General features: G+C 62.4%; 93 protein-coding genes and 4 pseudogenes. 54 read left to right on the top strand and 43 right to left on the bottom strand.

Annotated features, from left to right (window positions below):
- Positions 1–1,220: 1,220 nt before the first annotated feature.
- Positions 1,221–1,919, bottom strand: coding sequence for a cobalamin B12-binding domain-containing protein (locus tag NKH12_RS04835; protein ID WP_352952072.1), 699 nt, complete (start codon positions 1,917–1,919; stop codon positions 1,221–1,223).
- A gap of 271 nt (positions 1,920–2,190) precedes the next feature.
- On the opposite strand from NKH12_RS04835, the gene NKH12_RS04830 reads away from it, so the two are divergent.
- The 6 genes and pseudogenes from NKH12_RS04830 (at position 2,191) to NKH12_RS04805 (ending at position 9,257) form a co-directional block, all read left to right on the top strand.
- Positions 2,191–3,765, top strand: a complete 1,575-nt coding sequence (locus NKH12_RS04830) for a trimethylamine methyltransferase family protein (protein ID WP_352952071.1) — start codon at positions 2,191–2,193, stop codon at positions 3,763–3,765.
- A 107-nt stretch (positions 3,766–3,872) separates the two neighbouring features.
- Positions 3,873–4,544, top strand: coding sequence for a hypothetical protein (locus NKH12_RS04825; RefSeq protein ID WP_352952070.1), 672 nt, complete (start codon positions 3,873–3,875; stop codon positions 4,542–4,544).
- 105 nt (positions 4,545–4,649) lie between these two features.
- Positions 4,650–5,380 (top strand): annotated as a pseudogene (locus tag NKH12_RS04820) (dienelactone hydrolase family protein).
- Between the two features lie 118 nt (positions 5,381–5,498).
- Positions 5,499–6,548, top strand: a complete 1,050-nt coding sequence (locus NKH12_RS04815) for a hypothetical protein (RefSeq protein ID WP_352952069.1) — start codon at positions 5,499–5,501, stop codon at positions 6,546–6,548.
- 94 nt (positions 6,549–6,642) lie between these two features.
- Entirely contained in the window at positions 6,643–7,203 is a 561-nt protein-coding gene (locus tag NKH12_RS04810) for an RNA polymerase sigma factor (protein ID WP_352952081.1), read from the top strand.
- A gap of 2 nt (positions 7,204–7,205) precedes the next feature.
- Positions 7,206–9,257 carry a vWA domain-containing protein gene (locus tag NKH12_RS04805; protein WP_352952068.1) on the top strand — a complete coding sequence of 684 codons (2,052 nt, stop codon included), beginning with the start codon at positions 7,206–7,208 and terminating at the stop codon, positions 9,255–9,257.
- A 150-nt stretch (positions 9,258–9,407) separates the two neighbouring features.
- Here NKH12_RS04805 and bmt read toward each other — a convergent pair whose 3' ends face one another.
- Together bmt and NKH12_RS04795 are read right to left on the bottom strand one after the other, a co-directional pair.
- Positions 9,408–10,424: a betaine--homocysteine S-methyltransferase gene (gene bmt, locus NKH12_RS04800; protein WP_352952067.1), complete on the bottom strand. Its 1,017-nt coding sequence runs from the start codon at positions 10,422–10,424 to the stop codon at positions 9,408–9,410.
- A 180-nt stretch (positions 10,425–10,604) separates the two neighbouring features.
- On the bottom strand, positions 10,605–11,447 hold the full coding sequence (locus NKH12_RS04795) for a helix-turn-helix domain-containing protein (RefSeq protein WP_029351899.1): 843 nt from the start codon (positions 11,445–11,447) through the stop codon (positions 10,605–10,607).
- A gap of 231 nt (positions 11,448–11,678) precedes the next feature.
- Between NKH12_RS04795 and NKH12_RS04790 the strand changes: the two genes are divergently transcribed.
- From NKH12_RS04790 to NKH12_RS04780, 3 genes are all read left to right on the top strand, one after another.
- Positions 11,679–12,689 carry a fatty acid desaturase gene (locus NKH12_RS04790; protein WP_352952066.1) on the top strand — a complete coding sequence of 337 codons (1,011 nt, stop codon included), beginning with the start codon at positions 11,679–11,681 and terminating at the stop codon, positions 12,687–12,689.
- 82 nt (positions 12,690–12,771) lie between these two features.
- Positions 12,772–13,593: a phosphate/phosphite/phosphonate ABC transporter substrate-binding protein gene (locus tag NKH12_RS04785; RefSeq protein ID WP_352952065.1), complete on the top strand. Its 822-nt coding sequence runs from the start codon at positions 12,772–12,774 to the stop codon at positions 13,591–13,593.
- 92 nt (positions 13,594–13,685) lie between these two features.
- Entirely contained in the window at positions 13,686–15,518 is a 1,833-nt protein-coding gene (locus NKH12_RS04780) for a hypothetical protein (protein ID WP_352952064.1), read from the top strand.
- A 12-nt stretch (positions 15,519–15,530) separates the two neighbouring features.
- Here the strand turns inward: NKH12_RS04780 and NKH12_RS04775 are convergent, their stop codons facing one another.
- From NKH12_RS04775 to NKH12_RS04760, 4 genes are all read right to left on the bottom strand, one after another.
- The gene (locus NKH12_RS04775) at positions 15,531–16,850 is read right to left on the bottom strand and encodes a M24 family metallopeptidase (RefSeq protein ID WP_352952080.1); all 1,320 of its coding nucleotides are present in this window, start codon (positions 16,848–16,850) and stop codon (positions 15,531–15,533) included.
- A 25-nt stretch (positions 16,851–16,875) separates the two neighbouring features.
- On the bottom strand, positions 16,876–18,453 hold the full coding sequence (locus NKH12_RS04770; RefSeq protein ID WP_352952063.1) for an ArnT family glycosyltransferase: 1,578 nt from the start codon (positions 18,451–18,453) through the stop codon (positions 16,876–16,878).
- A 208-nt stretch (positions 18,454–18,661) separates the two neighbouring features.
- Entirely contained in the window at positions 18,662–21,229 is a 2,568-nt protein-coding gene (locus NKH12_RS04765; protein ID WP_352952062.1) for a GcvT family protein, read from the bottom strand.
- A 392-nt stretch (positions 21,230–21,621) separates the two neighbouring features.
- Positions 21,622–23,199, bottom strand: coding sequence for a trimethylamine methyltransferase family protein (locus tag NKH12_RS04760; RefSeq protein ID WP_352952061.1), 1,578 nt, complete (start codon positions 23,197–23,199; stop codon positions 21,622–21,624).
- 238 nt (positions 23,200–23,437) lie between these two features.
- Here NKH12_RS04760 and NKH12_RS04755 point away from each other — a divergent pair, with 238 nt between their 5' ends.
- Positions 23,438–24,598, top strand: a complete 1,161-nt coding sequence (locus NKH12_RS04755; protein ID WP_352952060.1) for an MFS transporter — start codon at positions 23,438–23,440, stop codon at positions 24,596–24,598.
- Positions 24,599–24,623: 25 nt separating this feature from the next.
- On the opposite strand, the gene NKH12_RS04750 is transcribed toward NKH12_RS04755, so the two are convergent.
- Positions 24,624–25,094 carry a hypothetical protein gene (locus NKH12_RS04750; protein WP_352952059.1) on the bottom strand — a complete coding sequence of 157 codons (471 nt, stop codon included), beginning with the start codon at positions 25,092–25,094 and terminating at the stop codon, positions 24,624–24,626.
- Between the two features lie 202 nt (positions 25,095–25,296).
- On the opposite strand from NKH12_RS04750, the gene NKH12_RS04745 reads away from it, so the two are divergent.
- The 3 genes from NKH12_RS04745 (at position 25,297) to NKH12_RS04735 (ending at position 30,420) form a co-directional block, all read left to right on the top strand.
- Positions 25,297–27,366 carry a prolyl oligopeptidase family serine peptidase gene (locus NKH12_RS04745; RefSeq protein WP_352952058.1) on the top strand — a complete coding sequence of 690 codons (2,070 nt, stop codon included), beginning with the start codon at positions 25,297–25,299 and terminating at the stop codon, positions 27,364–27,366.
- Between the two features lie 208 nt (positions 27,367–27,574).
- Positions 27,575–28,954, top strand: coding sequence for an aspartate aminotransferase family protein (locus tag NKH12_RS04740; protein ID WP_352952057.1), 1,380 nt, complete (start codon positions 27,575–27,577; stop codon positions 28,952–28,954).
- A 599-nt stretch (positions 28,955–29,553) separates the two neighbouring features.
- Positions 29,554–30,420 carry an SMP-30/gluconolactonase/LRE family protein gene (locus tag NKH12_RS04735; protein WP_352952056.1) on the top strand — a complete coding sequence of 289 codons (867 nt, stop codon included), beginning with the start codon at positions 29,554–29,556 and terminating at the stop codon, positions 30,418–30,420.
- A 431-nt stretch (positions 30,421–30,851) separates the two neighbouring features.
- On the opposite strand, the gene mmsB is transcribed toward NKH12_RS04735, so the two are convergent.
- Both mmsB and NKH12_RS04725 read right to left on the bottom strand, forming a co-directional pair.
- The gene (mmsB, locus tag NKH12_RS04730) at positions 30,852–31,736 is read right to left on the bottom strand and encodes a 3-hydroxyisobutyrate dehydrogenase (protein WP_352952055.1); all 885 of its coding nucleotides are present in this window, start codon (positions 31,734–31,736) and stop codon (positions 30,852–30,854) included.
- A 304-nt stretch (positions 31,737–32,040) separates the two neighbouring features.
- Positions 32,041–33,207 carry an isobutyryl-CoA dehydrogenase gene (locus tag NKH12_RS04725; protein ID WP_352952054.1) on the bottom strand — a complete coding sequence of 389 codons (1,167 nt, stop codon included), beginning with the start codon at positions 33,205–33,207 and terminating at the stop codon, positions 32,041–32,043.
- 152 nt (positions 33,208–33,359) lie between these two features.
- On the opposite strand from NKH12_RS04725, the gene NKH12_RS04720 reads away from it, so the two are divergent.
- Positions 33,360–33,974 (top strand): dimethylsulfonioproprionate lyase family protein, encoded by a 615-nt coding sequence (locus tag NKH12_RS04720; RefSeq protein WP_352952053.1) that lies wholly within the window; start codon positions 33,360–33,362, stop codon positions 33,972–33,974.
- Positions 33,974–35,443 carry a cobyric acid synthase gene (locus tag NKH12_RS04715; protein WP_352952052.1) on the top strand — a complete coding sequence of 490 codons (1,470 nt, stop codon included), beginning with the start codon at positions 33,974–33,976 and terminating at the stop codon, positions 35,441–35,443. Before NKH12_RS04720 ends, NKH12_RS04715 begins: the two co-directional genes overlap by 1 nt.
- Here NKH12_RS04715 and NKH12_RS04710 read toward each other — a convergent pair.
- From NKH12_RS04710 to NKH12_RS04695, 4 genes and pseudogenes are all read right to left on the bottom strand, one after another.
- Complete coding sequence (locus NKH12_RS04710; protein WP_352952051.1) at positions 35,440–35,862, bottom strand: VOC family protein; 423 nt, start codon at positions 35,860–35,862, stop codon at positions 35,440–35,442. The genes NKH12_RS04715 and NKH12_RS04710 overlap by 4 nt on opposite strands.
- Positions 35,863–35,976: 114 nt before the next feature.
- Positions 35,977–36,814 (bottom strand): annotated as a pseudogene (locus NKH12_RS04705) (helix-turn-helix domain-containing protein).
- Positions 36,815–36,913: 99 nt separating this feature from the next.
- Complete coding sequence (locus NKH12_RS04700) at positions 36,914–37,084, bottom strand: hypothetical protein (RefSeq protein WP_352952050.1); 171 nt, start codon at positions 37,082–37,084, stop codon at positions 36,914–36,916.
- Between the two features lie 52 nt (positions 37,085–37,136).
- Positions 37,137–37,922 carry a TSUP family transporter gene (locus tag NKH12_RS04695; protein ID WP_352952079.1) on the bottom strand — a complete coding sequence of 262 codons (786 nt, stop codon included), beginning with the start codon at positions 37,920–37,922 and terminating at the stop codon, positions 37,137–37,139.
- A 207-nt stretch (positions 37,923–38,129) separates the two neighbouring features.
- Here NKH12_RS04695 and NKH12_RS04690 point away from each other — a divergent pair, with 207 nt between their 5' ends.
- Entirely contained in the window at positions 38,130–38,561 is a 432-nt protein-coding gene (locus NKH12_RS04690) for a TerB family tellurite resistance protein (protein ID WP_352952049.1), read from the top strand.
- A 21-nt stretch (positions 38,562–38,582) separates the two neighbouring features.
- Here NKH12_RS04690 and NKH12_RS04685 read toward each other — a convergent pair whose 3' ends face one another.
- The 5 genes from NKH12_RS04685 to NKH12_RS04665 all read right to left on the bottom strand — a co-directional run bounded on the left by NKH12_RS04685 (position 38,583) and on the right by NKH12_RS04665 (position 45,180).
- Positions 38,583–40,226: an ABC transporter ATP-binding protein gene (locus NKH12_RS04685; RefSeq protein WP_352952048.1), complete on the bottom strand. Its 1,644-nt coding sequence runs from the start codon at positions 40,224–40,226 to the stop codon at positions 38,583–38,585.
- A complete protein-coding gene (locus tag NKH12_RS04680) occupies positions 40,223–41,092 on the bottom strand; it encodes an ABC transporter permease (protein ID WP_352952047.1) in 870 nt (289 codons plus the stop codon). The genes NKH12_RS04685 and NKH12_RS04680 overlap by 4 nt, the downstream gene beginning before the upstream one ends.
- Entirely contained in the window at positions 41,089–42,036 is a 948-nt protein-coding gene (locus tag NKH12_RS04675; RefSeq protein WP_352952046.1) for an ABC transporter permease, read from the bottom strand. Before NKH12_RS04675 ends, NKH12_RS04680 begins: the two co-directional genes overlap by 4 nt.
- A 254-nt stretch (positions 42,037–42,290) precedes the next feature.
- Positions 42,291–43,769, bottom strand: a complete 1,479-nt coding sequence (locus NKH12_RS04670; RefSeq protein WP_352952045.1) for an ABC transporter substrate-binding protein — start codon at positions 43,767–43,769, stop codon at positions 42,291–42,293.
- A gap of 130 nt (positions 43,770–43,899) precedes the next feature.
- On the bottom strand, positions 43,900–45,180 hold the full coding sequence (locus tag NKH12_RS04665; protein ID WP_352952044.1) for an acetylornithine deacetylase/succinyl-diaminopimelate desuccinylase family protein: 1,281 nt from the start codon (positions 45,178–45,180) through the stop codon (positions 43,900–43,902).
- Positions 45,181–45,427: 247 nt separating this feature from the next.
- Between NKH12_RS04665 and NKH12_RS04660 the strand changes: the two genes are divergently transcribed.
- From NKH12_RS04660 to NKH12_RS04645, 4 genes are all read left to right on the top strand, one after another.
- On the top strand, positions 45,428–45,856 hold the full coding sequence (locus NKH12_RS04660) for a L,D-transpeptidase (RefSeq protein WP_352952043.1): 429 nt from the start codon (positions 45,428–45,430) through the stop codon (positions 45,854–45,856).
- 224 nt (positions 45,857–46,080) lie between these two features.
- Positions 46,081–47,163: a substrate-binding domain-containing protein gene (locus NKH12_RS04655; protein WP_352952042.1), complete on the top strand. Its 1,083-nt coding sequence runs from the start codon at positions 46,081–46,083 to the stop codon at positions 47,161–47,163.
- Between the two features lie 84 nt (positions 47,164–47,247).
- Positions 47,248–49,503, top strand: coding sequence for an ABC transporter permease (locus NKH12_RS04650; RefSeq protein ID WP_352952041.1), 2,256 nt, complete (start codon positions 47,248–47,250; stop codon positions 49,501–49,503).
- Positions 49,496–50,275 carry an ATP-binding cassette domain-containing protein gene (locus NKH12_RS04645; protein WP_352952040.1) on the top strand — a complete coding sequence of 260 codons (780 nt, stop codon included), beginning with the start codon at positions 49,496–49,498 and terminating at the stop codon, positions 50,273–50,275. The genes NKH12_RS04650 and NKH12_RS04645 overlap by 8 nt, the downstream gene beginning before the upstream one ends.
- 293 nt (positions 50,276–50,568) lie before the next feature.
- Here NKH12_RS04645 and NKH12_RS04640 read toward each other — a convergent pair whose 3' ends face one another.
- The 6 genes from NKH12_RS04640 to NKH12_RS04615 form a co-directional block, all read right to left on the bottom strand.
- Positions 50,569–51,564: a lipid A biosynthesis lauroyl acyltransferase gene (locus tag NKH12_RS04640; protein ID WP_352952039.1), complete on the bottom strand. Its 996-nt coding sequence runs from the start codon at positions 51,562–51,564 to the stop codon at positions 50,569–50,571.
- A gap of 37 nt (positions 51,565–51,601) precedes the next feature.
- Entirely contained in the window at positions 51,602–52,630 is a 1,029-nt protein-coding gene (locus tag NKH12_RS04635; protein ID WP_352952038.1) for a zinc-binding dehydrogenase, read from the bottom strand.
- Between the two features lie 38 nt (positions 52,631–52,668).
- A complete protein-coding gene (locus NKH12_RS04630; RefSeq protein WP_352952037.1) occupies positions 52,669–53,940 on the bottom strand; it encodes a beta-ketoacyl-ACP synthase in 1,272 nt (423 codons plus the stop codon).
- A gap of 20 nt (positions 53,941–53,960) precedes the next feature.
- Positions 53,961–55,148 carry a beta-ketoacyl-ACP synthase gene (locus NKH12_RS04625; RefSeq protein ID WP_352952036.1) on the bottom strand — a complete coding sequence of 396 codons (1,188 nt, stop codon included), beginning with the start codon at positions 55,146–55,148 and terminating at the stop codon, positions 53,961–53,963.
- 55 nt (positions 55,149–55,203) lie between these two features.
- Positions 55,204–55,485 carry an acyl carrier protein gene (locus NKH12_RS04620; protein WP_006335407.1) on the bottom strand — a complete coding sequence of 94 codons (282 nt, stop codon included), beginning with the start codon at positions 55,483–55,485 and terminating at the stop codon, positions 55,204–55,206.
- 1,020 nt (positions 55,486–56,505) lie between these two features.
- Positions 56,506–57,054, bottom strand: a complete 549-nt coding sequence (locus tag NKH12_RS04615; RefSeq protein ID WP_352952035.1) for a histidine phosphatase family protein — start codon at positions 57,052–57,054, stop codon at positions 56,506–56,508.
- Positions 57,055–57,220: 166 nt separating this feature from the next.
- On the opposite strand from NKH12_RS04615, the gene NKH12_RS04610 reads away from it, so the two are divergent.
- The 8 genes from NKH12_RS04610 (at position 57,221) to NKH12_RS04575 (ending at position 66,925) form a co-directional block, all read left to right on the top strand.
- Positions 57,221–58,168, top strand: coding sequence for an AEC family transporter (locus NKH12_RS04610; protein WP_352952034.1), 948 nt, complete (start codon positions 57,221–57,223; stop codon positions 58,166–58,168).
- 203 nt (positions 58,169–58,371) lie between these two features.
- A complete protein-coding gene (locus tag NKH12_RS04605; protein ID WP_352952033.1) occupies positions 58,372–59,829 on the top strand; it encodes an NAD-dependent succinate-semialdehyde dehydrogenase in 1,458 nt (485 codons plus the stop codon).
- Between the two features lie 85 nt (positions 59,830–59,914).
- On the top strand, positions 59,915–60,946 hold the full coding sequence (locus NKH12_RS04600) for an aldose epimerase family protein (protein ID WP_352952032.1): 1,032 nt from the start codon (positions 59,915–59,917) through the stop codon (positions 60,944–60,946).
- A 195-nt stretch (positions 60,947–61,141) separates the two neighbouring features.
- Positions 61,142–62,242: a branched-chain amino acid ABC transporter substrate-binding protein gene (locus NKH12_RS04595; RefSeq protein ID WP_352952031.1), complete on the top strand. Its 1,101-nt coding sequence runs from the start codon at positions 61,142–61,144 to the stop codon at positions 62,240–62,242.
- A gap of 83 nt (positions 62,243–62,325) precedes the next feature.
- Positions 62,326–64,794 (top strand): adenylate/guanylate cyclase domain-containing protein, encoded by a 2,469-nt coding sequence (locus NKH12_RS04590; protein WP_352952030.1) that lies wholly within the window; start codon positions 62,326–62,328, stop codon positions 64,792–64,794.
- 125 nt (positions 64,795–64,919) lie between these two features.
- Entirely contained in the window at positions 64,920–65,426 is a 507-nt protein-coding gene (locus NKH12_RS04585; RefSeq protein WP_352952029.1) for a hypothetical protein, read from the top strand.
- A 45-nt stretch (positions 65,427–65,471) separates the two neighbouring features.
- Positions 65,472–66,044 (top strand): histidine phosphatase family protein, encoded by a 573-nt coding sequence (locus NKH12_RS04580; RefSeq protein ID WP_352952028.1) that lies wholly within the window; start codon positions 65,472–65,474, stop codon positions 66,042–66,044.
- A 110-nt stretch (positions 66,045–66,154) separates the two neighbouring features.
- A complete protein-coding gene (locus NKH12_RS04575; protein WP_352952078.1) occupies positions 66,155–66,925 on the top strand; it encodes an inositol monophosphatase family protein in 771 nt (256 codons plus the stop codon).
- Here NKH12_RS04575 and NKH12_RS04570 read toward each other — a convergent pair.
- From NKH12_RS04570 to NKH12_RS04555, 4 genes are all read right to left on the bottom strand, one after another.
- Positions 66,915–67,991: an ABC transporter ATP-binding protein gene (locus NKH12_RS04570; protein WP_352952077.1), complete on the bottom strand. Its 1,077-nt coding sequence runs from the start codon at positions 67,989–67,991 to the stop codon at positions 66,915–66,917. The two genes, NKH12_RS04575 and NKH12_RS04570, sit on opposite strands and share 11 nt — an antisense overlap.
- Positions 67,991–70,273: an ABC transporter permease gene (locus tag NKH12_RS04565; RefSeq protein WP_352952027.1), complete on the bottom strand. Its 2,283-nt coding sequence runs from the start codon at positions 70,271–70,273 to the stop codon at positions 67,991–67,993. Before NKH12_RS04565 ends, NKH12_RS04570 begins: the two co-directional genes overlap by 1 nt.
- 2 nt (positions 70,274–70,275) lie before the next feature.
- Positions 70,276–71,301 carry an ABC transporter substrate-binding protein gene (locus NKH12_RS04560; RefSeq protein ID WP_352952026.1) on the bottom strand — a complete coding sequence of 342 codons (1,026 nt, stop codon included), beginning with the start codon at positions 71,299–71,301 and terminating at the stop codon, positions 70,276–70,278.
- Positions 71,302–71,526: 225 nt separating this feature from the next.
- On the bottom strand, positions 71,527–71,916 hold the full coding sequence (locus tag NKH12_RS04555) for a peptidase M16 family protein (protein WP_352952025.1): 390 nt from the start codon (positions 71,914–71,916) through the stop codon (positions 71,527–71,529).
- Between the two features lies 1 nt (position 71,917).
- Between NKH12_RS04555 and nanR the strand changes: the two genes are divergently transcribed.
- The 10 genes from nanR to NKH12_RS04505 all read left to right on the top strand — a co-directional run bounded on the left by nanR (position 71,918) and on the right by NKH12_RS04505 (position 82,853).
- Positions 71,918–72,682 carry a transcriptional regulator NanR gene (nanR, locus tag NKH12_RS04550; RefSeq protein WP_352952076.1) on the top strand — a complete coding sequence of 255 codons (765 nt, stop codon included), beginning with the start codon at positions 71,918–71,920 and terminating at the stop codon, positions 72,680–72,682.
- Positions 72,682–72,987, top strand: coding sequence for a putative quinol monooxygenase (locus tag NKH12_RS04545; protein WP_352952024.1), 306 nt, complete (start codon positions 72,682–72,684; stop codon positions 72,985–72,987). The genes nanR and NKH12_RS04545 overlap by 1 nt, the downstream gene beginning before the upstream one ends.
- A gap of 25 nt (positions 72,988–73,012) precedes the next feature.
- Positions 73,013–73,789: an HpcH/HpaI aldolase family protein gene (locus NKH12_RS04540; RefSeq protein ID WP_352952023.1), complete on the top strand. Its 777-nt coding sequence runs from the start codon at positions 73,013–73,015 to the stop codon at positions 73,787–73,789.
- 13 nt (positions 73,790–73,802) lie between these two features.
- Positions 73,803–74,855 (top strand): NAD(P)-dependent oxidoreductase, encoded by a 1,053-nt coding sequence (locus NKH12_RS04535; protein ID WP_352952022.1) that lies wholly within the window; start codon positions 73,803–73,805, stop codon positions 74,853–74,855.
- A gap of 115 nt (positions 74,856–74,970) precedes the next feature.
- Entirely contained in the window at positions 74,971–76,626 is a 1,656-nt protein-coding gene (locus NKH12_RS04530; RefSeq protein ID WP_352952021.1) for an extracellular solute-binding protein, read from the top strand.
- Between the two features lie 111 nt (positions 76,627–76,737).
- A complete protein-coding gene (locus NKH12_RS04525; protein ID WP_352952020.1) occupies positions 76,738–77,679 on the top strand; it encodes a carbohydrate ABC transporter permease in 942 nt (313 codons plus the stop codon).
- On the top strand, positions 77,679–78,527 hold the full coding sequence (locus tag NKH12_RS04520) for a carbohydrate ABC transporter permease (protein ID WP_352952019.1): 849 nt from the start codon (positions 77,679–77,681) through the stop codon (positions 78,525–78,527). Before NKH12_RS04525 ends, NKH12_RS04520 begins: the two co-directional genes overlap by 1 nt.
- 11 nt (positions 78,528–78,538) lie before the next feature.
- Positions 78,539–79,633, top strand: a complete 1,095-nt coding sequence (locus tag NKH12_RS04515; RefSeq protein WP_352952018.1) for an ABC transporter ATP-binding protein — start codon at positions 78,539–78,541, stop codon at positions 79,631–79,633.
- On the top strand, positions 79,630–81,609 hold the full coding sequence (locus NKH12_RS04510) for a D-apionate lactonase family protein (RefSeq protein ID WP_502910755.1): 1,980 nt from the start codon (positions 79,630–79,632) through the stop codon (positions 81,607–81,609). The genes NKH12_RS04515 and NKH12_RS04510 overlap by 4 nt, the downstream gene beginning before the upstream one ends.
- 455 nt (positions 81,610–82,064) lie before the next feature.
- Positions 82,065–82,853, top strand: a complete 789-nt coding sequence (locus NKH12_RS04505; RefSeq protein WP_352952016.1) for a DUF899 domain-containing protein — start codon at positions 82,065–82,067, stop codon at positions 82,851–82,853.
- Positions 82,854–83,292: 439 nt separating this feature from the next.
- Here the strand turns inward: NKH12_RS04505 and NKH12_RS04495 are convergent, their stop codons facing one another.
- The 3 genes from NKH12_RS04495 to NKH12_RS04485 form a co-directional block, all read right to left on the bottom strand.
- Positions 83,293–84,504 carry a ZIP family metal transporter gene (locus NKH12_RS04495; RefSeq protein WP_352952015.1) on the bottom strand — a complete coding sequence of 404 codons (1,212 nt, stop codon included), beginning with the start codon at positions 84,502–84,504 and terminating at the stop codon, positions 83,293–83,295.
- Entirely contained in the window at positions 84,501–85,628 is a 1,128-nt protein-coding gene (locus NKH12_RS04490) for a multicopper oxidase domain-containing protein (RefSeq protein ID WP_352952014.1), read from the bottom strand. The genes NKH12_RS04495 and NKH12_RS04490 overlap by 4 nt, the downstream gene beginning before the upstream one ends.
- Positions 85,629–86,038: 410 nt before the next feature.
- Positions 86,039–88,060 (bottom strand): putative bifunctional diguanylate cyclase/phosphodiesterase, encoded by a 2,022-nt coding sequence (locus tag NKH12_RS04485; RefSeq protein WP_352952075.1) that lies wholly within the window; start codon positions 88,058–88,060, stop codon positions 86,039–86,041.
- A gap of 286 nt (positions 88,061–88,346) precedes the next feature.
- Here NKH12_RS04485 and NKH12_RS04480 point away from each other — a divergent pair, with 286 nt between their 5' ends.
- Positions 88,347–89,381, top strand: coding sequence for a class I SAM-dependent methyltransferase (locus NKH12_RS04480; protein ID WP_352952013.1), 1,035 nt, complete (start codon positions 88,347–88,349; stop codon positions 89,379–89,381).
- Positions 89,382–89,567: 186 nt separating this feature from the next.
- On the opposite strand, the gene NKH12_RS04475 is transcribed toward NKH12_RS04480, so the two are convergent.
- A complete protein-coding gene (locus NKH12_RS04475) occupies positions 89,568–90,488 on the bottom strand; it encodes a sugar kinase (protein ID WP_352952012.1) in 921 nt (306 codons plus the stop codon).
- Between the two features lie 209 nt (positions 90,489–90,697).
- On the opposite strand from NKH12_RS04475, the gene NKH12_RS04470 reads away from it, so the two are divergent.
- From NKH12_RS04470 to NKH12_RS04455, 4 genes and pseudogenes are all read left to right on the top strand, one after another.
- Positions 90,698–91,147, top strand: a complete 450-nt coding sequence (locus NKH12_RS04470; protein WP_352952074.1) for a FixH family protein — start codon at positions 90,698–90,700, stop codon at positions 91,145–91,147.
- A 13-nt stretch (positions 91,148–91,160) separates the two neighbouring features.
- Entirely contained in the window at positions 91,161–92,360 is a 1,200-nt protein-coding gene (locus tag NKH12_RS04465; protein ID WP_352952011.1) for a cytochrome-c peroxidase, read from the top strand.
- Between the two features lie 145 nt (positions 92,361–92,505).
- The gene (locus tag NKH12_RS04460; RefSeq protein ID WP_352952010.1) at positions 92,506–92,889 is read left to right on the top strand and encodes a cysteine hydrolase family protein; all 384 of its coding nucleotides are present in this window, start codon (positions 92,506–92,508) and stop codon (positions 92,887–92,889) included.
- Positions 92,862–93,116: pseudogene (locus tag NKH12_RS04455) on the top strand (cysteine hydrolase family protein); the annotation flags it as partial. The gene NKH12_RS04460 and the pseudogene NKH12_RS04455, both read left to right, overlap by 28 nt.
- 139 nt (positions 93,117–93,255) lie before the next feature.
- Here NKH12_RS04455 and NKH12_RS04450 read toward each other — a convergent pair.
- Entirely contained in the window at positions 93,256–93,708 is a 453-nt protein-coding gene (locus NKH12_RS04450) for an Lrp/AsnC family transcriptional regulator (RefSeq protein WP_352952073.1), read from the bottom strand.
- Between the two features lie 163 nt (positions 93,709–93,871).
- Between NKH12_RS04450 and putA the strand changes: the two genes are divergently transcribed.
- Entirely contained in the window at positions 93,872–97,483 is a 3,612-nt protein-coding gene (putA, locus tag NKH12_RS04445) for a bifunctional proline dehydrogenase/L-glutamate gamma-semialdehyde dehydrogenase PutA (RefSeq protein ID WP_352952009.1), read from the top strand.
- 289 nt (positions 97,484–97,772) lie between these two features.
- On the opposite strand, the gene hmuQ is transcribed toward putA, so the two are convergent.
- The 4 genes from hmuQ to NKH12_RS04425 form a co-directional block, all read right to left on the bottom strand.
- Entirely contained in the window at positions 97,773–98,087 is a 315-nt protein-coding gene (hmuQ, locus tag NKH12_RS04440; RefSeq protein ID WP_352952008.1) for a heme-degrading protein HmuQ, read from the bottom strand.
- Positions 98,088–98,148: 61 nt separating this feature from the next.
- Positions 98,149–99,183, bottom strand: coding sequence for a TonB family protein (locus NKH12_RS04435; RefSeq protein ID WP_352952007.1), 1,035 nt, complete (start codon positions 99,181–99,183; stop codon positions 98,149–98,151).
- 52 nt (positions 99,184–99,235) lie between these two features.
- Positions 99,236–99,679 carry a hypothetical protein gene (locus NKH12_RS04430; RefSeq protein WP_352952006.1) on the bottom strand — a complete coding sequence of 148 codons (444 nt, stop codon included), beginning with the start codon at positions 99,677–99,679 and terminating at the stop codon, positions 99,236–99,238.
- 5 nt (positions 99,680–99,684) lie between these two features.
- On the bottom strand, positions 99,685–101,919 hold the full coding sequence (locus NKH12_RS04425) for a TonB-dependent hemoglobin/transferrin/lactoferrin family receptor (RefSeq protein WP_502910754.1): 2,235 nt from the start codon (positions 101,917–101,919) through the stop codon (positions 99,685–99,687).
- Positions 101,920–102,129: 210 nt separating this feature from the next.
- Here NKH12_RS04425 and hemP point away from each other — a divergent pair, with 210 nt between their 5' ends.
- The 5 genes and pseudogenes from hemP (at position 102,130) to NKH12_RS04400 (ending at position 106,399) form a co-directional block, all read left to right on the top strand.
- Positions 102,130–102,351, top strand: coding sequence for a hemin uptake protein HemP (gene hemP / locus NKH12_RS04420; RefSeq protein ID WP_065007795.1), 222 nt, complete (start codon positions 102,130–102,132; stop codon positions 102,349–102,351).
- Between the two features lie 11 nt (positions 102,352–102,362).
- Positions 102,363–103,420: pseudogene (locus NKH12_RS04415) on the top strand (hemin-degrading factor).
- Positions 103,421–103,431: 11 nt separating this feature from the next.
- On the top strand, positions 103,432–104,343 hold the full coding sequence (locus NKH12_RS04410; protein ID WP_352952004.1) for a heme/hemin ABC transporter substrate-binding protein: 912 nt from the start codon (positions 103,432–103,434) through the stop codon (positions 104,341–104,343).
- A gap of 11 nt (positions 104,344–104,354) precedes the next feature.
- Positions 104,355–105,455 (top strand): FecCD family ABC transporter permease, encoded by a 1,101-nt coding sequence (locus NKH12_RS04405; protein WP_352952003.1) that lies wholly within the window; start codon positions 104,355–104,357, stop codon positions 105,453–105,455.
- Between the two features lie 155 nt (positions 105,456–105,610).
- Positions 105,611–106,399: a heme ABC transporter ATP-binding protein gene (locus NKH12_RS04400; protein WP_352952002.1), complete on the top strand. Its 789-nt coding sequence runs from the start codon at positions 105,611–105,613 to the stop codon at positions 106,397–106,399.
- A gap of 276 nt (positions 106,400–106,675) precedes the next feature.
- Here NKH12_RS04400 and rirA read toward each other — a convergent pair whose 3' ends face one another.
- Positions 106,676–107,137: an iron-responsive transcriptional regulator RirA gene (gene rirA, locus NKH12_RS04395; RefSeq protein ID WP_126106178.1), complete on the bottom strand. Its 462-nt coding sequence runs from the start codon at positions 107,135–107,137 to the stop codon at positions 106,676–106,678.
- Positions 107,138–107,334: 197 nt separating this feature from the next.
- On the opposite strand from rirA, the gene NKH12_RS04390 reads away from it, so the two are divergent.
- The 3 genes from NKH12_RS04390 (at position 107,335) to NKH12_RS04380 (ending at position 109,898) form a co-directional block, all read left to right on the top strand.
- Positions 107,335–108,630: a DUF445 domain-containing protein gene (locus tag NKH12_RS04390; RefSeq protein WP_352952001.1), complete on the top strand. Its 1,296-nt coding sequence runs from the start codon at positions 107,335–107,337 to the stop codon at positions 108,628–108,630.
- A 95-nt stretch (positions 108,631–108,725) separates the two neighbouring features.
- Positions 108,726–109,154: a phasin family protein gene (locus NKH12_RS04385; RefSeq protein ID WP_352952000.1), complete on the top strand. Its 429-nt coding sequence runs from the start codon at positions 108,726–108,728 to the stop codon at positions 109,152–109,154.
- Positions 109,155–109,397: 243 nt separating this feature from the next.
- Positions 109,398–109,898: a MaoC family dehydratase gene (locus NKH12_RS04380; RefSeq protein ID WP_352951999.1), complete on the top strand. Its 501-nt coding sequence runs from the start codon at positions 109,398–109,400 to the stop codon at positions 109,896–109,898.
- A 38-nt stretch (positions 109,899–109,936) separates the two neighbouring features.
- On the opposite strand, the gene NKH12_RS04375 is transcribed toward NKH12_RS04380, so the two are convergent.
- Positions 109,937–111,340: an aminotransferase-like domain-containing protein gene (locus NKH12_RS04375; protein WP_352951998.1), complete on the bottom strand. Its 1,404-nt coding sequence runs from the start codon at positions 111,338–111,340 to the stop codon at positions 109,937–109,939.
- Positions 111,341–111,446: 106 nt separating this feature from the next.
- Between NKH12_RS04375 and NKH12_RS04370 the strand changes: the two genes are divergently transcribed.
- Positions 111,447–112,310, top strand: a complete 864-nt coding sequence (locus tag NKH12_RS04370) for a DMT family transporter (RefSeq protein WP_352951997.1) — start codon at positions 111,447–111,449, stop codon at positions 112,308–112,310.
- Positions 112,311–112,325: 15 nt separating this feature from the next.
- On the opposite strand, the gene NKH12_RS04365 is transcribed toward NKH12_RS04370, so the two are convergent.
- Together NKH12_RS04365 and maiA are read right to left on the bottom strand one after the other, a co-directional pair.
- Positions 112,326–113,366, bottom strand: coding sequence for a zinc-dependent alcohol dehydrogenase family protein (locus tag NKH12_RS04365; RefSeq protein ID WP_352951996.1), 1,041 nt, complete (start codon positions 113,364–113,366; stop codon positions 112,326–112,328).
- A 32-nt stretch (positions 113,367–113,398) separates the two neighbouring features.
- Complete coding sequence (maiA, locus tag NKH12_RS04360) at positions 113,399–114,049, bottom strand: maleylacetoacetate isomerase (RefSeq protein ID WP_352951995.1); 651 nt, start codon at positions 114,047–114,049, stop codon at positions 113,399–113,401.
- Positions 114,050–114,205: 156 nt separating this feature from the next.
- Here maiA and NKH12_RS04355 point away from each other — a divergent pair, with 156 nt between their 5' ends.
- Entirely contained in the window at positions 114,206–114,889 is a 684-nt protein-coding gene (locus NKH12_RS04355) for a response regulator (protein ID WP_352951994.1), read from the top strand.
- A gap of 149 nt (positions 114,890–115,038) precedes the next feature.
- Here NKH12_RS04355 and NKH12_RS04350 read toward each other — a convergent pair.
- Positions 115,039–115,343 (bottom strand): transposase (locus tag NKH12_RS04350; protein WP_352951993.1); only part of this gene is annotated, 305 nt, incomplete at its 5' end.

Genomic DNA, 115,343 nt, shown 5'->3' with positions numbered 1-115,343 from the left:
TAATCGCTGAGGCTGAGTGCGCCGAACGCGCCGCAAAGACGGCAAGATTGAAATCGCTTCGCATGGCAACTCAGTGTGACCTGACGGTTTCGTTCCCGGAGGAGCTCGATTGCTCGCTGCTTGTCGCGGCACTGACTCGAGGCGAATCATCGGGGCCAGCCTTTCAACCGTCTCAATGATGGCTTTGGCAAGGGCTTCGCCTTCATGGATAGTTTCGGAACCGAATAGCAACAAAACTGCTTCCTTGCTCGGCAACACGCCGGCTGGGCGGGTCCTGTTCAATAGCCCATGCGAACCAGTTTGAAGGCCGCCCAGGCCCTGCGGATGTTCTCTTGGACTCCATGCTAGCCCACCATGTCACGCAGCGGCTTCTTGCGGGTCTCAGCCAAGATGTTGCTAATATGCGGGACAACGCTCTTCGCTCTAGCGGGGCCGGCCCAGCGGCTTGGTTGCGAGGGGGACTGGCAGCTGGAGGCCGCTGGGCCTTGACCACCAGCGAGCTTAAGAGGAGGCGCTGTGCTGGCTGACCAAAACTTGCGCTCAAGGCAACGGAATAGCATCATTCGAACGAACACTGTTCGTCAGTATGTTCCCCATGCCGAACATCCGGAGGGCGCTCAATCTGCTCAACGGCAGGCCAGCGACTATGGAGCCGCATTTTGCCGCCATGTCGAGAGGCTGACGAACCTATTGTTTCGGTCGGCAGGGGCTCATGGTCGGAGAGATGATGATGCAGCACCTCGCCAAGGTTCCGCTTGTCGAACGTCTGGCCACAACGGGGCAGGTAGGACGGCCCGACAGCCAGTCGGGGTGACCAGCGGGCAATTGGGTCCGTTCGCCTTCCCCCGCGTAGCCCCTGCAGATCGGACCGCGGCCCGATCGGCTCCGCTCAGAGGAGGAGCGCGGGCTTCTCTTTGTCAGTACGATGCGCCAGATAAGGGGAGGCCGGCACCGCTTGGGGGGCGTTGGGGTAGATTGCCTTGTAGGGCGCCGGCCGGGCGGCGTTGGGGTCCGCCGCACGAATAAGCTAACAGAGGTTGGGACCTCGGGTATGGCGTGATCGCGGAAGTACCGTGCTTCCAATAGCTAGCCGGCCAGCGCCATGCCGACGGCAATGCCGATGCCGATCGAGAAATCCAGTGGCGAGCTTGCCGTCGAGGTCGATGGGACAAAGGCGCCGAGGGCACCGCGCCAGTCCCCTCGGGAAATTGGCTAAAAGCTCAGGCCGACGCGCGGACGTTGTGCTTGCGCTTCATGAAGTCCTTGGCGGTCCCGACCCCCACGGCCGCGGCGCGGCAGTAGGCGTCGGCGCCGACGGCCTTGCCGAACTCCTCGTTGAGTGGCGCGCCGCCGACCAGCACGACATAGTCGTCGCGGATGCCCTTTTCCTTCATCGTGTCGATGACGACCTTCATGTAGGGCATGGTCGTGGTCAAAAGCGCCGACATGCCGATGATGTCCGGCTGGTGCTGTTCGATGGCGTCGAGGTATTTTTCCACCGCATTATTGATGCCGAGGTCGATGACGTCGAAGCCGGCGCCCTCCATCATCATGCCGACAAGGTTCTTGCCGATGTCGTGGATGTCGCCCTTGACGGTGCCGATCACCATCTTGCCCTGCTTCGGCGCGCCGGTGGCGACGAGCAGCGGACGCAGGATGAACATGCCCGCCTTCATCGCATTGGCGGACAACAGCACTTCCGGCACGAACAGGATGCCGTCGCGAAAATCCTCGCCGACGATGCGCATGCCTTCGACCAGTGCCTCGGTCAGCACCTTGTAGGGCGCCCAGCCGCGCTCGAGAAGGATGTTGGTGCCTTCCTCGATCTCTTCCTTCAGCCCGTCATAAAGGTCGTCGTGCATCTGCTGCACGAGTTCGTCGTCGGAAAGCTCGGAAAGGATGATCTCGTCGTCGGCCATTTTTAATCCAGCTCCTTGCCGCACAGATGCAATTGCGGGGCCTCAAATATCACGTCAATACCTAACCCGCTACAGGCTTGCGTCCATAGCTGATTTGCGACTTCCCGCAAAAGGAAAGCGACTGCAAATCTATTGGAATTCTTGTCGATTTTGCGACAGGCGTTGGCGCTGGCGGGCCGTTTCGAATAGGGTGCATGGCTACGATCCGGCCAGAAGCCGCGATATGCGGCCGTAACAATTGCGCCAGAACAAAAGTCAGGGAAGAACGATCATGAGTGAGAACGCGCCGGTCGACCAGGAAGCGTCAAACGCGCGGCGCGGACGCGCCGCCAGCGGTGGCGCCGCTGCCCGGCGGGCGGCGCGCTCGGGGGGCGGCCCCGGCACCCAGCTCACCTACATCAAGCGCAAGATCAACGTCTACGAGGTGCTGGACGAGGAAGGGCTGGCGCTGATCGAGAAGAATACCGATACGGTGCTCGAGGAGATCGGCATCATCTTTCGCGACGACGCCGAGGCGCTGCAGCTGTGGAAAGAGGCCGGCGCCGACGTCAAGGGCGAGCGCGTGCATTTCCCGAAGGGGCTTTGCCGCTCACTTTTGAAAACCGCGCCGTCCGTCTACACCCAGCATGCCCGCAATGCCGAACGTTCGGTGCAGATCGGTGGCAACGCCACCGTCTTCGCACCGGTCTACGGCCCGCCTTTCGTGCGCGACCTCGATGGCGTCAGGCGCTATGCGACGATCGAGGATTTCCGGAATTTCGTGAAGCTCGCTTATATGGCGCCGTCGATCCATCATTCGGGCGGCACGGTGTGCGAGCCGGTCGACGTGCCGGTCAACAAGCGCCATCTCGACATGGTCTACAGCCACATCAAATATTCGGATAAGCCGTTCATGGGCTCGGTCACCGCGCCGGAGCGCGCCGAAGACACGGTTGCGATGGCCAAGATCGTGTTCGGCGACGATTTCGTCGAGAACAACACGGTGCTGACCAGCCTGATCAACGCCAACTCGCCGATGGTGTTCGACGAGACCATGCTGGGCGCGCTGAAAGTCTATTCGCGCCACAACCAGGCCTGTATCGTCACGCCGTTCATTCTCGCCGGCGCAATGAGCCCGGTGACGGTCGCCGGTACGCTGACCCAGGTTCTGGCCGAAGTGCTGGCCGGCGCGTCGTTCACACAGCTGATCCGGCCGGGCGCGCCGGTGCTGTTCGGCACCTTCGCCTCGTCGATTTCGATGCAGTCGGGCGCGCCGACCTTCGGCACGCCGGAGCCGTCGCTCGTCTCTTATGGTGCGGCGCAACTCGCCCGCCGGCTTGGCCTGCCGTTCCGCACCGGCGGCTCGCTGTGTGCTTCGAAGATACCGGACGCGCAGGCGGCTTATGAGAGCGCCAACACACTGAACTCGACGATCCTCGCCGGCACCAACTTCGTGCTGCACGCGGCCGGCTGGCTCGAGGGCGGGCTCGCTTCCTGCTACGAAAAGTTCATGATGGACATCGACCAGCTCGGCATGACGCAGAAGTTCTCCGAAGGCGTCGACCTGTCGGAAAACGGCCAGGCGATGGACGCCATCCGCCAAGTCGGTCCGGGCAGCCATTATCTCGGCTGTGACCACACCCAGGCCAATTTCCAGACCGCCTTCTACCGTTCCAATATTGCCGACAACAATTCCTACGAGCAGTGGCTGGCCGAGGGCGAAAAAACCGCGCCGCAGCGCGCCAACGAACTCGCCCGCCGCTGGCTGGAAAGCTACGAGGCGCCGCACCTCGATCAAGGCATCGACGATGGGCTAAAGGACTTCATCGGCAAGAAGAAGGCGTCGATGGCCGACGCCTTCACCTGAAAGGAGCCCGAGTCAGGCGGGGCTAAAGTCGCCAACATCATCCACAAGGAAGTCTGGCGGAGCGCCTTCTCCGACCCGGACAGGAAGGGGTGAGTCCTGCGCGCGGCATGATCGAAACCGTCGCGGCAGCGCTTTCCGCGCACGGTCTCATCCTGCGCGGCGGTTTCAATTTTGCAGGCGGTGAGGAAACACCTTCCGCTCTCTCCGGCGCTGCCGCCAGATCCGTCCTGCTGGTGGGGCAGGCGGGCGCCGCGCCATGGCCGCATTTCCTGCGCTGGAAGGAAAGCCAATCACGGACTATCGCCAATCCGCTCGACACATGGTCGCGCGAAGTGATCGGCGCAGTGGCGAACGACTTCGGCGCGCGTGCCGTGTCACCGTCCGACAGGCCGTATCTGCCGTTCCAGCAATGGGCGATGCGGGCGGAGGGGCTGAAGCCGTCGCCGCTCGGCATCCTCATGCATCCGCAATACGGGCTCTGGCACGCCTATCGCGGCGCGCTGCTGTTCGAGGTCGAAATAGCGCTTCACGAACCCCGCGGCGTGATTCACCTTTGCGACACATGTGTCGACAAACCTTGCCTGAAATCCTGTCCCGTCAACGCGTATTCTACGGATGGTTTCGCGTATGAAACTTGTCTGGCGCATGTGCGTGGGCAAAACGGCGCGCCTTGCCGAACCGGCGGCTGTCTCGACCGCAACGCCTGTCCCTATGGTGCCGACTACCGCTATCCGCCACAGGTTCAGGCCTTCCATATGGCGGCGTTCGCGGGTCTGTAGCGTCGCCGAATGCCGCACGGAATCTTGAATGGGGTTTGCCTCATTACGACTTGCCCCGATGACCTGCGTGGATATGTATCGCACGACAAGTCAAAGGAGTGGGTGATGGCGAAGCGGGACATTCAGATCAAAACCAGCGACGGCTTGGCAAAAGCCGGGCTGTTCCGCTCAGCGGTCCCGGCCAAGGCAGCAATCATCCTCTATATGGACGCTTTTGGCCCGCGGCCGGCGCTCGACCAGATGGCGGAACGGCTTGCAGGCGATCATTACGCGGTATTGGTCCCGGACCTTTTCTACGCAACGCGCCCTACGGCCCTTTCGAGGCCAAGACCGCATTCAGCGACGAGAAGCGCAAGGCTGTCATCACGGGTCTCCTCAGCGGCACGACGCAGGACATGACCATCCGCGACAGCGGCGCTTTCCTCGATGCGCTCGATGCCGAAGGCGTGATCGGACCGGTCGGCACCGTCGGCTATTGCATGGGCGGAGCGCGGGCGCTGAACGCCGCTGCGACCTATCCCGACCGCATCGTTGCTGCGGCCAGTTTCCATGGCGGCAATCTGGCGAGCGATGCCGCCGACAGCCCGCACCGAAACGCTACGTCGATCAAGGCGCGGGTCTATGTCGGCACGGCAGGTGTTGACAGAAGTTTTCCGCCGGAACAGTCGGCACGGCTGGCCGAAGCGCTGCGCACGGCTGAAGTCGATCATGTCATCGAGAACTATGCCGGCATGGCGCATGGCTGGTGCGTGCCGGACCACAGCGCCTTCGATGCAACTGGCGCCGAGCGCCACTGGAAGCGATTGGCGACGCTGTTCAGTGAAACGTTGGGCTAGCTCGCCGGAGCCGGCGACATAGTCTCGAAACATAGCTCCTGAATACCGGCGGCAGTCGTTTTGATCAGGGGGCATGATGCGGGTTTCTCTTACGAGCAAGGTTCTAGGCTTTTGCCTGTTGACCGGCGCCATGGTCCTGCCAGCCTCCGCCGATCAAGCAAGATGTTCCTGCCGGAACCTGCGCAGCGTTCAGGAAGAACTGAAGAACGCCGAGTATGAAGCGATGTTCTTCGCCGATATGGCGGCGAAGCTCAAGGCGGTTGAGGATCCGCTGATCGAGGCACACAAGAACCCGATCCATCCGGATTCGGATGTTAACATTCAGGACCGATCGTCCAGGGCGCGCGCCGAAATCATGCGCACGTTCAAGCTTCCTCACAACCCGGCCTACGGCTACTCGGGTCCTTTGACTGTGGACATGAAGTTTGGCAGCTGCGAGCAGAAGCCGGCCGATCTTGAGGCACTGCGCGCCGGCTCGCAGTGCAAGGAAATCGCCGACATCACGCTGGCTCACGAGGCCGCGCACAGGGAGAGATGCGCTAGGGAAACCGCTGCGGTCTATTGGGACAGGTTGCCCAGTCAGATCGCCGCCGAAGAAGCCGAACGCTATCGGGAGCAGGCCAACGCCATGCGGGCGCAGCTCAAGCGCATCGTGGATGAGGGGACAATCACCGTGGAAGCGAAGATGGAACCCCACATCAAAGGTCCACAGTTCGATGTCACCTATTCCTTTGTGATGCCGTCGATCGAGATGGAGGGCAAGAGCTCGCCCGGGTCGGACAGTTGGACGGTGAACGGAAAGGGCAAACAATCCGGCAACATCAAGAACGCGAAGATTGGCGGCATGACGTGCAAATCGAGCGGGCAACTCAACGACGACATCGATATGGCTCTGGATACGGACGGCTTTGTTATGAACCTCAAGAGCAAGTCGACAGGCAGGCCCGGCGACGTAAAGCTTCGCTGCATGGGCGGCTACGGCATGTCGATGCGTCCTCAAGGTGAAGTCGGTAGCGGCGAGGTGTTTGCAGCAGAACGCTTCGAGAGCGAGGCGGATATCTCGCAAGATGTCAGCACGATGCCGTTTGCCAAGATCGTGACACAGGGCGGCATGTCGGTCAGCGGCAAGCACACGGTCATCGTGCGCCTGGTCTGTCCCGGAGAGTGAGGAGCACCATGGTTGGTGTCCTCGAAGGGCGGTTTGTCTTTTTCTTTCCACCACCCCAAGGAATCGCCGTTAGCCTTCGTCCAACAGGCAAATGATGGCGCTGATGCTGGATGAAAGCGAAGCCTCCGACGCCGAGTTGATCGGGCGGGCGAAGGGCGGAGACAGGCGGGCTTTCGGCAAATTGCTCGAAAGGCACTATGATTTCGTTTATCGCGCCGCATATCGCTGGTGCGGGAAGAAGGCCGACGCCGAGGATATCGCCCAGGAAGTCTGCGTCCGGCTCGGCCCGGCGATCCGCGACTATCATGGCAGCGCCGCCTTCACCACCTGGCTTTATGCCATGACGCTGAATGCGGCACGCGACGTGATGCGCAAGACGGTCCGCGAGACGATCAAGATCGAAGCCTACGGAGCTTACGAACTGATCTCGGGAGAAGCCCCGGTCGAGCCCGAAGATCCGGCCGAGGCGCTTTGGGCGGCGGTGCGGATGCTGCCGGACAAACAGCGCGACGCGGTGCTGCTCGTCTATGGCGAAGGGCTCAGCCACGCAGCCGCCGCCGAGGCGATAGGCATCTCGGAGACGACGGTTTCCTGGCACATCCATGAAGCGAAGAAACGGTTGAAGACGCTCATGCGTTCAGCCGGGGAAGTGTGATCATGGTCGACGACAACGAACTCAACAGACTGCGCGACATCGCAGCACCGGCGCCGGGCACCGAGGCGAAGGCGCGTGCCTTCGAGGCCGCCATGCGGGCTTACGACCTGGACGAAAAAACTTCATCCGCCGCCCAAGGATCGGCGAATGGGCTTCGTCTCACAGAGCGAGCACAAAAGCTCTGGAGCGAAATCATGCAAAAGAAACTCTTCGCCACCCCGGCCATTGCCGGGCTCGTCGCCCTGCCGATCGCAGGATACGCCACCATCTACATGCTGCAGGAGCAGCCGTTCCATGCCGGTGGCGACGAGAAGATCGCCGAAACGCTGGCCGACAAACCAGTGGCTAGGAAGAAAGCCGATGTCGACGCCGAAAGCCGCGTCGCAGTCGAGGCGCTTGAGCCGGCATCGCCGCCGAAGTCAGAATCGGCTGCCGCCGGCGACCTGGCAAGGCAAGGTGCGCTGACCAGCAATGCGCCTCCGCCGGCGTCGAGCGGCGAGTTCGCACAGCGCGGCGGCGCAAGCGCCCCCGCGCTCAATGGTATGGCCGGCACAACAGCCGAGTCCAAACTGATGGTGCAACCGCCTGCCGCTATGCCGGCCGACCAGATGCTGCCGCAGGAGCAAAACCGCGACCGCATCGAGGATTTTAGGACCAATCCGGTGCGTGCCGCGCTCGAAGACCCGGTCTCGACCTTCTCGATCGATGTCGATACTGCCTCCTATTCCTTCGTGCGGCGTTCGCTCAGGGAAGGTATTGTGCCGCAAGCCGACACGGTCCGCGTCGAGGAGATGATCAACTACTTCCCCTATGACTGGAAAGGTCCGGACGTTGCCTCGACGCCGTTCAACTCAACCGTCAGCGTCATGCCGACGCCGTGGAACGAGCACACCAGGCTGATGCATGTCGCCATCAAAGGTTTCGACGCGAAGCCGGCCGAGCAGCCCAAGGCCAATCTGGTCTTCCTGATCGACGTGTCGGGCTCGATGAACGAGCAGGATAAGTTGCCGCTCCTGCAGTCGGCATTCCGGCTTCTGGTCAACAAATTGAGGCCCGACGACATGGTTTCGATTGTCACCTATGCGGGCGATGCCGGCACTGTCCTCGAACCCACCAAGGTGTCGGAGAAGGACAAGATCCTCAATGCCATCGACACGTTGGCGCCCGGCGGCAGCACGGCCGGCGAGGCGGGCATCAAGGAAGCCTACAGGTTGGCGCAGAAATCCTTTGTCAACGACGGGATCAATCGCGTGATGCTCGCCACGGACGGCGACTTCAATGTCGGCCAGACCGACGACGACGATCTGAAGCGATTGATCGAAAAGGAGCGTAAGACCGGCGTGTTCCTGTCGGTGTTCGGTTTCGGTCGCGGCAATCTGAACGATCAGATGATGCAGACCATCGCCCAGAACGGCAACGGCACCGCCGCCTATATCGACACTTTGGCCGAGGCCGAGAAGGTGCTGGTAGAGGATGCGTCCTCGACGCTGTTCACCATCGCCAAGGACGTGAAGATCCAGGTCGAGTTCAACCCGCGAAAAGTCTCGGAATACCGGCTGATCGGCTATGAGACGCGCGCCTTGAACCGCGAGGATTTCAACAACGACCGCGTCGATGCCGGCGAGATCGGCTCCGGCCATTCGGTCACCGCGATTTACGAGATCACGCCGAAGGGCAGCGGCGGCGAGCAGATTGATCCGCTGCGGTACGGCCAGGCTTCGGTGAACAATGGCGGCGTCGCCAATGCCGACGAATATGCGTTCGTGAAAATCCGCTACAAGCTGCCGAACGAGGACGCCTCGAAGCTGATCACCACGCCGGTGACATCGGCCAACGAAGTAGCTGATTTCAACCAGGCCAGCACCGACCAGCGTTTCTCCGTTGCCGTCGCGGCCTTCGGCCAGAAGCTGCGCGACGAGGATGCGACTGCGAAGTTCGGCTACGACAAGATCATGGAGATTGCCACTGCCGCGCGGGGAGCCGACCCGTTTGGGTACCGGTCCGAGTTCCTCTCGCTGGTCCGCCTCGCCTCGGCGCTGGGCGGTAACCGGTAATGGCAATGACGGCCGGTTTCCTCAGATAGAATCGTTCTGATACGGAAAAACCAGCCCACGGGCGGCTGAGACAGGCCGGCGAGGAAAACCTTGCCGGCCTTTTAACATTTGCAATTTCGATATCGATCGTGACGAGTAGCCGATAGACCGTCAGGCGCGGCTGCGCCGGCGCTCGCGGCGGGCTTCGCTGGTCTCGACGGTGTTGACTGTGGCCTGCTTGTTGCGCATCGGGCCAATGCGCTCGACGATTTTTTCGATGCTCGGGCGATCTGACCGGGTATGCGCATCGAGCGCCTTGCGCATGGCGGCGAGGTGGGCGAACGAGGTGCCGCAGCAGCCGCCGACGATCTTTGCGCCGGCATCGACGGCCAGCCTGACATAGTCGGCCATCAGCTCGGGCGTGCCGGAATAATGGATCTCGGCGCCGCGAAATTCCGGAATGCCGCAATTGCCCTTGACGATCACCGTTGCCTCCGGTTTCGCCTCGGTCATGTCGAGCAGCGAAGCGAGGATGTCGGAGGCGCCGACGCCGCAGTTGGCGCCGACACCGAGCGGAGCCTGCGACAAGCCATCGGCGACGCCGTGGATGTCCTTCGGCAACAGCCCCATCATGGTGCGGCCGGCGGTGTCGAAAGAGCCGGTATAGGTATAGGGCAGGCCGACGCGGATCGCGGCTTCGGCTGCGGCGCGGATTTCGTCCGGCGCCGACATGGTCTCGATCCAGGCGACTTCGGCGCCGCCGGCCTTCAGGCCCTCGATCTGTTCGGCAAAGGCCTCGACCGCCTCGTCATAGGTCATTGCGCCGAGCGGCACCAGCAACTCGCCGGTCGGCCCGACCGAGCCCGCCACGATGACCTTGCGGGGGGCTTTATCGGCGACAGCCCGGGCGATCTCGGCGGCGCGCTTGTTCAGCGCATGCACGCGGTCTTGCGCATGGTGCAGCTTCAGCCGGTGGCGGGTGCCGCCAAAGGAGTTGGTCAGGATGATGTCGGCGCCGGCATCGACAAAGTTCTGGTGCAGACTGGTGATGGTGTCTGGCGCCGTCTCGTTCAGCAACTCTGGAGCCTCGCCGGCCTCGAGCCCCATGGCGAACAGATTGGTGCCGGTGGCGCCATCGGCGAGCAGAACGCCCTTTTCGGCAAGCAGCGCGTCAATTGGATTGGTCATTGGAAATACGCCTTCCGGGAATTCCAAGCAGACTTCGCTCCCGCTACGTCTGCTTAGGTTTTGTATTGCCGCAGGTTCTCGTCGCAAAACCGCGAGGCACTTTTGCGGAACCTACTTAGTCGAGATAAGGATATAAAGAAATCTTTATATGACGTCAATGTCGGCGCGGTAAACAACCCGTCAAAATCGCATCTCCGCCAGTCTTTGCGTGAAGCTGGCCGCCTCATGGGCGTTGATGTCGGCGGCGCGGATCAGATTGTCGAAATGGCTGGTCAGCGTGCGGACCGGCTGGGTCGCGTTCAGCACCAGATACATGTCGCCGACATAGATGGCGGCACGATAGGGCCCGAATATGGTGTAGGGAATCGAGTAGCGCATCCGTCCGTCATAGAGAAACAGGCGGAAGGTGGGATAAAGGTCGTCGAGCAGCGTCGCCATGTGAAGAAGCTGCTGGTGGCGGTCGGCCTCAGGGAAACGATCCCAGACGCCCAGCCCACGCGCAAAGATCTCCAGCGTGTGGCGCGGCATGCAGACTTCCATGTCGGTTTCCGGCCGCCGGTTGTAATCGATGCGATACTGCGTCTCACCGGCCTGGGCCTCGCGGCTCTTGTTGGCGATACCGGCCTCGTAATCGACGAGCGCTTCGGTGCGCAGAAGGTCGGGAATGCCCGCCGGCACGTAACGGATTTTCGTGCCGGCGGCCTCGGCATGCCATCTCGCCAGCAGCGTGCGGTCGAAACCGTCGGGCGCTTCCTCGATCTCCAAGCTCTCGCGGATTTCACCGGTGACGCCTTCGTCCTGGCTGAGGCCGAGCAGCCAGTCGAGCGACACTTTGAATTCGGCGGCAATGTTGAGCAGCGTTTCGGCGCGGGGAAGGCGTGTCGAGGCGCCGGACAGCAGCTGCGAAAGCGCCGAACGATCGATGCCCACCGCCGTCGCGAAGGCGGACTGGTTCAAGTCGGATCTTGTCAGGAGCATTTTCAGGCGCTCCCGAAAGATCGTCGACAGGTCGCGTTTGTCCATATCGCCATTCCGGCCATTGGGAGGAAAAGATTTCGCCGAACCCGCTAAACCGGCACTTTAGGCGTAAATGAATCCTCCAGTTCGTTTATAATATATAACACCTGCGAATGAAAATGCGCAATCGCAACATTTTGTGCGCTTTGTCGCGTTGCAGCATCTCAATGCTCCTGACACAATGCTGTCAGGAATCAAAAACGATTCCGGCGACTGGAAGGGCAGTGGTCGATTCACATGACGAGCATGAGTGACAGACGACGCAATGCACCGGCAATCGAGTGGCCGACCGTGTTTCTCGCGTTTTTCTGTTACGGCACCTGGCTCGCAGCCGGCCTGTTCCTGTGGCCGTCCTATCCGCTGCTGGCGCTCGTCATTCTGGCCTTGATGGCCGCGCTGCAATCCTCGCTGGCGCACGAAGTCCTGCACGGCCATCCGACCCGCAATGCACAGCTCAACGAAGCTTTTGTCTTCCTGCCGATCGGTCTCGTCTGGCCGTTCCGTCGGTTCAAAACCATCCATTTGCGCCATCATGCCGACGAACGGCTGACCGATCCGCTTGAAGATCCTGAAAGCTACTACAAGGCGCTGTGGCACCATGATGAATTGCCGCCGGCGATGAAGTTCCTGCTGAAGATCAACAACACCATGATAGGCAGGCTCGTGCTTGGCCCGTGGCTGTCATGCACCGGCTTCTTCATCGACGATGCCAAGCAGATGCTTGCAGGCGACAAGGTGATCCGCAAGGCATGGCTGCTGCACGCCATCGGCCTGGCCGTGGTGCTGCCGGTCGTGCAGTTTGGTTTCGGCATTCCGCTGTGGCTCTACGTCCTGGTGCCGGTGTGGCTCGGCCAATCGCTGATCTCGATCCGCACCTTCGCCGAGCACCAGTGGTCGGAGCATCCGGAAGGCCGCACGGTGATCGTCGAGCGTTCGCCGCTGTCGTTGCTGTTCCTCAACAACAATCTGCATTTCGTCCATCACAAGAGCCCGACGGTGGCTTGGTTCCGGCTGCCGAAGCTGTTTCGCGAGCGCCGTGACGAGTGGCTGCGGATGAACAATGGCTACGCCTATCCGAACTATTTTGCGCTGCTCAAGGCTTATGCGTTCAAGGCCAAGGAGCCGATCGTCCACCCGGTGCTGCGGCGCACACCGGAACCGGGGCGGGCGTTCAAGCCGCGTGTCAGGGCGCGCAGCCTCAATGGACTTGGCAGCGCGCCGGTGCCCGCCGAGCCGCCGAAAGAATGAATTTTGCGGCATCGCCGGCGGCGATGCCCAGGTGTGCGTCTATGGTCTCGTCAGTTCTCAACGTAACGATCAAAATCCTGGCATGAGCGATTTCGTTGCCGCCTTGCCGATGTATGACTGGCCGGAAATGCGGGATGACGTCGATGCCCAATGGGCGCGGCTGCGCGACGCTTTTCGGCAAAAAGGCATCGACGCGCCGGAGACCATCGCCCGCCTCAATGGCGACCTGCCGCCGGTGCCGGGCGGTATCCGCGATGCCGCTGGAAAGGTGATCGCGCCCGATCCTGCAACATTGCCGCCGGACGAACTGGATTTTTACGGACTTTGGCTGCATCCGGCGCTGCTGTTCGCGCAGACCTGCTGGGGACCGATGGAACTCGGGCTGGCGACGCATGTTCAACTGATCGGCCAGCCGCGTTACGATGCACTCGAGGGCGGGCACGGTGAACTCTATTCGAGCGCCCTCGTGATGCGGGCAGGTGAAGCTCCAACGGTTGGCTCACCGTCCGACGACAGCCCTCTCATCCCGCTCGATATCCTGCGTGGCAAGCACTTTGCCTTCAACAGCCTCGATTCCATGTCGGGCATCATCGCGCTGACGCGTGACCTGGAGGCGCTGGGGGAAAGCCTGGACATCTTCTCTGAGCGCAGCGAAAGCGGTGGCCACCGCGCCTCGATCGTCGCCATTGCCGAGGGCAAGGCCGATGTCGCGGCCATCGACTGCCAGAGCTGGGCGCTGGCGCGGCGCTTCGAGCCTGCGGCGGAAGCGGGGGCGGTCGTCGGTTGGACAAGGCGGCGCAAAGGCCTGCCGTTCATCACCGCCAGAACGACGCCGGAGCCGGTCAGGAACATCCTGGTCGACCTGCTGACCTCTCCCGGAGCCGTCGGCACAACCGTTCGCTAACTCTGATTGGCAATGGACCCGGGCCGGGGCTGATCTTTACGCGACCGTCACCATGTGCGTGCAACCTGCGCGCGACTTGCGAGGACAGCACCATGGCCGTGGCAATCATTCAGCGATGGACATTTCGGACAGTGCTGCTGGTCCTGGGGCTGGCGGCACTGCCATGCCTGCTCTTGCCGCAGATCGCCATCGTCGCGGCGATCAGCATCGTCGGCATCCCGCTCGCCCTGCTGATGGCGCTGATCCCGCCGGTGTTCCTGTTCCTGCTGTTGACATGGGCAATCAGCTTCGGGGTTCCGGCCCGATTAAACTGGTTGACGAGCCCGCTGATCGCGGTGGCACTGCTTGCGGTGCCGCCTTTCATGATCAACAGGTCAATGGACCAGACCACGATGGCGCTGGTATCGGGCGACAACGACCGGCTCGTGCGGCCGTTCCGGGCCGAGACGCTGGCGGTTCGCTCCGATCGGGCAGCCTTCTGGACAAAGACCCAGACCCGCTGTGACGATTTCTGCATGCGTGCGCTGCTGACCCGCAGCGCCCGGCGTATCATGGTATTGAACTATGCCCCGGAGATGCCGGAGCCGGACTTTTCAGCCATGGCCCGGACTTTCCACATGGAGCGCCGGACCTCATGTCCGCCGGTCGAGCTTGTCGACATTCGCCTCCTTGATCTCGACAAGCGTCCCGCGGCGCGGAATGCGCCGAAGGCTTCGGAGCGCATGCGGCTCGAAATCGCCAAGGGAAATTGCCTAATCGAATCCGAGGCGCCACTTGCCGAAGCCGACACGGTGATCAGCGCCGGGCAGATCAAGCGTGGGGTGAACGACTACCAGGCGGGACTCGATCCGACCGCCGACACGATGTCGGTCTACCGCATCTCTGTGCACAACAAGGACGGAGCAACCTTCTCCGAGGTCTTCCGATGGACGGGCGTTGCTTCCTACCGGCTGCTGCCGCTGCTTTTGCCAAGCTATGTGACCGGCTATCAGTTCGATATTCGCATCGGCTTCCCGAGAACGCTCGACCTTACCCACATCGTCCAATTCGCCGACCGGCCCGATTGGAGCGCATTCGTAACCGGCACGCTCGGCATGGACCTTACGTTGCCAGCAGTCGACGACTCGAACGATGCAGCCGCGGTCCTTGCCGTAAAGCTCAGTCAGCCAGGCGCCATCGATGCCGTCACCAACTCGCTTGCCAATGATTTCTTCGACAGGCTGCGCGGCAGGCGGACTGCGTCGCAGGCCGATGTCGACCTCGCCATAGCAGCCCTAAACGACCGCCGGCTGGGCGTTCCGGACAGCGTCTTCGCAGCAGCGAAATATGCGAAGGACGTACCGCCCGAGAGCATGGCGCGGCTTGCCGACGCGCTTTTCGTGCGGCTTTTCGAACTGGATATCAAGGTGAGCAAGTTCGGTAACATCGAAGCACCGCAAGCTGGGCGCCTGGCCATAGCTATCCAATACCTGCCCGATCAAGTGATCCCGGAGCATCGTGCCGATCTCGAAAGGCTGGCAAAGGATACACCCCGGCGCGTCGCCGCTTTTCAGGCTTTGACCAAGCTTTCCGTGTTCGGCGCCGATGCCATCCCAACGATGCTCTATCTGATCGACGACGCGGCGTTGCAGCCTCTCGACAAGGGCAATTTCTGGCAGCATTCCTATCTGGCCGGAGTGCAGGGCCTCTGCCAACTCGGCGAGCGAGGCGCACCCGCCATCGAGCCATTTCTGGAGCGTATCCGGGCGGGGATCATCCCGCTGCATGCCAGCTATGGCGACCTGGCGATCAACACGTTGGCCGGCATGGGAGCCGACAAGGATACGCTCCTGCAAGCCTTTCCGGCCAAGGATCGGAATTCCAATCGGGCGCGGTTCGACCGCGTCTTCGACAAGGCCAGGCGCAAAATCGACTGCGGCTATTGAGCTTTCCGTCCTTCAGCCGCCGAGCAGCCGCTCGTCGAGCGGATAGGTTGAAAGCTGCTCGTTGCCGGTTTCGGTGATCAGGATCTGCTCCTCGATCTTGACGCCCTCGCGTCCGCCAAGCCGGCCGATATAACTCTCGACGCAAAGCACCATGCCTGACACAAGTATGCCGTCGGGCGTGTCTTCGGTCCAATCGATCGCATGCGGCAGCGTCGGGTATTCGTCGGCGAGGCCGACGCCGTGATAGAGCACGCCGTAACGGGTCGGGAAACAGTCTCCGGGCGGCACTGCCGAGCGTTCGACGAGGTCGCGGAAGGACATGCCCGGCTGCATCACGCGGGTGTTGTGGGCGATCTGGTCGGCTGCGATGCGAAACAGGTCGCGTTGCTCATTAGACGGCTCGGTGTCGCCGCAGAGCCAGGTGCGCGACAGGTCGGCGCAGAAACCATAAGGGCCGATCAGGTCGGTATCGAAAGCGACGAGATCGCCGGCTTCGATTGTCCGCGACGAGCATTCCTGGAACCATGGGTTGGTGCGCGGGCCTGACGTCAAAAGGCGGGTTTCGACCCATTCGCCGCCACGCGCAATGTTGCCGCGGTGGAGTTCGGCCCACAATTCGTTTTCGGAAATGCCTGGCCGCAATTCTGCTTCCATCTCGCCCATTGCCGCCTGGCAAGCGACGATCGACCGGCGCATGGCCAGGATTTCGTCGGGCGATTTGATCAGACGCGCATTTTCCATCAGCGCCTCGCCATTGCCGATCGAGATGCCGATGCGGGCGAGCTCTTCGACGCCTTCGGTATTGATGTGATCGACCGCGATGCGGCTGATACCGCCGCCATGCTCCCTCACCACATCGGCGATTCCGGCCGCCCAGCGGCGGACTTTTTGCTCGGTCAGTTCGCCGCTGTAGAGATACATCCACGACACTGCCGGCCGCACCTCGTCGACGACGCCGGAATGGTCGGAAAGGTGCTCGCAGGAAAAATAGTCGAACAGCACCACCGGGCCTTCGGTGGCAACGAAACAATGCCTTGTCGGATTGTGCGCGACCCAGAGCTGCATGTTGGTCGAGTCGGTCGCGTAGCGGATGTTGATCGGATCGTAGAGCAGGGCTCCCGCATAGCCGCGGCGCTTCAGCTCGGCGCGGATACGGTCGAGCCGGTATTGGCGCATGGCGGGCAGGTTGGGGGCAGCAATGCCGGCGGCTTGCCACTCGGCTTCCGCCAGTGCGCCGTAGCCAAGCACATGCTGGTTGAGCTCAGCGGCCTTCTGCCGCGACTTCAGGCGCAACGCATCGATGGAGCCCGCTTCGTCCGGCTCGAACGGCATGATCTTGCGATGACGAGGAGGCCGATCAGTCGGGTTCCTGTCCACCCTCGGCTCCTTTGCTAACGCCTTCGTCGGGCGCTCTGGCTTTTTCCGCAGCCGTTCTCTTCAATCTTGTATACGCGCCGGGCCGGGCAGACTTGTCGGTGCTAGGCGATAGCGGAACCATGATTTGCGTTGGCTGGCCGTCTGGCTCATAGCCGGCTTTTTTGAGCTGCTCCAAAATGACCGGCCGCGGATCGTCGCGGTCGAGCCAGACGAGTACGGCCGGCTCTTGCACCAGCCTGTCGAAATTCGGCACTTCCTGGTTAAGCGCGACCAATTTTTCGTCGACCAGCCGCAGATTTCCGACCCATGCACCGTCGGATATTGCGGTTTTCACCGGCCCGTCGGCAGTCAGCTGGCGATAGAGGGCCGGGTAATCCACCCGGATCATCCGCGATAGACCACTGGTGCCGTTTATCTGGAAGTACCAAGTGGCAGGCGCGAGCAGAACGGCGATAACCGCTCCGGCCGCGATCACCAGGAGCTGGGCGTCCCTGCCGCGTGGTGAAAGCCGTTCCATATAAGCGGCCATCGCCAGCGGCAAGATGACCATGACCGGCACCAGCCAACGGGCCTTGACTTCGGTCACGCCGGTGGCCAGCACAAGTGTCGCCAGCATGGCCAAGCCGAGCGCCAACGTACGCCACAAGAGAACTTCCCTGGCCGGAGCTTTCGGATGACGCTCGGAGAAACGAAATCCCGTCAGCGCGAAAGCCAGGGCGGAAACGAGCACCGGCAAGACAGCGAAATTGAAGGTCCCCATGATAAACTTGCCGGCGCCGGTGGCCGCGGCCGTCATGCGCCCCTGCTGTAGGTCTATTCCGAACTTCCCGCCTCTCGCAAGCAGATCGGCAGGATGCATGAGGCTCCAATATGTGGTTGGCGCCAGCACCACTATCGCAACGGCAACGCTGATTGCGAATTTCGGATCGAGGATCGCGCCGCGCAACTCGCGCAACGACAACACCGCCGCAACAAGGGCTAACACCAGGAATACGTCGTTGTATTTGGCAAGAATTGCCGCAGCCGTTGCCAAGCCAAACACCGCATAGGCGATCACGCTTCGCCGCTCGATCAGATTAGCCATCGCGAGCAGGAGCAGTGCGCAGAAGCCGACGACGGCGACCGAATGCGACAAGGCCCGCTGCGATTCCCAGGCGATTTGCGGGATTGTGAAAAGTCCGAGCATGGCCGCCGCTGCCGTTGCTTTCGTGTAGCCGAACCGCCGCATGGCGGCGAACACACTGCAGGCGGCGAGGAACAGCACGGAGTATTTGACGAGCTTCAGCGTGAAAATATTGGTGCCGAAAATTTGCGCGGCCAGCCAGTTGATCCATGTGTAGAGAGGTGGTTGCGAGCCGCCATAGCCGGCCCAAAGGTATGGAAGATAAATCAGTTGCTCCGCGTCATCGACGCCGACGCCAGTTCCTGCCCAAGTGGCCAGAACGGACAGTATGACGGTTTGCAAGGCCAAATAAGCGGCGACCATGACGATCGCCGCCGGGAAGGGGCCGATCCTGCTCTCGGCAAGCCATTCGTCCCATTTCATCGAATACTTCAACGAGTTCTCATCGCCCGTGCCAGTTATCGCCGGCTCCGCTAGCACGAAGACCATGCCCTGCACAATGTGGCAGCCCTGATCGCTTCCGGGGCGGCGGGCTTCAAGTCGAATCGTACCGCCGCTCTAGCTTTTTGTCTGGGCATCGGGTTTTTCCAAAGTCGGTCGCACCCCGGGTCATGCCCGCGGCCAGGCCTTTGCGTCCGGTGCTCTAGGTCCGCATCTTCTCGCCGCTCGGGTCGAAAGGCGGCTCAACATTGATGCGGGCCGGGCGTCGGCTTCCGAGGATTTCGATCTCGAACAGTCCGGCGCTCTCGTCCCCGGCTAACGCCGCTGGCACATAGCCTTGCGCCATCGATTTCCTGATATAATGGGCATAGCCGCCGGAGGTGACCCAGCCGACCACGCGCCAGTCGCCGTCGACGATGCCGCGCACGGCCGAGGCGCCTTCAGCGGCCCTGGAGCCGCGCACTTCCTTGCCGGCCGTATCGAAACGCGGCGCGCCATAGCCGTGCGGCTTTTCCACCGTGCCGTAGTCCTTGCCGCCGACCTTGGCCCAGATCGGTTCGTCGCCCATGACATCGGCGTCCGCGGCATCGACGATGAAGGAGACGCGGCGCAGTTTTGGCCCTTCCGCCTGCTCCCTGGCCGCCGCTTCGCGTCCGATAAAGTCGTTCTTCTCCAGCTTGACGAAGCGGTCCATTGTGCCTTCGAAGGGTCCGTAGATCGGGCGCAGTTCGCGGAACCAGGTCGGGAAATTCTTTTCCAGTCGCATCGAGAGCAGGGCGCGCATGCCGAAATCGACGAGGCCGAACTCTTCACCGGCATCATTGATCGCCTTGTAGACCAAACGCTGATAGGCCGGCGCCATCCAGATTTCGTAGCCGAGATCACCGGTATAGGTAATGCGATTGACCATGCAGGGCGCGCCACCGACCGCCATCTCGCGGAAATCCATGAAGCGGAAGGCCTTGGTCGAGATGTCGACATCGACCAGTTTCTGCAGGAGGTCGCGTGATTTCGGCCCGGCGATCGACAAGCCGACCAGCGTTTGGTCGAAGCGATGAATGCGGACGCTATCGTCCTTCGGCAGGTGCTTCTCGAACCAGCGCATATGATACTTCTGCGCCGCCGACGAGCTCCAGATCATGAAGCGCTCTTCGTCAGCCTTGGCGATGGTGAAGTCGCCGATGAGCCTGCCGAACTCGTTGAGCATTGGGGTCAGCACGATGCGGCCGGTCTTCGGCATGCGGTTGGTCATCAGCCGGTTGAGGAAATCCTCGGCTGCCGGCCCGGAGACTTCGTATTTGGCGAAGTTGGCGATCTCGGTGACGCCGACCTTCTCGCGGGTCGCACGCACTTCCTCGCCGATCGGCCCGAAATCATTGGAGCGATGGAAGGAAACGATGTCCTCCGTGCCTTTCGGTGCGAACCAGAGTGGGGTTTCGAGGCCCCAGCTATCGCCCATGACGGCGTTTTTGGCCAGCATCGTGTCGTAGAGCGGGGTTGTCTGGGCCGGCCGTGCCGCCGGCAATTCCTCGTTGGGAAAGCGGATGGAGAAACGGCGCGAATAGTTTTCGCGCACCTTGGCGTTGGTGTAGCGCAGCGTCGCCCATTCGCCGAAGCGGGCGACGTCCATGCCCCAGACGTCGAAGCCGGGGTCGCCATTGACCATCCAGTTCGACAGCGCCAGCCCGACTCCGCCGCCCTGCGAGAAACCGGCCATGACGGCGCAGGCGCACCAGAAATTGGTCAGGCCCTGCACCGGGCCGACGAGCGGATTGCCGTCCAGCGCGAAGGTGAAGGGACCGTTGATGATCTGCTTGATGCCGGCCTTCTCAATGCCGGGAAAATGCTTGAAGCCGATTTCGAGCGACGGCGCGATGCGGTCGATGTCGGGCTGCAGCAATTCGTGGCCGAAATCCCATGGCGTGTTGACCGGCGACCACGGCTTGCAGGCCTTTTCATAGGTGCCGAGCAGGATGCCGTTGCGTTCCTGGCGGGTGTAGATCTCGCCCTTGAAGTCCATAACGCCGATCATTTCGCGGCCGGTCGACTTGTTGAATTCTTCGACCTCCGGCATCGGCTCGGTCAAAAGGTACATATGCTCCATGGCCAGCAGCGGCAGCTCGACACCGACCATGCGGCCGATTTCGCGCGCCCACAGGCCGCCGCAATTGACGACATGCTCGGCCTTGACCGTGCCTTGCTCGGTGACGACGTTCCAGGTGCCGTCGACTTCCTGCGTCAGCTCGACGACCCGGTTGCGCAGCACGATTTCGGCGCCGAGCTTCCTGGCGGCCTTGGCGTAGGCGTGGGTGGTGCCGGAAGGATCGAGATGGCCTTCGACCGGATCCCACATGGCGCCGACGAAATTCGTCTCATCCATCAGCGGGAACATCGCCTTGGCCTCTGACGGCGTGATCAGTTCGGTGTCCATGCCGAGATAGCGGCCCTTGGCGTGGGCAAGGCGCAGGAAGTCCATGCGCTCGGGGGTGTCGGCCATCATCACGCCGCCGGTCAGGTGCAGCGAACAAGACTGGCCGGAAAGTTCTTCGATCTCCCTGTAGAGTTGCACCGTATAGGCCTGCAGCTTGGCGACGTTGGGATCGCCGTTGAGCGTGTGGAAGCCGCCCGCCGCATGCCAGGACGAGCCGGAGGTGAGCTCCGAGCGCTCGATCAGCATGATGTCGGTCCAGCCGGCCTTGGCCAGATGGTAGAGCACCGAGCAGCCGACGACGCCGCCGCCGATGACAACCGCTTTTGCATTAGATTTCATAAAGTTAGGTCCGTTCTTGAAGAGATTTAATCGAGTGAGCGGGGCGTGAAAGCAAAGCGGAGGTCGGATACAGCGATGTTTTCGGCGAGCCTGCCGTCAAGCGCGGCTAGGATGGTTTCACAGACGGAAGTACGATGTTTCAGGGTTACTCGCTTCGTTGTCCCTGTTTTGCGGCGACTGCGCGTTTCATGAACGGCTTCCCCCACTCCGTCGCCGCTTCGCGGCGCCACCTCTCCCCCCTCCGGAGGGAGAGGAAGGGTGCCAGCCGGAATCGCTTCGCGCCCTTCCTCTCCCCCGTCGATCGGGGGAGAGGTGTCGAGCGTAGCTCGACGGAGTGGGGTCGACCGTTCATCAAATCCATACGAATGATCAGTTCATCAACGATACAATCATCAAAAATCGGTCGGCGCGCCGCCTTCGGAGCGGCGTTTGTCGACGAAGGCGTTAAGCTCCTCGCGGATAGCCGGGTCCATATAGGGCTCTTCATAGGAGGCCAGCCGCTCCTTCCACACCCGGTTGGCTTTTTCGATAGCCGTCGGTGATCCGGCTTCCGCCCAGGTCTCGAAATTGCGCCAGTCGGAGATGATAGGCGAATAGAAGGCGGTCTTGTAGCGGTCCTGGGTATGCTGGGTGCCGAAGAAATGGCCGCCCGGACCGACGGACTGGATGGCGTCGAAGCCAAGGGCCTCCTCGGAGAGGTCGAGCGGGGTCAGGAACTCCGCCACCATCTGCAGCAGATCGATGTCCAGAATGGTCTTCTCGTAGGAGCAGCGCAGGCCGCCTTCCAGCCAGCCGGCCGCATGCATCATCAGATTGCCGCCGCCCTGGATGGCGCCCCACAGCGAGAACACGCTTTCATAGGCGGCCTGTGCGTCGACCGTGTTGGCGGCGCAGGTGTTGGAAGTGCGGTAGGGGATGTTGTAGCGGCGGGCGAGCTGGCCGCCGACCAGTTGCGCCTTCATGTATTCCGGCGTGCCGAAGGCCGGCGCGCCCGACTTCATGTCGACGTTGGAGGTGAAGCCGCCATAGCCGACGGGCGCTCCCTTGCGCACCATCTGGGCGAAGGCAATGCCGGACAGCGCTTCGGCATTCTGCTGCACCAGCGCGCCGGCGATGGTCACCGGCGCCATGGCGCCCGACAGGGTGAACGGCGTTACGATGACGACCTGGCCCTTGCTCGACATCTGGATGATGCCTTCCATCATCGGAACATCGAGCTTGAGCGGCGAATTGGTGTTGATGATGGTGAACACCGATGGCTCTTCAAGAAGCTGTTCGTCGCTGATGCCGCGCGCGATCCTGGTGATCTCGATGCCGTCGACATTGCGCTCCTTGCCGAGCGAATAGATGTGGAACACCTTGTCGGTGAGCACGCTCAGATCGCGGATGCATTCGAGGTGCCGGACGGACGGATGGATATCGATCGGCTCGACCGGATAGCCGCCTGTGCAGTTCAGGATGTTGTGCATCTGCGCAAGCTTGAGGAAGTTGCGGTAGTCCTGCTGGTTGCCCGGCCGGCGGCCGCGGTCGATGTCGGAACAATTCGGCGCCGACGCCATCATCGAGATGATCAGATTGTCGCCGCCGAAGCGGACATTGTGCGCCGGATTACGGGCATGGATGGTGAATTCCGACGGGCAGTGGGAAACCAGCTCGAGGATCATGTCGCTGTCGAAGCGCACCCGCTCGCTGCCTTCGCGGACATCCGCGCCATGCGCCTTCATGATGCGCCTCGCCTCGTCGTGCAGCACGTCGACGCCGATTTCCCGCAGCACGCGCAGCGAGGCGAGGTGGATCGTTTCCAGCTCGTCGTCGGAAACCAGCTTCGTCGGCGTCAGCGGGATTTTCAGCTGACGGAAAGGCGGCTGCTCGAACGCTGCCGATCCGCCGGCGCGCTTTCCCGCGCGGCCGCCGCGACGGGCGCGGTCGTTTGCCAATGCCGGTTCGGCGGGATGAAGGGCGGCGGTCATAATAGTCCTCGTACGCTGCGACAGTGCGGCGGCATAATGGACCGCCGGCCGTCCCGCCATTGCGGAGGCGGCGACCACTAGGACGAGGGAAGCGACATGGCAGTTCCCGGGCTGGAGGCAGCCGACTGGATCATCGGGCTTTTGATCTCCTCCGGCTGGCGCAAGCGGTTTTCGTCACCGGTGCTTCCCGGCACGCTGCCGAAACGCTAATCGTGCAGGTTTCCTATTGGTGCGGATCATGGACCTGGCGGAACAGAACAGCGACGAGACAATGCAGTGGGCGGCAATCACCGGCGTGATCGCCACCGTTTCGGTGTTCGCCATCGCGCAAGGGCTGAGCTATCCCCTGTTGAGCTTCATCCTTCAGCGCCAGGGCGTCTCGCCGGCCATGATCGGCCTCTCGGCAGCAATGACGCCGGTCGGCTTTATCGTCTCGTCGCCGCTCATCCCAGCGCTGGCGCGCCGGTTCGGTGCGGGGCGCACGGCGCTCACCTGCGCAGCCCTTTCCGCGATCATGCTGGCGCTGATCGGCTGGACGCAGAATGTCTATCTATGGTTTCCGCTGCGCTTCCTGATTGGCGTGGTGACCAATCCGCTCTACGTGCTGAGCGAGATCTGGGTGATCGCGCTGGCGCCGCCGTTGCGTCGCGGCCGCGTGATGGGGGTCTATTCCACAGTCATTTCGGCTGGCTTCGCCGCCGGCCCGCTGTGCCTGCTTGCCGTCGGCACCGAAGGATGGCCGCCGTTTCTCGTCGGCATCGCTGCATTCGTCTTTTGCGGCGCCTGCCTGGCGCTGGTGCTGCGGCGGCTGCCGAAGGTCGATGAGGCCGGGCACCGGGTTTCGGTCATGGGGTTCATGCCGATGGCATGGCTGCTGTTGTCGGCGGTTGTCGTGGCCGCCGGTTTCGAACAGGCGGTGTTAGCACTGCTGCCGGTCTACGGAGCGCATTACAGCATCGAGGAAACCCGCATGTCGGCGCTGCTGTCGATGATGATCGCCGGCAATATCGCCATGCAGGTGCCGCTCGGCCTGCTGGCGGAACGGCTGACGGCGCGTCTGGTGCGGTTTGTCTGTGTGTCCCTGACGGTGCTCGGATGCGTGCTGCTGCCGGTTCTCATCGAGACGCCGCTGATCTGGCCATGCGTCTTTATCTGGGGTGCGGTTTCCTACGGCATCTACACGATGTCGATCATCGAGCTCGGCGAGCGGTTCACCGGCTCGGCACTGATCGCCGGCAACGCTGCTTTCTCGCTGATGTGGGGCGTCGGCGGCATCGCCGTGTCGCCGCTGGCGGGCGGCGCCATGGATATTCTCGGTGCGGACGGCCTGCCGATCACGCTCGGCGCCATTTGCCTGGCGCTGGCGATGGTAACCGTCATTCGAAGGCGGATGGTGTGAGATACCTGCCGGAGTGCTGGGGTCCTCAATTGCCTTGCCGCCTGAAGACTGCCCAGAGGTCACAGTCGGCGTGGCGTTCTTCGGGATGCGTCTTGTGCAGCAATTCCCGAATCTCAACAGCGCGATTAAAATCGTCTATCAGCCCAACACAGGATAGCTCTTCAATGGCGAAAACGTCGGGGAAACCACCGCAATTGGTCAATGCGCTGATGTCGACGTTCTTGTCGAGCAGATCATAGCCCATGAAGGTGAACTGGTCCCAACCGAATGAGCGCAGGTCCGCCGAAGGACTTCGGATTACGCCAAGGATGTTAAGGTTGCTCGTATCGGTCAATTGCGAAAGCAAAAACTCCAGATCCACGAAGAAACTCAGCATAAAGTCTTCATTTACGATGTAGGGCCAGTAGCTATCCTTTATCTCCCCAAGTGCCGTCGGGCACAGCATGCCGTCGAGTGAGACGACCTCTGTCAATTGGGTGAGGCCCGACCACTCCATGTATTTGTCCCATCTCGTGCCGCGGGATGGGTCAAACTTCTCAGTCGCAATGTACAGACGTTGCATGAGGTTCCTCGCAGTCCATGCAGAGAGCCTTAGTCATGGCAATCTCCGACCATTCGTATTTACGTGTTCCAGTTGAATGTCGGTAGCGCCATGCCGATGTTTGTGGCACCGAGCGTGACCAATTTTCGGAGACCACATGACCAAATCAGCCACAAGCAGGCAGCCAAGTTCGGCGGCCGAGGATTCCTTTCTCTGGCTGGAGGACAGGACAGGGAAAGAAGCGCTCGACTGGGTTCACCGTCAGAACGAGATCACAACAGGTGAATTGCAGGGCGATCCGTCCTACCAGGCCTACTTCCAAACCGCACTCGACCTGATGACCGCCGAAGACAACATTGCGGTCGGGTCTGCACTAAACGGCCACGTCTATAATTTCTGGCAGGACAAGACCAATGTGCTCGGCCTCTGGCGGCGCACGACGGTTGCTTCCTGCAAGACCGAGAAGCCGGATTGGGAGACGATCATCGACTTCGACAGTCTTTCGGCCAAAGAGGGCGTGAAATGGGTGTTCAGCGGCGCCAGCCGGCTTTATCCCGATTTCAGGCGCTGCCTGCTCAGCCTGTCGCCGGATGGCGGCGACGCCAGTGAGATGCGCGAATTCGACATCGACACCAAGTCCTTTGTCGAGGGCGGCTTTCGCGCGCCCGCCTCGAAGTCGGGCTTCAACTGGCTTGACAAGGACACGGTCGTCGTCTCGGCTGCCTTCGAAGAGGACGACAAAACCCAGTCCGGTTATCCGCGCGTAGTCAAGCTGTGGCAGCGCGGCACCAGGCTGGAGGATGCGACGCCGATCTTCGAGGCGCAGAAGCAGGATCTCGCCGCCGGCGGTTCCCTCGAGTTCGACGGCGACAAGCGGCATCTGTTCCTGATCCGGACGCTCGACTTCTTTGCCTCGCACAGCTTTCTGCGTCTGCCTTCCGGCGAAAACAGGCGCATCCCGCTGCCGGATAACGTAACCGACACGGCGCTGTTCAGGGATCAGCTCGTCTTCGGCGTGCGCAGCCCATGGACAGCGCCGGACGGCGCGCTGTGCAACCCTGACGGCCTCTATTCGCTAGACTTCGCGCGCTGGATCGAAACCAATGCGCTTGGACCTGTCGAAACCGTGCTCGATCCGGCGGATCGTGTCTCGATCGCCGGCATCGCCCGCACGCAAGACCGGTTGTTCATCAATCTGATGGACAATGTGCGCGGCAAGGTTGTCGCCTGCCAACGCAGCGGCAGCGGCTGGTCGCTGCAGCCCGTGGCGCTGCCCGAAAACGGCAGTGTCGGCATCAGCCATGCCGAGCGTTTCGGCTCCAGTGTCTCCTTCTCATTCACCGACTTCCTGACGCCGAGCTCGATCATCTGGTCGGACGACAATGCTGGCACGCTAAAGGCGGTGAAATCGCAGCCGGCGCGTTTCGATGCGTCGTCGCTGGTCTCGGAACAGTTCGAGGCACGCTCGAAAGACGGCACAGAGATCCCTTACTTCGTCGTCAGGCGGCGCGACCAGAACGGGCCGGTGCCGACGCTGCTTTACGGCTATGGCGGCTTCGAGGTGCCGCTGCTGCCCGGCTATGCCGGCGTGCGCGGCCGGCTGTGGCTGGAAAAGGGCAACGCCTATGTGCAGGCCAATATTCGCGGCGGCGGCGAGTTCGGCCCGAACTGGCATCAGGCCGCACTCAAGGCCAATCGCCAGAATGCCTTCGACGATTTCGCCGCGGTTGCGCAAGACCTGGTCAAACGCGGCATCGCCACGCCGGCGACGCTCGGCATCCAGGGCGGCTCGAATGGCGGCCTGCTGACCGGCGTTTCGCTGACCCAGCATCCCGAGCTTTTCGGTGCGGTGATTATCGACGTGCCGCTGCTGGACATGCTGCGCTATACCGAGCTGCCGCCTGGGGCATCCTGGATGGCCGAGTATGGCGATCCGGCGAAGCCTGAAGAAGCTGAGTGGCTTGCCGCTTACTCGCCTTATCAGCATGTCGAGGCCGATGCCGCCTATCCGCCGGTGCTGCTGACCACCTCGACCGCCGACGCCCGGGTCCAGCCCGGCCATGCGCGCAAGATGGCCGCGCGGCTGCAGGCTGCCGGCCACGCGAAGACGCTGTTCTTCGAAGAAACCGAGGGCGGCCATGGCGGGCGCGGCGATCGCCGGCCGCAAGCGGCACAGGCGGCAATGAAGTATGTCTTCCTGCAACGGGCCCTGAACGGAACGGCTTGAACTGATCGCGTCAGACGGCCTAAGGTGCAGCCCATGGGCCGGATGAGGACATGCTGCGCATTTGGGGTGGCGGTGACGCCATCGCCGCGCACGCTTCGCGCCGAGCTTTTGCGGCTTTGCGCCCGCATCGGCTATTCGCCGCCCGCGTTCCTCTGACGAATCCGCCCCGGCTGCTATTGCCGGATTGGTTCAAGAGGAAAGATCAGACATGACCTATCAGAATTATTCGCTGAAGCAGCTTCAGCAGATCGATGCTGCGCATCACCTTCATCCGTTCACCGACCACAAGGAGATGCGCGAGGCCGGCTCACGCATCATCACCCACGCCAACGGGCCGTTCATCTACGATTCCGAAGGCACGGAAATCCTCGACGGCATGGCCGGGCTGTGGTGCGTCAACATCGGTTACGGCCGCGATGAGCTGGCCGATGCGGCTTACGCCCAGATGAAGGAACTACCCTACTACAATTCCTTCTTCAAATGCTCGGCCCCGACGCCGGTGCTGCTGGCCAAAAAGCTGGCGGAACTGGCGCCGAAGCACGTCAACCAGGTGATCTACGGCTCGTCCGGTTCGGAGGCTAACGACACGGCGCTGCGCCTTGTCCGCCACTATTGGGCGCTGGAAGGCAAGCCGGAGAAGAACCGCATCATCTCGCGCAAGACGGCCTATCATGGCTCGACCATCGCCGGCGCGTCGCTGGGCGGCATGGAGCCGATGCACAAGCAGCTCAACGGCGCGGTTCCCAACATCGTCCATGTGATGATGCCTTATGCCTACGAGCTGGCTCTGCCAGGCGAAAGCGATCATGATTTCGGCCTGCGCGCAGCCAAGGCCGTGGAGGACGCTATCCTCGAAGCCGGCGCCGACAAGGTTGCCGCCTTCATCGGCGAGCCGGTGATGGGGGCAGGCGGCGTGAAGATACCGCCGATGAGCTACTGGCCGGAAGTGCAGCGCATCTGCCGCAAATACGATATCCTCCTGATGCTCGACGAGGTCATCACCGGCTATGGCCGCACCGGCGAGTGGTTCGCAGCTCAGACCTTCGATATCGAGCCCGATACGATCACCACTGCCAAGGCGCTGACCTCCGGCTATCAGCCGCTGTCGGCGCTGCTGGTCGGTGACCGCATCGCCGCGACGCTGGTCGAGAAGGGCGGCGAGTTCAATCACGGTTATACTTATGCCGGTCACCCCGTGGCCTGCGCCGTGGCGCTGAAGAACCTCGAGATCATGGCGCGGGAAGGTTTGGTCGATCGGGTCAAGAACGACACCGGACCCTATTTCGCCAAGGCGCTGCAGGAGCATATCGGCGGTCACGAACTGGTCGGCGAGGTGCGCTCGATCGGGCTGATGGGGGCGATCGAGATCGTTAGGGACAAGGCGACCAAGGAGCGCTTCCTGCCGGCCGGGAGTGCGGCGGTGCTTGTCCGCGATCACGCAATTGCCCAGGGCATGATGCTGCGCGCCACCGGCGACACGATGATCCTGTCGCCGCCGCTGATCTGGACGCGTGAGACGATCGACATGGCCTGCAACCGCATCGCCAAGGCGCTTGATCTGGCGCAAGCGGATTTGCGCAAGCGGTAAGATAGAACGATTGCCGGGCGTCCTGCAGTCAGGCGCCCGGCTTTTGAACACTGCATTCTGCCGAAGATCTCGCCAGGCGAGGATCGACCGTGAGGGCGGCAATCAGGTTTCCTGTTTATCTGCCCTGGTTGTCGGCCGTTGTGTCGGTGCTGCCGCGCTGCGCGCTAGCGCCGTCGCTCTGTTGCTCGGCCCACCCACCCGGACCGGTCGGATAGCTCGGCTCTCCCTCCGCCCCCAGGCTCTCGTGGAACTCAGTAGCAGGTCTTCCTGCGTATTCGTGGCCGCTCGACAGGTGCCCTTGATGACCGGGATGGAGCGTTGCGTCATCGTTGCGGGCATGGTCCGGCGGTTCGGCATTGGCCGCCATGGGAAACTCGAGGCGTGTCCGGAGTGGCTTTCGTCCGCAGTACGGCTTCCAACGACAGTGGGTTGGAACTGCCATTCATCTGGGGAATTGTAATGTTGGCTAAGCATAAATCGCTTGGCAAATAGGCTTGTCAGAGCAATCGAGCGTCAACTGTAAGTTCTGTAAGATCGCATTCGCAATTTGCAGTTGCGTCTTACATAAACACGTCAAAAATTATCATAGGGAGGCTATCATGATTAGGCTGCAGTTAGTTCTATTTTCTATTCTGCTACTAGGATGGTCACCGGCGACAGCGGAGGAGGTCTGGTCGCTTGACGGCTTTAAGGCCCCCGAGAGCGTCCTCTTCGATGCAAAACGGAACGTCTTCTACGTTTCCAACATTGTTGGCGAGCCCGCCGGCAAGGATGGGGTCGGATACCTTTCAAAAGTTTCGCCTGACGGAAAATTGCAGGCAGCGGAATGGGTGACCGGCTTTAATGCGCCCAAGGGATTGGTGATGAAAGGCGATACGCTTTTCGTCACCGACATCGATCGGCTCATGGCTGTCGACGTCGAGAGCGGTCAGATCACTGGAACGTGGCCTGCAGGCGCTCAATTCCTCAATGATCCCGCTGTCGACGAGGCGGGTCGGGTCTTTGCTTCCGACATGCTGGCGAACAGGATTTATGTTCTGGACAATGATGCTCTCTCCGTCTGGCTCGAGAGCGAGGATCTCCTGCATCCGAACGGTCTGCGCGTCGAACACGGCCGCCTTCTTGTCGCCGGCTGGGGTCGCGATATCCAGCCGGATTTTTCGTCCAAGACACCCGGCCATCTGATCGCGATCGACCTGAACACGAAGGTTATCTCTGACATCGGGTCCGGCGAGCCTGTTGGAAATCTAGATGGTCTAGAATCAGACGGGGCAGGGAATTGGCTCGTGACGGATTGGGTCGCAGGGGCGCTCTTTCGCATTCATTCGGATGGAAAAGTCGAGCAGCTGATGGACCTCAATCAAGGCAGCGCCGATCTGGAATTCCTGGAAGAAAAGAAGTTGGCAATCATCCCGATGATGATGGACGGCAAACTGGTCGCAACTCGATTGGGTGGAGCAACTTGAGAAGACGCTCGCATAGTCCTCTCCCCAATTGGCCGTACAGGGTCATGACTTGCACTATCGAAGGGCCGGATCAGCGGCCCTTTTCACATCTGTGCCAGCTCTTGCGCGGTGCCGTTCCGAAACGCAAAAACCGCGCTCCATCGGGAACGCGGCTTTGCCAGATACGCATGGCGCTTCGCTAACAGAACACTTGCGAAACTTACGGGCTCCGGTACGCGAGACCTGATCCGGAGCGCCGGGCGGATGCGATATGCCGCCTCGCACTCCGTTCTACAGGGACATTGTTACCGGGTGGTTATCGATAGTTTAAGCAAATCTAAATTTCCGATATTTCTCTTTGCCGGGAACGGAAAAGCCCGTCGAGTTCGAGGCTTAAGCGTCGCGTCTGAAGGGACGGTCAAGCCCGAGCGCAGGCGTTTGGGCGGCATGCATTACGCCGGGGTACCGCGCAGGAAATTTATGATGCCGGAAAAATCGGCACCGGCATGCCCCTGGGCGTTGAACAACGCATAAAGCTGGGCTGCCTCGGCGCCGAGCGGTGTCACCGCACCGGCGCTTTGCGCAGCTTCCTGCGACAATTTCAGGTCCTTCAGCATCAGTGCCGCGGCAAACCCCGGCCTATAGCCATTGTTGGCCGGCGATGTCGGCACCGGACCAGGCACCGGGCAGTAGGTGGTCAGTGACCAGCACTGGCCCGACGAGTTCGAGGCGACGTCGAACAGCGCCTGATCCGACAGGCCGAGCTTTTCCGCCAGTACGAAGGCTTCGGCGACGCCGATCATCGAAATGCCGAGGATCATGTTATTGCAGATCTTTGCCGCCTGTCCGGCGCCGTCATCGCCGCAATGGACGATACGGCCAGCCATCGGCTTGAGGATTGGTTCGGCTTTGGCGAAGGCTTCCTTCCAGCCCCCGGCCATGAAGGTCAGCGTGCCGGCGGCGGCGCCGCCGGTGCCGCCGGAAACCGGCGCGTCGATCGACAGCAGCTTATGTTTGGCGGCAATGGTGTGGGCTTTTCGTGCCGATTCGACGTCGATGGTCGAAGAATCGATGAACAGCGCGCCCTTTTTCGCCTTGGGCGCGATGTCCTCATAGACCGACAGGACATGCCTGCCGGCCGGCAGCATGGTGATGACCACATCGGCCTCCTTCACCGCGGCAATGGCATTGGCCATGACCACGACGCCATGCTCCTTGGCGATGACGAGATTTTCCGGCATCAGGTCGAAGCCGTGCACGGCATATCCCGCCTTGACGAGATTGGCGGCCATCGGGTTGCCCATGTTGCCGAGGCCGATGAAGGCGATGGTGGTCATAATGGCACTCCGTGGTTTGGGTCAGGCAGTAGGCAGTAGGCAGTAGGTAGGCAAGTAGGCAGTAGGGCAGTAGGGCAGTAGGGCAGTAGGCAGGCTATTCGGGCGCTAGTTTGCTAATAAGTTGGCGAAGCATTTATCCGATAGTCTAGGTCGATAACAGCATCTGATAAGCTTCATCATGCGCCAGATCCATCGCCTGCTGCCATACCATAACGTCCCTTGTACGAATTGATCCTGCCGGTCACTTTCTACTGCCCTACTGCCCTACTGCCCTACTGCCCTACTGCCCTACTGCCCTACTGCCTTACCGTCCGATCAGGGCGCGTGCGATGATGACGCGCATGATCTCGTTGGTGCCTTCGAGAATCTGGTGGACGCGCAAATCTCGGACCAGCTTCTCGATGCCGTAGTCGTGCAAATAGCCGTAGCCGCCATGCAGTTGCAGGGCGTCGTTGGCGACATTGAAGCCGATGTCGGTGACGAAGCGCTTGGCCATCGCCGACCATTTCGAGGCATCCGGGGCCTTGCGGTCGAGCTTCGAGGCGGCGGCGTAGAGGAAGATGCGTGCCGCCTGCAGCTCGGTCTCCATGTCGGCGAGCTTGAACTGCAGCGCCTGGAATTGGTTGATCTTGGAGCCGAAGGCCTTACGCTCTGCGGTGTAGGCCAGTGCCTTGTCGAGCGCCGATTGCGCGCCGCCCAGCGAACAGGCGGCGATGTTGAGCCGGCCGCCGTCGAGCCCGGCCATGGCGATGCCGAAGCCGGCGCCTTCGACTGAGAGCAGGTTCTGCGCCGGCACCTTGCAGTCCTCGAAGACGACCTGGCGCGTCGACTGCATGTGCCAGCCCATCTTGTGCTCGTTGACGCCAAAAGACAGGCCGGACGCATCCTTCGGCACGACGAAGGTGGAAATGCCCTTCGGCCCGTCGGCGCCGGTGCGCGCCATGACGATATAGAGGTCGCTGTCGCCGGCGCCTGAGATGAACTGCTTGACGCCGTTCAGCACATAGTCGCCGCCGCTTTTCACCGCGCGCGTCTTCAGCGCCGCAGCATCCGATCCCGAACCCGGCTCGGTCAGGCAATAGCTGGCCAGCCATTCCATCGAAGTCAGCTTCGGCAGGTAGCGCTGGCGCTGCTCGTCGCTGCCGAAGCGGTCGACCATCGAGGCCACCATGTTGTGGATCGAGATGAAGGAGGAAAACGCCGGATCGGCACGTGAAAGCGCCTCGAAGATCAGCACGGCGTCGAGCCGGCCGAGCCCCGAGCCGCCGACATCGTCACTGACATAGATGCCGCCGAGGCCGAGCGGCCCCGTCTCGCGGATCACGTCTGCCGGAAAATGCTTGTTGCGGTCCCAGTCGAGCGCGTTCGGCGCGACGCGGTCGGCGGCAAAGGCCTCGGCCATCTCCTGGATGGCGCGCTGGTCATCGTTGAGTTCGAACTGGCTGGTGCCCGCATCGACAGCGGCGTCCATGGCGTGCTCCCTGATGTTGTCGGCCGGCTGGCCTGTCGTTTTTGGCTTTGCGCGCCGTCCAATCTAGACCAATGATGCCGCCGCGCAAGCCGACCATCTCTATCCAACCATCTGGGGAGCGGCTGTGCGCTAACGCGTGTCTGGAGCAAGGCGTGACGCCAAATTTCGATGAACTGCTCGAACGCTTCCATGCCTATCTCGAAACGTTCGATGATGACCTGGTGCGCGATGCCGTGGCCCGGATCGGCTGGGCCATGCCGGCGCGTCGGGTCGAGCCGCATCCGCTCGCCTGCCTGCGCCAGCTCGACCGTGTCGCCGAGCTCGCTCCGGCAAACGCCAAGCCGCTGGCGCGGCTGCTTGCGGAGCGTCGCGGCGAACTGCGCTGGGGGCAGACCTACAGCGAGGCGGATTTCGGCAAGACATTCATCGACAATTACGGCTGGCTGGAAGTCTTCGGCACGCGCGGCCATTTCGTCAACGACGAGGTCGCGGCCGGCTTGCTGATCCTCGGACCTGATATCGTCTACCCCGATCATCATCACGTCGCCGAGGAGATCTACATTCCGCTGACCAGCGGCACCGAATGGCGCATGGGCGAAGGCAAATTTCGCAGGCGCGAGGCGGGTGAGGTGATCCACCATGCCTCTGATATCAGCCACGCCATGCGCACCGGCAAGGAGCCGCTCTTGGCGCTCTACATCTGGCGCGGCGGGCCGCTGGCGGCGAAATCCACGATCACCGGCACCGTTTCACAGGGCAGGAATTAATGGCCAAGGCGATCATGCTGCAGGGCACCGGCTCCGATGTCGGCAAGACGGTGCTGGTCGCGGGCCTGTGCCGCGCGGCAAGGAACCGTGGGCTGAAGGTACGGCCGTTCAAGCCGCAGAACATGTCGAACAACGCCGCCGTCGCCGATATTCCGGGCGACAACTCCGGCGGCGAGATTGGCCGCGCCCAATGGCTGCAGGCGATCGCCTGTGGCGTTGCGCCCTCCGTCCACATGAACCCGGTGCTGCTCAAGCCGCAGACCGATGTCGGCGCGCAAGTTGTGGTGCAGGGCAAGGTGTTCGGCGAGGCACGGGCGCGCGACTACCAGGCGCTGAAGGGCCGGCTGATGGATGCCGTGCTGGACTCCTGGGCCGAGGTCGGCGAGGGCGCCGACCTGGTCATCGTCGAAGGCGCCGGCTCGCCGGCCGAGATCAATCTCAGGAGCCGCGACATTGCCAATATGGGCTTTGCGACGCGCGCCAACGTGCCGGTTGTCCTCGTCGGCGACATCGATCGCGGCGGCGTCATCGCCTCGGTCGCCGGCACCCATCTGATCCTGCCGGAAGAGGACCGGCGCATGATCGTCGGCTATCTCATCAACAAGTTCCGCGGCGATGTCTCGCTGTTCGATGACGGCATCAAAGCGATCGAGACATTCACCGGCTGGCGCTGCTTCGGCGTTGTGCCGTGGCTGAAGGCGGCGGCGCGGTTGCCCTCGGAGGATTCCGTGGTGCTCGAACGCCTGGTATCCGGTGAAAAGCGGGCGTTGAAAGTGGCGGTGCCGATGCTTTCGCGCATCGCTAATTTCGACGATCTAGACCCGCTCAAGGCCGAGCCTCAGGTCGAGGTTGTCTTTGTGCCGCCCGGCCAGCACCTCCCCGAAGATGCCGGGCTGGTGATCATTCCCGGCTCAAAGTCGACGATCGGCGATCTCCTGAGATTCCGCGAGAATGGCTGGGATCGCGACCTGCTCGCCCACCGCAAGCGCGGCGGCCATGTGGTCGGCATCTGTGGCGGGTTCCAGATGCTCGGCCATGTCGTGCGCGATCCCGACGGCATCGAGGGCAGCGTGACCGAGATCACAGGGCTTGGCCTGCTCGACGTTGAAACGGTGATGGAGCCGGAAAAGACCGTGCGCAATGTCAGCGCGCACTCGGTGCAGTTCGACCTGCCGCTCGAAGGCTATGAGATCCATCTCGGCCGCACCACCGGTCCGGACACGCTGCGGCCGTCCGCCGTCATCAACGGCGCTGCTGACGGCGCCATTTCCGCCGACGGAAAGGTGTCGGGCACCTATCTGCACGGGCTGTTTTCCGCCGACGCTTTTCGGGCGAAATTCCTGGAAAATCTTGGCGTGAAAGGCGGCGGCATCGATTATCGCGCCGAGGTCGAACGGGCACTGGACGAGGTCGCAGCCGAGCTGGAGACCCACCTCGACTGCGACGCCATTTTTGGCTTGGCGCGTTAGCTGGCGGGCTCGGCAGCCTTCGGCCAGTAGGTGCCGAAGGACCAGACATTGCCTTCCGGGTCGCGGCAGATGAATTCGCGGCTGCCATAATCGCGATCGGTGAGCTCTTCCAGTATTTCGGCGCCGGCCTTTTTTGCCCTGGCATAAGCGGCATCGGCATCGTCGACGGCAACATAGATCGATCTGCCACCACCCGGGCCCGGTGCACCGATCATCTGGCCAAACTTGTCGTCGCGTGCAGTGCCCAGCATGATCATCGAGGAGCCGAAAGTCAGTTCGGCGTGATGGACAATGTCGCCTTCGCCGTAGCGGGCATGAACGGCAAAGCCGAAGGCTTCACCCAGCCAGTCGATCATCTTGGCTGCATTGCGGTAGCGCAACGTCGGATAGAGCCTGGGCGGTTCGACATTTATTGTCATGGCGATCTCCTTCAATTGGATTGTCGATAACCCAGTCTGGGCGAAGGCTGTTCGCACGTCTTGAAGAAATGTTACCACGTGCGCCCCATTGGGCGTCGCAAGGGGTTTCAGAACCTATGCCCGGGCGGCAAGCGTCGTCGGCGTTTCGCCGGCAAGATCGCGGAATTCGCGCACCAGATGCGCCTGATCGGCATAGCCGCAGTCGGCGGCGATATCAGCCCAATCGGATTTGTCCTGCCTTGACAGGCCGAGCGCTCGGTTGAAGCGGACAATGCGCGACAGCGTCTTGGGGCCGACGCCGATCGCATTGGGAGAATTTTCCCAAGAGATGCTTGCGGCTCCAGCCCAGCCTGTCGGCGAGCGACGAGATGCGAATGCGGCCGCCTGAGACGATGATCCTGTCATAGGCCCAGGCGATTTCGGCCTGCGTTTCCCGGGCCTCAGTCAGCCGTGCGGCGATGAACGTCTCGACGATGGCAAAGCGTGCGCTCCAGTCGCGCGCGTTTCCAAGCCTTTCGCGCAGCGCGATGCCTTCGAGGCCAAGCACATCGTCGAGGCCGACCATGCGGTCGGTCAGTTCGCTCATCGCAAGGCCGAAGAAGCGGCGGGCGCCGAGCGGGGTAAAATTGACCTGGACGCAGCAGGCGCCACCGAAGGATTCGATCACCACCGGACCGGCAAAAAGGCCGGCGGCGAAACTGGCGAAGCGGTCGTTGTCGCCCGGATCCTTGCCGAGTCCGATGGCGAAGGGTTCGGCAAAGCTGATGACCAGCGGCACGGTCAGCGATGCATATTCGACGTTGCGGAAACGGCCCGGTGCCGTTTCGCGATAGCCGCAGATGTCGGTGACCGCGCCCCGGAGGCAAGGGCCGGACGCACGCCGCACCATCTCGAACCGGTCGGGGCCGGGATTTTCATGTCGGCTGCTGCCGTCTTCGCTCTCGGCGGGCATGAGCTTTCCTTCCGCCCAAGGAGTCTAACAGACCAGCCCTCAAAATCAAAAGCGCCCCGCGTGTGGCCCGGCGCGCCGAGTTGCCTGAGATTTGAATACTTAAGCGCCGCGAACCAAGCAGCCGCCAGCAAGCACAATATAAGCGATGAGGACGATCCACACCGCGGCCAAGGGAATGAACGCAAAAACGCCGAGAGCGGCGAGAAGGCCGATGATGGCGATAACAACGGATATGATGAAAACAAGCTGCGTAGGCGCACTGAGATTCATGTGTGGCTCCTCCGACATGATTCGTACAACCGCATACTATCAGGCGCGCCGTTCACACACCAATCAGCGTGCGCAGCGGGTTCGCCGGATCGGCCAGCAGCTTGATGGCCAGCGCCAGACAGACGATCACCAGCAGCGGCTTGATCAGTTTTGCGCCATTGCGGATGGCGAGGCTGGCGCCGACACGGGCGCCGAGGAACTGGGCGACACCCATCATCAGGCCGATCTTCCAGTAGACGACCCCGGCAGCAGCGAAGACGATGAAGCCGCCGATGTTGGAGGCGAAGTTGAGCAGCTTGGTATGCGCCGTCGCCTTGAGCACGCCGTAGCCGGCAAGGGTGACGAAGGCGAGCATGTAGAAGGAACCGGCCCCCGGCCCGAACAGGCCGTCATAGAAGCCAACAATCGGCACCAGGATCAGCCCGAACAGGAACGGCGACAGGCGCCGGGCGCGGTCGACGTCACCCATGTTGGGCTTCAGGGCGAAGAAAAGGGCGATGGCGATCAGCAGGACCGGCAGAAGAGCGCGCAGCAGGTCGCCCGGCACGAATGTCGCCAGCAAGGCGCCGAGAGCACTGCCGGCAAGCGCCAACAGGGCCGAAGGCAATTGCGGGCGCAAATCGACATGGCCCTTCGCGGCGTAGTGGATGGTCGCCGAGCCGGAGCCGAACATGCCCTGCAGCTTGTTGGTTCCCAGCGCCTCGACCGGCGAGAAGCCGGCGAGCAGCAGTGCTGGAATGGTGATCAAGCCGCCGCCGCCGGCGATCGAATCGACGAAGCCGGCAGCGAAGGCTGCGGTGCCGAGGATGACGACGGTCTGGGTGGCGAGATCGAACATCGGATGGTTGCGGGAGGGTTTCCGGCCAGCGGGAAAATATGGCGCGTTCGAACCACAGCCGACCCGTTTGCGCAAGACCGATTCCGCGCTACCTATGCCAAGCGCCCCGCGACGCGCTTGGCTCTTTATGTTTTATGCATGTCGTTATCTCAAAACCGCCGCGCACTTTTGAGCGACATGCATTTGACGAATCGGAAAGGAACGCTGATGGCATTCGCATTGCTTGACCAGATACGCGCTATCTTCGACGGCGACCCCGGCGTGCGCAAGGTTGCGGACGATCCAGTGTTGTCGGCGGAACTGCTGATGCTGTTTCGCATGATCCTGGCCGACGGCACGGTCAGCGAGAGCGAAATGGCCGCCTTCAGGCGCATCTGCCGGGAAGCCTTCGGCATTCCAGAAGCCAGCATCGACAGCGTCATCGAATATCTCAACGAGTTCGGCTACGAGACCAACACCTCACAAGCCATCGCGCAGTTCCGTGACCTTGACGTCGAGAGGCGCAGCCTGCTTGCCCGCCATATGGCCGAGATCGCCAAGGCCGATTCGCAACTTGCCGGGACCGAGATGCAGCTCTTGCGCCGCACGCTCGACTTGCTCGACATCAGCCCGGCCGATGTGGTGAAGGCCGAAGAGTAAGCCTCTCTGACGGTCGGCTGTTCACCCCTGTTCCTGTAACCGCCGAGCAATCGCGCGGTGTAGGTCTGGGGCGGCAGCGACCAGCGCCTTCGCGGCTTCGGACTGCGGATGGTCGAGAACCTCGCTCGTCCTGCCGCGCTCGACGATCTTGCCGTCATGCATGATCATCACCTGGTCGGTGATGGCGCGGGCAACGGTCAGATCGTGGGTGATGAACAGATAGGCAACGCCTAGCTTCTGGTTGAGCTCGGCGAACAGGTCGAGAATCTGGGCGCGGATCGAGACGTCGAGCGCCGAGACCGGCTCGTCGGCGACGACCAGTTTGGGGCGGGTGATGATGGCGCGGGCGATCGACAGGCGCTGGCGCTGGCCGCCCGAAAATTCGTGCGGATATTTATCCATGTCGCGTGGGCTGAGACCGACCTCGTGCAAGGCCTTTGCCACCATCTCGCGCCGCTCCGTGTTCGTCGGCTTCTTCTCCAGGACATGCAGTGGCTCGGCGACCAGTTTTTCGACCTTCTGGCGCGGATCGAAGGAGCCGTAAGGGTCCTGGAACACCACCTGCATGTCGCGGCGCGCCGGCTTGAGCTCCGCCTCGCTCTTGCCGGTGATGACCTGGCCGCGAAACCGGATCGTTCCCGATGTCGGCCCGTCCAGCGCCAACACCATGCGGGCAAGCGTGGACTTGCCGCAGCCGGAACGCCCGACCAGCGCCACCGACTGGCCGGGATCAATCGAGAACGAGACATCGTCGACGGCGCGGATCGAGGCCGCCCGCTTCAACAGCGATTTGCGGCGTCCCGGATAGTCCCGCGTCACGTTGTCTACCTGAAGAAGAGGTTTGGCAACCTGGAGCAGGGGGTTGTCTTGGCCGACCTCGTGTGTCCTGGCACGCGCCGGCACATGCGTCGAGGCCTGCGCCAGTTGTCGCGTGTAGGGATGAAGCTGTTCTGACAAGGTACGCGCCGTGTCGCCGGCCTCCATCACTTCGCCGTGGCGCAGGATGGTGATGCGCTCCGCCATTTCGGTCACCACCGCAAGGTCGTGCGAGATCAAGAGCAGGCCCATGCGGTTTTCTGCGACCAGGTCGCGCAACAGGTCGAGGATCTGCGCCTGCAGCACGACGTCGAGCGCCGTCGTCGGCTCGTCGGCGATCAGCAGCTTGGGTTTCAGTGCGCAGGCAATGGCGATGACGACGCGCTGGCGCTGGCCGCCGGAAAGCTCGTGCGGATAGCGCGACAGCGGGAATTGCGCTGAGGGCAGGCCGACCCGGTCGAGCATTTTTCGCGCGCTGTCCTCGGCGTCGGCATGGCTTGTCCTGGTGTGCCAGCGTATGCCTTCGGCGACCTGCTCGCCAATGGTCTTGACCGGGTTGAGTGCCGTCATCGGCTCCTGGAAAACCATGCCGATATCGTCGCCGCGCAGCGCGCACATCTGGTCTTCGCTGGCCGCAAGGATGTCGATGCCGTCGAAGACGACGCGCCCGGTGGCGCGCGCCGCCGAGGGCAGAAGCCGCATCACCGTCAGCGCGGTAATCGACTTGCCTGAACCGGATTCGCCGACCAGTCCCATCACCTCGCCGGGCGCAACTGAGAGCTCGACATACCTCAGGATCGGCGTGTCGCCGATGCTCAGCGAAAGGTTCTCGATTTCGAGCAGGCTCATCGCTGCCGCCGCGACCGGGGATCGAGGATGTCGGCAATACCGTCGCCGAGCAGGTTCAGGCCAAGCACCGTGATTGCGATCGCCATGCCTGGAAAGATCGCCATCCACGGCGCCGCCACCATGCGGGTCTGCGCATCGAACAGCATCCGGCCCCAGCTCGGCATCGGTGGCTGTGTGCCGAGCCCGAGATAGGAAAGCCCGGCTTCGGCCAGGATGCCGAGCGCGAACTGGATGGTGCCTTGCACCAGGAGCAAAGTGACGATGTTGGGGAGCACATGCTCCAGCGTGATCAGTGTTTTGCCTTTGCCGGCGGCGCGCGCGGCGAGGATGAATTCGCGCGGCCATATCGCCAGCGCGCCGGCCCGGGCGACGCGGGCGAAGACCGGGATGTTGAAGATGCCGATGGCGATGATGGCGTTGAGCGCGCCCGGCCCGAAGATGGCGGTGATCATGATCGCCGAGAGCAGGGCAGGGAAGGCGAAGACGAGATCGTTGAGCCGCATCACCGCTTCGTCGACGATGCCGCCGCGCGCCGCGGCGAAGGCGCCGAGCGGCACGCCGACGCCCATGCCGATGCCGACCGCCACCAGCGCTACGGCGATCGAGTTGCGGGCGCCGACCATGATCATCGACAGGATGTCGCGGCCGAAATGGTCGGTGCCGAACCAGTGCGCCGGCGAGGGTGCCTGGGTCTTGTCGGCGATGATCAGCCTGGTGACGTCAAAAGGCGTCCAGAAGAACGAGACGATGGCGACCGCTGCCACCACTATGGTGATGACGAAGCCGGCGAGGAACGAGCGGTTAGTGAAGGCTTTGACGAGGATGTCGGCAAAATTTTCCTCTGGGATGTCGAAGCGCAGCGTCATTGGCGGCTTCTCAGGCGCGGATCGACGACCGCATAGGAGAGATCGACGAGCAGGTTGACCGCGATGACGGCGGCGACCAGCAGCATGACGACGCTTTCGACGACGATCAGGTCGCGCTGGGTGATCGCCTGGAACACGAGCCGGCCAAGGCCGGGCAGGTAAAAGACGTTTTCGATGATGATGGTGCCGGCGAGCAGGAAGGCGAACTGCAGGCCGAGAATGGTCAGCACCGGGATCATGGCGTTGCGCAGCGCGTGCCGCCACAGCACCGTGCGATAGGGCAGGCCCTTGGCGCGGGCGGTGCGGATATAGTCCTCGTCCAGCACTTCGATCAGCGCCGAGCGGGTGACGCGGGCGAGGATCGCCGCTTGCGGCAGAGCGAGCGCGATCGCCGGCAGGACCAGCGATTTCAGCGCCGGCCAGACGCCGGCGCTCCAACCGGGAAAACCGCCTGATGGCACCAGCCGCAGCCAAACCGCAAACAGGTAGATCAGCATCAGCGCGAACCAGAAGTTCGGCACGGCGACGCCAAGCTGGGCGGCACCCATCGCAATCGTGTCGCCGGCCCGTCCGTGCCTGCCGGCTGAAAACAGCCCGACCGGAATGGCAATGATGGTGGACAGCGCCAGCGCGATCAGCGCCAGCGGCAGCGAGACGACGACGCGCTCGCGGACCAGGTCGATGACCGGCACCGAATAGGTGTAGGAACGGCCGAAATCGAGGCTCAGCAAGCCGCCGGCCCAGTGCAGATAACGCAGCGCAAGGTGCGCGTTGAGACCCATCTGGTTGCGCAGCAGCTCGACCTGGTCGGCGCTGGCGTTCATGCCCAGCATCAGCCGCGCCGGGTCACCGGGAATGATCTCCAGCACGGCAAAGACCACCATCGAGGCCAGAACCAGCGTGATCAGCGCGACGGCAAGGCGCTTGAGGACATAGACGGTCATGGGGGGAGGACCGCAGGTCCGCTCAGCGCGACAACTGGATGAAGGTCGCGTTCCCGCCAACCCCCCTCTGTCCTGCCGGACATCTCCCCCGCAAGGGGGGGGATTGCGCGCTCAGCCGCTTTCGCCAATTTTGAACGTGGTAGGAGAGGCATGCCGCCGAAACTGCCGATCTCCCCCCTTGCGGGGGAGATGCCCGGCAGGGCAGAGGGGGGTGGGAAGGATCGCAAGCTTCGCCTCTTTGGCCAGCAGCCGCCTCACTCGGTCCACTTCACTTTGGTCAGGTCGTTGGCCTGGATCGGGGCGTTTTCCCAAAAACCCTTGAGCTTGGCGTCCCAAACGCCGGCTTTCGGCAGTTCGTAGAGGAAGCCGACCACGGCATCGTCGGCCAGTATCTTCTGCGCCTCGCCGAGCAGCGTCATGCGCTTGGCCTCGTCGGAGGTGTGGTTCAGATCGGCGATGATCTTGTCGAACATCGGATTGTCGTAGTTGAAGTAATAATCCTTGCGCGAATAGATATCGATGTCGTTGGGCTCGGTGTGGGAGACGATGGTCAGGTCGTAGTCCTTCTTGGTGAAGACCTGGTCCAGCCACTGCGCCCATTCCACGGGCACGATTTCCAGCTGGATGCCGACGTCGCGAAGCTGCGACGCGATGATCTCGCCGCCAAGCCGCGCATAGGAAGGCGGCGGCAGTTTCAGTGTCGCCTTGAAGCCGTTCTCCAGGCCGGCTTCCTGCAAGAGTTCCCTGGCCTTCTCGACATTGTGCGGGTAGACGCCGGTGAGGTCGACATAGGCTTTGTTGGCGGGCGACATGTGCGAGCCGATCTGCACACCCAAACCGGCCGAGGCGCCGTCGATGATCGCCTTGCGGTCGAGCGCAAACGAGATCGCCTGCCTGACCTGCAGCTTGTCGAAAGGCGGCTTCTTGTTGTTGATCGATAGGATGGTTTCGCCCTCGGTCGAGCCGATCACCACCTTGAAGCGCGGATCGCCCTGGACCTGGGCGACACTGTCAGGGTCAAAGAAAGGGAAGGCCTGAACATCGCCGGAAAGCAGCGCCGGCACCGCGGCTGCGGCATCGGGAACGATGCGGAATTCCGCCTTGTCGAGGGACACCGGGGCGCCCCAGTAAGTATCGGACTTGATCAGCGTGATCGACGAGCCCTTGGCCCAGTTCTGGAACCTGAACGGCCCGGTGCCGACAGGTTGTTCCTTGTTGGTGTCGGCTGTCTCCGGTGCGACGATGACCGCGTCGCCCCAGCCCATATTGTAAAGGAACGAACTTTGCGGGTTCTTCAGCGTGATCCTGACCGTCGCCGGATCGGCCACCTCAACCGTATCGATGGCGGCGAACAGGCCCTTTTGTGCGTTGACGGAGTTGTCGGCACGGGCGCGGTCGAGCGAGAATTTCACGTCGTCGGCATTGAAGTCGGTGCCGTCATGGAATTTGACGCCGGTATGCAGCTTGAAGGTGTAGACCTTGCCGTCGTCGGAAATCGTCCAGCTTTCGGCGAGATCCGGTATCACCTCGCCGTTCGGACCGATGCGGGTCAGCCCCTCGAACACATTGGCGTAAAGCACTTCATCAATTGCCGCCGCAGCACCCGCGGTCGGATCGAGATGCGGAGGTTCGAGCGTGATGCCGATGACCAGATCGGTTCGTGCGGCAAACGCCGAGGCGCCAGTGGCCAGCACCAGGCCCGCAGCTGTGAGAATGGTTTTCCACAATTTCATCGTGCAGCTCCCGATATGCTCAAAAAAATCCTCAAAACCCGATGGATAGAAGCGTGATTTCGCCGAGGAGTAAATTGCGTTTCGTGCTTTCCGGCAGCGCCGGCAGGAATGTTTTTCCGCCCATCACCGACTACCGAGCGCCCGCGCCCCTAAGCAGCACGTTGAGCCCGATGGCCATCACCTTGGCCGATTCGACCATGTCTGATATCCCCACCCATTCGTCGGGCCTGTGGGCGAGGTCGAGAATGCCCGGGCCATAGGCGATGCAGTCGTAGATGTGGCCGATGCGGGCAATGTGCTTCTGGTCGTAGGTGCCGGGCGAGATCACGTAGTCGGGCTCGCGGTCGAATATCGCCATGATGCCTTGCGCCACCGCCTTGACCACCGGCGCATCGCGCTCGGTCATCAGCGGCAGCACCTCCATGAGATCGCGGATCTCGTAGTCGAATTTCTTGCGCTCGCGCTTCAGCCGGTCGAGGATATCAGTCACCTCGCTTTTGACCGTGCCGAGATCCTCTTCGAGCAGGAAGCGGCGGTCGATGATCAGCCGGCAGGAATCGGGGACGTTGGGCGAGGGCAGGCCGGGCCGGAAATCCTCCGTCTGGCCGCCGTGGATCGAGTTGATGTTCATGGTCGAGCGCTTTGCCCCGTCGGGCACGACCGGCATGCGCGTCACCTTGCGGTCGAGCGCCGGGAACAGCTCGTCCTCGAAAGCGCTTAGCACAGCGCCCATATGGCGCACCGCGTTGTCGCCGAGGAACGGCATCGAGCCGTGCGCGATCTCGCCCTTGGTCTCGATCTCCGCCCACCACACGCCGCGATGGCCAAGGCAGATGCGGTCCTTGTTCAACGGCTCGGGGATGATGACGTGGTCGACCTTAGGCTTGGAGAAATAGCCTGACTTGGCCAGATGGGCGACGCCGCCAAAGCCGCCGGACTCCTCGTCGACCGTGCCCGATATTTCGATAGCGCCCGGAAAATCGGGGAAGACCTCGATGAAGGTTTCGACGGCGATGATCGACGAGGCCAAGCCCCCTTTCATGTCGCAGGCGCCGCGGCCATAGACCTTGCCATCCCTAACAATGCCGGCGAAGGGATCGAGGCTCCAGCCGTCGCCGGCTTCGACCACGTCGATATGCGAGTTGAAATGCACGCAGGCGCCGGGCGAGCGACCATCGAAGCGGGCGACGACGTTGACGCGCGGGTAGCGATCGGTGTCGCCGCGCGTGCCTTCGGCGCGGATGAATTCGACTTCGAAACCGCGCTTCTTCAGCCGCGCTCCGATGTATTCGGCGCATGGCCGGTAGGCTTCGCCGGGCGGATTGATGGTCGGAAAGCGGATCAGGTCGACGGTCAGCGCGATCAGGTCGTCGACCCGATCATCGACCGCTTTCAGGAGCCGTTCACTCATTTTGTTCATTCGGCGAATTGAGCAGCCAACGATGCGTTTTGGCAAGCCTGTTGGCGGATCGCGCCCTAGTTACGTGGTTACGTGGCTACGTGTCGTCACGGCAACTATCACGGGAAATCGTTCAAATTCGCTGCTTTGGATTGGTGAATTCGTCAGAGGTGTGTGGTTACCTCATTCACTTACGATTAAAAAGATGAAGAATAGCGTAAAGGCAGGCAGGCAAGGGCAATCAAAGGGGTTTGATCGCATGAAAAAGACCGTTCTCATGGCAGCGTTACTGGTGACGATGCTGTTCGGTTCTTCGGTCGAGGGCTGGGCAGCCAAGCTGGTTGCCAAGATCGACGTGTCATCGCAGACGATGACTGTAAGATACGGTCAGGCGGTTTACCGATGGCGCGTATCCACGGCGCGCAAGGGTTATATCACGCCGCGCGGCAGCTACCGGCCGCAACGAACGGCACGGATGTGGTATTCGCGCAAATATGACATGTCGCCGATGCCTCATTCGGTGTTCTACCGCGGCGGCTATGCCATCCATGGCACGGGCGCGGTGAGATCTCTCGGGCGCCCGGCCTCGCATGGCTGCGTCCGGCTGCACCCAACCAATGCCGCCGCTTTCTATTCGATGGTGCGGCAAGCCGGATTCCGCAACACGCGGATCGTCGTGACCAACTAACTTTAGGTGGTTGCAAGCTCGCGGTTCCTACAAGAAGTCAGAACGGGCGCTTCTTGTGAAGCGACGCCGGCTTTTCCGCTCTGAACCAATTCGTCGGTGAAAGTGGGAGCACTATTTACGTGGGCGAGCTTTGGGCAGAATATACCGGGTGGGAGGAAGCATTCGGAATCCCTGAATAGTGCGCCTGAACGGCTTCCGACCGTTGGTTGCAAGGGAGGATAATCATGAAACGTATTTTCTCGCTCGCGGCGGGTGCCGCGGCGTTATCGCTCGGCGTATCGAACGCCTACGCACAATCGGGCGGCGTCGATAAGGCGGTCGGCGGCTACAGCTTCGAAGAAGCCGCAAAGGAGGCCCCCGGTACCAAGGACTTCCATTCGGCCGATGGTCACCTCACATTCGCTATCGTGACACACACTGCCGGCAATGGCTTCTTCGATCCGGTCTACGTCGGCGCGACCGTCGCCGGCAACCTGATCGGCGCCAAGGTCCTGCTGCTCGGCTCGGAATCGCCGACCGACGACCCTGCCCGCGAGATCGAAATCCTGAACCAGATCGTGCAGGATCCGACGATCGACGGGCTGATCATGACAACGCCCCAGGTCGGCGCCTATAACGACATCGTCAAGGCCGCCGAGGCGAAGGGCATACCGGTCGCTACGACCAATTCCTTTGACGGCACGCTCCTCAACCGCAGCGGCATCGGCCACACCGGCCAGGACGCCTCCGCTGCCGCAATCGCCGGCGAGGCGCTCGTCAAGTGCCTCGCGGACAAGGGTATCGAGAAGGGTTCGATCGTCCTGCCGTCGTCGACCGCAATGGGCAACATCGAGGTGAACAACCGCGTCACTTCGGCTTTCAACGCCATCGTCAAGGGCTTGAAGGATGCCGGCAAGCTTGATGCCTTCAAGGTCGACGCGGGTCCGGAGAACACCGGTATCGACACCAATCCGAATGATCCGGTGAACGGCATCGTGACGCTGTTCGAATCGCGAGGCGACGTCGTTGGCGCGTTCGCCGGCAACAACGTGTTCACGCCGGCGCTTGCCAAGGCCGTCGCTCAGACCGGACTGACCGGCAAGATCTGCGCCTACGGTTTCGACCTCGGCCCGGCCCAGCAGGATGCGATGAAGAGCGGCGATCTGACCGGCGCGCTCGGGCAGCAGCCGTTCTTGCAGGGCTTCTGGCCGGTCATGCAACTCTATCTGGAGATCGATCGCGGCATCGCGGCGTCCAACCTCGACACACGCGCCCAACTGGTGACGAAGGAGACCGTCGAGAAAGTCGGCAAGCGCTTCGAGAACTGAGGCCGCTCGGAACGTCTGAAATCATTGCGGGAGGGCGCAAGCTCTCCCGCAATGCGGCAGCAGGGAAATCGACCAGAAGAGACCATGGCGCTTACCGCGACCACATCACTCGGCCGTGCGCCGTCCCAGATTGTCGGCGGCTGGGAGGTGGGGCTCGTTGCCTTGCTTTTGCTGCTCTATCTCGGCGGCGCTCTCGTCAATCCCGCGTTCTTCGGGTCAACAGGGGCGTTTCACTCGCTGCTCCGCGACACCTCGCGGGTTGCCATCATCGCGGTCGGTGTGACCTTCGTCATCGTCAATAAGGACCTCGATCTTTCGGTCGGTTCAACTTACGGCCTAGTCGCCGTCGTCTTCGCCAGGCTGTTCGCGCCGAGTTTTCTTGACCTCGGCATCGTCCCCTCGGTGATCCTCTGCGTGCTTCTCGGTGTGTTGATCGGTCTCGTCAATGGCGTGCTCGTCACCATCCTGAAAGTGCCTGCATTCATCGCCACGCTTACGATACTTTTCATCGGCCGTGGCTTCGTGCTGGCGCTCACTCACGGCCAGGCGATCTACTATCCTGCCAAGGCGACCGGCTATCCGCTTTTTTTTCACCTCGGCGAGACTAACCTCCTCGGCTTCAACAATCAGATTGTGATCTTCGTCGTTGTCGCCGTGATCGGCGCCTATGTGCTCGCCAAGACGCGCTGGGGATACGAGACCTTCGCCACCGGCGGCAACGAGCAGGCGGCGTCCTATGCCGGCATCCCGACCAACTGGGTGCGCATCCGAGCCTACCTGATCTCCTCGCTCTGCGCCGCGCTAGCCGGCCTGATGTCAGCTGCCCAGGACAAGGGCGTGACGCCCCTCTACGGCGTCAGTGGTGAACTGATCGTCATTGCCGCCGTGATCATCGGCGGCGCCTCGATCCTCGGCGGCCGCGGCCGGGTCGCCGGATCCTGCCTTGGCGCCCTGCTGGTAGTGCTGCTCGACAAGGTGTTGCGCGAGGGTTGGCCGATCACGCGCACCATCAAGATCGGCGACGAGGAGATCACGGTCAACGCCGTCTTCTCGCTGCCGGTCGGCGCGGTGCCGGTGTTCCTCGGTCTGCTGCTCGTCGTCGCGGTGCTCATCGAGCCCTATCTCATCCGCCGCCAGGTGGCAGGGCGCCTCTGGGCCTGGCTCCGCGGCCGGCCGCCGCCACCGGCCTACGAGATCGGCGGCATCGCGATCGAGGGAGTGCAGACCAAGGGGGCAATGGCGACCGACATGGCGCTGTCGGCCACCGGGTTCGGCAAGTTCCTCGCCCGGCGCGACGCGCTCGCCATCATCCTGACCGTGCTCCTGTGGTTGACCGGCCTCGCGCTCCGGCCGGACTACTGGTGGAACCTGTCCAACAGCTTCGCGATCCTGCTCAACTACACCGAGCTTGCGCTGATCACCATCGGGCTCACCTACGTCATCGCCGCCGGCGATATCGATCTCTCCGTCGGCGCGGTGCTCGCCCTCGCCGGCAGCACCGCCGCCTATTTTCTCAAAGTTCTCGGCGCCGACCCCGTGACCGCCGTGGCGATGGGCCTGCTCGCGGGCATGTGCGCCGGCCTCGTCAACGCGATCGTCACCGTCGGCTTCAAGCTGCCGGCCTTCATCGCCACGCTCGGCATGTTCTACATCGCCCGCGGCCTCGCCGCTTGGTTCGTCGCCGGGCAGCAGCTCACCGGCTGGCCCGAGGGCTACAACCTGCTTGGCCGCAAGGTGAACGACATCCTGCTGCACTACCGCATCTCGCTGCCGGACGGGCCGCTGCGCTCGATCGCCGAGGTGGTGAGCGTCCAGACCATCTGGATGCTGTTCGTCGCCGTCATTGCCGGCGTCGTGCTTGCCTATATGCCATTCGGGCAGAAGGTCTATGCGACCGGCGGCAACATTCGCGCCGCCGCCTATGCCGGGATCAACACCAACCGGGTGCGGTTCCTCGCGCTTATGCTGGCGGCGCTCTGCGCGACAATGGCCGGGATCATCAACGTCGCCTACTTCCGCAGCTTCAACCCGGTGGCCGGCCAGTTCCGCGAGCTCGACGCCATCGCTTCGGTGATCATCGGCGGCGGTTCGATCTTCGGCGGCTACGGCACCGTGATCGGGGCGCTCGCCGGGGCGGCGGTGATCACCCTGATCCGGGCGCTGCTGCAGCTCAACGTCCAGGGCTTCACCATGCCGCAGCACTGGATCAACGTCTTCATCGGCGGCATCCTGATCGTGGCGGTGCTGATCGACATCTGGGTGCGCCAGGCCAACATCTTCGGCCGCCTGCGGGCGCGCCTCGCACGGCGCACAAGAACGGCGGAGACCACCCATGCGTGACCCGACCACACCTGCACCGATCGTAGAAATGCGGGGCATCGAAAAAGCCTTCGGTGCGGTGCAGGCGCTCCGCAACGTCGACCTCGTGCTCTATCCCGGCGAGATCCTGGGCCTCGTCGGCGACAACTCGGCCGGCAAATCGACGCTGATGAAGATCCTGACCGGCGCCTACCAGCGCGACGCCGGCGAGGTCTGCGTCGCCGGGCAGCCGGTGCACTTCAAGAGCCCGCACGAAAGCCGCGACGCCGGCATCGAGATGATCTACCAGGATTTCGCTCTTTGCGGGAATATGGATGTCGGTCAGAACATCTTTCTTGGCCGTTGGCCGCGCAGGGGCCTTTTCGTCAATCGGCGGAAAATGTACGCGGAAGCCGACAGCGTGCTGAAGCGGCTCAAGGTCGACGTGAACTCCGTTTATCAAAAGGTCGAGAGCCTGTCGGGCGGCCGCCAGCAATCTGTGGCGATTGCCCGCGCAATCTCCTTCCAGCCGCGCGTGGTGATCCTCGACGAGCCGACCGCCAATCTCTCGGTGATGGCGACCGAGCGGCTGCTCGAGACCATGCTGGAACTGAAAAAGCAGGGCGTTGCCCAGATCATCATCTCCCACCGCCTCGTTGACATCTTCGCTGTGGGCGACCGCGTGATGGTGCTGAAACGCGGCGAGAACGTCGGCGATCGCTACATCAAAAACACCGACGAGCATGAGGTCCTCGAGATCATCGTCTCCGGCACGCGAGAGCACGCACTTACGGCCGATGAGGCGAGGCTTTGACCGATCAGGTTCACTTTTCTCCAGGGGTGGCTGTCAAACAGCCCTTTCATTGCGGACGTGCTTAAGGATTGGCGGTGAAACTTGCCGCGCCGAAAGACCGAAACTTGAAACAAGCTGTCAGGCCGCCATCGAGCGATCCGACCGAAACAAAAAAACCCGCCTCAGCGGGCGGGTCGTCGGATCAACATTATGCTTAAATTCCTAGCATAACTGCCGTCACCTGTCAAGCCGAAACTATCCACAGTTGCAGGGCAATCGCTTCACACCTGCGCTGCCTCCCATTGTCCTGCCGCTCAAGCGGCTTCGCCGCGCTGTCTCGCCCGTTGACGCTTCCTGCGCGGGCCGCTGATTTCCCATCTTTTGTGAAACCACATCCACTGGCCGGGATCCTCGCGCACCCAGCGCTCGACCACGTCGTTGAGCAGCTGGGTGGTGCCGTGGACGTCGACACTGCCGCCGGCGGTGCGCGGCAAGGTCAGTTTGTCCTCGATCTCGAGCCGGAAGCGGTTGCCCGGCAAGCGCACGCAGCGCGCCGGATAGACATCGCAATCATAGTGCCGCGCCAGGGTGCCCAGAACCCGGTTGCTCTCGCATGGGCGGCCGAAGAATGTCGTTTCGAGCCCGCTCGAGAATTTCTGGTCGACGAGCACGCCGATATTGCCGCCTTTCTCCAGAATGGCCGCCAGCGCGAATGAAGCACCGGTCGAGGAGGGCAGAAGCGAGCCCATGGTCGAGCGGCGCGTCGAGAGGATGTAGTCGGCAAGGTAAGGGTTGTTGGGCGGACGAAACAGCGCCGTGATGTTCATGCCGAAAGTGGCTGCCGCCACCGGAAGCAGTTCGAAGTTGCCAAGATGCCCGGTGAAGATGATATGCGGTTTTTGCTCGCCGGCGATCTCGACGAAATGATCGACGCCGCGGACCTCGACGCGGCCCGGTTTCGTCGCGGCGGGATCGTAGTCGAACAGGGCGTCGAGAAAAATGTATTCCGCGGCGAGTCGGGCCATGTTGCCCCACATGTCGGACGCGATGGCCTGGATCTCGCTGTCGCTCTTTTCCGGGTAGGCGTTGCGCAGATTGGCGATGGCGACGTTGTGGCGTCCCACCCACGGACCAATGCGGCGGGCGGAGCGGTCGGCGAAATTTAGCGCGCTGTCGACTGGCAGCAGACGCAGCACCCAGATCATCGTCATCGCAAGGCGCGCAAGCAGCCAGTAGTTGAACTGGCGCAGCCGTCTGCCGTGGCGGAACGCCAAGTCCCGGCGGAGCTTCTTGAAGGCGTTGCCGACCATTCCTAGCCCATGATGTTTTTAGACAGCAACATCACGGTCAGCCGACGCGCAGGATGATCTTGCCGAACACGTCACGGCCTTCCATGCGCTTCAGCGCGGCCTCGATGTCGCCGAAGCCGACTTCGGTGTCGATAACCGGAGAAACCAGCCCTGCCGCCATTTTCTGCATGGCGTCTGCCATGTTTTCCATGCGGCAGCCGAAGGAGCCGAGCAGCTTCAGCTGCTGCTGGAACAATTGCATCAGATTGATCTGCGTCGACACGCCCGAAGTCGAGCCGCAGGTCACCAGGCGGCCGCCGCGTTTCAGGCACAGCATAGAGGCGGCAAAGGTGTCGGCGCCGACATGCTCAAAGACGACGTCGACGCCCTTCTTCTTCGTCAGCTTGCGCACGACGCCTTCGAAACGGTCCTCGCGATAGTTGATGACATGGTCGGCGCCAAGCGTGGTCGCCTTGTCGATCTTGTCGTTTGAGCCAACCGTGGTGATCACGGTGCAGCCCATTTTCTTCGCCAGCTGGATCGCGGCGGAGCCGATGCCGGAGCCGCCGGCATGGATGAGGATGATTTCGCCGGGCTGCAGCCTGGCATTGTCGAACAGCATGTGTTCGACCGTGCCGAAGGTGACGGGCGCGACGGCCGCGCCAATGTCCGTCACGCCGGGAGGGGCAGGGACCAGCAAGCGCGCCGGCAGGTTTATCTTCTCTTGCGCAAAGCCATCGAGATGGAAGCCGTGAACGCCCGAGACATGTTCGCAGAGATTGTCGCGGCCTTCGCGGCAGGCACGGCAAAGCCCGCAGGTGCGCGCACCGTAGATCGAGACCAGCTGCCCGGGTACAAGGCTGGAAACGCCGGGGCCGACCGCCTCGACCTCGCCGGAGGCTTCGGCGCCGACGACCAGCGGCAGCTTGCGCTTGGCGAAGGCCATGCCGCGCCAGCCCCAGACGTCGATGTGGTTGAGCGCCACGGCCTTGATGCGCAGCGTCACTTCGCCCAGCGCAGGCTGCGGCGGAGGCGGCAGGTCCACCGTTTCAAGGCGGCGGTCCTCGATAAGTTGCAATGCGCGCATTGAGCCTGTCGGTTCTGTTGAGCGGGAAAAAGGCCCGCTTAGACTGGTTCCCGCGCCATGACAAGGCAGGTATTCTGGCCGCCGAAGCCGAAGGAGTTCGACAGCACCGTGCCGACCTCGGCGTTGCGCTTCTGGTTCGGCACCACGTCGAGCACGATCGCCGGATCGGGATTGTCGTAATTGATGGTTGGCGGGATGACGCTTTCGCGCATGGTCATCAGCGAAAATGCGGCCTCGACGGCGCCGGCCGCCGACAACGTATGGCCGATCATCGACTTGTTCGACGAGATCGGCATCGAGCCGATCCGCTCGCCGAACACGGTCGACAGCGACAGGTGCTCCATCTTGTCGTTTTCCGGCGTCGAGGTGCCGTGAGCGTTGACATAATCGATCTCGTCTTCGCCCAGGCCGGCATCGGCGAGGGCGGCGCGAACCGCGGCGATCGCCGGCGAGCCGTCCGGCTTCGAGCGGGTGCGGTGGAAATCGTCGGCCTTTTCGCCGCAACCACGCAGGATGCCGAGGATGTTTGCACCACGGGCGAGTGCCGCCTCCAGCGATTCCAATACCAGCGCGCCAGAACCCTCAGCGAGGACAAAACCGTCGCGATCCTTGGAGAAGGGTTTTGACGCCTTTTCGGGGATGTCGTTATGGGTGGAGAGCGCGGAAAGCAGCGAGAAACGGATCAGCGCCTCCGCGGTCGCCGAACCGTCGGCGCCGATCGACAGCGCCCTGTCGCATTCGCCGCGGCGGATCGCCTCGACGCCGAGCTGGATCGAGGTGGCGCCCGAGGCGCAGGCCGTCGACAGCGTGATCGGCAGGCCGCGCGTCCCAAAGCGGTCGGCGAGCCGGTCGGCGATCGAACCGAACTGGGTGGTCTCGAAGACGTCGAGTTCCTTCAAGCCGCGCGCCACCCGAAGCAGCCGTTCGGCGCCGATGTCGTGCTTGTCGGAATTGTAGAGCGAAAAGCGCTCGCTCCAGTCGAGTTCGACCGGCGGCGAGGCGAGGAAAAGCGGCCCGCCGAAAGCGCCCGAATTAAGGCCGGCTTCGGCCACGGCTTCCTGCGCGGCGATCTCGGCGAGATCGTAGGTAAGAACGCTGGCGCCCTTGGAGCTCGACGGCAGGAAATCGACCATGCCGGAGATGCGGGTGTTCAGATGGTCGACCGGAAAGCGAGTGATCGGATGGATGCCGGACTTGCCCGCGGTGAGCGCTGCCCAATTGTCGGCCTTGCCGACGCCCAGCGACGTCACCACGCCGATGCCGGTGACGGCGACGATCGGCCTGCCCATGTGGTCGTTCAGATTGGCCATATTTTTATCCCTGACACCCTCTAGGCGACGTTGACCAACGCCATGCCCTCGAATTGGTGATAGCCGATCGCCGTTGCAAGGACGGTCCTGGGAACGCCGTTGAACGGCTTCTCTGTGGCGGGGTCAAAAGCCGGGTAGGCGGCCTTGCGTTCGACAGCAAGTGCCGCCAGCGCCACGGCGAAGGGAAACTGCGCTTCCTTCATGTGGCCGGTCAGCGTCGAAAAGCCGCGTGCGGCAATCGCCGGATTGGCGTCGAGCGCCGATTTCTCGGCGGCAGTAGCGGTATGGGCACCCGATGCGCCCGAAATCGTCAGCAACTCGCCGTTCGGCAATGCCGCCTGCCTGAGCAGCGCGGCAATCTCGCCATCGAGTTCGCCCTGCCGGCGTTTCGCGCGTCCGGATATGACCGGGCCGAGTTCGGCATAGATCTTTCGCCCGCGGCTGATCGCATGTTCGCGCTGTTCCAGGACGAGAAATGCGCCGCCAGATCCAGTCACCACGCCACCGCCGTCCAGGCCCTGTCTCTGCCAGACCGGCCTCCAGGGGCCGCGATGCAGGTAGCCGGCCAGTTCATAGCCAAGCAGCATGTCGGAATGTTCGGTCTGGAAGGCGCCGCCGACCAGGATATGCGTCGACTGGCCGGAGCGGATGCGCGCGGCGGCCGTCTCAACGGCGGCGACGCCGGCGCCTTCCTCGCCCATGAAGGTGCGCGACGAGCCGGTCACCTTGTGGACGATCGAGATGTTGCCGGCGAGCAGGTTGGAAAGCTGCGCCAGAAAAAGCGTCGGCCGCAATTCGGTGGTCAGCTTCTCGTTGAGCAGCACGTCGCGATCGTTGCGGCTTTCGGACGCGGCGAGAATGTCGGCGTCGACCGCCTCGTCGCGCTCGCCGCCGCCGGCAGCCACCACCATGTCCATGGTCGTGCAGAGTTCGTCATTGCCCTTGATGCCGGCATCGTCGAGCGCCATGCCGGCGGCGTAGGTGCCGAGCCGCTGCCAGGTTTCCATCTGCCGCTGGTCGCCGCGCTTGGCGATCTGCAGGTTCCAGTCGATCTCCGGCAGCGGGTGCACGGTATAGGGCGAGAAGCGCGATGCTTCGAGCACGGGTTCCCGGCCGGGCTGGGCGAGTTTGCGCCAATGCGCATCCGGACCTTCGCCCAGCGAAGAGACAAGGCCGATGCCTGATATGACGACGTGATGGGAGCTCATGGCGGCCGTTGTGGGTCAGGCTTGAAGGCGCAACAAGATCGCGGGCTGAAGCATTTCAGGCGTTCTTGGCCGCGACCAGAGCGTCGATTTTGGCGCACAGGTTCTTCATGACGAAGTAATCGTCGGTCGAGGCCTTGCCGTCATTGACCTCTTGCGTCCACTTTTCCAACGGCACCTTGATGCCGAATTCCTTGTCGATGGCAAAGACGATGTCGAGGAAGTCGAGGCTGTCGATGCCGAGATCGTCGATAGTGTGGCTTTCAGGGGTGATCGTGTCGATATCGATCTCACTGGTGTCGGCGATGATCTTGGCGACTTTGTCGAACGTGGTGGACAAGGGCTTTTCCTTCGGTTGCGGGCGGAATCTGTCCGCATGTGTTTGCGCGCTGTCTAATCGGTTTTTCCGGGCAGGAAAAGGCCTGATACGCCGGGCGCAGATGGGGTGGCTGTTCTGCCAGGGCAATAGGGGTTGCCGGAACCTCCCGGCGATATGCCGCAACCATCCCATCTCTCCTCATTGCGTGAAGGTGCTCCGGGCCTTGGCGAAACATCGCGACATGGCGCAGCGGACAGCCACCGTCTGGCGGAAATCGACGGGGAGGGGGATGACCAGCCATCTTGAGCGCAGCCACAGCATCGTGCTTTCGATGCTTCTCCCGTCTAGCGAACGCGAACGTCCGTTCGGGCAGCGAGCGGCGCGACCGAATTTGCCACAGCTACACACCTTGCCGATATCGATTCTGGCCGCGAGGCGCAGTAATCATTAACGTGGGAGAAGTAGTGAGATATTGACACGAGGTGCGAAAAAGCAACGCCAATACAGCTGATTAGTTACGACGTAGGTACTCTCGCAGATATGGTATTGGCCGTCCGGGGATTCCTGTACACGGTCCCGTGGGATGATGAAATTATGCGGCAGGTAAGTGTAACCACCGTCTATCCTGGACCGCACCGAAGACCGAGGTATGGCGCGGCAATCAGAACCACCGCAACACTTGAATTTCGTCTGTGGGTCAACCTTGTCTTCGTACCAATCGTGGGCGTTAGCGGCTGTCGCGGTGGCGATACACATTGCCGTGAAGATTAATCTTCGCATGGCATTCCTCAAGTATTTGGCAGCCGCTGCTCGTTCGAGCGTCTATGTATATTAGCGTTCCATTAAAAATACCATTGGCCTCCGACTGACTAACGCAGCTCCAGCAAGCGACGCTCGCAACTGAAAGACCGCAACGGGTCACGGCTTCCCCTTCAACTTTCTCCGAATAAGTGCCAGAGAAGGTCGGAACCGGTATTCCGCTTAGGGTACCAGCGCTAGATTTTCACCACTAGCGAACGCTTCAACCGTCTCCAGCGCAGATTAGAAGGTGACGCGGCCGAGCACGCGCAGGCCGTCGCCTTGCAGCTCGACGATCACGGCTTCGCCTTCGCGCGGCGAGATTCCGGTGAGCGCCATGATGTTCTCCAGATGGGTGACCATGACCACATTGTCGGAACCGGAATAGCCGCGGATCTCGTTCATGATCGCCTCGAGCTGGGCGGCTTTCTCGCTCGCGTCTGTCTTCAGCAGGTCAAGCGGCGCGAACGGTTCGGGTTCCGCCCTGAAAGCGATGCGGGCCGTGTCGAGGCAACGGCAATAGCGGCTGGACAGCATGCGCTCGATGGGCGCGGCGCGCGCGGCGAACAGCGCGCCGATCTTGCGCGCCTGCTGCTTGCCGCGCACCGAGAGGTTGACCTGGGTCGCGCATTTCTCGATGTCGAAATTCGCCGGATCGGTGGTGCCGGTGACCATGGCATGGCGAAGCAGCACCACATGTCCACCGTCGCGCAACAGCGCCCAGCCGGCTTCAGTCGCATGGGCCGACGCGGGAGTGACGAGCAGCAATAGCGCCAGCATAAATCGAAGCATCAGACGTCCTTTTTCGGTCACCGGAGGTGAGTCCGGTGACCGCCTATAGGGACGGCAAAGCCGGCTGAAAAACAAGGCACGACCAATCCCGGCTGTTTGCGAGAACAGACCGCTTCGTAAGACGGAGCGATTGCGCTGCAATCCCGGCTCGCCTATCAGGAGAAAAATGTCTCCACTCATCGAAACCGTCCTTTTTGTCTTCGGCCTTGTCGCGCTCGGCTATCTGGCCGGGCTCACTGGCTATCTGAAGGCCGAGGCGGGCGAGGCCATCGCCGAATTCGCCGTCGGGGTGGCGATGCCGCTGCTTCTGTTCCGCACCATGGTCAACGCCGATTTCCATGGCACCGCGCCCTGGTTGTTCTGGGGAGCCTATTTCGCGGCTGCCGCAGTCACGTGGACCGCAGGCCACCTGGTCATCACGCGGGTGTTCGGGCGCGACGCGCGTGCCGGGGTCGTTGGCGGCGTGTCGTCGGCTTTTTCCAATCTCGTCCTGCTCGGCATCCCGTTCGTCCTCGGCACTTTCGGGCCAAATGGATTCGAAGTGCTGTCGCTGCTGATTTCCGTGCATCTGCCGACGATGATCATGGCGTCGATCATCCTGTTTGAAATCTTTGGCCGCGGGGACGAGCACGTGCATCCGCTGCGCATCGTCCGGCGTTTCTTTCGAAAGCTTTTCTCCAATCCGCTGATCGTCGGCATCCTGGCCGGATGGGTATGGCGTATCACCGGCCTGCCACTGCCGGCGCTGGCCGTGCGGCTGGTCGATGCGTTGGCCAACATCGCCGGACCGGTCGCGCTGTTTGCCATGGGGCTTGGCTTGTGCCGTTTCGGCATCTCCGGCAACGTGCGGCCGGCGCTGGCGCTGTCGGCGCTGAAGCTGTTGCTGATGCCGGCCGTTGCACTCGGCCTGGTCTGGCTGTTTGGCCTGCCGCCGCTGTCGGCGAAGGTGGCGGTCGTGGCGGCCGCGCTGCCATCCGGGGTCAATTCCTATCTGATTGCGACGCAGTTCAACACCGGCCAGGCACTGGCATCGAACCAGATGACCATCGCTACCGCGTGTGCGGTCGTCACCACAGCGTTCTGGCTGACGGTGGTGGTCCACGTGTTTGGATAGCAGCGTGTTTGGATAGCAATTCGGGCGCAACTTGGCCTCGCCTTGAGCTGGCCCAAACCCTATATGCCATCTTGCGATTGATTGCGGAGCTTGCCCTAGGTAAAGAGCAGTGGCTCCAGGCGTGCCGGCATCGATGCCATTGCGCACGCCCACCAAAGAAATCCAGATAGCGGCCCGTCAGCGCGCCGAACGGAGGCTAGACCATGCTTCAGAAAACCAGCCATTTCATGCGCCAGGCCAATCTCATCAATGGCGAGTGGGTGCAGGCCGACAGCGGCCAGACGGTCGACGTCAACAATCCGGCCACCGGCCTCAAGATCGGCACCGTGCCGAAGTCGGGCAAGGTCGAGACGCGCCGCGCCATCGAAGCTGCCGACGCCGCCTTCCAGACATGGCGAAAGACCACCGCGCTCGAGCGTTCGAAGCTGTTGCGCAAGCTGCATGATGCCATGATGGACAACCAGGACGTGCTGGCCGAGCTGCTGACCATCGAGCAGGGCAAGTCGCTGTTCGAATCGAAGGGCGAGATCGGTTCGGCGGCGTCTTACATATTGTGGTTCGCCGAGGAAGGCCGCCGCACCTATGGCGATGTCGTGCCATCGCCCTGGGCTGACCGCCGCATCCTGGTGACCAAGGAGCCGGTCGGCGTCATCGCCGCCATCACGCCGTGGAATTTCCCGTCCTCGATGCTGGCCCGCAAACTCGGCCCAGCACTTGCCGCCGGTTGCACCGCGGTGGTCAAACCTGCGTCGCAGACGCCTTATTCCGGCCTCGCCTGGGGCGCGCTCGCGGAGGAAGTCGGCTTCCCCAAAGGCGTCATCAACATCCTGACCGGCGCCGCCGGTGAGATCGGCGACGAGATCTGCGCCAACCCGCTGGTCAAGAAGATCACCTTCACCGGCTCGACCGAAGTCGGCAAGATCCTGATCCAGAAGTCGTCCGTCACCGTCAAGAAGGTGTCGATGGAGCTCGGCGGCAACGCGCCGTTCCTCGTCTTCGACGACGCCGACATCGAGCGTGCCGTCGCCGGCGCGATCACCGCCAAATACCGCAATTCCGGCCAGACCTGCGTCTGCACCAATCGCTTCCTGGTCCAGGCTGGTGTCTACGACAAGTTCGTCGAAAAGCTCGTCGCCGCCAGCAACGGGCTGAAGGTCGGTTCCGGCCTCGATGACGGCGTGCAGCAGGGGCCGCTGATCGACGAGAAGGCGGTGGAAAAGGTCGAGGAGCTGATCGCCGACGCCACCGCCAAGGGCGGCAAGGTCATCGCCGGCGGCAAGCGCCATGCGCTGGGCGGTTCGTTCTTCCAGCCGACGGTGATCGCCGATGCGACGCCGACGATGCGTTTTATGAAGGAAGAGATCTTTGGCCCGGTAGCACCAGTGTTCAAGTTCGAAACCGAAGAGGAGGCGATCGCACTCGCTAACGATACCGAGTTCGGCCTCGCTTGCTATTTCTACACCGGCGATCTCGGCCGCGCCTTCCGGGTCATGGAAGGGCTGAAATACGGCATGGTCGGCGTCAATGAAGGCCTCATCACCACGCCTGAGGCGCCGTTCGGCGGCGTCAAGGAATCGGGCCTCGGCAAGGAAGGCGGACATCAGGGCATCGAGGACTATCTCGACACCAAATATGTCTGCATCGGCGGCCTCGGCCTCTGATTGGGCAGGGTCTGTTGACTGCCAATGGACCCAAGCCGGCCCGAAAGGCCAGGCGGGGATCGATCAACCAACTGGCGTTTCGGGCATGACGATGAAGGACGGCGAGGTTTTCGGCACGACGCAAGCGGGCGAAGCCATCCGCCGCTTCAGCATCCGCGGCGGCGGTCTCACCGCCAATATAATCGGGCTGGGCGCCATCATCCAGGATCTGCGCCTGGCCGGCCACGATGCGCCGCTGGTGCTCGGCTATGACAGTTTTGAGCCCTATGAAACGGATACGGCCTTCTTCGGCGCCGTCGTCGGACGCTATGCCAACCGCATTGGCGATGGCCGCTTCACCATCGCCGGCCAGCGCTACCAGACCGAGCGCAACTTCCTCGACAAGCACACACTGCATGGCGGCTCGCAAGGTTTTTCGCACCGGCCATGGGAGGTTTCGCTGCATGGCAGGGATTTTGTCACGCTGACGCTGCATGATCCCGACGGCACCATGGGCTTTCCCGGCGCGCTCGATGTGACCTGCACCTACAGGTTGAAGATCCCAGGCACGCTCAGCGTCGAGCTGACCGCCACCTGCGAAGAGCCGACGCTGTGCAACCTCACCCAGCATTCCTATTTCAACCTGGACGACGGCGGCGCCGGCGATGTCCTCGATCACCGGCTGATGCTGAACGCCGGCGCCTATCTTCCGGTCGATGGCGACCTGATCCCGACCGGCGTCGTGATGCCGGTCGACGGCACGCCGTTCGATTTCCGCCAGGCGCGGCCGCTGCGCATGGAGAGCGAGGGCAAGCAGCTCCCCTACGACCAGAATTTCTGCCTTGCCTCGACGCGCGGGGCGCTCAAGCTGGCATCATGGGCGCAAGGCGCGAATTCCGGCGTCGAGATGGAGCTGTGGACCACGGAACCGGGCGTCCAGCTCTATACCGGCCAGTATCTGGCGCCAGCTTCGCCAGGGCTCGGGGCGGTTCATTACAAGGCTTATTCGGGCTTCTGCCTGGAGCCGCAGGTCTGGCCGGATGCGCCGAACCGGCCGTACTTCCCGCAGGCGACGCTATGGCCGGGCCAGATCTACCATCATGTGACGGAATACCGGTTCCGACTGCCCGGCGCCTGACGCACGGAGGCCGGTGCCGGCCTTTTGCTGTGCTGACCTTCGGTCCGGAAAGGATCATGCGCAAAGTTCAAAGAGCGTCTCTTGCGCTTCCATTAGACGCGCGACGCTCTCGGATCGGAACCCAATCCACGCTCGCGGAAAAGGGCTGTCGGCGCTGACGGGATTGGCGTAAGCTACGGCCTTTGGGGTGCATCCATGCACCGTATCACCACCCTAGCTATTGTCGCGCTCGCGGCCGCCGCGCTCAGCTGTCCTGCGCGGGCGGAGGTGCTGATCGGGGTCGCAGGCCCGATGACTGGAAAGCTTGAGTGGACTGGCACGCAATTGAAGCGCGGCGCAGAGGTGGCTGTGGCTGACATCAATGCAGCGGGCGGCGTTCTAGGCCAACAGGTGCGGCTCATCACGGTCGACGACTTCTGCGATCCCGGGCAAGCGGTGGCTGCTGCCCAAAAGCTGGTGGCTGACGGTGTAGTGTTCGTCGTCGGGCACTACTGCTCTGGTGCCTCGATCCCGGCTTCGAAGGTGTACGAGGCGGCGGGAATTCTGCAGATTTCGCCATCCTCGACCAATCCGATGTTGACCGAACAAGGTCGCGCCAACGTTTTCCGCGTCTGCAGTCGCGACGATGCGCAGGGTTTCGAGGCCGGCAACTACTTGGCCGATCATTGGAGCGACAAGAAGATCGCGATCCTCCACGACAACACGACCTATGGGAAGGGTCTCGCCGATGAGACAAGAAAGCAGTTGAACAAGCGGGACGTGACCGAAGCAATCTATGAGGGATACGCTCCCGGGAAAGACGACTACTCGGCCGAGATCAGTAGGCTACAGGGGGCGGATATCGCCGTGCTCTATATGGGAGGATATCATACCGAGGCTGCGCTTATGATCCGTGCGGCGCGCGACCGGGGCTACTCGCTTCAGCTGATCTCGGGCGACGATACGGCGACTGAGGCGTTTGGGCTCATTGCCGGCCCTGCCGCCGAGGGCACGCTCTTCACCTTTGTCCCCGACCCACGTCGAAACGCCGAAGCGGCCAAAGTCGTCGAACGATTCCGTGCCGAGAACTTCGAACCCGATTCCTGGACGCTGCATAGTTACGGTGCCGCCCAGACTTGGGCGCAGGCGGTCGAGAAGGCAGGCTCACTAGAACTCCAAGCCGTGATTGCATCACTGCGCGGCAATCAATTTGACACTGTGTTGGGCCGTATGGACTTTGATAATAAGGGCGACCTCACTGTTCAGAGTTGGGTATGGTATGTCTGGAAGGGTGGCGAATACGTGCCGTTGGAGTAATGGACCACCGATCCGGCGAATCGCCTTGAGCCAATCTGTGCAGACCCTATTGGCCGCGCCAGCTGAATCAATGCGTCGCCGCGATGCTTAAGCGTCTCGGCATACGCGGCCGTCTGTTGCTCGCTTTTTTCGGTATCAGCACCTTCGCGGTGCTCGCGACAACAGCCGCTCTTTATGCCTTCCTCGAGGTGGGGGAGGTCGTCGACCACATCACCAAGGAGCGTGTGCCGTCGGCGCTCGCGTCCCTCCAGCTGTCGCGCCAGGCCGAGCGGGTCGCCGCCACTGCGCCCGCCGTACTTGCTTCGACCAGCAAGGCTCAGCATAACGAGGTCTCGACTGCGATCGCGGCAGAGATGACGCGCCTCGAGGAACTGCTTGCCGCTCTCAAAGGCGCCAAGCCGCGCACGGCGGTAGTGGCTGAGATCGAGGCTGCGGTGCTTGGTCTGCGGCGCAATCTCAACGCCCTCGACGACCTTGTCGCCGCCCGCCTCACCGTGGTGGCGCGCAAAGAGGAACTGTTACGTCGCCTGTCGGCTACGACAAATGCCAGCCAGCGCCTTGTGGCGCCCGGCATGCTCGTGATGAATTCCAAACTCCAGCAATGGCGGGCGGTCACGGCCGACACGCCGCTCGCGTCCGATCGAGGCGCGGAGGCGACGGCCGACCTGGTCCAATCGATAGCGGCCTACATCCCGCAGCAGAAGGCGCAGCAGGAGATCTCGGCGGTCAATGACGCGCTGGTCGACACGGCGGACGCGCCGACGCCAGGCGATCTGGCGTTGATCCTGTTTCCGCTGCGCCGGTCACTCGCCGTTCTGGACACGATTTCCAACGAGATCGACGATAGGCTGCGAACCCGTTTCCAGCAGCGGGTCATCGAGTTCAAGGCACTGATCGACGGCGGAAACAGCATCCCGAAGACGCGGCAGGACGAGTTCGCCGTCCTTGCGCAGGGCGAAGAGCTTCTGGCCGAAAACAATCAGCTGTCGCGCAGTCTTACCGCTGCCGTCGATCGCCTGGTCGCCGCGGCAGACCGCGAGATCGCAGCGTCCGGTCTCGAAGCCGCGGTCGTCCAGCGCTACGGGACCGGAGTTGTCCTTGGCTCCGCCGTTCTCAGCCTCTTGAGTTCCGTTCTGTTTGTGTGGCTCTATGTCGACCGTAGCCTCGTCGCCCGCCTGGGAGGGTTGAGCCAAAGCATGCTCGCGATCGCCGGCGGCGATCTTCGTGCGCCATTGCCTGCTGCGGGCCATGACGAAATCGGCCGCATGGCCGAGGCGCTCAGGCTCTTCCGGGACACCGCAGTCGAGGTGGAGGAGAAGAACCTTCGCGAGGTCGCCGAAGCGCGTCAGCGGCTCATCGATGCCATCGAAAGCATCTCCGAGGGATTCGCTCTCTACGACGCGGAGGACCGGCTCGTCCTTAGCAATAGCCGCTACCGCGAACTGCTCTACAGCGACCTTGCGATCGAACTGACGCCCGGCACGGCCTTCGAGCACATCATTCGCCGATCCGCTGAGCGCGGCTATATCAGGGATGCTGAGGGACGGTTAGAGGAATGGGTCGCCGAGCGCCTCTCCCGGCACCGCAACCCTGGCGAACCGTGGTTGCAGCGGCGAGGCGACGGGCGATGGATTATGATTGGCGAGCGGCGGATCACCGGCGGCGGCACAGTCGCGGTCTACTCGGACATCACCGAGCTGAAGCAACGGGAGGAGAACCTCGCCGAGAAATCCGCGGCTCTCGAGGTTCTTTCCAGCAAGCTGGCGAAGTACCTGGCGCCGCAGGTTTACAATTCGATCTTCACTGGCCGTCAGGACGTCAGGATCGCCAGCCAGCGGAAGAAGCTGACGATATGCTTCTCGGATATCGCCGGCTTTACCGAGACCACTGACAAAATGGAGTCCGAAGTTCTCACCCAGCTCCTCAATCACTATCTGACGGAAATGTCGAAAATTGCTTCGGATCACGGCGCGACGATCGACAAGTATGTCGGCGACGCGATCCTGATGTTTTTCGGCGATCCGGAGACTCGCGGCGTCAAGGAGGACGCGTTCGCCTGCGTGCAGATGGCTCTCGCCATGCAGAAGCGGATGAGCGAACTTGCCGAAATCTGGCGTGACATTGGAATTGAAACACCGCTGCGCTGCCGCATCGGCATCCACACCGACTACTGCACTGTCGGCAACTTCGGCAGCGAGGACCGGATGGATTACACGATAATTGGCGGCGCTGTGAATCTCGCCTCACGTCTCGAGCAGGAGGCGCAGCCAGGGACCGTGCTCATTTCTTATGAGACGTTTGCGCAAGTGAAGGACATGATCGACTGCGACGAACTGGGGCACATCCACGTCAAGGGGATCGCCTATCCGGTCGCCAGCTATCGCGTCATCGATCTGAAGGCCAATCTTGTCGCTGCCCATCGCGCCGTTCGAACCGAACTGCCGCATCTCAGACTAGAAGCTGAGCCCGAGCTGATGTCTGCTGAGGAGCGTGACCAAGCCGCCACTGCGCTTCGAGAGGTGCTCGATCAACTTTGTCACAAGCCTAGGTAGGAGGGATCGTCGCCTCCTACAGCGCTCACCTCATCGACCAACCACAGCTAGGCGTGCGCGTCGGCCAGCGTCTCCTTTGGGATCGAGACTCGACCTTCCCGACGGTGGCAAGGTCCGGAATTGTGATGGGTTTCGGATGCTGGCCGGGCATCGGCTCAGATCAGATCGCGATGGAGCGTTCTACGTCTCAATCGGGTGCTTTGCGACACCAACTGGCAGCAAGGTCAGCGCTTAGCGCGGCCGTGCTCGGCATTGGCGAGCTGCTGACGGGAAAGAGCGCCAGCGCCGGCTCTGTGGACACGACCCCATTCGGAAACACGCAGGACGGCAAAGCCGTCGATCTCTACACGCTCACCAACGACAGCCGGTATCATCGCGGCGATAATGTTTCCGACCGTTGGGGGAAGCTCGACAACATCGTGCTCGGCTTCAAGGAACTCGCCGACTACGAATCCATAAATCCCTATAGCGGGCGATGCCCTCAGCGACATCGGACCGGTGCGCGCGGAAATGGCCGGAGGTCCGCTCATGGCAGCGCGATACAGACGTTCCTGTTTCTGATATCCATTGAGGCTGTGAAAAGTGCCCGTGCAATGACGTGGTTGGTGTGTGTTGATACTTCCTGCGCTTGATCAGCTCTGTTAGGCGTCGGAAGGATTTTATCGGAGCGCAACGGCATGCCGACGGCCTTCTTTATCACTCACCCGGAAGTTTCAGTTGATCCCGCCACGCCAGTTCCAGCTTGGCGGCTTTCGGACCGCGGCGTCACCCGGATGAGGGCTTTCGCGGGCTGTGCGGTGCTGTCCGGCCTGACGTCCATCTGGTCGAGTTCCGAGGCCAAGGCTATTGAAGCGGCTGGCCTGCTGGCGGCGGGATTTGGTTTGCCCGTCCAAGTGGATGCGCACCTTGGCGAGAACGACCGCTCCGCGACCGGTTTCCTTCCACCCGTCGATTTCGAACGAGTTGCCGACGCCTTCTTCGCCAATCCACATGAGAGCGTTTGCGGATGGGAGCGCGCGCTCGATGCCCAGGATCGCGTAGCGCGGGCCGTGTTTCGCATTCTTGCGACCCATCACGACGGCGACATTGCTTTCGTCTCGCATGGCGGCGTTGGCACGCTCCTGCTTTGCAAGCTGCTGAATGCGCCGGTTTCACGCAGTCGGGATCAACCGTTCCAAGGTCATTTCTTCGCTTTCGACCTGCCAGGTTGCAAGATCATCCACGAATGGCAGCCCATCACCGAGCGTTAACCTCAACCTTTCCCTGCAGAATTGGGGCCTTTAATACAAAGAGCCAGGGAACGAATGGAAGCAGAAACAATGACGGAATTAACTGCGTGAATGGTGACGATAACGATCGGATGCTGTTTGCGACCGCGCTGGCGCGGCGCGGCGGCGAGCTCGGCCTGCAATATTTCCGACAACTGGAGACACTCACAATCGAGAGCAAGGGTCATCAGGACCTGGTCTCCGAGGCCGACCGGAATGTCGAGACGTTCATCCGCCGGGAGCTTGCGACACAGTATCCTGAAGACGGTGTTATCGGAGAGGAACACGCCGCACTCGCGGGCGGATCGGGTTACACATGGGTGATAGATCCAATCGACGGCACTGCCAACTTTCTGCGCGGCATCCCGGCCTGGACCGTCGTCATCGCCTGCGTCAAGGAGGGTGTGGCGGTCGTGTGCGTTATCCATGAACCCTCTACCGGCGAGACATTTTATGGACGCCGCGGCGGCGGAGCTTTCCTCAACGACCGGCCCATCAAGACAAGCCCGACGACGAGCCTGACGCAAGGCTCGGTTGGAACCGGCTTCTCCAATCGTCGTGAAGCGCGCACCGTCGCCAAACTGATCGATCTCCTGCTTCAGGAGGGCGGCGTGTTTTTCCGCAATGCATCTGGTGCGCTTATGCTTGCCTACGTCGCCTCGGGCAGGCTGCTCGCCTACGTCGAGGAGCATATGAACGCTTGGGACTGCCTCGCCGGGATGCTTCTGGTCGAAGAGGCCGGCGGATTGGTCGTCCCGCCCGACCCGAAAACGGTTCTCGAGGAAGGAACACTGGTCATCGCGGGCGGCAAGGGCGTGTTCGATAAGGTCCACGCGCTCTGCAAAGAGGCGTTCAGTCTGTGATCAGCACTGGTCCGCGTTTGGGAAAGCCGATGCTTAACGGCTGCCCCGCTCGAAACGCGGTATCGACATCCGGCGAGACCACGAAGACTTCGCCGAATTCCGTGGCAATTACGAACTCGAGGTGGCTGCCGACATAGGTCACTTTCTCAAGCGTGCCGGGCAAGGCGCCGGGCGCATTCGGCTCGCCAATCTCGAGGCGGCTCGGTCGCGCCGCCAGCGTGGCCGGCCCTGGTTTGCGGCCGCGAGCCGGCAGCTTCAGGACGGCCGGTCCCAGATGCACAATGGCGCTGTCGCCCTCGACCGACACGACCTCGCATTGGAACATGTTGGCTTCGCCGATGAAGTCGGCCACGAAAGCATTCGCGGGCTGCTCGTAGAGGTCGCGTGGCGTGCCGTCTTGGGCAATCACCGCATTGTTCATGACAATGATGCGATCAGAGACGGCGAGCGCTTCCTCCTGGTCGTGGGTGACATAGACGACCGTCAGGCCGAGTTTCTGCTGAATCTCGCGGATTTCCTCGCGCACGCGCCGGCGCAGCTTGGCATCCAGGTTCGACAAAGGCTCGTCGAAGAGGAGCACCTGCGGCTCCAGAACCAGCGCCCGCGCCACCGCGACACGCTGTTGCTGTCCGCCCGAAAGCTGGCTCGGCAGGCGGTCGCCGAAATTGGAGAGGCCGACAAGCTCAAGCCCGGCCCTGGCCCTCTCGGTCGTCTCCTTCCTGCCGAAGCCGGAAAAGCCCAGGCCGTATTCGACGTTCTGGGTCACGGTCATGTGCGGGAAAAGCGCGTAGGATTGAAACACCATGGAGACATCACGATCGGTAGCCGGCAACCGGGTGACGTCGGCGCCTCCGATCAGGATCTGGCCGCTCGTTACCACTTCCAGTCCGGCGATCATGCGCAAGGTGGTCGTCTTGCCGCAGCCCGACGGTCCAAGCAGGGTGACCAGCTTCCCGGCCTCGATGAACAGCGAGATGTCGTTGACGGCGGGCACCTTGCTCTTGCCGTAGATCTTGGTGACCTTCCTGAATTCGACCGAGGCGGCATTGCCGCGAATTTCGGCCATCATCCGCCTCCCGAGATCGCCGGCTGTGGACGCGCCACGACCGCCTGGCTGACATTGGTGCGCGACTGCGCCAGATCGCCGTCGAGACCGCGCCGGCCGACCATGCGGCGGCCAACGGCAAGCTGCATCAGGCCGATCACCGCCAGCATGACGCCGATCAGGACGGCGGAATAAGCGATGGCGACGCCATATTCGTTGTTCTCGACGCGGCCGACGATGTAGCTGGTCGACATGTCGTACTGGGCGCTGACTAGAAAGATAATGGCGCTGATGGCGGTCATGGCGCGAACGAAGGAATAGACCAGCGCGGCAAGGATGGCCGGCCGCAGCAGCGGCAGCACCACCTTGCGGAAAGTCTGCCAAGAGTTGGCTCCCAGAGTCAGGGACGATTCGTCGAGGCTGCGGTCGATCTGCGACATCGACGCCACACCGGCGCGGACCCCAACCGGCATGTTGCGGAAGATGAAGGAGAGCACCAGGATAATGCCGGTGCCGGTGAGCTCGATCGGCGGCACATTGAACGCAATCACGTAGGACACGCCGATCACGGTGCCGGGAATGGCGAAGGACAACATCGTCGCGAATTCGAAGGTGTCCTTGCCGGCAAAGTCCTGGCGGACCAGCAAATAGGCGGTCAAGAGTCCGATGGCCGCGGTTAGCGGCGCGGAGATGACAGCTATTTCCATGGTCGTCCAGAACGAACTCCAGGCCGAGCCGCGCCAGTGGATGCCGAACTCGTTCCAGCCGATGGAGAACGCCGTGACGTAGTGTTCAAAAGTCAGAGAGAAATCGACGCCCCACAGCTTGACGAAGCTGCCGTAGAAGATCGTCACATAAATCAGCAAGGTAAAAAGCGTCCAGACGGCGGCGACCGCGAAGACGACGTTGCGCAATTTTGCCGGCAGATGCGGGTGAACGCCGGCGTCGCCTTTGCCGGAGACGGTCGTGTAGGACTTCTTCCCAAGCCAGAATCGCTGGGCGTAGAACGCCCCGAGCGTGAAGAACAGGAGCACGAGCGCGAGGATCGCCGCCTGCGCCTGGTCGTATTGCGCACCGACGATGGCGAAGAAGATCTCGGTGGACAACACATCGAAATTGCCGCCGAGCACCAGCGGATTGCCGAAATCAGCCATGCTCTCGATAAAGCCGAGCAGAAAAGCATTGGCCAGACCCGGCCGCATCAACGGCAGGGAGACGGTGACGAATGTCTGCCAGCGATTGGCGCGCAGGGTCTGCGCGGCCTCCTCCATGGATGGGCTCACACCTTCGACCACACCGATCATCACCAGAAAAGCGATCGGCGTGAAAGCGAGCACCTGGGCGATCAGCAGGCCAGGGAGCCCGTAGACCCATCGCGTCGGTTGGACGCCGATCAGTTCGGCGAAACCCAGATTGATGGCGCCCGAGAGGCCGAATAGAAGGATGATGCCGAGGCCGATGACGAAGGGTGGTGTGATGATCGGCAGCACGGTCAGCGCGCGCAACAGCGCGCCGTAGCGAAAGCCGGTACGGGTCACCACCAGGGCAAAGACAAGGCCGAGCGCGGTGGTCGTCACGCCGACGAGCACGGCGAGAAGGAGCGAATTCCAGGCGACGCCGCAGCGCGGGCCGCCGGTGAGGCAGCCGAGGCTCCAGAGCCGGTCGCTGGAGAGTTTCGCGAGGAAGACGGGAAGCGAATAGTCGCCCTCTTGCGTGAGCAGCGCGCTCCCCAGCATTTGACCGATCGGCATGAAGATGAAGATGGCGACAACAGCGACAACGAAGCCGATCGAGCCGGCGACGAATTCGTCGCCGGCCACCGCGCCGCGCGCCGCAACCCCGAGGGTGAACAGGAACAGGAACGCGCAGCCTACCAGTAGTGCTCCCCAGCCCATGCCGAACTGGCGGTCGTCAAGCTCGCCAAAGAGCGAGGTCAGCCATTGCCACTGGAAGCCACGCAGGCCAATGCCAAAACCTTGAAGCAGGAAATAGGCGACGCCGGTCGCGCCGACGGCGATCAGCAAATAGCCAAACAAAGGGTCGGACTTCCGCCGCCCCCATAGCAGGAGCGGCGCGAGAAGCAGCGGGCCGATGGGCGCGAGCCAGAGTTTGTCGCCTTGCAGCACAAGAAAAAGCGCCGGCGCTACGTCATCGTCAAGCGGATAGCCGTCCAGCAGCCAGGACAGGGTGAAGAGATTGCTGTCCAACCCGTACCAAGGCAGCAGCGCATAGCCTACCAAACCGACCGCCGTCCACAGGACGACGGTCGGGTGAAGCGCGCTCGTGGCAGTGCGGACGCGCATGATCACTGCGGCAGGGTCGAGACCTCCGTATCCCACTTCTGCAGCAGGCGCTTGCGCTCGGCACTCGATCCATACTTCTTGAAATCGTAGTCGATGAGCTTGATGGTCGACAGGTCAGGCGACAATTCGGACGCTGTGGCGTTCTTGTTCGAAGGCAACTGGAACGACTTCACGTCCTTGGCCTTCGACTGCATCTCGGCGGTCAGCGCCCAGTCGTAGAACTGCTTCGCCGCTTCCGGGTTGCGGGCGCCCTTGATCAGCGACATCGAGCCGATCTCATAGCCAGTGCCTTCGCAGGGCGCCACCGTGACGATCGGGAAGCCGGCTGCCGTCTGCGTCACCGCGTCATGCATGAAAACGATGCCGATGGTCGTTTCGCCAAGACCCGCGGCCTTAATCGGAGCGGAGCCGGACTTGGTGTACTGGTTGATGTTAACGTGGAGCGCCTTCAGGTACTCAAAACCCTTGTCCTCGCCCATCAGCTGAACCATCGTGGCGAGCATCGTATAGGCGGTGCCCGATGAGTTCGGGTTGGCCATCTGGATGTGGCCCTTGTATTCCGGCTTGGTCAGATCGGCCCAGCATTTCGGCTCCGGCAGGTTGCTCTTGGCCAACAGATCCTTGTTGTAGCCGAAGCCGAGCGCACCGGAGTAAACGCCGATTGTCTTGTTGTTGGCGGCTTCCGCCTGCTTGATCGCCCAGTCGTGCAATTCGCCGCGCATCGGAGACATATATTCCTCGGTCAATCCTTCCTCGGCGGCCTGGAGATGAGGGTCGCCGGTGCCGCCCCACCAGACGTCGCCCTTTGGGTTTCCGGCCTCGGCGCGCACCTGGGCATATGTCTCGCCGGAACTCTTGCGGGTCATATCGACAGTGATGCCGGTCTTTTCCTCGAAGCTGGTCTTGATCTGCTGGCACCAGGCCTCGTCGGCAGCGCAATAGAGGGTGACACTGTCGGCGTAAGCCGAGCTGGCGGCAGAGACGAGCATTGCTGCCGTTGCCGCCAGACGGACACAGGTCTTTTTCATGTGCGAATCTCCTCCCATTGTTTCGCCGTCTAACAAGTATCGAGCCTTGCTGCGGCGGCGACAAGATTGGGAGCTTTTGTGCCAATTTGCAAATCGAGTCGGCGGCGGCTGGAACAGGGCGACGGTCCGCTGCCGATCGGCCCCGACCTGTCAACTCTGCTGCGCTAGTTTCACGTTTCCGGCAATGACCGTCAGCGGCTGGCCTTTCAACATCGCCGCCCGGTATTAAGGCGCGCGCAGGTCCAGTCGCGCGATCACGTCGTCGACGTCGTCGATTGCGTCTGTCGGCCACCTGAAGAGCTGCAGCGCGACGATCTCATTCGAGCTTGAAACAGTGTCCGACAGCAACTGCCTGTAAGTCGTGATCATGTCGCGTCTGGCGTTGTTGTGTTCGTCGTCCGTGGGTCCGTCAGCCAGGAACCTGCTTATGGACTGCTCGATCAGCCGAATGGGCGCGCCTGCGCCATTGGCGTCAATCAGCCCGAAGACGACAAAAACGCCTGCCGGGGCAAAGAAATCGAACCGATGCCGCAGGCCGTAGGTCTTCCCGGTCCTGTCGCGTACCTCGCGCCCGCTTGCTCGCGCTTGAAGCCGGGCGTCTGTCGATTTGACCACTATGGCAATAGCGTGCTTAACTGGTATCAAAGGTATGCCAAGTATTGGGGTATGCCAAGTGATTGGTGTTCAGGTCAAGCAGCGGAAGCTTTCGGACGAGGTCGCAGAACACCTCGAGCGGATGATCCACAAGGGAGAACTGGCCGAAGCCGAGCGGCTGCCGTCGGAACGGGAACTCATGCGGCAGTTCGGGGTCGGGCGCCCTTCGATCCGAGAGGCGCTGCTGCATCTGAGCAAGATGGGCCTTGTCGAGGTGAGATCCGGCGAGCGTGCCCGCGTCACCCGCCCCACGCCCCAATTCGTAATCGACGCCCTTTCAGGCCCGGCGCGACATATGATTTCGGCCCCGGGCGGGGTTCAGGACTTCCAGAGCGCACGTTTGTTTTTCGAGGTCGGGCTTGCCCGCAACGCAGCTGTGAATGCCACGCCAGAGGACATTGAAAGCCTCAAGGCGGCGCTGGAGATGAACCGGCAGTCGATCGGCGACCTCACGCGCTTCGAACGCACTGACGTGGACTTCCATTACGTGCTGGCGGTGATCACCCGCAATCGGATCTTCACGGCTATCCATGCGGCGTTGGCCGAATGGCTGCTCGAACAGCGGCGGACGACTTTGGCCGAAGGTGAAGACCGCAAGGCCTACGAGGCCCATCGCAAGATTTTCGAGGCGATCGCTGCGCGCGATCCGGACGGGTCCGAAGCGGCAATGCGCAGGCATCTGGAATATGTGTCGAGGCGCTATCTGGAAATCGCGAGGCCCATGTGATGACCAGCCTCGTCGTCTGGGTCGATTTCCGCCTCAAGCCGGGCGCCCGAGACAGCTTCCGAAAGCTCGTCGACGCCAATGCGACTGCGTCGGTGCGCAACGAGGTCGGCTGCCGCCGCTTTGACGTGACGGAGGCGCGCGGCGAACCGGACCGGGTCGTGCTCTACGAGATTTACGACAGCGAGGCCGCCTTCGACGAACACTGCCGGACGGCGCATTTCGATGAATTCAACACGCACAGCGCGCCGCTCGTCGACACCAAGTCGGTGACGATCTGCGACCTCGTTCTCGAGGCTACGCCTTGAACAAAGGGCGAAGGGGAGGAAATGCATGTCAGAGCCTAGTCTCAAGGGGTTGGCTGCGCACCGACGGGTCAAGCTCGGCACACTCGTCGCCGAATTCGCGACGCCGGGAATCGGGCACATTCTGAAATCCGCCGGCTGCGACTTCGTCTTCTTCGATATGGAGCATTCGGGCTTCAGCCTGGAGACGGTGAAGAGCGCGATCCGCTATTTCGAGGCGGCCGACCTGCCGGTTATGGTGCGTGTGCCGTCGCAGGACTATCATTTCCTCGCCCGCGCCATGGACATGGGGGCTGAAGGGCTGATCGCGCCGATGGTGAGCACGGTCGAACAGGCGCAGCACATCATCAATTCGATGAAGTACCATCCTGCTGGCGCTCGCGGCGTAGCGCTACAGATCGCGCATGACCGCTACCGTCCGGGCTCGGTCGCAGATAAATTCGAAACGGCCAACCAGCGCTCGGTGTTCATCTGCCTGATCGAGACCGCCGACGGCGTCAACAACATCGACGGCATCGCGGGATTGGACGGGGTCGATTGTCTGTGGGTCGGACATTTCGATCTTTCGGTCTCACTCGGCGTTCCCGGCGACTTCGCCCATCCCACCTTCACCGCGGCGATGGACAAGATCGTCGCCGCCGCCAAGAAGCACAACAAATCGCTTGGACGCCTGGTACCCAGCATCCAGCAGGGTCACGACTTCTACGCGCAAGGCTTCGATTTCATCTGTTATTCGGGTGACGTCTGGGTCCTGCACGATGCGATGGCCGACGCGGTATCAAAGATCCGGGCCGGGTGCGAGTGAGGCGGAGGAGACGATGGCCAACGCAATGTTCAGGGTGGCGCTCTCCGGTGATTTCCGTAAGCCGGACGGCTCGCCGACTTTTCCCGACTTCGACCTGACGCCGCTGCGCAATGCGCCCAGCGTCGAAATGGCGTTCCTGGAATCAAACAATCCGCTGCGCGGCGAACAGCTTGAGGACTTCGATGCGCTGATCCTGCTCGCCCATCGCTTCGATGCGACCAGCGTCCCGAAGAGCGGCCGCCTGGCCGTCGTTGCCCGTTTCGGGGTTGGCTACGATACCGTCGACGTCGAGGCCTGCACCGCCGCCGGCATCGCCCTTGTCATCACGCCCGACGGGGTGCGACGGCCGGTCGCCGTATCCGTCATCACTTTCATGTTGGCACTGACCGGCAAGCTGCTCACCAAGGACGCGCTGACCCGCATGGGACGTGAGGGGTTCGACAAGCGTTCGGAGCATATGGGCGTCGGCCTCGTCGGGCGGACGCTGGCATCGCTCGGCATCGGCAACATCGGCGCCGAAGTCTTTCGCTTGGCCAAGCCCTTCGACATGAAATTCATCGCCCATGACCCATTCGCCGACAGCAAGGTCGCTGCCGATCTAGGCATCGAACTGGTCGGGCTGGACGATCTGTTCCGCCGCGCCGATGTGCTGTCGGTGAGCTGTCCGCTAACGCCTCAGACCCACCATATCGTCAATGCCGAGCGGCTCGCCCTCATGAAGCCGACGGCTTACCTGATCAACACCGCACGCGGTCCGATCGTCGACCAGGAGGCGCTGACGAAAGTGCTGCAGGAGCGTCGCATCGCCGGCGCTGGGCTCGACGTCCTGGAGCAGGAGCCGCCGGATGCCGGCGACCCGATCCTCGAGCTCGACAACGTTATCCTGACGCCGCATGCGCTCTGCTGGACCGACCAGTGTTTTGCCGGCAACGGTGCCGCAGACGTCAAGGTGGTGATCGAAGTGCAGCACGGCCGCGAGCCGCGCGGCGTGGTCAATCGCCAGGTGCTTTCTAGCGAGGCATGGAAGAGACGGCTGGCCGGTTTCGCCGCCCGCTTCGGGACGTAGGAGTACGAGCATTCGGCGCGCCGCCACAGGCTTCGCGGCGGCTTCACGGGAGAAACACTCGATCGCCGCGCCCGCGGACGAGTGAAGGCAAACGAAAATGGGAGGACCAAGCACTATGAACGATCATGAAAAACGTGACTTTCAGGCAGGCCTCGAAGCAGAGGTCGACGCCTTTATGCGCGGCGAAACCACCCGCCGAACTTTCATAACCCGCTTCGGCCAGATGACCGGCATGCTGGCGGCGTCTGGACCGATCCTCGCCATGATGACGGATTGGGCGCTGGCGCAGCAGAAGCTCGAACTGGCAGACGCCGCTTCACCGCTCGGCCAGGCGCAGGCGGCGGCCATGAAGGCGTCGATGGAAGGCCCGGCGGATGGTTCCGCCTTCCGCGCCGTCGAGGCGGCCAAGGCGCATTCGGGCGTCACGCTGAACATGACCTACGAGGCAGGCCTGCAGGCTCTCGATCCGCGCAATTTCAGTGGACCGATGTGGGAGCAGCTTACGGGCATGAAGTCGAACGTGGTCGAACTGTCGAACCCGGACCAGTACTCCAAGGCCGTTGCCGAGCACATTGCCGGCTCAGGCGCCTATGACGTCCTCGACATCTCGCCAGCCTGGACGCCGTCGCTAGCCGATGGCGGCGTCATCGCACCCCTCGACGATTACATCGCCAAATACATGAACCCGGCCGACCTCGAGGACTATCATCCGCTTTACAAGGCGCTGCCGACCTACAAGGGCAAGATCTGGGGCTTCTTCGACGACGGCGACATGTTCGCTCTCTACTACCGCAAGGACATCTTCGAGGATCCCAAGATGGTGGAGGCCTACCAGGCCAAGTTCAACGCCAAGCTGGCGCCGCCGAAGACCTGGGAGGAATATGCCCAGATCGCCCAGTTCATCACCGACCAGATGGCGCCAAACGTGTATGGCGCAGGCCATTTCCGCAAGGCGGGCAGTCCCGGCAACCAGTTCGACTTTCTGCAGCAGTACCGCGCCAACGGTGGAAAACTGTTCGGCGACGACATGAAGGCCGGCTTGGCTTCGGATGCCGGCGTGAAGACGCTGCAGAACATGATTGCAGCCAATACGGCGTCGATTCCCGGCAACAATGAACTCGACGCCGTCTCGCTGTGGGCGGCGTTCCTGACCGGCAAGGTAGCGATGATCTACTCCTGGCCGCCGTCTGGCCGCATGGCCGCGAACTATTCGCAGTCGGCCACTGCAATCAACTTCATCCCGCAATCACAGATCGCCGGCAAGGTCGGCTACGCGGTCGTGCCCGGCAATCCTGAACATGCGACCGGCTACAATAAGGCGCTGTCGGCGGATTCGGCGAACTCCGAAGCGGCCTATCTGTTCATGCAATGGGCCTGCTCGCCGCCGGTCTCGCTTGCCCGCTGCATGCTGCCCTACGCCCTGCGCGATCCCTACCGCATCTCCCACTTCAAATCCGAGCTTTACGGCGCGCTGTTCCCGAGTGCCAAGGAATATCTGAGCAATCTTAACAACTCGGCCAATGTCGGCCTCCTCGACCCAATCATGCCAGGCGCGCAGGACTATTTCCTGAGCATCGACCGCATGTGCACAGCTGTGTGGGCCGGTGCGGACCCGAAGGCGTCGCTAGAAACAGCGGCGGCCGAGTGGAATGAGACGACCGACCGGCTCGGCGTGGATTCGCAGAAGGCATTCTACACCGAGTTCCTGAAACTGCCGGGCGCGACTGCCGACAACACGGTGGAGAAGCTCGGCATGGCGGTCACCCTCTGAGTTCGGCCTGCATCAGGGACGCCGGCCGGCATTCTTGACCAAATCGGTGTTGCGGGCGCTTGGTCCGCAACACCTCGTCGCAACCGCCAGGCAGGTTTTGGGATGTAGTCGATGCAGCATACCGCAACCATCAGTCGCTTGAAGGCCGCTGGCGCCCCGCCACGACTGTCGGGCTTCGCACAATGGGCGGACCGTCACTTCAAATGGCTGCTGGTGGCGCCAGCAGTACTGCTGATCCTGGCGCTGTCGGTCTATCCGCTGCTGTTCTCGCTGGTCGTGTCTTTCATCAACTATGATTTCCAGGTGCCGGGCCACGCCTTTGTCGGATTGAAGAATTTCGAGCGCGTCGTGTTCGATCCCGTCGCGCGCTGGTCGCTTTTGCTGACAGCGTGGCTGTCGGGGATTAGCGTCGCTATCGAATTCGTTCTCGGCCTTCTGGTGGCGCTGACCATGGTTCGCAGCTTTCCGGGCCGCGGCGTGATCATGTCGATCCTGATCGTGCCGCTGTTCATCAGCCCGGTCATCGTCGGCCAGGCCTGGACTTTGCTGCTGCAGCGGCCTTTCGGGCCGACCAACTACATTTTGACGCAACTTCTGGGGCAGGAGGTGACGATCGGCTGGATGACCGAATCGCCATGGCTCTATGTTTCGCTGATTATCGCCGATGTTTGGCAGTGGACACCGTTCATGTTCGTCATCCTGCTCGCCGGGCTTACCGCCATTCCGCCGAACCTTTACGAGGCGGCGGAACTCGACGGGGTCAATGCCTGGCAAGCGTTCTGGGCGATAACCCTGCCGCATCTCGCGCCAATGATGCTGCTGGCGCTGACCTTTCGGCTGCTCGATGCAATCCGCATGTTCGATACTATTTTCATCATGACCGGCGGTGGGCCAGGCACGCGGACCTACACCGCCTCCTACTATCTCTACACTGTCGGCTTCACCCAGTTCCACCTGTCGCAGGCGACCGCCGGAAGCTGGTTGTTCCTGATCTTCACCGCGCTCATAGTGATGCTGCTGGTGCGGCGACTTTTGAGGACGGAGCCGGTCTGATGGCCGCCGTCGCGCCTGTCCGACGCCCGAAACGCCGGTCGATACCGGTCGGCCGCATCCTGCTGCTCGGCTTCTTCCTGGTCTTCGTGTTGTGGCCGCTCTACTGGATGTTCAACACATCGATCAAGCCGAGCGACGACTATCTCACCGTGCCGCCCGTCTGGTTCCCAACCGCACCCACTCTTATCCACTATGAAGCTGCGCTGTTCGCCTATCGCGGCCTCGACGGGCTGATCAACAGCCTGATCATCTCGCTGTCGGCAACGGTGCTCTCGGCCCTGTTCGGCACGCTGATGGCCTACAGCCTGGCGCGCTACAACACCGGCGGCCAGCATCTGTCGTTCTGGGTGCTGTCGCAGCGCTTCCTGCCGCCCATCGGCATCGTGCTGCCGGTGTTCCTGATCTACCGCGGCGTTGGCCTCTACGACACGCATATCGGCCTGATCATCGCCTATACGGTGTTTACGCTACCGGTGTCGGTTTGGATGATGTTCGCCTACTTCCGCGGCATGCCGAAATCGATGGAGGAGGCGGCCCTTGTCGACGGTTGCACGCGCTGGGAGGCATTCTGGCGCGTCGCTGTACCGCTCGCCGCGCCCGGCATCGTCGCGGCGGCCGTCTTCGCCTTCATCGCCTGCTGGACGGAGTTCTTCTTCGCGCTGATCCTGACCAGCCGCACAGCTTTCACCCTGCCAACGGTATTCCGCGCCTTCATCGGTTTCCAGGGGGCGCAATATGGCGAGGCGGCAGCCCTTGCCATCGTCTCCCTCGTCCCGTCGATCGCGCTGGGAGTACTTGCTCAACGACATCTCGTGCGCGGGCTGACGCTCGGCGCCGTTCGCGGATAGAAAGGGTCGGCATGGCCGAAGTCAGGATAACCGGCTTGCACAAGCGCTACGGCGCCTTCCATGCCGTGCGTGGCATAGACCTCGACATTCGCGACGGCGAGTTCACCGTGCTGGTCGGCCCGTCCGGTTGTGGCAAGAGTACACTACTGAGGACCATCGCAGGGCTGGAGGAGAGTTCGGAAGGCACGATCGAGATCGGCGGCGAAGTGGTCAACGATTTCCGGCCGCGCGACCGCGACGTGGCGATGGTGTTTCAAGACTATGCGCTCTATCCGCATATGAACGTGGCCAAGAACATCGGCTTTGGCCTGAAGGCCCGCAAGATGCCGAAGCCAGAGGTGGAGGCGCGCGTCGCCGAGGCGGCGCGCATGCTTGGCATCACCCCGCTGCTCGGGCGCTTTCCGCGTCAATTGTCCGGCGGGCAGCGCCAGCGCGTCGCCATCGGCCGCGCCATCGTCCGCAACCCGCGTATTTTCCTGTTCGACGAGCCGCTGTCCAACCTCGACGCGCAGCTTCGTGACGAAATGCGCGGCGAGATCAAGCGCCTTCACCAGGCCATTGCCACAACGATGATCTACGTCACCCATGACCAGATCGAGGCGATGACTCTGGCTGACCGCATCGTGCTGATGCGCGACGGGGTGATCGAGCAGCAGGGCGCGCCGCTCGAGCTGTTCGAGCGCCCCGCCTCAACCTTTGTCGCTGGCTTTCTCGGTTCGCCGCGCATGAGCTTCCTGCCGGGCACGCTAAAGTTGGACGGCAGCGCTGCTGCCATCCGGCTCTCCGATACGCTGCTTCCGGTCGCACCCGGCCGGGGCCTGAATGGCGCCACGGACGGACAGGCGGTGCTGCTTGGGCTGCGGCCAGAACATCTGACACGCGCGCACGCTGCGACACCTGCGCAGGGCACGTTTCGCTACGACGCAACGATCGACCTGCTGCAGCCGACCGGCTCGCGCAGCTATGCGACCTTCCGCCTGGCCGGCGCGCCGGTGATGGCGGAACTGCAGGCGCACGACGTCAGTCGTCCCGGCGAGAGGCTGCCGATCGACATCAACATGAACCGGGCCTCGATTTTCGACGCCAAGACCGAGCGAGCGATTTGACTACGGCAGCATCTCGAGCAATCCGCTTGTGTGGGACCAAACAGGTCGATCCGCAGCTGCGGACACTGCGCGCGGGATCCTTGTCGGTCGAGTTTGACAATGGGGCGATACGCTATGTGCGTATAGGCGGTATCGAGGTTCTGCGGGGGGTCTCATTCCTCGTACGGGACGTGAACTGGGGAACCTATGCGCCTGTCCTCGAGGATATCCAGATCGACGAGGGGCCGGATGCTTTCAGCATTGCATACCGTGGAACGTGCGCCGGTGCGTCCGGTCGGCTGGTCTACCAGGCGCGGATCGCAGGCGGGAACGACGATGCGCTGTCCTTTGTGGTGGAGGCAGAGCCCGAAACTGACCTGTTGACCAATAGAACCGGCTTCGTCGTGCTGCATCCGATCGAGGCCTTGGCCGGCAAGTCGGTAAAGGTGCTGCATGAGGATGGTCACGAGGAACTGTCGCTCTTTCCGGACTACATCGATCCCAAATGTCCGTTCACCGACATTCGCGCGCTTTCGCACGAGATCGCGCCTGGAATCTGGGCCACATGCACCATGGAAGGTGATGCCTTTGAGATGGAGGATCAACGCAATTGGTCCGACGCCTCCTATAAAACCTATGTCCGTCCACTGCGTCGCCCGTGGCCCTACAGATTACCGAAAGGCCAGAAATTCACGCAGTCCATCCGACTTGAGGTGTTGGGAACGCCCCTTGCTGGGACGTCTGAAAACCTCAATCCATTCATCAACCTGACGATCGGCGGAGCCATCGGCCGAGTGCCCCGCATTGGCATCGGCGTCGCTGCCGACGAGGCGAAGCACGCGCTCGAAGTCCCCGAGCTAATTCGAGGATTGGCTCCGCAGTGGATGGTCTGCCAGGTCGATCTCCGGCTCGGTCACGGCCAAGATGAACTTGGAACCTACGCGGCCCTGGCACGGCTGACTGGCGCTGGCGTCGTTCTGGAGATCACTACCAAGGGCACGCTCGATCCCTTCAGCGAATTGGCGCCGCTCGCGGATGCTGTCCAAAGACTCGGCCTCAATCTAGAAGCTATCTCCGTCTTTCCGGCGCAGGACATGAAGTCGGTGCAGCCGGGAGCACCGTGGCCGGCGATGCCCACCTTCGAGCAAAACTACTCCGCCGCTCGCCGGGCTTTCCCCGGGGTGCCGCTGGGCGGCGGCATGGCCGCATACTTCACCGAGCTAAATCGCAAGCGTCCGCCAACCGGAGTGCTCGACTACGCAACCTTCACCACCTGTCCAAACGTGCACGCATCAGATGATGTCTCCGTGATGGAGACCCTTCAGGCGATCCCCCATTTGATCCGCTCTACCCGTGCTTTCATGGGCGACCGCTTGCCCCTGCGTATAGGTCCCTGTCAGCTCGGCTGCCGCGAGAACCCCTACGGAAAGTCCACTACACCGAATGAAGCGAACGGTCGCGTCTGTCTGAGCCGCATCGATCCTCGGCAGCGCGGCCTGTTCAATGCGGCTTGGACAATTGGCTATTTCGCGGCCTGCGCGCGCGAGGGAATCGAGGCCGTCGCATTCGGCGACTTCACCGGCGCATTCGGATACGTCTACAGGAAGACCGATTTCGTGCAGCCGTGGTTTGACCAACAGGAAGGCCGAATCGTGTATCCCGCTTTCCATGTCATGGCAGGCCTCTCAAAGCTTAACGGGGCCACCCTGCTGTCCGTAGGAACTTCCGGAGCTGACAGCATCGCGGCGATCGCGGCCGAAAAAGACGGGCGCACGACGCTGTGGCTCTCGAATCTCACTGCCAAAAAGCAATCAGTGCAGCTTTCGGAAACGCCAATCAGCGCCCGCATTGCTCTTCTAGCTGCCGACCAGTTCGAGCGGGCGGCAGGAGATTCGAATTTCATGGAAAGCTCGGTGAGACAGCTGGATGACCGGGTCGTCTCGCTTGACGCTTACGCCGTCGCGCGAGTCGATCTCCACCGTTCGTCTTCGACATAGTCCGGTGGACGATAGGTTGGTGGGGTTGATGTAGCGGAGAACGGAGTCAACGTCCGCTCTGGCGTTCAGTGTCGGATGCCCGTTATGGCGCTCTTTGCTAGTTCCCGCCGACCAGTTCAAGCAGCAAGGTTCTCGGCCATTGGCGGCAGCCAGTCTGATTGAGTTTGAGCCCAATCTTTGAAACGCTGCCCTCAAGATTTTGAAGGCCAGCGCATCGGGACATGCGGCGGGAGCACCGTCGCGCCACGCCACCCGGTTCAACGCGCCGAGGGGGTCACCTGCTTCCGGCGCACCTGCCGCGGTTTTGATCGGCGACGCCCGAAATAGCGTCACACTTGTTACTCCCACTGGTCGTTTTCCGGTGCCAAACTATTTTCAGGCCCAATAACGAGCAATGAGCAGCGAGTGGAGCCGCGCTTCAGCGACCAGGCGCGCGCCCAGATCAGGAGGAAGCCATGACTTCATCAGCCGAGAGCGGACGGAAAAGCGGACAGCCTGCCATGCGCACACCACCGGTGGTGTCGCCTGAGGCGTGGGAGGCGGCCCGCGAGCAGCTGCTCGTGAAGGAAAAGGCCCAGACCCGCGCCCGTGACGCGCTGGCCGCCGAGCGGCGGCGGATGCCGTGGATGGCGGTGGAGAAGACGTATGCTTTCGAAGGGCCTGACGGAAAGGCCAGCCTGCTCGACCTGTTCGACGGCCGGCGTCAGCTGATCGTCTACCGCGCCTTCTTCGAGCCGGGAGTGTTCGGCTGGCCCGACCACGCCTGCCGCGGCTGCTCCCTGGTGGCCGACCAGGTCGCCCACGTCGCCCACCTGAACGCCCGTGACACCACCCTTGTCTTCGTCTCGCGTGCGCCTCAGGCTGATATCGCGCGGCTGAAGGCGCGGATGGGCTGGGAGATGACGTGGTACACGCTCACCGATAGCTTCGACGCCGACTTCGGCGTGGACGAGTGGCACGGCCACAACGTGTTCATTCGCGACGGCGACCGCGTGTTCCGCACCTACTTCATCGACAACCGCGGCGACGAGCAGATGGGGAGCACCTGGAACTATCTCGACATCACCCCGCTGGGCCGGCAGGAGGTCTGGGAGCACTCGCCCGAGGGCTATCCCCAGACCCCGGCCTACAAGTGGTGGAACTGGCACGACAGCTACGCCGCGGATCCAGCGGCCGACAAGAAGTGGGCCGAGGTGTCGGACGCGGGAGAGGCGGCGTTCCGGGAGGCGAGCACGAAGCAATGAGCCAGGGCTGGTCCGGTGGGCCGACAGGTGGCGACGGTCGGCCTGAGGCCCCCCGTTCCAGCGTTTCACGTCACGATCGACGCGGATGTCAGAAGACGGGTGATCTGCTCAAAAACGGTCTTTGAGGGTTTCGCTGCAGGGCCTCTAGCACGAGGCTGATCAACTCGGCATGAATATCGGCGCGTGATCGGCTGCCGCCGTCTTCGCAGATCGGGTCAACTTCCCCCATCGATTTCAGCAATTCGGCCCCACCCTCCTTGCATTCCGGCAGAAAGCTGAAATGAACGGCACCGGCCCGCGCCACAGCCCTGGCTTCAGCCGCCGTGCCTACCTGCGGCAGGTGCTCACGTCTCCGCTATCGCCGCAACCGATTTCCGCGCCCGCAGTTCACAGGCGACCATCCGGCAGGAGCGACCGGACAAGCTGTCGCCGCGGCAGATCAGACTTTGACGAGCATAGCGGTCACATACATGAACGAAACGCCTGCGGCCAATCCCACCATCGTGGCTGGCGCTGTAAGCGCCGCAGGGCCTCTTCCGTCCGACCTCATCAGGTACGCAGTGACCTCGACGATGACCTGCAGAATGGCTCCCGCCCCGACCGCGAGAGCCAGCGCCGACCACTGCTGCGCATAGGCCAGGCTTCCGATCCAAAGTCCGATGACAGCGGGACCGCCCGCCAAAAGCGCCAAGCCGACGAAGGTCCACAGAGGCGGGCGCTTCTTCAGCATCGGCGCGGAAATGCCGATGCCTTCGGTGATGTTGTGCAGCATGAAGCCCAGCACCAGGAAAGTGCCCAATCCGGCCGCGCCTGCCGCGAACGCAGCGCCGATGGCCAGGCCCTCGCCAAGGTTGTGCAGGCCGATGCCGAGCGCGATGAAGGTGGCGAGCGCAAGTCCGGTCGGCACTCCATCGCGGCGGCCGGCCGCCATCAGCAGGAGGAAGCTTGCCGCGGCTGCGAGCGCGACCATCGCCTGTCCCTGGAACAGCGCGGCGGACTCGGCCGCAAGTTCGAATGCTTCCGCGGTGGCGTCAACGAGCAGAAACGCCAGCAGGCCGACCGTCAGGGCGAGTAGGAAATTCATGCCGTTTCGGCCGACCCCGCGCAGCGCCGGATAAAACATCATTCCGATGGCGACCGGAACGAGGCCGACTAGGACACCAAGCAGCGCCTGGGAAGCAAGCATCCCCGCGTCGCGTGTCGGGGTCGGCACAGCGACCGCGACCTCGTGTTCGAACGTCGCCCCGGTATTGGTGACAATGTTTATGGCATGCGCCTCCCCCAGCACCCAGGGGAAGGGCAGATGGATCCATGCGGAAGCGCCGCGGCCGAGCGGCCCTGCGGGTTCCTGCGTGAACTGCCAGTATGCGTCGTCAACCTGGACCTGGGCGATCGTCATCGGCTCCGAGCCGCCGGCGCGGACGAGGACGCGGATGCCGTCGGACGAAAGGATGGTCCGCTCGAAAGTCAGGCTCTCCACAGGCGGAGCGCCGTTCCCGAAGTTTCTGAGCGGGTCAGAGACCAGCAGCCAGGCGATCGCCAGGCCGAGGGCGGCCAGCGGCAGGATCAGCCACAGCAAAGCGGCGCGCGATTTTCCGGAGCCGACGGGAGCGGTCGGGTCGGCGGCGGCGATGTGCGAGGCCTCGTTCATGCGACCGCCTCCACCACGTCGAACATGCCCGTCCAGCCGAGTTCGGTGAACTCCGACTGATGCGGGTGGAACATGTAGAGACCGGTCTCGTGATCCTTGTAGGTAAACTCGAGGATTCCGCGCTGCGCCTGCACCTGAGTGATCAAGTCGACCGTCCTCAAGGTCGGCGTGAGCGTCGTCCCCTGTTCGAAATAGTCGAAGAAGTTGGCGTGCAAGTGGAACGAGTTGATAGGATCGAACTCGACGACATTGGCCAGATAGATGCGGACTGGGCGGTTGCGGACGATCCTGATCGGCCGCTTCATGTACGCGTGTGCGACGGTATTCACCGCATAGACTTCGTTCCCGTTGTCGAAGTTGGTGTCGAAGCCGTTCATCACCATGGCGAATTCCTGCCATTCGGCGTTCTCGGGCGTGCCGAGCAAGCGGGAACGGGCGACATCGGCAAGCTCCGGATGGCGGGCCGGATCCGGGTCGATGACGAACAGTCCGTACATGCCTTTGTGAATGTGCCGCTTCAGGGGCAACGCGTGGCAGTGATAGAGATGGCAGCCGAACGGCCTGGCATCGAACTCATAGACGAATTCTTCTCCCGGACCGATCAATCCTGCACCGGGGACGCCGTCCATCCTTGCGGCATGGATGCCGTGGAAGTGCATGGAGTGGGGATGCGAGCCGGAGTTGCGGAAGACCATCCGCAGATGCTCGCCTTCGGTCGCCCTGAGCGCAGGCCCGGGCACCCGCCCGTTGTAGGTCCAGGCCGGGAACATGATCCCCGGCGCGATTTCGATTTCCTTGTCAATCGCCTCGATCTCGAAAGTCCGAAGGGTTCGTCCGTCGGGAAGCGTCGACACCGAGCCCGTTTCCCAGTCCGTCACCATCCGGGAAGGATCGAAACCGTTGCGCTCGTTGTCCACGTCTCCGACGGTGATCATCGATCCGTGGGCGGCCAAATGCGCTGGAGGCGGTGCAGCGCCGGCGGCCGACGTGGCCCCATGGCCGGAATGGACCGATTGGCCAGCCGCCGTTCCCGCTATCGCCGAGCCTCCGGCCGCCGCCAGGCCGCCCCACAGCAGCCCACGCCTGCTGATCTTTTCGCGGAACCAAACGCTGACTTCGGACATAATCGCCACCACAAATGCAAATGAGAATGATTTGCATTAGCATTAAACGGATTGCTTCGCAATCGACTCGCAAGCATCTATCCGGGGGGCGTCGGAAAATTGATGTGGTGCGAATTTGCTCCCTACAAGCAACCAACGGGAACAACCACGTCGCATCGCGACTTACATTCATGCTCTTGTTGGCGAGGTCGACCGCTGGCCATGAGCAAAGCACTAAGACGGACCTGGACGACGGCTTCCCCACGAACTGCCAACATTGAATGGAAGGGTCAGCAACGACCGCTAATGGCGCCCCGTGCTCGTTCCCGCCGGCCGATTTCAAACGGCAAGATTCTCGGCCAGCCGCTGGGTCATCTGCAGAGGGAGCGCGGGGCGACGGCTTGCAGGAGCGCAGATCGCTCCGCCGCTATTCATGCGGACTTGACGACTGAAAATGGTCGTTTGTAGGTGACCGGTCTCGTCCGGAAACTCGCGGCGGGAGCAGGACGGCCGACGTGAAAGCCTTGGATTTTATCTATGTCAAATTCGCGTACAAGGGCCATCTGCTCGTCGGTTTCGACGCCTTCGAGCAAGATTTTATGACCGCGATTTCGGACCAGGGCAATAATGTCTTGCAGCATCGCCTTGCCCCTCGGGGTGCCGCAGTCATGTAGAAACGAGCGGTCGATCTTCACCGTATCGAAATCGATCAGACGAAGCCATGACAGACCGGCGAAGCCCGTTCCGAAGTCATCGAGCCATATCCTGATCCCTAGCAGTTTCAGGTCGCTGATGCAGCGGAGAACGTCGGAGTGCATCTCCATCTCCAGCCCTTCGGTGATTTCGAGGGCCAGCCTGCTGCCGGCTACGCCAGTCTCGCTCAAAATCGCCGCAACAGAGGTTGCGAAGCCGGGCGTCTTGAGCTGAATCGGAGAGACGTTGACGCTGACGACACGGACGTGATCGTCCGCCAGAAGCTCAGTGCACACTGTCCTTATTGCCCAGCGCCCGAGCGCCACGACCGCGCCAGTTCGTTCCGCGACGGGAATGAACAGGCTCGGCGGAACCGATGTACCGTCCAGCATTTTGAGGCGCATCAGAGCCTCTACGGCTTCAACTCGGCCCGACGCGACATTCTGGATAGGCTGATAGACGAGTGAAACGAGATCCTGGCCGATCGCAATCTTCAGCAAAGCCGCAATATTCTCGCTCTCGTCGCTGCTCTGGGGATCGTTTGGATCGAACAGCCAGGTACAATTTCGACCGCCTGCTTTTGCCAGATAGAGTGCGCGATCGGCCTCGTGGATGATTTTTTCCAACTTGGCGCCAATCTGCGGCCTGGTGAATGCAGCGCCAACGCTCACCGTCACAACCGAGATACCGTCTCTGCGCTGCTCGTGGGGAAGCGCGAGGTTCTCCACCGTGCTTCGAATGGCTTCGGCAATGTCTGTGACCTGTTCTCTTTTCTCCATGCGAGCCAGGACAATGAATTCCTCACCGCCGTAGCGGCCGATTGAGCCATTGTACTGCTTAATCATATCGGCAAGGGCATTGGCGACAAGAATCAGGCAGCGGTCGCCTTCTTGATGTCCGTAATAGTCATTGAACCTTTTGAAGAAGTCCACGTCGATGAGGATCGCCACAAAACTGCTGCCAAACCTTTGCCAGTCGCTCCAATAGTCCCGCAGCTTCTCGTCAATCGCCCGCCGATTCTCCAGACCCGTAAGCGGATCGGTTCTCGACAGATTCAATAGCGCCTGTCCGCGCTCGGTGGCTTCCTTGTGCTGGATTTTGGCTTCGAGGGCATTCAGGAAAACGTTGTAGCGCTCCTCGTTCAGCTTCCAGTTAACATAAGACGTAAATGTGAAGCATGAAATGTAAAAAGTTCCAAATACCAGTTTGTACATTAATGTGGAAGGCACAAAGTAGTTTACGGCATACAGTATTGCTAAAATTATTGTAGACGTTACAATAGATAGACTGAACTTAAACGTGAAGAAGAGATTGGCGCTCATCATGAAGATGGTGCCGAAGACCATGTAATAAGAGACGCTTTCCTTGTCTGCACCCATAACCGCTGGGCACAGCCAGCCAACATAGCCAAAGATGATGGCTCCGGCGCAAGTGACGTCAATCCATTCCGTTCCGACGCCCCGGCGAAGTTGTGCCTCCAAGATCAAGAGTGCAGTCACTCCGACCGCGAAGCGTGCCATGATCGTATAGAGTGCCACATCCGGAATCAGCAGCAGATCCGTTGCCGAAAACAGTAGATAGATGGCAACAGCGATCCAAAGCCCTGGCCTGGCGTCCATTCTTCGCTTCGCTTGGCCTTCCTCTCGGTAGAGGTTGCGGAGCTCGTCGGACCGCGGCTCGTAGCGCAGTTCAAGCGGTTCCGTATGGGCTATATCGGCCAACGCGGATGACGCGAATTCGTTCGTCACCACAAACCCCATTTGAACGGGGCTTTGTATTCCGAACTCATTTCTAGCTTCTGCCCCCACGCCGGCGGACTCCTCAGGCGCGACAGCGATTGCGGCGCCTCGCAAACAATATGCAGTCGCGCAAATAGGTTTTCGTTAACTCGTATCCGGAATCGCACCCGCAAGGCGTCCAAAGAGCCAGCATGGTTGGCGGGAAATTAACGACACCGCTAAAATGCCGGGGATGTGGGTTGGCAAAGGTAAAATTTTACGCGATATCTAATTAATATCTAGGTACTTGTAACTATGGAGTTATGCAGTGGCAACCATCCTTGATGGCAAAAGTCTGATTACTGCCGAGATGATCGCCGCCAGTCTCCCTCGAAGAAAGCTCGAGCCTCACAGCGAAGCGTTCGAAACCGCTCGCGTAGAGCTTGCGCTCATTCTTCACACGACACACCAGCAAATCGAGCAGCGAAAGGATCCCGCGGAGATCATTCGTCGTCTGATGTCGTATCTCGAGGCAACGCGTTCCAAGGTTCATCCGGACGTTTGGCAAGCATTGATACCGGTAGTGCAGAACCACCCGGTCTTGGATTACTTTCTTGAGGATCCGCTCACGCGGTGGTCCCATGACAAGCCCAGAGGTTATTCTGGCGACGCGCAGTTGCTCGACTACATCTATTGTGATCCGCACGTGGCCGAGAGCGTGGCAAACGCCTCGGAAACCGGCAAGGCGCTCTATAGTCATACCAAGGATGTACCTTCTTGCGTCGCGGCACGGGAACGACGCGATCTTTTAACCCGATATGTCGATGAGATTGCGGCCAGGAATGGACCGCAAGCCGAGGTCCTGGCGATTGCGGCCGGCCATTTAAGGGAGGCCAATCGCTCGACCGCCTTGCAGGAGGGCCGCCTCAAGCGCTGGGTTGCGCTCGATCAGGATCCTCAGAGCGTTGGATTGATCACGCGCGACTTCCGGGGCACCGCGGTAGAGGCCATCGACGGCTCGGTACGAACCATGCTCACGCGGGGCCACAAGCTTGGCAAGTTCGACTTCATCTACGCCTCCGGCCTTTACGACTACCTTGCGCACAACGTCGCCGTGAAGCTCACGAAAACCTGCCTGCAGATGTTGAAGCCGAACGGGACATTCCTCTTCGCGAACTACGCAGAGGGCAACCCTGACGCCGGCTACCGGGAGACGTTCATGAACTGGGTGTTGCTGCTGCGGTCGGAGGTCGATATGTGGAACATCATCAATGCCAGCGTCGACCGCAACACCGTCGAGGCGCAGGTGTTCTTTGGCGAGAACCGCAACGTCCTGTACGCCGTCATCGAAAAGCGCGGATAGCGACCGCCTTGGGCTGCAAGCTTGTCGGCCGTTGGCGGCAGCCAGTCTGATTTTTGACCCTAAAGCGCGTCGCGTTCGAATGGATTCATGCAACGCGCTTTAGTTCTTGTTTTATGCATGTCGTTATCGCAAAATCGCTGCGCACCCTCGGGTCGGGCCCGAGGGCATGCTTTTGGGCGACATGCATTAATCTTCGAACGCCGCCCTTAACGTCTCGAATGGCGCCAGCGCGCCGCGCACCTGCACGACGGCCGCGGCGACGCGATGCGCGCGCAGCACGGCCTCGGTCGGGACATGGCCGGCAAGCCGGGCGGCGAGATAGGCGCCATTGAAGGAATCGCCAGCGCCGGTCGTGTCGACGGGGGTGGCGACATGCACGGCCGGGACGGGCTGCAGGGTTCCGTTTGCGGCGATCAGCGCCGGCTCCTCGCCATTCTTGACGACGAATTCGCCGACCAGCTTTCCCAGCCGTTCCGCGGTTGCTTGCGGCACTGCGTCGCCGAACAGCATCTGCTCGTCGGGAAAGGTCGGCAGTGCGAGATCGGTGACTGCGAGGGCATCGAGGATCGCGGCTTGTGCTTCCTCGCGCCGGTGCCACAGCCGTGGCCGGTAGTTGGGATCGAAGGCGACAAGCGAGCCGGCGACGCGCGCCTTGGCCACCGCCGCCAGCAATGTCTTGCGCGCGGCGTCGTCCAGAATTGCCAAAGTGATTCCGGAAAAGTAAACAAGCGACTGATTTTCAAGGCTTTTCGCCAAGGCAGCCGCGTCGGAGGCCAGCTGCCTTGCGGCCGCATCGCCGCGCCAGTAGGTGAAGGAGCGTTCGGCGCCGGTCAGTGTGATAGCATAGAGACCGGGCCGTGCGCCTGCTATGATCGGGCTGGCGCCGATGCCGATGCCGTTTTGCGCGAAGAAAGCAATTTGGTCGCGCGAGAACGGGTCGTCGCCGAAGGCCGTCACATAGGTCGCCGGCCTGTCACCGCTCAGCGCATGCAGCGCCCACAGCGTGTTGAACGTGTCACCGGCAAAGCCCATGCGCCAGTTCGGCCCCGCCTGGCCTGAAAGTTCGAGCATGCATTCACCGATCGAGGCGACGCCGTTTCCAGTCATGAATCTCTCTCCTGGTGCATGTCGCCCAAAGCTTGCGCATTGGTTTTGAGATAACGACATGCACAAAACCAAGACCCGGTGCTGTAGCTTTTTGCGAGCGGCAGCGCCATGCTTGGTCATGGCGGATTTTTGCGCCAGCTGCGTTTTCTCACGCGGAAGGCGGGACGCAATCTGCCGAGCGAGACGTTATCTCCGGAAGAGGAAACGGTTTGGCATCGTTATGGCGTTATGTTCTGGCAGGTCTTGGTCTGGCTGCCTTGCTGGTCGGCATTCTCGCCGCCGTCTACCTGACCGCGCCGCAAGCGCCGCAACGTGCCGGTTTCGAGATTGCCCGCTCGAAGAAGACGGCGAACGGGCTGTTTGTGGCCAGATTCGAGCCGGAGCGGGGTATTGTCAGGCAAGGCGAGCTGCAATCCTGGCTGCTGACCCTGAAGACAGGTGCGGGAACCCCGGTGGAGGGCGCCGCGATCACGATTTCCGGGGGTATGCCGCGGCACAGGCACGGCCTGCCGACCAGCCCGCAAGCAACCGACTATCTGGGCGACGGGTGCTATCGCATCGACGGGGTGAAATTCACGATGAGCGGATTGTGGCAATTGCATTTCGCCATTTCCGCGGCGGCCGGATCCGATACAGTGGTCTTCAATGTGTTGCTCTGAGCGCTGGAGCAAGATGAACCGCGTTTCGCGTTTCGCGCTGCTGGCGATGGCCGTGCTTGCCGGCTGCGGCAAGCCGGAGTTTTCCGATGCCGAAAAGAAGACCATCGCCTCGCTGGCGCTGTCGGCGCTGCCGCCGCTGAAAGCCGACACCACTAATCGCTTCGCCGACGTGCCGGCCGCCGCCGCCCTCGGCGCAACGCTGTTTTTCGACGTCGGGATGAGCGGCGACGGCAAGGTTTCGTGCTCGACCTGTCATAAGATCGACCGGCAGTTCCAGGACGACCTGCCGCAAGCGGTCGGCGTCGGCCGCACCAACCGGCGCACCATGCCGCTCGCCGGCGTCGCGCATGATCCTTGGTTCTTCTGGGACGGGCGGCGCGACAGTCTTTGGGCGCAGGCGCTGGCGCCGCTGGAGAATCCGCTGGAGCAGGCCGGCAATCGCGCCGCCTACGCGCATTATATCAACGCCCGATTCGGCGAGCGCTATGAGCGCATCTTCGGGCCGCTGCCCGACCTTTCGACTGTGCCGGCCAACGCCAGTCCGCTCGGCAGCGATGCCGAGAAGGCGGCGTGGGGCACGATGACCGAAGCGCAGGCCGAGGGCGTCAACCGCGTCTTCGCCAATATCGGCAAGGCGATCGCCGCTTTCGAGCGGTCGATCGCGTTGCCGCAGACCCGCTTCGACCGGTTCGCCGCCGCCCTAGCTACCGGTATACAGCTGCCGCAAGGCGCCGATGCGTTGTCGCCTGAGGAGACCCTCGGGCTGAAGCTGTTCATCGGCAAGGCCAATTGCGTGACGTGCCACACCGGGCCGCGTTTCACCGATGGCAGTTTTCACAATACCGGCGTGCCGCCGGTTGCAAATCTGCCGCCGGATCGCGGCCGCATAGATGCGGTGGCGCAGGTCGAGGCCGACCCGTTCAACTGCTTCGGCGCCTTTCGCGACGGCGACGCCAGCGCCTGCGGCGAGCTGCGGTTCATGGTCAAGGCCGGACCGGAGCTCGTCCGCGCCTACAAAACGCCGTCGCTGCGCGGCGCCGCCACCCGTGCGCCCTACATGCATGCCGGGCAATTTTCCTCGCTCGACGAGGTGGTGGCGCATTATTCCAAGGCGCCAGCCAGTGTCGAGGGTGTGTCCGAGGTCCACCCGCTGCAGCTTTCGGACAGCGAGCGCGCGGCGCTGGTGGCGTTTTTGAAGACGCTGGCGGAGTAAGGCCGGGTTTGTCTGCGACAAGAGCGGACAACTGTCTTCGGCCGCCAAGCAACGATGTAGCCCCCCTTTGTTGACACGATGCAGGGTCGCTGATCATGATAACCAAGGCGCTAAGTGCGATACCTCAGGCTGTGGGAGGATAAAAATGCAGCCACTCGTCGTCGACGCAAAGCCTCAACCTGTTTCAATAAACCCCGCCAAGACTGCAGTTCTCGTCGTGGACATGCAGAATGACTTCGGCTCGAAAGGCGGGATGTTCGACAGAGCCGGCATCGATATCTCCGGGATTCAACGGGCTCTCGGCCCTACTGCAAGCGTCATAGCGGCCGCTCGCAAATTGAGACTGCCCATCATCTATCTGAAGATGGGGTATCATTCCGACCTTTGGGATCTCGGGACATCGGATGCCCCCAATCGTCTCCGACATCTCCAGATCTTTGGGGTCGGTGAGAACATGACGGCGCCGGATGGCAGCGAGAGCCGGATTCTGATCCGCGACACCTGGGAACAGATATCGTCAACGACCTAAAGCCGGAGTTGGGGGATGTTGTCCTCTACAAAACCCGGTTCAGCGGTTTCTACGAGACCGAACTCGATGCTGTTCTGAAGACCGCAGGCATCAAACAGCTCATCGTGACAGGATGCACGACCAGCGTGTGTGTGGAGTCGACAATTCGGGATGCCTTCTTCAGGGACTATCACTGCGTCCTGCTGACGGATTGCACGAGCGAGCCTATCGCGTTGGACTCCCCAAGGAGCAACCATGACGCCTCGATTACGCTCGTGCAGATACTCTTTGGATGGACATCGACGTCCGACCATTTCCTGAGGCAATCGAGGGGCAAATTCAGGAGCGTCTTGAACGAGCCGGATGAGCTGACGAGCTCAGTGACGCCTAGCGATCCTTCACAGTCTCCATCGCCACGAAGGTCGAGGTCTGGGCGACGTGGGGCAGGGCGGAGATGCGCTCGCCGAGCACGCGGCGGTAGGCGGCGATGTCGGTGGTGCGGACTTTCAGGAGATAATCGAAGCTCGACGCCATCATGTGGCATTGCTCGATCTCCGGCACCGCCTGCACGGCGCGGTTGAAGGCGTCGAGCGCGGCCGAGCGGGTGTCGGACAATTTCACCTGGACGAAGGCGACATGGCCTTCGCCCATGCGCTCACGGTCGATGATCGCCTGATAGCCACGGATGATGCCGTCCTTTTCCAGCCGCTTGACCCGCGCCTGCACCGGCGTCTTCGACAGGCCGACCTTGGCCGCGAGTTCCGACATGGAGAGCCTGCCATTGCTGCCCAGCGCCGACAGGATGTTCCTGTCGATGCGGTCCAATTGGTCTTCTGTCATCGAATTCGTGGTCAAGTTGGAGAAAATCAGGGCTCCACGATAGTTCAATCGACCTCTCCTGTCGATTTCTTTGGACCGATCGAAACCTAGCTTTGTGCTAGCTTGCGCCATTCGGTCCGGTGACCGCCGGACTGCTCCCTGATGCTCGCTTTACAGGACCGTCATGCCAGCGCTCGAAGCCATCCGCCAGCAGATCCGCGCCAATTATTTGCCCGACGAAGACGGGACCGTGAAGCGGCTGGCCGAGGCGACGGGGCTTTCGACGAAAGAGCGAAAGGCAATCTCGGCCCGCGCCGCCGATCTGGTGCGGGCGGTGCGCGGCTCGTCCGATCCGCGGTTGATGGAAGTCTTCCTGTCCGCTTACGGCCTTTCCACCAAGGAAGGCGTCGCGCTGATGTGCCTGGCCGAAGCGCTGCTGCGGGTGCCCGACACCGAGACGATGGACAATCTCATTGCCGACAAGATCGCGCCGCATGACTGGTCGGCGCATTCGGGCGGCTCAAGCTCGATCTTCATCAATGCGTCGACCTGGGCGCTGATGCTGACCGGCCGGGTGCTCGACGAAGGCGAGGGCGGCATCGAAGGCACGCTGCGCGCCATGGTGCGCCGGCTGGGTGAGCCGGTCATCCGCAAGGCGGTCGCCGCCGCCATGCGCGAAATGGGCGAGCAGTTCGTGCTCGGCCGCACGATTGCCGAGGCCGTCAGACGCGGGCGGCCGATGACCCAGAAAGGCTATTTCTATTCGTTTGACATGCTGGGCGAAGCGGCTCGCACCGAGGCCGACGCCTTGCGCTATCTCAAGGCCTATGCCGACGCCATCTCGTCGCTCGACGCCGGCGCCAATGGTCCCGACATCCGCCAGAACCACGGCATCTCGGTCAAGCTCTCGGCGCTGCACCCGCGCTATGAAGTGACGCAAAAGGAAAAGATGCTGCCTGTGATGGCCGAGCGGCTTTTGTCGCTGGCGCTGGCGGCGCGCCATTCGCGCATGGGCCTCAACATCGACGCCGAGGAGGCCGACCGCCTCGACCTGTCGCTCGAAATCATCGAACGGGTGCTGGCCGAGCCGGAACTCGCCGGCTGGGACGGTTTTGGCGTCGTCGTTCAGGCCTATGGTCCGCGCGCCGCCTTCGTCATCGACTGGCTCTATGCGCTGGCGCAGAAATACGACCGCACCATCATGGTGCGGCTGGTCAAGGGCGCCTATTGGGACACCGAGATCAAGCGGGCGCAGACGCTCGGGCTCGACGGTTATCCGGTCTTCACCCGCAAGGCCAACACCGATGTCTCCTACCTCGCCTGCGCGAAAAAGCTGCTGTCGATGACCGACCGCATCTATCCGCAATTCGCCACTCACAACGCCCACACAGTCGCCGCCATCCTGTCGATGGCTGGGAATCGTGACTCCTTCGAGTTCCAGCGCCTGCACGGCATGGGCGAGGCGCTGCATGAGACGGTGCGGCGGGCCGAGGGTACGCGCTGCCGCATCTATGCGCCGGTCGGTGCGCATTCCGACCTGCTTGCCTATCTGGTCCGCCGGCTGCTCGAGAACGGCGCCAACTCTTCCTTCGTCCACCAGCTCACCGACGAGGACGTCGAGCCGGAGGATATTGCTCGCGATCCGCTCGAAACCGTCGAAAAACAGGGTCCAGCCGCCAATCCGGCGATCCCTAGTCCGTCGGCGATCTTCGGTGCTGCGCGCCGCAATTCGAAGGGATTCGACATCACCGATCCGGTGACGCTGGCCGCAATCGACAAGACCAGGGCAGAGTTTTTCGGCCCGGACCGCTGGCACGCCAGGCCGATCACGAGGGCCGCCGGCTATGGCAAGCAGCGTCCAGTGGTCAATCCGGCTAAGCCCGACGAAGTGGTCGGCACCGTCAGCGAGGCAAGCGCCGAGCAGGTCGCGACCGCCGTGCGCATCGCGGTGGAGGCACAGCCGGCATGGGCAAAACGCCCTGTCGCCGAGCGCGCCGCCATCCTCAACCGCGCCGCCGACCTCTATGAGGCCAATGCCGTCGAATTCTTCGCGCTCGCCGCCCGCGAGGCCGGCAAATCGCTGGCCGACGGCGTCGCCGAAGTGCGCGAGGCGGTCGATTTCCTGCGCTATTACGCAACCGAGGCGGCCAATGCCGAACCTGGAACCGAGGCGCGCGGGGCGATCGCATGTATCTCGCCATGGAATTTTCCGCTCGCCATCTTCACCGGGCAGATCGCGGCGGCACTCGTCACCGGCAATTCGGTGATCGCCAAGCCGGCCGAGCAGACGCCGCTGATCGCCTTTCGCGCCGTCGAATTGCTGCGCGAAGCCGGCGTGCCGGAAGACGTCATCCAGCTTCTGCCCGGCGATGGCCCCTCAGTCGGCGGCCCACTGACCGCCGATCCGCGCATTGCCGGCGTCTGCTTCACCGGCTCGACCGAGGTCGCCAAGCTGATCGAAAAGCAATTGGCCGAGACCGCCGCGCCCGACGCCATGCTGATCGCCGAGACTGGCGGGTTGAATGCGATGATCGTCGATTCTACCGCGCTTCCCGAGCAGGCGGTGCGCGACGTCCTTGCCTCGGCCTTCCAGAGCGCCGGCCAGCGCTGCTCGGCGCTGCGCGTGCTCTATGTGCAGAAGGACGTCGAGAAGAAGATGCTGGAGATGCTGAAGGGCGCGATGGAAGCGCTCAGCCTGGGCGATCCCTGGCGGATATCGACCGATGTCGGCCCGGTCATCGACGAGGAGGCACAAAAATCGATCCGTGACTATTGCACTGACATGGGCCTGCAAGGCCGGCTGATCGCCAAGCTCGAGGCGCCGAAGGATGGCCGCTTCGTCGCGCCGCATGTCTTTCGGGTCAAGGGTATCGAGGACATGGAGCGCGAGGTGTTCGGGCCGGTGCTTCACGTCGCCACGTTCGACGCCGACGACATCGACGAGGTGATCGCCGCGATCAACCGCAAGGGTTATGGCCTGACCTTCGGTCTGCATACCCGTATCGAAGGCCGCGCCCAGCATTTCGTCGACGGCATCCATGCCGGCAACATCTATGTCAACCGCAACCAGATCGGCGCCGTGGTCGGCTCGCAGCCGTTCGGTGGCGAAGGGCTTTCCGGCACCGGACCGAAGGCCGGCGGGCCGCACTATCTCAGGCGGTTCCGCAAGGGGCCGCAGGCGGGCACGCCTGTTCTTGACGGCCGCAAGGTGACGGCGACCGAACTCGCCGACAATCTGCCAGACCCGGCGCTGGGCGGCTGGTCGACACGGGCGGACCGCATTGCGGTGCTGAGGAAACATTTGCGCGGCAAGGGTGCTGCGGCCATCGGTGCCGCCGCCGGCATCGATTTCGGCCAGGTCGATTTGCCCGGCCCGACCGGCGAGGCCAACACGCTGTCGCTGTCGCCGCGCGGGCGTGTGCTCTGCCTCGGCCCGGATGCCGACACGCTGCTTGCCCAGACCATCCAGGCGCTGGCGGCCGGCAATGCGGTGCTGGCCGTCGCGCCGGGTGCGCCGGCGGCACTGTCGTCACTGACCGGCAAGGGGCTGCCGCTGGCGGCCATCGACGGCCGGCCCGACCCGGTCGAGGCTCGCGCGCTGCGTGTCGACGTCGTCGCCTTTTCCGGCACGCCCGAGGCCGCTCGCATCGTGCGCAAGGTGATCGCCGACCGCGCCGGCCCGATCGTGCCGCTGGTCAGCGAAGTGCTCAACCCGGCGGCCTACGCGCATGAGCGCGCCGTCTGTGTCGACACCACTGCTGCGGGCGGCAACGCCAGCCTGCTGGCCGCGGCGTAGGATTCCACTATACTTTTCGTTGCTCTCAGGCATCGTGGCAATCACCTCAGGTCGGCGCTGCCCCTCACCCTTACCCTCTCCCCGTGAGGGACGGGAGAGGGGGGCGCCAGCGTTGCGTCCAAGCCCCTTCTCCCCGTTCTTCACGGGGAGAAGGTCCCGGCAAGGGGTTGAGGGGCGGCGCCGAGATCGGCAATTGGCTTGACGCGATTGACGGCGCGGAAGCTTCCCGTTCTTCGGGCGCGCAGCCGAATTTCAGCAGCGCGCCGGGTCGGCTGCGGGTGAGGCCATGTCACGCGCCCTCGACGACCGAAAAGCCTTCGAACTGCGGATGGCCGAGATAGTGCACCTTGGTGGAGCCGGCGTTGCGGTGCGCGGCGCGAAAGTTCTCGGATTTGGTCCAGGCGACAAAATCCTCATGGCTCGCCCATACGGTGTGCGAGGCGAACAGCGTGTAGCCTTCGGCCTCGTTGACCGGACCGCGCAGCAAGTGAAATTCCTTGAAACCATTCATCTCCGAAAGGCTCGAATCACGGTTCTTCCAGACGTCCTCGAAGGCCTCCTCTGAGCCGTTCTGGACCTTGAAGCGGTTCATGGCGATGTACATTGGCTGTCCTTTCGGCATTGGTGAATTGTGACGGTAGATGGAAACGACGAGGCGAAGATCCTCAAAACGGACCGATCGCGCCTGTAAACACCAGGTTGTTGCCGACCTTTGTCGGGATGGGAGGGAAGGGAGCTGCCTTCCGCACGATGCCAAGTATGGCCTGATCGAAATCTTCCGAACCAGAGCTCTCTAGGATGCGCAGCTCATTGATGCCGCCCCGGCTGCCAATGACGAATGTGACAACGGCGTTGTTGTGTGCGGCTGCTTGCACCGACGGCGGGACGCCGCGATTGACACGGCTGAGCTTTCTTATGACGTCGCTGCGATAGCTGGATTCCGCTGCGATACCTGCTTCATTTAGTTTCTTGCCCTTACTCGCCGCCTGAGCAGAGCGGTCCTGGCCATCTGCCGTGCCACGCTTCTCATTAGCTTCGCTTGTTCCTGAAGGGGGCATTGCGGGGCTTGGCCTGGCGCTGGGGATCGGCGGCTGCCCGGCAAACGCAGCAGGCGCCTCGGTGCTTTCTGTCTGAACAGGGGGCTGTGCTGGCGTCTTTGGGACCACGCTCTGGTCATCGGGGGCCCTGGACACCAATATGTCTGGGATGGCCGCCGACTGTTTGACTGCTTCCGGCAGAGGCTCAAGGGGCTGCTTCGTTACTTCCTTGGTGGGCTGAGGAGGCTTTGTTGGCGGCACCGGCTTCTGGGCCTTTGCCGCCGCTTGTTTCGGCTGCGGGTTCGGCACCAATGTGACCTTGATTGCCGGCGTTTCCCGATCCAGCGCGCTGCCAACCACGTTGGCGCCCGATTGATCGCTGCCTTCCGACTGAGTGGCATCCTGGAAGTCAAATGTCCCGGCCGGCGAGAACAGGAAAACTGCCGCCACGGCGGCGTGGAGGAGGCAGGAAGTGACAATCGCCAGCGCCCACTTGGGGTTCCGGGCAAATGGCGGCGTCTGTGCCAGCGGCTCGGCCGGTGCTAACAGCTCGCTGCCGGCGATAGCGAGGGGACTGATTTCCTGCATGTCGCGGAACGGAAACTGCCGCGACCCGCTTGTCAAATCAAGATCATTTGCCCTCAGCGGCAAGAGGCCGGCCAAAGGCCACGCCACAATGTTCCGTCCGAGTGCGGGCTCCGGTCCCGCTGTCGTCTCAGACCCCGAAGGCAATGCCGGTCTTGGTCTCGGTCTTCAGTCCACGCATGCAAGCGTCCGGCTGGATGCCGGTGCCCGCGCATTCGGTCGCGCTGTTGATCAGCACGCGGCTGACCTTGGCGCAGTCGGCGCCGGCAAGATCGAAACGCGTCACCTTGGTTTTGCCCGCCGGCAGGTCCTTGAAGTCGAGCACGGTCAGCCGGTCGACGACGCCGGCCTCGTTGAACAGCGCGATCTCGAACGCTGCTTTCGAGAGGTCGGCGCCAAGCGTGTTGTTGACCACGAACGTCAAGCGGCAGCCCTTTTCGGAGGCCTGCGCACCATTGAGCTCAAGCGTGAGAGCAGGGGCCGGCGCGGACTGTTGCGCCCACGCCGGTCCCATCACGAGCGGCATTGCCAGCACCGAGGTCAGCAGGCGAAGCGATGCCGTCAAGCTTGTCATTGTCGTCAGCCTCCAAATCGCATTGTCGCCGCCAGCTTGAGCGTGACGCCTGGCTCGTAAACTACACTCGTCGCCGATGCATTCAACGGGTTGGTGTATTTGACGTCGAACAAATTGTCGGCGCGGAAGTCGACCTTGAAATTGTCGGTCGCCTGGTAGCTGGTGAAGGCATTGACCAGCGTGTAGTCCTTGGCCACCGGGTTGCCCTTCGGCTTGCCATTGTACTGCACCTCGCCGCCGACGGTCAGCTTGTCCTCCAGAAAGCGGAAGCCGAGTTGCCCGGTGACCTGGGAAGAGGGGACGGTAACAAGGTCCGCGCGCTCGCCGTCATAGGAGATGGTGTGGCCATCGATGATCGAGGCCGAAAGCCCGGCGAAACCCCAGCTGGCATCATAGACGCCTTCCATTTCGAAGCCGCGGATCTTGGCTTTTGCGAAGTTCTGGTACTGAAAGCAGATCGGGATGCCAGGGCCGAACGGGCAGCCGCTGGTCGGGTCGAATGCCGACAGGGTGACGCCATCGATGTAGTCTTCGACATCGTTGTTGAAGTAGGCCGCCTTGAAACGAAACGCGTCGCCGGCTTCGAGAATGTCGTCCTGCTTGTAGTTGACGCCGAATTCGACGGTCTTGCCGATTTCAGGCTTTAGATCGGGATTGGGGAGAAACGGAAAGCTGACGCCCGCCGGATGGTTGCCGCTGATGAGGGTTTCCGACAGCGACGGGGAGCGATATCCCTCCGCATAGGTGCCGTAGAATTGCAGTCCTGAAAGGCTGGCGGTTTCGAACGGCGAAACGCCGACGGTGATGCGCGGCGACAGCCGATCGCCGGAGGTTTCGCCGACATCGCTTTCCAGCTTGTAGCTGTCGTAACGCAGCCCGGCGATGACTTCGAGCCAGTCCCAGGTGAGCTTGTCCTGGATATAGGCGCCGGAAACGTTTCGCTTGCCCGACGGGGTGTAGAAACTGGCGCCGCCTGCGGCGCCACCCGTCTCGACGTCGTCGCCAACCCAGTCGCCACCATAGGTCAGCTCGTGTCCAATGGCGGCGGTCTCGAACCGCGAGGTGTTCCAGATGTCGATGCCCGAAGTGCCGACATCGAAAGTCGACATCGAACCCGGCGGCAGGACGATGGGAAGGCCGGTGACTGGATCAAACCGGTTTTGCGGAACGAGGCTTGTCATCTCCAGCTTGGTCTTATTGTAAGAAGCGTTGACGTGGAGATCGAGCCAGCTCTTGTCCTCATCGGTGATGTTGTAGCGCGCCGTGAAAGTATTCGCCGCCAGGTCGACGTCATTCACCGGCGTGCCGCCGCTGACCTCGTTCCAGCCGTCGCTCGTGCCATTCCAGCCCAGCTTTAGTTCGCTGTTTTCACTAGGGCGGATGGTCGTCTTGAGAAGGCCGCTTAAAACGTCGAAGCCGGTGCCGTTCACCGTATCGCCGCCGCCATCCTTGTAGTCGTCATAGTCGCGATAGACGATGTTGCCGAGGACATCCCAGTTTTCGTTGAAACGGTAGGCGCCGGCGGCGCTGGTCGTCCAGCCTTCGCCATTGCTCTCGTAGCGCCCGGTCGCGGACCCGGCCCATGTCTCGCCGTCGCGAAGATAGTCTTCCGCGTCCTTGGTTTCAAACAAGACGACGCCGCCGATGGCGCCCGAGCCGTAGGTGTTGGCGACCGGGCCGCGGATCACGTCGACGGATTTGATGAGCTCCGGGTCGATGTAGAAGGTCGATTGCGTGCCGTGGTCGGAGCGCTGGAAATTCTGCCGCGCACCGTCGACGATCACCGCGACGCGGCCGAAATCCTGCAGGCCACGGATGTTGATGCTGGAACTGACGCGCCTTGCATCCGCCTGGACCGCTACACCCGGCACACCCAACAGCATTTCGTTTGGCGTTGTCGCCATGCGGCGTTCCAATTGCTCCTGATCGACATGGCTGACCGAAGCCAGGGAATCGATCGCCGTCTCGCCGGTGCGGCTGATGACCAGGATCTGGTCGAGCAGCGTTGCACCTGCCGGGGCAGCCTCTTCAGGCGTCTGCGCTTGTTCGGCCTGCTGCTGGTCTGTTGTCGATTGGGCGGCCTGTTGAGCGTTTGCCGATGGCGTGAGCAGAGCGATCGCCGCAGCGCCCGCCAGCAATGCGGCCATGCCCTTTGCCATTGATCGATGCGCCGGATCTCTATGCGCCGGACCTGGGCTGCTATTCGCCAGACCCAGCCGTCCCCAATTCGCCAACCCCATGCCCCCAACTCCAAAATTCCAGGTTCGATGCTGGCTGGCGTGGCGCTTGCTGGCATTTTTCGTCGTGCCCGGCGTCTTAAATCTTGACTAAATTACTCCGGTATTGCACTGACTAATAAACATGATATTCCAAGTCAAGAAATGAATCGGCATTTCACGCAAGCGTCGAGCCAGCCGACCAAGCCCGGCCCAGGAAAGGGATCGAACCAGATGAACACGCACAATCCCAGTGACTTTCGCCCCAATGACTTTCGCGATCGCGTCCGCCGTTCCGACGACAATTCGGCTCGTTTCGATCGGGTCCCGTTGACCGTGAGGACCCTGTCCAGCAACACGCTGTTCCAGGGCGAACACGAGATCGGCATCGAGCATCACGGAGCGCTCTACCGGCTGAAGATCACCCGCCAGGGCAAGCTCATCCTCAACAAGTAGGTAGTAAAGATATGGACCAGCGCGTAAAGCCCGCGCCGCACGAGATCCGGCGGGCGCGGGCAGATAATCCGGAGACGCGCGAGCGCGACCTCGCCGCCGAGCTTGGCATTTCGGAGGCTGAGCTGGTTGCCGCGCATTGCGGCGACGGCGTCGTCCGCGTCGAACCGCGCGTCAACGACCTTCTGACCGGCCTCGAAGCCGTCGGCGAGGTCATGGCGCTGACGCGCAACGAAAGCGCTGTGCACGAGAAGATCGGCGTCTACGACAAGGTCGTCACCGGCAACCACAATGCCATGGTGCTTGGCGAGAACATCGACCTGCGCATCTTCCCGAAAGTCTGGGCGCACGGCTTTGCCGTCGAAAAGCGCGAAGGCGGCGATATCAGGCGCAGCCTGCAGTTCTTCGATGCGGCAGGCGAGGCGGTGCACAAGGTGCATCTGCGGCCCGCGTCCAACCTCTACGCCTATCAGAGGCTGGTGGCCGAGCTTGAATCGCCGAACCAGGAGTCGACGGTAGCGGTTTCGGAGGGCGGATTTGCCGACGAGGCCGAGGCTTCCGACGCTTCCGCTGATGTCGATGATCTGCGCGACCGCTGGCGCCGGCTCACCGACGTGCATCAGTTCTTCGGCATGCTGAAGACGCTGAAGCTCGACCGCCGCCAGGCGATGCGCATGGTCGGCCAGGATTACGCCTGGCTGCTCGACAGCGATGCCATCAGCGCCATGTTCCATCACGCCGCCGAGGGCGAGATGCCGATCATGTGCTTTGTCGGCAATCGCGGCTGCATCCAGATCCATTCGGGCCCGATCAAGTCGATCAAGTGGGGCCATGGATCAATGTGCTGGACGGGACTTTTCACCTGCATCTGCGGACCGACCACATCCATGAGGTCTGGGCCGTGCGCAAACCGACCAAGGACGGCCATGTCACCTCTCTCGAAGCCTATGGCGCCGACGGCAAGATGATCATCCAGTTCTTCGGCAAGCGCCACGAAGGTGAAAGCGAGCGCGAGGACTGGCGGTTTCTGGCAGAGAACCTGCCGCGCATTCCAAGCCCGACCGCAGCCTGAGGACAACGACAATGGCTCCTTTGCTTAGACGGGCGCGTGTTTTCAGAATGGCGCTTGGGGCCACGATCGGCCTTTCCCTGGCCTTTGCCGTGTTGCTGCCGGCCCGTGCCGCCGAAGGCACGGAGGTCTTTGCGGACCCGTCGATGATAGCGGCCATCGGCGGTTCGATCACCGAGATCGTCTTTGCGCTCGGCGAACAGGATCGGCTGGTCGCCCGCGATTCGACCAGCCGTTATCCCGAGGCGGCGCTCAAGCTGCCCGATGTCGGCTACATGCGCCAGCTGTCGCCGGAAGGTGTCTTGTCGGTCAATCCGTCGGGCATCCTGGCGCTGCACGGCAGCGGGCCGAAAGAAGCCGTCGAGGTGCTGAAGAAAACGAGCATCCCGTTCATCGAGGTGCCTGAGCGCTATGACCATGAAGGCATTCTCGAAAAGATCCATATCGTCGGCAAGGCGCTTGGCGCCGACGCCAAAGCCGATGCGCTGGCAGCCGAGATCGATGCCAAGCTGAAGGCCGCGGAAGAACAGACCGCTTCGATCAAGGACCGCAAGCGCCTCCTGTTCGTGCTGTCGATGCAGGGCGGCAAGATTCTCGCTTCCGGCAGCGACACTGCCGCCGACGGCATCATCAAGCTTTCGGGCGGTGTCAATGCGGTTGACGGTTTCTCCGGCTACAAGCAATTGTCCGACGAGGCTGTTATTACTGCCAGGCCCGACGTGATCCTGATGATGATGAACAATGCCGGTCCTGCCGCATCGGATGATGAATTGTTCGCGAACCCGTCCATCCTGTCGACACCGGCTGGTGCCGCGCGCAAGGTGGTCCGCATGGATGGCGGCTATCTGCTCGGCTTCGGTCCGCGCACGGCCGACGTCATCCACGACCTTGCCGCCTCGCTTTATGGCGGGCAGGCCGCGGACTGAGCGGCCCCCCAATGGTGGATCAATCGATCGCTGGTGCGGGCACTGTGGCGACAGCATCCGACGGCGACCGTTCGGGGCGCGCGCGCGTCGTCATCCTGCTTTTGTGCCTGGGGCTCGCCGTTGCCGTCCTGTTGTCGCTGACCTCAGGCGCATCCGATGCCTCGGCCGTTAGCGTCGTTGGCGACTGGCTGTTGGGTGCAGCCCCCGGCAATGAGGCGCTGCGCGCCCGCGACCGCCTGATCGTCTACGACATCCGCTTGCCGCGCGTCATCCTCGGTGTGCTGATCGGCGCAGCACTTGCCGTCTCCGGCGCGGTCATGCAGGGGCTGTTCCGCAACCCGCTGGCGGATCCCGGTCTCATCGGTGTTTCGGCTGGATCGAGCCTTGGCGCGGTGGCCGTTATCGTGCTTGGCGCCACGGTGCTGGCGCCGGTAACTTCGGTGCTGGGCACGCTCGCTCTGCCGCTGGCGGCGTTCTGCGGCGGGCTGGCGACGACATTGGTGCTCTATCAGGTCGCCACCCGGCAGGGCCAAACCTCGGTCGCCACTATGCTGCTTGCCGGCATTGCGCTGGCGGCCTTTGCCATGGCGCTGACCGGTATCCTGATCTTCATGGCCGACGACCGGCAGTTGCGCGACCTGACCTTCTGGCAACTCGGCTCGCTCGCCGGCGCGACCTGGCAGAAAATCGGCTCCGTCGGGCCTGTGATCGTGCTGGCGCTGGCAGCGATGCCGTTCCTGGCGCGCGGCCTCAACGCGCTGGCGCTAGGCGAAGCCACCGCCGGCCATCTCGGCATCCCGGTGCAACGGCTGAAATACACTGCAATTGTCTGCGTTTCGGCGGCGGTCGGGGCGTCTGTCGCCGTCAGCGGCGGCATCGGCTTTGTCGGCATCGTCGTGCCGCATTTGCTGCGCCTGGCTATCGGCCCGGACAATCGTTATTTGCTGCCGGCGTCGGCCCTGCTCGGCGCTTGCCTGCTGCTTCTGGCAGACGCCGTCGCCCGCACCATCGTGGCGCCGGCCGAGCTGCCGATCGGCATCGTCACCGCGATCGCCGGCGCTCCGTTCTTCCTCGGGATCCTGCTGCGAAAGCGTGGCGTCGTCGACCTATGAGAGACCATTTGGAAACTCTACTCTGGCGGCCATCTGATGGCGTTTTCTGCGCTTCCGGTACTCACGTACCCAAAAGTACGCTGCGTTCCGGTTCTCGAAACATCACCATATGACTCGCCAGAGCGAGTTTCGAAACGGTCTCTGAGAGGGTTTCCATGATCGAAGCGCGGGATGTCTCGGTGGCGATCGGCGGCAAGCGCATCGTCGCCAATGTCGATTTTGACGTGCGGCCCGGCGAAATCGCGGCCATCGTCGGCCCCAATGGTTCGGGCAAGACGACTTTCCTGAGGGCGTTGTCCGGCGATCTTGTTTATTCGGGAGAGGTCACCTTCAACGGCCGCGACCTGTCGGTGATGAAGCCGGTCGAGGCCGCGACGATGCGCGCCGTGCTGCCGCAGGCGACGACGCTTTCGTTTCCCTTCACGGTGCGCGAGATCGTCAGGCTCGGCCTGCTCGGCGGGCGCTCGGGCGCGCTGCCCGGCGAGGACGAGCGCCTGCCCGAACGGGCGCTGGCGCGGGTCGATCTCGACGGCTTTGCCGGCCGTTTCTACCAGGAGCTTTCGGGCGGCGAGCAGCAGCGCGTGCAGTTGGCCCGTGTGCTCTGCCAGGTCTGGGCGCCGGTCCTCGACGGCAAACCGCGCTATCTCTTCCTCGACGAGCCGGTTTCCAGCCTCGATATCAAGCACCAATTGATCATCATGAACATCGCCCGCGATTTCGCCAGAAGGGGCGGCGGCGTGGTTGCCATTCTGCACGACCTCAATTTGACGGCCATGTATGCCGACCGGATTTTCGTCATGCACCGCGGCAGGCTTGCCGCCACCGGCTCACCGCAGGACGTGCTGAGCGACGATCTGATCGAAAAAGTGTTCGATTGCCGGCTGAGGGTCGGCGTGCTGCCGGCCGGAGACATGCCGTTCGTGCTGCCGCAGTCCGCGGCTTAGGTCTGTTGATATTCACCCGGCCTGCAATGCCGTTTCCCGCGCGTTCCAACCGGCAAGGTCGGCGCTGCCCCTCATTGCCCTGCCGGGCATTTCTCCCCGTGAACGGGGAGAAAGTAGCTGGCCGCAACGCTGGCGTCCTTCTCGCAAGGTTGGAGATTGGCGAAACCGTCGATGACATTGTCCCTCTCCCCGTCTCTATACGGGGAGAGGATGCCGGCAGGCAGGTGAGGGGCAGCGCAAACGCGCCGTTCGACTATCGCTCCGCCTGACCTGCAATCAGGCGGCCGGCGCCCTTTGCACCAGCATGTCGATGCCGAGCAGGTGCCGCACATTCGGGCGCGCCGCCACCATGTCGGCGATCGTATAGCGCTCGAGCACGGCGAAGAAGGCGTTGAGTGCCTCGCGCAGCGCTGAATTCAGTGCGCAACTGTCGACCAGCGGACATTCGGCGGCGTCGTTCTCGAAGCATTCGGCCATGGCGAAGCTCTCTTCGGTCACGCGCACGACGTCGAACAGGGTGATCGATTCGGCCGCGCGGCCGAGCCTGACGCCGCCGTTCCTGCCGCGCACCGTCTCGACCAGACCATGCTCGACCAAAGGCTGCAGGATCTTGAAGAGAAAAAGTTCGGACACCGAGTAGGCAGCCGCAATCTCTGGGATGCGGCTCAGACGGTCGGTATTCGCGGCGCAATACATCAGGATGCGCATGGCGTAGTTGGTCTGGCGTGTCAGCCGCATTTTGTCCTCACGAAGCAGTAGCTCAAGCTTAATATGGCCTATACCTTGGAATAATTCCAGACAAGCACCGCAAAATAGGTGAATTAGTTTGTCAAGTTTGTGCGCGGGTCGTGCAAACCATGACGCCGATCTGGCGAGCATTCGGGTGGGCGGATTACTAAATTAAGTCTGCGAGATCGACCAGGAGCAGTTCATCCATGTCACAATCAGCACCGGCTTTGGCATCCGCCCGGTTCGATGCCGACGCGGACGCCAAGCTTTCGGCGCTTCGGCGCACCAAGTTCGTCGCCACCGCAGCGCTCGCGCTCTGCGTCCTCATCTTTGCGGTGGCCAAGTCGTTCGAGGGCCACTATCCGTGGCTGGGTTTCGTCGCCGCTTTCGCCGAGGCGGCGACGATCGGTGGGCTGGCCGACTGGTATGCGGTGGTGGCGCTGTTCAGACGGCCGCTCGGCCTGCCGATCCCGCACACCGCGATCATCCCGGAGAACCAGAACCGCATCGCCGACAATCTCGGCCGTTTCATCGAGGTCAATTTCCTGGCGCCGGAGCCGGTGCGCGAAAAGCTTGCCGAGGTCGACTTTTCCGCGCTTGTCGCGGACTGGCTGGCCGACCCCAACCGCGCCACCGATCTGTCGCATTTCGTCGGCCGGCTGGTGCCGCAGACACTGGCGGCGGTCGAGCAATCCGGCCTGCGCGGCTTCGTCACCAGCCGCATGCTGGAGCAGATCGAAAAGGTGCCGCTGGCACCGCTTGCCGCCGAGTTGCTGTCGGCCCTGACCGATGATCGCCGCCACCAAAGACTGTTCGACGAATTCACCAAGGTCGTCGGCCGCTTCCTGACCGACGAGCAGGCGCTGGCGACGATGCGCGAGAAGATCCGCGAGGAACTGCCGTCGCTGTTCAACCTGTTTCGCGCCGACGCCTATCTGCTGAAGAAGATCGTCGCCTCCGCCGGTTCGCTGCTCGACGAGGTGAGGGCCGATCCCGATCACCCGATGCGCGCCGAATTCGACCGTTTTGTCCTGACCTTCGTCGAGCGGCTGAGGACATCCAAGCAATATGCCAAGCGCGCCGAGAAACTGAAGCGCGATTTCCTCGCCCGGCCGGAGTTGAAGGCGCTGGCCGGCGACATGTGGGAAAGCCTCAGTGTGTTCATCGAGCAGGACGCCAAGGCGCCGAATTCGATGATCCGCGCCCATCTCGCCAACATGTTTGTCGAGGTCGGCCGCCATCTCGCCGGCGATGCGCAGATCAGGGCCGACATGAACCAGGGGTTCGTCGTAGCGCTGTCGTCTTTCGTCGAAAGCCAGAAGAGCGGCGTCTCGAAATTCATCGCCGATCAGGTCAAGCGCTGGGACCTTGCCCAGCTCACCAGGCTGATCGAGATGAACATCGGCAGGGACCTGCAATATATCCGCTTCAACGGCATGGTCATCGGCGGCCTTGCCGGCGTCGTGCTCCATACCGTGGAACGGCTTTTCCTCGTCGACTGAGCCGCGATGTGTTGCGCCTCCGAATGGACCGCGAAGCTTCAGTGCCCTATTGTTCTCTTCAGGTGCCGCATTCGCAGCAACAGGGGAGAACCACCATGGCAAAGCAACCCGATTCCGACTCTTTCATGGACATGTTCGGCAGGTTCGGCCGCGACCTGAAGCTGCCGAACGTCGATGTCGAGGCGATCCTCAACCATCATCGCAAGAACCTCGAGGCCCTGGAAAAGTCGGCCAGGGCGGGTGCCGCCGGGGCGTCGTCGCTGCTCTCCAAACAGCGCGAGATGCTGCAGGACACGCTGCACGAGATCGCCGACATGGCGCAGAGCTACAGGGCGCCGGGCGATCCTCGGGAGCTGATGGCCAAGCAAGCCGCGTTCGCCAGGAAATCCTTCGAAACCGCATTGAAGAATGCCGGCGAGGTGGCCGAACTGACCAGGAAATCCGGCACCGAATCGGTCGAGATCCTGCGCGAGCGCATCAAAGAGGCGATGGAGGAAATCCGCAGCGGTTACGATAAGAAGTAGGTTGTTCCCAAGCCAAAGCAGGCGGACTTTCTCCCATCATTTCAGGCTCGTGAACGCTGTATTGTTGTCCCTGGCCCCGGCGAGGCCCACAAAGTTCCTCTTGCCCGATAACCCTGTTTCCGGCGCTGGACACAGGCATTGACGCGATCCGGCCGAGGATATCGCAGCGGAACGTGCGGAGCGAATTGACAGAGACGGCCGGTTCGTGGTCCGGAGGCAGGGCAAGCGATCGGGAAAGCAGGAATGACGCAAACACGGCTGAGGACGCCGCCGACCTACGAACAGCTCAGTACGATGACAGGGCAGGAGCTTGGCGTGTCGGACTGGACGACGGTCGATCAGAGCCGCATCGACCAGTTCGCCGAATGCACGGGCGACCGCCAATGGATCCATGTCGATCCAGACAGAGCGAAGCGGCAAAGCCCGTTCCGCACCACCGTCGCGCATGGCTATCTAACGCTGTCGATCATCGGCGCGCTGGCGCTCGACATGGGCATCGTGCCTGAAAACACGCAAGCCGTCTTCAACTATGGCTTCGACAGGGTGCGGTTCCTGGCGCCGGTCAGGGCCGGCGCGCGCATCAGGCTGCGCATCACGCTTTTGTCCATGGAGGACAAAGGCCCCGGCCAGTATCTGATGAAGGCCGCCAATATCGTCGAGATCGAAGGTGAGAAGAAGCCGGCGCTGACCGCCGAAACGCTGGTTATGCTCTATGAGCGGCGGCGCAGGCGCGCAGGGGCGTGAGGGGCGAAGCGAAGGCCTGCATTTTCGTGACAGCGAAATCAACGCGACATCGCCTCTTCGAGCGTCCTGAAAATTCTCTCGTCTGCCGACTGCGCGACGTTGAAGCGCAGGAAACGGCTAGCTGTTTGGGACAGGCTGAACGCATTGCCGGGCGCCAACACGACATTGGCCGGCAAGGCGCGGCGGGCCATTTCAGCTGCATCCACGCCTTCCGGCAGGCTGCACCATAAGAACATGCCGGCCGGCTGGTCGACCCACGGCATGATGCCGATCGCCTTCAGGCGGGTGCTTGTCTCAGCCATGGCGCGTGAAAGCCGCGTGCGCAGCAAATCGACGTGCTTGCGATAGCTGCCGTCCTTCAGCAGCGTCAGCACCAGTTCGGAGGCAAGCCGTCCGCTGCCGAAGGACGTGGCGATTTTGAGGTCGGTCAGCGGTTCCATCCAGTCGCGCGGAGCGGCGATGAAGCCGCAGCGCACCGACGCCGAAAGGGTCTTGGAGAAGCTGCCGATATGGATGACGCGGCCAAGACCGTCGAACGCCGCCAGCCTGGGGGCGGGCGTGTGTTCGAAATCGGCAAAGATATCATCTTCGATGATCGTCAGATCCGATTGGTCGGCGAGCTTGAGCAATCGGTGGGCGACGACCGGCGACAGAATTGCACCCGTTGGATTGTGAAGCGCGGAATTGGTGATGTAGAGGCGCGGCCGGTGCTCGATCAACGCCTGCGCGAACAGCTCGATATCCGGTCCCGACGGCGTATAGGGAACGCCGACCACCTTGGCCCGGTGAGCGCGCAACAGGGCATGGAAGTTGAAATAGCAGGGGTCGTCCACCAGCACTGTGTCGCCCGGCTCGAGCAGGAACCGGCAGAGGAGATCGATGGCCTGGGTGCCCGATTCCGTCAGCATGATCTGGTCGGGAGAGGCCTCGATGCCGTGCTCTGCCATGCGCCGTGCGAGCAGATGGCGCAGCGGCGGCAGCCCGAGAGGGGTGCCGTAATCCGTCAGCGTGGCATCATCGCCGCGTGCCATTGTCCGCAGGGCCCGGCGCAATCCGGCCTCCGGCATCCACGAGGCAGGCAGCCAGCCGCAGCCGGGCTTGAGCACGCCGTCGCCGGCTTCCAGCGATTGGCGCGAAACCCAGAGCGGATCGACAGCTCGATCAAGCCTGGGGCCGATCTCGGCCAGTGACAAGGGAACCAGCGGTCCGGCGGCATAAAAACCCGAACCTGGACGCGAGCGGATGGTGCCTTCTGCGGCAAGACGTTCATAGGCCTCGACCACGGTGGATTTCGAAACCTGCATGGTTTTCGCGAAAGCCCGGATCGAAGGCAGTCGGGTTCCCGGTGTCAGGCTGCGCGCGGCGATCCTGTGCCTGATCGTAGCCATGACGCTTTCGACAAGCGTCCTGCTGCCTTCGCTTGCCCTCGCCTGCTCGTCCATCCGTACTGCTCAACCTACCATGACAGTTTTATTGAATTGTACCTCATTGTCTCTGGCGGCGCCATACGTCCCTCCCGATAGAGGGCGAGAACATCAGGAACGTGCGATGGACAAGACGGCGGGCGGCTGGATCAACGGATTCGTAGGCGTGCTGATTTTCAGCGGATCGCTTCCGGCAACGCGCGTCGCGGTGATGGATTTCGATCCGGCATTCCTAACCGTCGCCCGCGCTGCCACGGCAGGCATCCTCGGCCTCGCGCTCCTGCTCATTTTTTGCCAGAAGCGTCCGGAGCGGCAGGATCTGTTGTCGCTGGCCATCGTGGCGCTCGGCGTCGTGGTCGGCTTTCCCTTGCTGACCGCGCTGGCGCTCAAGCACATCACCTCGGCCCATTCCATCATCTTCGTCGGCCTGCTGCCGCTGGCGACCGCGATCTTCGGCGTCATCCGCGGCGGCGATCGCCCCAAACCGGCTTTCTGGCTGTTTTCATGCCTTGGCAGCGCCCTTGTTGCAGGCTTTGCGGTGACGCAAGGCGTTTCGGCCGCGCCGGTTGGCGACATGCTGATGCTGGCCGCAATCATCCTGTGTGGACTGGGCTATGCGGAAGGAGCCACGCTGTCCCGCAAACTCGGCGGCTGGCAGGTGATCTCATGGGCGCTGGTGCTGTCGCTGCCGGTCATGCTGGCTCTGACGCTCATCACCATGCCACCGTCGCTCGAAAACGTCGGCAAGGCCGCCTGGATCGGCCTGGCCTATGTCTCGCTGTTCAGCATGCTGATCGGTTTTGTGTTCTGGTATCGCGGACTGGCGCAAGGCGGCATCGCTGCGGTCGGGCAACTGCAGCTTCTCCAGCCTTTCTTCGGCCTGGGGCTGGCGGCAGTGCTGCTGCACGAGCAGGTCAGTCCTGCCATGATAGCGGTCACTGCCGCCGTCGTGCTTTGCGTGGTCGGGGCGAAGAAATATGCGAGCTAGAGCGCCGACGGTCGGCTAGAACTTGGTCACGACGCCGATGCCGATGCCTTCGAAGCCGCCCATCGCCATCAAGGCCGCGGGCGCCTCGTCGAGGCTGATCCGCTTGCCGACCAGCAGTTCGGGCTTCAGCTTGCCGGTACGGATCATCTCCATCATCGCCTGGTAGCGGTAGGCCTGCATGCCATGGCTGCCGCGGATTTCGAGCTCGAAGGCGATCACCTTGTCCATCGGAATCTGCGGCCTGGCCTGATCGCCTAGCATCAGGCCGACCTGCACATGGCGGCCGCGCCGGCGCAGATTCGCGATCGAGTTGAACGAGGTACTGGGATGGCCGAGCGCGTCCATCGACATATGCGCGCCGCCATTGGTGATCTGCTTGACCGCCTTGACCACATTCGGCGTCTTGGCGGCGTTGATCGTCGCCACCGCGCCGATCTTGGTGGCGAAGTCCAGCTTGTCGTCGGTCAGGTCGATCGCAACCACGTTGGCGCCCATGGCGCTGGCGATCATGATCGCCGACAGGCCGACGCCGCCGCAGCCATGCACGGCCACCCACTCGCCGGGCGTGACCCGGCCCTGGTCGACAATGGCGCGGAACGAGGTGACGAAGCGGCAGCCGAGACTGGCGGCGGTGGCGAATTCCATCTCGTCCGGCAAGCGGACCAGATTGGTGTCGGCATGGTCGATGGCGACATATTCGGCGAACGATCCCCAGGCGGTGAAGCCGGGCTGGGACTGGTGTTCGCAGACCTGATGGTTGCCGGAACTGCATTCGAAGCAACGGCCGCAGCCGACGGCGAACGGCACCGTGACGCGCTCGCCGGTTTTCCAGCGGGTCACCTGCGTGCCGGCGGCCACCACGACGCCGGCAAGCTCGTGGCCAGGCACATGCGGCAGGCGGATGCCGTCGTCGTGGCCCATCCAGCCATGCCAGTCGCTGCGGCAGAGCCCGGTCGCCTCGACCTTGATGACAACGCCGCCCAGTGCCGGCTCCGGATCGGGAACGGTCTGGATCGTCGGCGTTTCACCGAACTTTTCGAAGACGACGGCTTTCATCGGCAATTCCTCATGCTTCAATCCAACTCGCTCTATTCGGCATCGATCTGGTTCTCGGGGGCGGCCTTTTGAAAGGCCGGCAGCGCCATGCAGGCGGCGTGGATGCGTGTGATCGTCGGGTAGGGCGTCAGGTCGACGCCGAACCGGGCGTTGCTGGCGACCTGTGCGACAAGGCAGATGTCGGCCAGCCCCGGCGTGTCGCCGTGGCAGAATGTCCGGGTTTCGGACGAGGAAGCCAGAATCTTTTCAAGTGGCTGGAAGCCTTCGTTCACCCAGTGCCGGAACCAGTTGACGACGTCCTCGTCGCCGGCGCCGAACAGAGTGCGCAGCGAGGTCAGCACGCGCAGATTGTTCACCGGATGGATGTCGCAGGCGATCATCTGCGCCAGCATCCTGACGCGGGCCCGGCCAAGTGCGTCCTGCGGCAAAAGCGGCGGTTCGGGCCTGGTCTCGTCGAGAAATTCGATGATCGCCAGCGATTGCGTCAGCAGCGTGCCGTCGCCTAGGATCAGCGCCGGCACCAGTCCTTGCGGATTGACCGAGAGATAGGCGGGCTCGAGATGCTCGCCGTGCCGAAGATGATGCGGCACATATTGGTAGGTCAGGCGCTTCATCTCCAGCGCGATCCGCACCCGGTAGGACGTGGAGGAGCGGTAGTAGTTATGAAGGATGATGTCGCTCATTCCTGTACATTCGGCCGATTTGGACGGCCGGGCAAGGCATGGTGGTCCGGAAATTGCCGTCTCCACCCTTTGGCAAGGCATGGATGTACTATTTGCCAATAATCTGGCCATGGTTGCTGGGCTATTCTATCCTGCCTTGAACTGAAACGAACGCCAATGACCGCAGTCAACGATAGCGCTAGGTTTCTGATCATCGACGACCACCCGCTGTTTCGCGAGGCGCTGCACAGCGCTGTGCAGATGGCCTATCCGGACGTCGACACTGTCGAGGCGCGTTCGATCACCGAGGCATTTGAGCTTCTGGCGGATGCCAAGCCGTTCGATCTCGCGCTGCTCGACCTCAGCATGCCCGATGTGCATGGCTTCGACGGGCTGCTGCAGCTTCGGACGCGCTATCCGCGCCTGCCGGTGGTCATCGTTTCGGGGCATGAGGAGCCAAAGATCATTTCCGAGGCGCTGTCCTATGGCGCGGCCGGCTTCATCCCGAAATCGGCGCGCAAGAGCGACCTGGCCGCCGCCATCCGCTCGGTGATGGAAGGCGCGATCTACGTGCCTGAAACCTATGAAGGCCAGCCGCCGGACGCCGAGAGCACCGACCGCGCCGAGATGGTGCAGCGGCTTGCCAAACTGACGCCGCAGCAATTGCGGGTGCTGCAGATGCTGCGCCAGGGCTTGCTCAACAAGCAGATCGCCTACGAGCTGCAGGTCGGCGAAACCACTGTCAAGGCGCATGTCTCCGAGATCCTGCGCAAGCTCAACGTCTACAGCCGGACGCAAGCCGTCATCGAGGTTTCGAAGCTCGACAGTGCCGAGCTGTTTCGCGGCCAGCCGGGGTTTTAGTCGCCGCCTGCGGGCAGGCGTTCCGCTACAGGACGTCCACGATGAAAGCCATGGCGATCGGTCATATCGTTCTTGCGGTCGATGACGTCGAGCGCGCCTGCCGTGCTGGCCGCCGCAAACGTTGGGGATTGGCCTAGAGCATCGGACGTTCAAGTGAGTCCATACCCTGCGGCTGTGAAGTAGTTTCTGCATTCAACTGGCGAGAACAGATTGCAGATATCGCCGATTGCCTGCCACAGAGCGTCGATGGTTCTGATGGCCTTTGCGCGCAGATGCGCCTTGAGCTTGGCGAAGGCCATTTCGATCGGGTTGAGATCCGGGCTGTAGGGCGGTAGGAAGAGCAGCCATGCGCCCTTGGTCCGTATCGCGGCCTCGGCGGTCTGACTCTTGTGGGCAGCGAGATTGTCGAGAATGACGATATCACCCTTTTCCAGCGTCGGAGCGAGTTGCGTTT

The organism is Mesorhizobium sp. M1322, from assembly GCF_040318085.1.
Lineage (GTDB): Bacteria > Pseudomonadota > Alphaproteobacteria > Rhizobiales > Rhizobiaceae > Mesorhizobium.
Note: the sequence above shows the minus strand (reverse complement) of the source record. Positions and strands in the feature narration are given on the sequence as shown.

Coding starts and splice junctions, on each gene's coding strand:
- NKH12_RS04740 (WP_352952057.1), top strand. CDS start 27,575: ATGACCTATCAGAATTATTCGCTGAAGCAGCTTCAGCAGATCGATGCT.
- NKH12_RS04485 (WP_352952075.1), bottom strand. CDS start 88,060: ATGGGGTTTGTGGTGACGAACGAATTCGCGTCATCCGCGTTGGCCGAT.
- NKH12_RS04400 (WP_352952002.1), top strand. CDS start 105,611: ATGATCGAAGCGCGGGATGTCTCGGTGGCGATCGGCGGCAAGCGCATC.
- NKH12_RS04540 (WP_352952023.1), top strand. CDS start 73,013: ATGTCAGAGCCTAGTCTCAAGGGGTTGGCTGCGCACCGACGGGTCAAG.
- NKH12_RS04625 (WP_352952036.1), bottom strand. CDS start 55,148: ATGAGCTCCCATCACGTCGTCATATCAGGCATCGGCCTTGTCTCTTCG.
- NKH12_RS04355 (WP_352951994.1), top strand. CDS start 114,206: ATGACCGCAGTCAACGATAGCGCTAGGTTTCTGATCATCGACGACCAC.
- NKH12_RS04675 (WP_352952046.1), bottom strand. CDS start 42,036: ATGACCGTCTATGTCCTCAAGCGCCTTGCCGTCGCGCTGATCACGCTG.
- putA (WP_352952009.1), top strand. CDS start 93,872: ATGCCAGCGCTCGAAGCCATCCGCCAGCAGATCCGCGCCAATTATTTG.
- NKH12_RS04715 (WP_352952052.1), top strand. CDS start 33,974: ATGGCCAAGGCGATCATGCTGCAGGGCACCGGCTCCGATGTCGGCAAG.
- NKH12_RS04765 (WP_352952062.1), bottom strand. CDS start 21,229: ATGAAATCTAATGCAAAAGCGGTTGTCATCGGCGGCGGCGTCGTCGGC.
- hemP (WP_065007795.1), top strand. CDS start 102,130: ATGAACACGCACAATCCCAGTGACTTTCGCCCCAATGACTTTCGCGAT.
- NKH12_RS04475 (WP_352952012.1), bottom strand. CDS start 90,488: ATGACTGGAAACGGCGTCGCCTCGATCGGTGAATGCATGCTCGAACTT.
- NKH12_RS04610 (WP_352952034.1), top strand. CDS start 57,221: ATGTCTCCACTCATCGAAACCGTCCTTTTTGTCTTCGGCCTTGTCGCG.
- NKH12_RS04695 (WP_352952079.1), bottom strand. CDS start 37,922: ATGTTCGATCTCGCCACCCAGACCGTCGTCATCCTCGGCACCGCAGCC.
- NKH12_RS04530 (WP_352952021.1), top strand. CDS start 74,971: ATGAACGATCATGAAAAACGTGACTTTCAGGCAGGCCTCGAAGCAGAG.
- NKH12_RS04460 (WP_352952010.1), top strand. CDS start 92,506: ATGCAGCCACTCGTCGTCGACGCAAAGCCTCAACCTGTTTCAATAAAC.
- NKH12_RS04795 (WP_029351899.1), bottom strand. CDS start 11,447: ATGGACAAACGCGACCTGTCGACGATCTTTCGGGAGCGCCTGAAAATG.
- NKH12_RS04390 (WP_352952001.1), top strand. CDS start 107,335: ATGTCACAATCAGCACCGGCTTTGGCATCCGCCCGGTTCGATGCCGAC.
- NKH12_RS04565 (WP_352952027.1), bottom strand. CDS start 70,273: ATGCGCGTCCGCACTGCCACGAGCGCGCTTCACCCGACCGTCGTCCTG.
- NKH12_RS04735 (WP_352952056.1), top strand. CDS start 29,554: ATGATTAGGCTGCAGTTAGTTCTATTTTCTATTCTGCTACTAGGATGG.
- NKH12_RS04825 (WP_352952070.1), top strand. CDS start 3,873: ATGATCGAAACCGTCGCGGCAGCGCTTTCCGCGCACGGTCTCATCCTG.
- NKH12_RS04380 (WP_352951999.1), top strand. CDS start 109,398: ATGACGCAAACACGGCTGAGGACGCCGCCGACCTACGAACAGCTCAGT.
- NKH12_RS04490 (WP_352952014.1), bottom strand. CDS start 85,628: ATGTCCGAAGTCAGCGTTTGGTTCCGCGAAAAGATCAGCAGGCGTGGG.
- NKH12_RS04660 (WP_352952043.1), top strand. CDS start 45,428: ATGAAAAAGACCGTTCTCATGGCAGCGTTACTGGTGACGATGCTGTTC.
- NKH12_RS04580 (WP_352952028.1), top strand. CDS start 65,472: ATGCCGACGGCCTTCTTTATCACTCACCCGGAAGTTTCAGTTGATCCC.
- NKH12_RS04780 (WP_352952064.1), top strand. CDS start 13,686: ATGGCCGTGGCAATCATTCAGCGATGGACATTTCGGACAGTGCTGCTG.
- NKH12_RS04410 (WP_352952004.1), top strand. CDS start 103,432: ATGGCTCCTTTGCTTAGACGGGCGCGTGTTTTCAGAATGGCGCTTGGG.
- rirA (WP_126106178.1), bottom strand. CDS start 107,137: ATGCGGCTGACACGCCAGACCAACTACGCCATGCGCATCCTGATGTAT.
- NKH12_RS04670 (WP_352952045.1), bottom strand. CDS start 43,769: ATGAAATTGTGGAAAACCATTCTCACAGCTGCGGGCCTGGTGCTGGCC.
- NKH12_RS04590 (WP_352952030.1), top strand. CDS start 62,326: ATGCTTAAGCGTCTCGGCATACGCGGCCGTCTGTTGCTCGCTTTTTTC.
- NKH12_RS04365 (WP_352951996.1), bottom strand. CDS start 113,366: ATGAAAGCCGTCGTCTTCGAAAAGTTCGGTGAAACGCCGACGATCCAG.
- NKH12_RS04650 (WP_352952041.1), top strand. CDS start 47,248: ATGGCGCTTACCGCGACCACATCACTCGGCCGTGCGCCGTCCCAGATT.
- NKH12_RS04640 (WP_352952039.1), bottom strand. CDS start 51,564: ATGGTCGGCAACGCCTTCAAGAAGCTCCGCCGGGACTTGGCGTTCCGC.
- NKH12_RS04835 (WP_352952072.1), bottom strand. CDS start 1,919: ATGGCCGACGACGAGATCATCCTTTCCGAGCTTTCCGACGACGAACTC.
- NKH12_RS04630 (WP_352952037.1), bottom strand. CDS start 53,940: ATGGCCAATCTGAACGACCACATGGGCAGGCCGATCGTCGCCGTCACC.
- NKH12_RS04685 (WP_352952048.1), bottom strand. CDS start 40,226: ATGAGCCTGCTCGAAATCGAGAACCTTTCGCTGAGCATCGGCGACACG.
- NKH12_RS04505 (WP_352952016.1), top strand. CDS start 82,065: ATGACTTCATCAGCCGAGAGCGGACGGAAAAGCGGACAGCCTGCCATG.
- NKH12_RS04370 (WP_352951997.1), top strand. CDS start 111,447: ATGGACAAGACGGCGGGCGGCTGGATCAACGGATTCGTAGGCGTGCTG.
- NKH12_RS04375 (WP_352951998.1), bottom strand. CDS start 111,340: ATGGACGAGCAGGCGAGGGCAAGCGAAGGCAGCAGGACGCTTGTCGAA.
- NKH12_RS04545 (WP_352952024.1), top strand. CDS start 72,682: ATGACCAGCCTCGTCGTCTGGGTCGATTTCCGCCTCAAGCCGGGCGCC.
- NKH12_RS04535 (WP_352952022.1), top strand. CDS start 73,803: ATGGCCAACGCAATGTTCAGGGTGGCGCTCTCCGGTGATTTCCGTAAG.
- NKH12_RS04520 (WP_352952019.1), top strand. CDS start 77,679: ATGGCCGCCGTCGCGCCTGTCCGACGCCCGAAACGCCGGTCGATACCG.
- NKH12_RS04450 (WP_352952073.1), bottom strand. CDS start 93,708: ATGACAGAAGACCAATTGGACCGCATCGACAGGAACATCCTGTCGGCG.
- NKH12_RS04750 (WP_352952059.1), bottom strand. CDS start 25,094: ATGGAGTGGTCGGGCCTCACCCAATTGACAGAGGTCGTCTCACTCGAC.
- NKH12_RS04615 (WP_352952035.1), bottom strand. CDS start 57,054: ATGCTTCGATTTATGCTGGCGCTATTGCTGCTCGTCACTCCCGCGTCG.
- NKH12_RS04525 (WP_352952020.1), top strand. CDS start 76,738: ATGCAGCATACCGCAACCATCAGTCGCTTGAAGGCCGCTGGCGCCCCG.
- NKH12_RS04600 (WP_352952032.1), top strand. CDS start 59,915: ATGACGATGAAGGACGGCGAGGTTTTCGGCACGACGCAAGCGGGCGAA.
- NKH12_RS04515 (WP_352952018.1), top strand. CDS start 78,539: ATGGCCGAAGTCAGGATAACCGGCTTGCACAAGCGCTACGGCGCCTTC.
- hmuQ (WP_352952008.1), bottom strand. CDS start 98,087: ATGTACATCGCCATGAACCGCTTCAAGGTCCAGAACGGCTCAGAGGAG.
- NKH12_RS04405 (WP_352952003.1), top strand. CDS start 104,355: ATGGTGGATCAATCGATCGCTGGTGCGGGCACTGTGGCGACAGCATCC.
- NKH12_RS04830 (WP_352952071.1), top strand. CDS start 2,191: ATGAGTGAGAACGCGCCGGTCGACCAGGAAGCGTCAAACGCGCGGCGC.
- NKH12_RS04385 (WP_352952000.1), top strand. CDS start 108,726: ATGGCAAAGCAACCCGATTCCGACTCTTTCATGGACATGTTCGGCAGG.
- NKH12_RS04425 (WP_502910754.1), bottom strand. CDS start 101,919: ATGGGGTTGGCGAATTGGGGACGGCTGGGTCTGGCGAATAGCAGCCCA.
- mmsB (WP_352952055.1), bottom strand. CDS start 31,736: ATGACCACCATCGCCTTCATCGGCCTCGGCAACATGGGCAACCCGATG.
- NKH12_RS04680 (WP_352952047.1), bottom strand. CDS start 41,092: ATGACGCTGCGCTTCGACATCCCAGAGGAAAATTTTGCCGACATCCTC.
- NKH12_RS04700 (WP_352952050.1), bottom strand. CDS start 37,084: ATGAATCTCAGTGCGCCTACGCAGCTTGTTTTCATCATATCCGTTGTT.
- NKH12_RS04655 (WP_352952042.1), top strand. CDS start 46,081: ATGAAACGTATTTTCTCGCTCGCGGCGGGTGCCGCGGCGTTATCGCTC.
- NKH12_RS04560 (WP_352952026.1), bottom strand. CDS start 71,301: ATGAAAAAGACCTGTGTCCGTCTGGCGGCAACGGCAGCAATGCTCGTC.
- NKH12_RS04755 (WP_352952060.1), top strand. CDS start 23,438: ATGGACCTGGCGGAACAGAACAGCGACGAGACAATGCAGTGGGCGGCA.
- NKH12_RS04645 (WP_352952040.1), top strand. CDS start 49,496: ATGCGTGACCCGACCACACCTGCACCGATCGTAGAAATGCGGGGCATC.
- NKH12_RS04785 (WP_352952065.1), top strand. CDS start 12,772: ATGAGCGATTTCGTTGCCGCCTTGCCGATGTATGACTGGCCGGAAATG.
- maiA (WP_352951995.1), bottom strand. CDS start 114,049: ATGAGCGACATCATCCTTCATAACTACTACCGCTCCTCCACGTCCTAC.
- NKH12_RS04570 (WP_352952077.1), bottom strand. CDS start 67,991: ATGGCCGAAATTCGCGGCAATGCCGCCTCGGTCGAATTCAGGAAGGTC.
- NKH12_RS04585 (WP_352952029.1), top strand. CDS start 64,920: ATGGGTTTCGGATGCTGGCCGGGCATCGGCTCAGATCAGATCGCGATG.
- NKH12_RS04760 (WP_352952061.1), bottom strand. CDS start 23,199: ATGACCGCCGCCCTTCATCCCGCCGAACCGGCATTGGCAAACGACCGC.
- NKH12_RS04595 (WP_352952031.1), top strand. CDS start 61,142: ATGCACCGTATCACCACCCTAGCTATTGTCGCGCTCGCGGCCGCCGCG.
- NKH12_RS04430 (WP_352952006.1), bottom strand. CDS start 99,679: ATGACAAGCTTGACGGCATCGCTTCGCCTGCTGACCTCGGTGCTGGCA.
- NKH12_RS04690 (WP_352952049.1), top strand. CDS start 38,130: ATGGCATTCGCATTGCTTGACCAGATACGCGCTATCTTCGACGGCGAC.
- NKH12_RS04495 (WP_352952015.1), bottom strand. CDS start 84,504: ATGAACGAGGCCTCGCACATCGCCGCCGCCGACCCGACCGCTCCCGTC.
- NKH12_RS04665 (WP_352952044.1), bottom strand. CDS start 45,180: ATGAGTGAACGGCTCCTGAAAGCGGTCGATGATCGGGTCGACGACCTG.
- NKH12_RS04745 (WP_352952058.1), top strand. CDS start 25,297: ATGACCAAATCAGCCACAAGCAGGCAGCCAAGTTCGGCGGCCGAGGAT.
- NKH12_RS04605 (WP_352952033.1), top strand. CDS start 58,372: ATGCTTCAGAAAACCAGCCATTTCATGCGCCAGGCCAATCTCATCAAT.
- NKH12_RS04805 (WP_352952068.1), top strand. CDS start 7,206: ATGGTCGACGACAACGAACTCAACAGACTGCGCGACATCGCAGCACCG.
- NKH12_RS04775 (WP_352952080.1), bottom strand. CDS start 16,850: ATGCCGTTCGAGCCGGACGAAGCGGGCTCCATCGATGCGTTGCGCCTG.
- bmt (WP_352952067.1), bottom strand. CDS start 10,424: ATGACCAATCCAATTGACGCGCTGCTTGCCGAAAAGGGCGTTCTGCTC.
- NKH12_RS04635 (WP_352952038.1), bottom strand. CDS start 52,630: ATGCGCGCATTGCAACTTATCGAGGACCGCCGCCTTGAAACGGTGGAC.
- NKH12_RS04710 (WP_352952051.1), bottom strand. CDS start 35,862: ATGACAATAAATGTCGAACCGCCCAGGCTCTATCCGACGTTGCGCTAC.
- NKH12_RS04575 (WP_352952078.1), top strand. CDS start 66,155: ATGCTGTTTGCGACCGCGCTGGCGCGGCGCGGCGGCGAGCTCGGCCTG.
- nanR (WP_352952076.1), top strand. CDS start 71,918: ATGGCAATAGCGTGCTTAACTGGTATCAAAGGTATGCCAAGTATTGGG.
- NKH12_RS04790 (WP_352952066.1), top strand. CDS start 11,679: ATGACGAGCATGAGTGACAGACGACGCAATGCACCGGCAATCGAGTGG.
- NKH12_RS04810 (WP_352952081.1), top strand. CDS start 6,643: ATGGCGCTGATGCTGGATGAAAGCGAAGCCTCCGACGCCGAGTTGATC.
- NKH12_RS04465 (WP_352952011.1), top strand. CDS start 91,161: ATGAACCGCGTTTCGCGTTTCGCGCTGCTGGCGATGGCCGTGCTTGCC.
- NKH12_RS04725 (WP_352952054.1), bottom strand. CDS start 33,207: ATGGACGCCGCTGTCGATGCGGGCACCAGCCAGTTCGAACTCAACGAT.